Annotated in this window: 109 protein-coding genes and 3 pseudogenes (1 of these 112 only partly in view); 55 read left to right on the top strand and 57 right to left on the bottom strand. The window is 60.7% G+C overall.

Annotation, left to right across the window (positions count from 1 at the left end; genetic code table 11):
* Positions 1-799, top strand: the 3' portion of a protein-coding gene (locus tag ACQ4W7_RS12435; protein ID WP_436530799.1) for a universal stress protein. The gene continues 68 nt to the left of window position 1, outside the view; only the last 799 of its 867 coding nucleotides appear in the window; its start codon lies beyond the left edge, outside the window; its stop codon occupies positions 797-799.
* A 20-nt stretch (positions 800-819) separates the two neighbouring features.
* Here ACQ4W7_RS12435 and ACQ4W7_RS12430 read toward each other — a convergent pair whose 3' ends face one another.
* The 7 genes from ACQ4W7_RS12430 to ACQ4W7_RS12400 form a co-directional block, all read right to left on the bottom strand.
* Positions 820-1,179, bottom strand: coding sequence for a hypothetical protein (locus ACQ4W7_RS12430; RefSeq protein WP_426072442.1), 360 nt, complete (start codon positions 1,177-1,179; stop codon positions 820-822).
* 196 nt (positions 1,180-1,375) lie between these two features.
* On the bottom strand, positions 1,376-1,942 hold the full coding sequence (locus ACQ4W7_RS12425) for a hypothetical protein (protein ID WP_436530797.1): 567 nt from the start codon (positions 1,940-1,942) through the stop codon (positions 1,376-1,378).
* Positions 1,943-2,044: 102 nt separating this feature from the next.
* The gene (locus ACQ4W7_RS12420; RefSeq protein ID WP_436530795.1) at positions 2,045-2,788 is read right to left on the bottom strand and encodes an amino acid ABC transporter ATP-binding protein; all 744 of its coding nucleotides are present in this window, start codon (positions 2,786-2,788) and stop codon (positions 2,045-2,047) included.
* Positions 2,785-3,477 (bottom strand): amino acid ABC transporter permease, encoded by a 693-nt coding sequence (locus tag ACQ4W7_RS12415; protein ID WP_436530793.1) that lies wholly within the window; start codon positions 3,475-3,477, stop codon positions 2,785-2,787. The genes ACQ4W7_RS12420 and ACQ4W7_RS12415 overlap by 4 nt, the downstream gene beginning before the upstream one ends.
* Complete coding sequence (locus tag ACQ4W7_RS12410) at positions 3,477-4,154, bottom strand: amino acid ABC transporter permease (RefSeq protein WP_436530791.1); 678 nt, start codon at positions 4,152-4,154, stop codon at positions 3,477-3,479. Before ACQ4W7_RS12410 ends, ACQ4W7_RS12415 begins: the two co-directional genes overlap by 1 nt.
* A gap of 20 nt (positions 4,155-4,174) precedes the next feature.
* Positions 4,175-5,005, bottom strand: a complete 831-nt coding sequence (locus ACQ4W7_RS12405; protein WP_151093647.1) for a transporter substrate-binding domain-containing protein — start codon at positions 5,003-5,005, stop codon at positions 4,175-4,177.
* A 108-nt stretch (positions 5,006-5,113) separates the two neighbouring features.
* The gene (locus ACQ4W7_RS12400) at positions 5,114-7,216 is read right to left on the bottom strand and encodes a serine hydrolase domain-containing protein (protein WP_436530788.1); all 2,103 of its coding nucleotides are present in this window, start codon (positions 7,214-7,216) and stop codon (positions 5,114-5,116) included.
* Positions 7,217-7,375: 159 nt separating this feature from the next.
* On the opposite strand from ACQ4W7_RS12400, the gene ACQ4W7_RS12395 reads away from it, so the two are divergent.
* Positions 7,376-9,040, top strand: coding sequence for a histidine kinase (locus ACQ4W7_RS12395; RefSeq protein WP_436530786.1), 1,665 nt, complete (start codon positions 7,376-7,378; stop codon positions 9,038-9,040).
* Positions 9,037-9,726 (top strand): LytR/AlgR family response regulator transcription factor, encoded by a 690-nt coding sequence (locus tag ACQ4W7_RS12390; RefSeq protein WP_426072450.1) that lies wholly within the window; start codon positions 9,037-9,039, stop codon positions 9,724-9,726. The genes ACQ4W7_RS12395 and ACQ4W7_RS12390 overlap by 4 nt, the downstream gene beginning before the upstream one ends.
* A gap of 9 nt (positions 9,727-9,735) precedes the next feature.
* Here the strand turns inward: ACQ4W7_RS12390 and ACQ4W7_RS12385 are convergent, their stop codons facing one another.
* Positions 9,736-10,608 (bottom strand): M90 family metallopeptidase, encoded by an 873-nt coding sequence (locus ACQ4W7_RS12385; RefSeq protein WP_436530784.1) that lies wholly within the window; start codon positions 10,606-10,608, stop codon positions 9,736-9,738.
* Between the two features lie 276 nt (positions 10,609-10,884).
* On the bottom strand, positions 10,885-11,385 hold the full coding sequence (locus ACQ4W7_RS12380; RefSeq protein WP_226938940.1) for a winged helix-turn-helix domain-containing protein: 501 nt from the start codon (positions 11,383-11,385) through the stop codon (positions 10,885-10,887).
* A gap of 492 nt (positions 11,386-11,877) precedes the next feature.
* Between ACQ4W7_RS12380 and ACQ4W7_RS12375 the strand changes: the two genes are divergently transcribed.
* The 8 genes from ACQ4W7_RS12375 (at position 11,878) to ACQ4W7_RS12340 (ending at position 19,680) form a co-directional block, all read left to right on the top strand.
* Positions 11,878-12,114 carry a hypothetical protein gene (locus ACQ4W7_RS12375; protein WP_436530782.1) on the top strand — a complete coding sequence of 79 codons (237 nt, stop codon included), beginning with the start codon at positions 11,878-11,880 and terminating at the stop codon, positions 12,112-12,114.
* Positions 12,115-12,522: 408 nt separating this feature from the next.
* Positions 12,523-13,524 (top strand): ABC transporter substrate-binding protein, encoded by a 1,002-nt coding sequence (locus ACQ4W7_RS12370; protein WP_426072453.1) that lies wholly within the window; start codon positions 12,523-12,525, stop codon positions 13,522-13,524.
* A 30-nt stretch (positions 13,525-13,554) separates the two neighbouring features.
* Positions 13,555-14,376, top strand: coding sequence for an ABC transporter permease (locus ACQ4W7_RS12365; protein WP_436530779.1), 822 nt, complete (start codon positions 13,555-13,557; stop codon positions 14,374-14,376).
* An 11-nt stretch (positions 14,377-14,387) separates the two neighbouring features.
* Positions 14,388-15,179 carry an ABC transporter ATP-binding protein gene (locus ACQ4W7_RS12360; RefSeq protein ID WP_426072455.1) on the top strand — a complete coding sequence of 264 codons (792 nt, stop codon included), beginning with the start codon at positions 14,388-14,390 and terminating at the stop codon, positions 15,177-15,179.
* A gap of 73 nt (positions 15,180-15,252) precedes the next feature.
* Positions 15,253-17,148: a sensor histidine kinase gene (locus ACQ4W7_RS12355; protein ID WP_436530777.1), complete on the top strand. Its 1,896-nt coding sequence runs from the start codon at positions 15,253-15,255 to the stop codon at positions 17,146-17,148.
* Positions 17,148-18,494, top strand: coding sequence for a sigma-54-dependent transcriptional regulator (locus tag ACQ4W7_RS12350; protein ID WP_426072457.1), 1,347 nt, complete (start codon positions 17,148-17,150; stop codon positions 18,492-18,494). The genes ACQ4W7_RS12355 and ACQ4W7_RS12350 overlap by 1 nt, the downstream gene beginning before the upstream one ends.
* 106 nt (positions 18,495-18,600) lie before the next feature.
* Positions 18,601-18,909: a hypothetical protein gene (locus ACQ4W7_RS12345; RefSeq protein ID WP_436530775.1), complete on the top strand. Its 309-nt coding sequence runs from the start codon at positions 18,601-18,603 to the stop codon at positions 18,907-18,909.
* Between the two features lie 81 nt (positions 18,910-18,990).
* The gene (locus ACQ4W7_RS12340) at positions 18,991-19,680 is read left to right on the top strand and encodes a hypothetical protein (protein ID WP_436530773.1); all 690 of its coding nucleotides are present in this window, start codon (positions 18,991-18,993) and stop codon (positions 19,678-19,680) included.
* 63 nt (positions 19,681-19,743) lie between these two features.
* Here the strand turns inward: ACQ4W7_RS12340 and ACQ4W7_RS12335 are convergent, their stop codons facing one another.
* From ACQ4W7_RS12335 to ACQ4W7_RS12310, 6 genes are all read right to left on the bottom strand, one after another.
* Positions 19,744-21,843, bottom strand: coding sequence for a peptidase domain-containing ABC transporter (locus ACQ4W7_RS12335; protein ID WP_436531013.1), 2,100 nt, complete (start codon positions 21,841-21,843; stop codon positions 19,744-19,746).
* A gap of 196 nt (positions 21,844-22,039) precedes the next feature.
* On the bottom strand, positions 22,040-22,480 hold the full coding sequence (locus tag ACQ4W7_RS12330) for a hypothetical protein (RefSeq protein ID WP_436530771.1): 441 nt from the start codon (positions 22,478-22,480) through the stop codon (positions 22,040-22,042).
* Between the two features lie 157 nt (positions 22,481-22,637).
* On the bottom strand, positions 22,638-22,976 hold the full coding sequence (locus ACQ4W7_RS12325) for a phospholipase A2 (protein ID WP_436531011.1): 339 nt from the start codon (positions 22,974-22,976) through the stop codon (positions 22,638-22,640).
* A 221-nt stretch (positions 22,977-23,197) separates the two neighbouring features.
* On the bottom strand, positions 23,198-24,538 hold the full coding sequence (locus ACQ4W7_RS12320) for an HlyD family secretion protein (RefSeq protein ID WP_436530769.1): 1,341 nt from the start codon (positions 24,536-24,538) through the stop codon (positions 23,198-23,200).
* Between the two features lie 265 nt (positions 24,539-24,803).
* Positions 24,804-26,891, bottom strand: a complete 2,088-nt coding sequence (pbpC, locus tag ACQ4W7_RS12315; RefSeq protein WP_436531009.1) for a penicillin-binding protein 1C — start codon at positions 26,889-26,891, stop codon at positions 24,804-24,806.
* Positions 26,892-26,911: 20 nt separating this feature from the next.
* Positions 26,912-32,611 carry an alpha-2-macroglobulin family protein gene (locus ACQ4W7_RS12310; protein WP_495542743.1) on the bottom strand — a complete coding sequence of 1,900 codons (5,700 nt, stop codon included), beginning with the start codon at positions 32,609-32,611 and terminating at the stop codon, positions 26,912-26,914.
* A 562-nt stretch (positions 32,612-33,173) separates the two neighbouring features.
* Here ACQ4W7_RS12310 and ACQ4W7_RS12305 point away from each other — a divergent pair.
* Both ACQ4W7_RS12305 and ACQ4W7_RS12300 read left to right on the top strand, forming a co-directional pair.
* Positions 33,174-34,199 carry an OmpA family protein gene (locus tag ACQ4W7_RS12305; protein ID WP_436530765.1) on the top strand — a complete coding sequence of 342 codons (1,026 nt, stop codon included), beginning with the start codon at positions 33,174-33,176 and terminating at the stop codon, positions 34,197-34,199.
* 67 nt (positions 34,200-34,266) lie between these two features.
* Entirely contained in the window at positions 34,267-35,214 is a 948-nt protein-coding gene (locus ACQ4W7_RS12300) for a YihY/virulence factor BrkB family protein (RefSeq protein ID WP_436530763.1), read from the top strand.
* Between the two features lie 57 nt (positions 35,215-35,271).
* On the opposite strand, the gene ACQ4W7_RS12295 is transcribed toward ACQ4W7_RS12300, so the two are convergent.
* The 3 genes from ACQ4W7_RS12295 to ACQ4W7_RS12285 all read right to left on the bottom strand — a co-directional run bounded on the left by ACQ4W7_RS12295 (position 35,272) and on the right by ACQ4W7_RS12285 (position 37,492).
* Positions 35,272-36,471 (bottom strand): AI-2E family transporter, encoded by a 1,200-nt coding sequence (locus tag ACQ4W7_RS12295; RefSeq protein ID WP_436530761.1) that lies wholly within the window; start codon positions 36,469-36,471, stop codon positions 35,272-35,274.
* A 72-nt stretch (positions 36,472-36,543) separates the two neighbouring features.
* Positions 36,544-36,855, bottom strand: coding sequence for a BON domain-containing protein (locus ACQ4W7_RS12290; RefSeq protein ID WP_034786324.1), 312 nt, complete (start codon positions 36,853-36,855; stop codon positions 36,544-36,546).
* Positions 36,856-36,937: 82 nt separating this feature from the next.
* Positions 36,938-37,492, bottom strand: a complete 555-nt coding sequence (locus tag ACQ4W7_RS12285) for a hypothetical protein (RefSeq protein ID WP_426072464.1) — start codon at positions 37,490-37,492, stop codon at positions 36,938-36,940.
* Positions 37,493-37,757: 265 nt separating this feature from the next.
* On the opposite strand from ACQ4W7_RS12285, the gene ACQ4W7_RS12280 reads away from it, so the two are divergent.
* The 3 genes from ACQ4W7_RS12280 (at position 37,758) to ACQ4W7_RS12270 (ending at position 38,777) form a co-directional block, all read left to right on the top strand.
* Positions 37,758-38,204, top strand: coding sequence for an outer membrane lipoprotein (locus ACQ4W7_RS12280; protein ID WP_436530759.1), 447 nt, complete (start codon positions 37,758-37,760; stop codon positions 38,202-38,204).
* A gap of 67 nt (positions 38,205-38,271) precedes the next feature.
* Entirely contained in the window at positions 38,272-38,424 is a 153-nt protein-coding gene (locus ACQ4W7_RS12275) for a DUF3309 family protein (protein WP_010396415.1), read from the top strand.
* A gap of 44 nt (positions 38,425-38,468) precedes the next feature.
* Positions 38,469-38,777 (top strand): hypothetical protein, encoded by a 309-nt coding sequence (locus ACQ4W7_RS12270; RefSeq protein ID WP_436530757.1) that lies wholly within the window; start codon positions 38,469-38,471, stop codon positions 38,775-38,777.
* Between the two features lie 28 nt (positions 38,778-38,805).
* Here ACQ4W7_RS12270 and ACQ4W7_RS12265 read toward each other — a convergent pair whose 3' ends face one another.
* The 7 genes from ACQ4W7_RS12265 to ACQ4W7_RS12235 form a co-directional block, all read right to left on the bottom strand.
* Positions 38,806-39,960, bottom strand: coding sequence for a patatin-like phospholipase family protein (locus ACQ4W7_RS12265; RefSeq protein WP_426072467.1), 1,155 nt, complete (start codon positions 39,958-39,960; stop codon positions 38,806-38,808).
* Positions 39,961-40,095: 135 nt separating this feature from the next.
* A complete protein-coding gene (locus ACQ4W7_RS12260; RefSeq protein WP_426072468.1) occupies positions 40,096-40,434 on the bottom strand; it encodes a hypothetical protein in 339 nt (112 codons plus the stop codon).
* A gap of 75 nt (positions 40,435-40,509) precedes the next feature.
* A complete protein-coding gene (locus tag ACQ4W7_RS12255; protein ID WP_426072469.1) occupies positions 40,510-40,896 on the bottom strand; it encodes a phage holin family protein in 387 nt (128 codons plus the stop codon).
* A gap of 18 nt (positions 40,897-40,914) precedes the next feature.
* On the bottom strand, positions 40,915-41,217 hold the full coding sequence (locus tag ACQ4W7_RS12250) for an ElaB/YgaM/YqjD family protein (protein ID WP_035826246.1): 303 nt from the start codon (positions 41,215-41,217) through the stop codon (positions 40,915-40,917).
* A 58-nt stretch (positions 41,218-41,275) separates the two neighbouring features.
* Positions 41,276-41,812 (bottom strand): ferritin-like domain-containing protein, encoded by a 537-nt coding sequence (locus ACQ4W7_RS12245; protein ID WP_436530754.1) that lies wholly within the window; start codon positions 41,810-41,812, stop codon positions 41,276-41,278.
* 87 nt (positions 41,813-41,899) lie between these two features.
* Complete coding sequence (locus tag ACQ4W7_RS12240) at positions 41,900-42,799, bottom strand: OmpA family protein (RefSeq protein ID WP_426072471.1); 900 nt, start codon at positions 42,797-42,799, stop codon at positions 41,900-41,902.
* A 30-nt stretch (positions 42,800-42,829) separates the two neighbouring features.
* Positions 42,830-43,234 (bottom strand): DUF4398 domain-containing protein, encoded by a 405-nt coding sequence (locus ACQ4W7_RS12235; RefSeq protein WP_426072472.1) that lies wholly within the window; start codon positions 43,232-43,234, stop codon positions 42,830-42,832.
* A gap of 269 nt (positions 43,235-43,503) precedes the next feature.
* Between ACQ4W7_RS12235 and ACQ4W7_RS12230 the strand changes: the two genes are divergently transcribed.
* The gene (locus tag ACQ4W7_RS12230; RefSeq protein WP_436530752.1) at positions 43,504-45,552 is read left to right on the top strand and encodes an AsmA family protein; all 2,049 of its coding nucleotides are present in this window, start codon (positions 43,504-43,506) and stop codon (positions 45,550-45,552) included.
* 204 nt (positions 45,553-45,756) lie between these two features.
* Positions 45,757-45,975 carry a YMGG-like glycine zipper-containing protein gene (locus tag ACQ4W7_RS12225; protein ID WP_077401543.1) on the top strand — a complete coding sequence of 73 codons (219 nt, stop codon included), beginning with the start codon at positions 45,757-45,759 and terminating at the stop codon, positions 45,973-45,975.
* Positions 45,976-46,053: 78 nt separating this feature from the next.
* On the opposite strand, the gene ACQ4W7_RS12220 is transcribed toward ACQ4W7_RS12225, so the two are convergent.
* Positions 46,054-46,830 (bottom strand): Crp/Fnr family transcriptional regulator, encoded by a 777-nt coding sequence (locus ACQ4W7_RS12220; RefSeq protein WP_426072474.1) that lies wholly within the window; start codon positions 46,828-46,830, stop codon positions 46,054-46,056.
* Between the two features lie 184 nt (positions 46,831-47,014).
* Here ACQ4W7_RS12220 and ACQ4W7_RS12215 point away from each other — a divergent pair, with 184 nt between their 5' ends.
* From ACQ4W7_RS12215 to ACQ4W7_RS12200, 4 genes are all read left to right on the top strand, one after another.
* Complete coding sequence (locus ACQ4W7_RS12215) at positions 47,015-47,665, top strand: outer membrane lipoprotein (RefSeq protein WP_436530749.1); 651 nt, start codon at positions 47,015-47,017, stop codon at positions 47,663-47,665.
* 166 nt (positions 47,666-47,831) lie between these two features.
* Positions 47,832-48,077: a hypothetical protein gene (locus ACQ4W7_RS12210; RefSeq protein ID WP_426072476.1), complete on the top strand. Its 246-nt coding sequence runs from the start codon at positions 47,832-47,834 to the stop codon at positions 48,075-48,077.
* Between the two features lie 183 nt (positions 48,078-48,260).
* Complete coding sequence (locus tag ACQ4W7_RS12205) at positions 48,261-48,407, top strand: lmo0937 family membrane protein (protein ID WP_010396376.1); 147 nt, start codon at positions 48,261-48,263, stop codon at positions 48,405-48,407.
* Positions 48,408-48,618: 211 nt separating this feature from the next.
* Entirely contained in the window at positions 48,619-49,254 is a 636-nt protein-coding gene (locus ACQ4W7_RS12200; protein WP_436531007.1) for a YiaD family glycine zipper/OmpA-like lipoprotein, read from the top strand.
* Between the two features lie 69 nt (positions 49,255-49,323).
* Here ACQ4W7_RS12200 and ACQ4W7_RS12195 read toward each other — a convergent pair whose 3' ends face one another.
* A complete protein-coding gene (locus ACQ4W7_RS12195) occupies positions 49,324-52,167 on the bottom strand; it encodes a M16 family metallopeptidase (protein ID WP_436530747.1) in 2,844 nt (947 codons plus the stop codon).
* A 225-nt stretch (positions 52,168-52,392) separates the two neighbouring features.
* Between ACQ4W7_RS12195 and ACQ4W7_RS12190 the strand changes: the two genes are divergently transcribed.
* The 3 genes from ACQ4W7_RS12190 (at position 52,393) to ACQ4W7_RS12180 (ending at position 55,011) form a co-directional block, all read left to right on the top strand.
* The gene (locus ACQ4W7_RS12190; RefSeq protein WP_426072478.1) at positions 52,393-52,734 is read left to right on the top strand and encodes a hypothetical protein; all 342 of its coding nucleotides are present in this window, start codon (positions 52,393-52,395) and stop codon (positions 52,732-52,734) included.
* 83 nt (positions 52,735-52,817) lie between these two features.
* Positions 52,818-54,365, top strand: a complete 1,548-nt coding sequence (locus ACQ4W7_RS12185) for a TerC family protein (RefSeq protein WP_436530745.1) — start codon at positions 52,818-52,820, stop codon at positions 54,363-54,365.
* 67 nt (positions 54,366-54,432) lie between these two features.
* Complete coding sequence (locus ACQ4W7_RS12180; RefSeq protein ID WP_426072480.1) at positions 54,433-55,011, top strand: DUF3617 domain-containing protein; 579 nt, start codon at positions 54,433-54,435, stop codon at positions 55,009-55,011.
* Between the two features lie 61 nt (positions 55,012-55,072).
* On the opposite strand, the gene ACQ4W7_RS12175 is transcribed toward ACQ4W7_RS12180, so the two are convergent.
* Complete coding sequence (locus ACQ4W7_RS12175; RefSeq protein WP_436530742.1) at positions 55,073-56,182, bottom strand: porin; 1,110 nt, start codon at positions 56,180-56,182, stop codon at positions 55,073-55,075.
* Between the two features lie 316 nt (positions 56,183-56,498).
* Here ACQ4W7_RS12175 and ACQ4W7_RS12170 point away from each other — a divergent pair, with 316 nt between their 5' ends.
* Positions 56,499-58,610 carry a site-specific recombinase gene (locus ACQ4W7_RS12170; RefSeq protein WP_436530740.1) on the top strand — a complete coding sequence of 704 codons (2,112 nt, stop codon included), beginning with the start codon at positions 56,499-56,501 and terminating at the stop codon, positions 58,608-58,610.
* Positions 58,611-58,621: 11 nt separating this feature from the next.
* Positions 58,622-59,998: a cardiolipin synthase gene (gene cls, locus ACQ4W7_RS12165; protein ID WP_426072483.1), complete on the top strand. Its 1,377-nt coding sequence runs from the start codon at positions 58,622-58,624 to the stop codon at positions 59,996-59,998.
* A 183-nt stretch (positions 59,999-60,181) separates the two neighbouring features.
* Here the strand turns inward: cls and ACQ4W7_RS12160 are convergent, their stop codons facing one another.
* From ACQ4W7_RS12160 to ACQ4W7_RS12150, 3 genes are read right to left on the bottom strand one after another with little or no spacing between them, the layout of a single operon-like run.
* On the bottom strand, positions 60,182-61,000 hold the full coding sequence (locus tag ACQ4W7_RS12160; RefSeq protein ID WP_436530737.1) for a metallophosphoesterase family protein: 819 nt from the start codon (positions 60,998-61,000) through the stop codon (positions 60,182-60,184).
* Positions 61,001-61,004: 4 nt separating this feature from the next.
* Positions 61,005-61,913, bottom strand: a complete 909-nt coding sequence (locus ACQ4W7_RS12155) for a diacylglycerol/lipid kinase family protein (RefSeq protein WP_426072560.1) — start codon at positions 61,911-61,913, stop codon at positions 61,005-61,007.
* Positions 61,914-61,924: 11 nt separating this feature from the next.
* Complete coding sequence (locus ACQ4W7_RS12150) at positions 61,925-62,659, bottom strand: phosphatase PAP2 family protein (protein WP_426072485.1); 735 nt, start codon at positions 62,657-62,659, stop codon at positions 61,925-61,927.
* Positions 62,660-62,824: 165 nt separating this feature from the next.
* Here ACQ4W7_RS12150 and ACQ4W7_RS12145 point away from each other — a divergent pair, with 165 nt between their 5' ends.
* On the top strand, positions 62,825-63,049 hold the full coding sequence (locus tag ACQ4W7_RS12145) for a hypothetical protein (protein WP_010396348.1): 225 nt from the start codon (positions 62,825-62,827) through the stop codon (positions 63,047-63,049).
* Between the two features lie 109 nt (positions 63,050-63,158).
* Here the strand turns inward: ACQ4W7_RS12145 and ACQ4W7_RS12140 are convergent, their stop codons facing one another.
* The 4 genes from ACQ4W7_RS12140 to ACQ4W7_RS12125 all read right to left on the bottom strand — a co-directional run bounded on the left by ACQ4W7_RS12140 (position 63,159) and on the right by ACQ4W7_RS12125 (position 68,156).
* Complete coding sequence (locus ACQ4W7_RS12140) at positions 63,159-64,283, bottom strand: AI-2E family transporter (RefSeq protein ID WP_436530735.1); 1,125 nt, start codon at positions 64,281-64,283, stop codon at positions 63,159-63,161.
* 91 nt (positions 64,284-64,374) lie between these two features.
* Positions 64,375-65,559: a DUF1501 domain-containing protein gene (locus tag ACQ4W7_RS12135; RefSeq protein WP_436530733.1), complete on the bottom strand. Its 1,185-nt coding sequence runs from the start codon at positions 65,557-65,559 to the stop codon at positions 64,375-64,377.
* 35 nt (positions 65,560-65,594) lie between these two features.
* The gene (locus tag ACQ4W7_RS12130; RefSeq protein ID WP_436530731.1) at positions 65,595-67,154 is read right to left on the bottom strand and encodes a DUF1800 domain-containing protein; all 1,560 of its coding nucleotides are present in this window, start codon (positions 67,152-67,154) and stop codon (positions 65,595-65,597) included.
* A gap of 99 nt (positions 67,155-67,253) precedes the next feature.
* The gene (locus ACQ4W7_RS12125; RefSeq protein WP_426072489.1) at positions 67,254-68,156 is read right to left on the bottom strand and encodes a LysR family transcriptional regulator; all 903 of its coding nucleotides are present in this window, start codon (positions 68,154-68,156) and stop codon (positions 67,254-67,256) included.
* Positions 68,157-68,251: 95 nt separating this feature from the next.
* On the opposite strand from ACQ4W7_RS12125, the gene ACQ4W7_RS12120 reads away from it, so the two are divergent.
* Entirely contained in the window at positions 68,252-69,268 is a 1,017-nt protein-coding gene (locus ACQ4W7_RS12120; RefSeq protein ID WP_426072490.1) for a zinc-binding alcohol dehydrogenase family protein, read from the top strand.
* Here the strand turns inward: ACQ4W7_RS12120 and ACQ4W7_RS12115 are convergent, their stop codons facing one another.
* Positions 69,269-70,561, bottom strand: coding sequence for a glycerate kinase type-2 family protein (locus tag ACQ4W7_RS12115; RefSeq protein ID WP_436530729.1), 1,293 nt, complete (start codon positions 70,559-70,561; stop codon positions 69,269-69,271).
* 89 nt (positions 70,562-70,650) lie between these two features.
* Here ACQ4W7_RS12115 and ACQ4W7_RS12110 point away from each other — a divergent pair, with 89 nt between their 5' ends.
* A complete protein-coding gene (locus ACQ4W7_RS12110; RefSeq protein ID WP_101480338.1) occupies positions 70,651-71,004 on the top strand; it encodes a YnfA family protein in 354 nt (117 codons plus the stop codon).
* A 6-nt stretch (positions 71,005-71,010) separates the two neighbouring features.
* Here ACQ4W7_RS12110 and ACQ4W7_RS12105 read toward each other — a convergent pair whose 3' ends face one another.
* Both ACQ4W7_RS12105 and ACQ4W7_RS12100 read right to left on the bottom strand, forming a co-directional pair.
* Positions 71,011-71,412 (bottom strand): tellurite resistance TerB family protein, encoded by a 402-nt coding sequence (locus ACQ4W7_RS12105; RefSeq protein WP_426072492.1) that lies wholly within the window; start codon positions 71,410-71,412, stop codon positions 71,011-71,013.
* A gap of 77 nt (positions 71,413-71,489) precedes the next feature.
* The gene (locus ACQ4W7_RS12100) at positions 71,490-72,452 is read right to left on the bottom strand and encodes a TerC family protein (protein ID WP_426072493.1); all 963 of its coding nucleotides are present in this window, start codon (positions 72,450-72,452) and stop codon (positions 71,490-71,492) included.
* Between the two features lie 158 nt (positions 72,453-72,610).
* On the opposite strand from ACQ4W7_RS12100, the gene nhaR reads away from it, so the two are divergent.
* Positions 72,611-73,510 carry a transcriptional activator NhaR gene (nhaR, locus tag ACQ4W7_RS12095; RefSeq protein ID WP_426072494.1) on the top strand — a complete coding sequence of 300 codons (900 nt, stop codon included), beginning with the start codon at positions 72,611-72,613 and terminating at the stop codon, positions 73,508-73,510.
* Here the strand turns inward: nhaR and ACQ4W7_RS12090 are convergent, their stop codons facing one another.
* Positions 73,511-74,524 carry a zinc-binding alcohol dehydrogenase family protein gene (locus tag ACQ4W7_RS12090; RefSeq protein WP_436530726.1) on the bottom strand — a complete coding sequence of 338 codons (1,014 nt, stop codon included), beginning with the start codon at positions 74,522-74,524 and terminating at the stop codon, positions 73,511-73,513.
* A gap of 97 nt (positions 74,525-74,621) precedes the next feature.
* Between ACQ4W7_RS12090 and ACQ4W7_RS12085 the strand changes: the two genes are divergently transcribed.
* Both ACQ4W7_RS12085 and ACQ4W7_RS12080 read left to right on the top strand, forming a co-directional pair.
* Entirely contained in the window at positions 74,622-75,560 is a 939-nt protein-coding gene (locus tag ACQ4W7_RS12085) for a LysR family transcriptional regulator (protein WP_436530724.1), read from the top strand.
* A gap of 98 nt (positions 75,561-75,658) precedes the next feature.
* The gene (locus ACQ4W7_RS12080) at positions 75,659-76,993 is read left to right on the top strand and encodes a chloride channel protein (RefSeq protein WP_436530722.1); all 1,335 of its coding nucleotides are present in this window, start codon (positions 75,659-75,661) and stop codon (positions 76,991-76,993) included.
* A gap of 1 nt (position 76,994) precedes the next feature.
* Here the strand turns inward: ACQ4W7_RS12080 and ACQ4W7_RS12075 are convergent, their stop codons facing one another.
* The 3 genes from ACQ4W7_RS12075 to ACQ4W7_RS12065 all read right to left on the bottom strand — a co-directional run bounded on the left by ACQ4W7_RS12075 (position 76,995) and on the right by ACQ4W7_RS12065 (position 79,855).
* A complete protein-coding gene (locus ACQ4W7_RS12075) occupies positions 76,995-77,444 on the bottom strand; it encodes a MarR family winged helix-turn-helix transcriptional regulator (protein WP_436530720.1) in 450 nt (149 codons plus the stop codon).
* 132 nt (positions 77,445-77,576) lie between these two features.
* The gene (locus ACQ4W7_RS12070; protein WP_436530718.1) at positions 77,577-78,695 is read right to left on the bottom strand and encodes a toxin-antitoxin system YwqK family antitoxin; all 1,119 of its coding nucleotides are present in this window, start codon (positions 78,693-78,695) and stop codon (positions 77,577-77,579) included.
* A gap of 26 nt (positions 78,696-78,721) precedes the next feature.
* Complete coding sequence (locus tag ACQ4W7_RS12065; RefSeq protein ID WP_436530716.1) at positions 78,722-79,855, bottom strand: toxin-antitoxin system YwqK family antitoxin; 1,134 nt, start codon at positions 79,853-79,855, stop codon at positions 78,722-78,724.
* Positions 79,856-79,932: 77 nt separating this feature from the next.
* On the opposite strand from ACQ4W7_RS12065, the gene ACQ4W7_RS12060 reads away from it, so the two are divergent.
* Positions 79,933-80,340: a hypothetical protein gene (locus tag ACQ4W7_RS12060; protein ID WP_436530714.1), complete on the top strand. Its 408-nt coding sequence runs from the start codon at positions 79,933-79,935 to the stop codon at positions 80,338-80,340.
* Here ACQ4W7_RS12060 and msbA read toward each other — a convergent pair.
* The 3 genes from msbA to ACQ4W7_RS12045 all read right to left on the bottom strand — a co-directional run bounded on the left by msbA (position 80,337) and on the right by ACQ4W7_RS12045 (position 82,919).
* Entirely contained in the window at positions 80,337-82,172 is a 1,836-nt protein-coding gene (msbA, locus tag ACQ4W7_RS12055; RefSeq protein WP_436530712.1) for a lipid A export permease/ATP-binding protein MsbA, read from the bottom strand. The genes ACQ4W7_RS12060 and msbA overlap by 4 nt on opposite strands.
* A gap of 107 nt (positions 82,173-82,279) precedes the next feature.
* Positions 82,280-82,663, bottom strand: a complete 384-nt coding sequence (locus ACQ4W7_RS12050; RefSeq protein ID WP_426072503.1) for a hypothetical protein — start codon at positions 82,661-82,663, stop codon at positions 82,280-82,282.
* 10 nt (positions 82,664-82,673) lie between these two features.
* Positions 82,674-82,919 (bottom strand): hypothetical protein, encoded by a 246-nt coding sequence (locus ACQ4W7_RS12045; RefSeq protein WP_436530710.1) that lies wholly within the window; start codon positions 82,917-82,919, stop codon positions 82,674-82,676.
* Here ACQ4W7_RS12045 and ACQ4W7_RS12040 point away from each other — a divergent pair.
* From ACQ4W7_RS12040 to ACQ4W7_RS12030, 3 genes and pseudogenes are all read left to right on the top strand, one after another.
* Entirely contained in the window at positions 82,900-83,088 is a 189-nt protein-coding gene (locus ACQ4W7_RS12040; RefSeq protein ID WP_436530708.1) for a hypothetical protein, read from the top strand. The two genes, ACQ4W7_RS12045 and ACQ4W7_RS12040, sit on opposite strands and share 20 nt — an antisense overlap.
* 107 nt (positions 83,089-83,195) lie before the next feature.
* Positions 83,196-83,495: pseudogene (locus ACQ4W7_RS12035) on the top strand (amidohydrolase family protein); the annotation flags it as partial.
* Positions 83,496-83,684: 189 nt separating this feature from the next.
* Complete coding sequence (locus ACQ4W7_RS12030; protein WP_426072505.1) at positions 83,685-84,674, top strand: ribonuclease Z; 990 nt, start codon at positions 83,685-83,687, stop codon at positions 84,672-84,674.
* Between the two features lie 159 nt (positions 84,675-84,833).
* On the opposite strand, the pseudogene ACQ4W7_RS12025 reads toward ACQ4W7_RS12030, so the two are convergent.
* Positions 84,834-84,998, bottom strand: a pseudogene (locus tag ACQ4W7_RS12025) (hypothetical protein); the annotation flags it as partial.
* Between the two features lie 176 nt (positions 84,999-85,174).
* Between ACQ4W7_RS12025 and ACQ4W7_RS12020 the strand changes: the two are divergent.
* Together ACQ4W7_RS12020 and ACQ4W7_RS12015 are read left to right on the top strand one after the other, a co-directional pair.
* A complete protein-coding gene (locus ACQ4W7_RS12020) occupies positions 85,175-85,954 on the top strand; it encodes an XAC2610-related protein (protein ID WP_436530705.1) in 780 nt (259 codons plus the stop codon).
* A 55-nt stretch (positions 85,955-86,009) separates the two neighbouring features.
* Positions 86,010-86,480 carry a GNAT family N-acetyltransferase gene (locus ACQ4W7_RS12015; protein ID WP_426072507.1) on the top strand — a complete coding sequence of 157 codons (471 nt, stop codon included), beginning with the start codon at positions 86,010-86,012 and terminating at the stop codon, positions 86,478-86,480.
* 3 nt (positions 86,481-86,483) lie between these two features.
* Here ACQ4W7_RS12015 and ACQ4W7_RS12010 read toward each other — a convergent pair whose 3' ends face one another.
* Positions 86,484-87,101, bottom strand: coding sequence for a TetR/AcrR family transcriptional regulator (locus ACQ4W7_RS12010; protein WP_426072508.1), 618 nt, complete (start codon positions 87,099-87,101; stop codon positions 86,484-86,486).
* A 157-nt stretch (positions 87,102-87,258) separates the two neighbouring features.
* Here ACQ4W7_RS12010 and ACQ4W7_RS12005 point away from each other — a divergent pair, with 157 nt between their 5' ends.
* Entirely contained in the window at positions 87,259-88,494 is a 1,236-nt protein-coding gene (locus ACQ4W7_RS12005; RefSeq protein ID WP_426072509.1) for an MFS transporter, read from the top strand.
* Positions 88,495-88,504: 10 nt separating this feature from the next.
* Here ACQ4W7_RS12005 and ACQ4W7_RS12000 read toward each other — a convergent pair whose 3' ends face one another.
* From ACQ4W7_RS12000 to ACQ4W7_RS11990, 4 genes and pseudogenes are all read right to left on the bottom strand, one after another.
* Positions 88,505-88,999 (bottom strand): prolyl-tRNA synthetase associated domain-containing protein, encoded by a 495-nt coding sequence (locus tag ACQ4W7_RS12000; RefSeq protein WP_426072510.1) that lies wholly within the window; start codon positions 88,997-88,999, stop codon positions 88,505-88,507.
* A gap of 69 nt (positions 89,000-89,068) precedes the next feature.
* Entirely contained in the window at positions 89,069-89,266 is a 198-nt protein-coding gene (locus ACQ4W7_RS11995) for a DUF3079 domain-containing protein (RefSeq protein WP_426072561.1), read from the bottom strand.
* 213 nt (positions 89,267-89,479) lie between these two features.
* Positions 89,480-89,560: pseudogene (locus ACQ4W7_RS29135) on the bottom strand (immunity protein RhsI2 family protein); the annotation flags it as partial.
* 94 nt (positions 89,561-89,654) lie between these two features.
* Entirely contained in the window at positions 89,655-89,861 is a 207-nt protein-coding gene (locus tag ACQ4W7_RS11990; protein WP_436530702.1) for a GNAT family N-acetyltransferase, read from the bottom strand.
* Between the two features lie 547 nt (positions 89,862-90,408).
* Between ACQ4W7_RS11990 and ACQ4W7_RS11985 the strand changes: the two genes are divergently transcribed.
* From ACQ4W7_RS11985 to ACQ4W7_RS11975, 3 genes are all read left to right on the top strand, one after another.
* The gene (locus ACQ4W7_RS11985; protein ID WP_436530700.1) at positions 90,409-91,155 is read left to right on the top strand and encodes a hypothetical protein; all 747 of its coding nucleotides are present in this window, start codon (positions 90,409-90,411) and stop codon (positions 91,153-91,155) included.
* A gap of 359 nt (positions 91,156-91,514) precedes the next feature.
* Positions 91,515-91,880, top strand: a complete 366-nt coding sequence (locus ACQ4W7_RS11980) for a hypothetical protein (RefSeq protein ID WP_426072513.1) — start codon at positions 91,515-91,517, stop codon at positions 91,878-91,880.
* Positions 91,881-92,040: 160 nt separating this feature from the next.
* The gene (locus ACQ4W7_RS11975; protein WP_426072514.1) at positions 92,041-92,418 is read left to right on the top strand and encodes a c-type cytochrome; all 378 of its coding nucleotides are present in this window, start codon (positions 92,041-92,043) and stop codon (positions 92,416-92,418) included.
* A gap of 227 nt (positions 92,419-92,645) precedes the next feature.
* Here the strand turns inward: ACQ4W7_RS11975 and ACQ4W7_RS11970 are convergent, their stop codons facing one another.
* The 6 genes from ACQ4W7_RS11970 to tssK all read right to left on the bottom strand — a co-directional run bounded on the left by ACQ4W7_RS11970 (position 92,646) and on the right by tssK (position 97,375).
* Complete coding sequence (locus ACQ4W7_RS11970; RefSeq protein WP_436530697.1) at positions 92,646-93,038, bottom strand: GFA family protein; 393 nt, start codon at positions 93,036-93,038, stop codon at positions 92,646-92,648.
* Positions 93,039-93,456: 418 nt separating this feature from the next.
* Entirely contained in the window at positions 93,457-93,738 is a 282-nt protein-coding gene (locus tag ACQ4W7_RS11965; RefSeq protein ID WP_436530695.1) for a hypothetical protein, read from the bottom strand.
* Between the two features lie 209 nt (positions 93,739-93,947).
* Positions 93,948-94,781 (bottom strand): NmrA family NAD(P)-binding protein, encoded by an 834-nt coding sequence (locus tag ACQ4W7_RS11960; protein WP_436530693.1) that lies wholly within the window; start codon positions 94,779-94,781, stop codon positions 93,948-93,950.
* A complete protein-coding gene (locus ACQ4W7_RS11955) occupies positions 94,774-95,364 on the bottom strand; it encodes a TetR/AcrR family transcriptional regulator (protein WP_436530691.1) in 591 nt (196 codons plus the stop codon). The genes ACQ4W7_RS11960 and ACQ4W7_RS11955 overlap by 8 nt, the downstream gene beginning before the upstream one ends.
* Position 95,365: 1 nt before the next feature.
* Positions 95,366-95,755: a DMT family transporter gene (locus ACQ4W7_RS11950; RefSeq protein ID WP_436530689.1), complete on the bottom strand. Its 390-nt coding sequence runs from the start codon at positions 95,753-95,755 to the stop codon at positions 95,366-95,368.
* Positions 95,756-96,022: 267 nt separating this feature from the next.
* A complete protein-coding gene (tssK, locus tag ACQ4W7_RS11945; protein ID WP_436530687.1) occupies positions 96,023-97,375 on the bottom strand; it encodes a type VI secretion system baseplate subunit TssK in 1,353 nt (450 codons plus the stop codon).
* Between the two features lie 227 nt (positions 97,376-97,602).
* Here tssK and tssF point away from each other — a divergent pair, with 227 nt between their 5' ends.
* The 12 genes from tssF to ACQ4W7_RS11885 all read left to right on the top strand — a co-directional run bounded on the left by tssF (position 97,603) and on the right by ACQ4W7_RS11885 (position 111,499).
* A complete protein-coding gene (tssF, locus tag ACQ4W7_RS11940) occupies positions 97,603-99,429 on the top strand; it encodes a type VI secretion system baseplate subunit TssF (protein ID WP_436530685.1) in 1,827 nt (608 codons plus the stop codon).
* Complete coding sequence (gene tssG, locus ACQ4W7_RS11935) at positions 99,393-100,550, top strand: type VI secretion system baseplate subunit TssG (protein ID WP_436530683.1); 1,158 nt, start codon at positions 99,393-99,395, stop codon at positions 100,548-100,550. The genes tssF and tssG overlap by 37 nt, the downstream gene beginning before the upstream one ends.
* A 52-nt stretch (positions 100,551-100,602) precedes the next feature.
* Positions 100,603-101,073 carry a hypothetical protein gene (locus ACQ4W7_RS11930; RefSeq protein ID WP_436530681.1) on the top strand — a complete coding sequence of 157 codons (471 nt, stop codon included), beginning with the start codon at positions 100,603-100,605 and terminating at the stop codon, positions 101,071-101,073.
* Positions 101,074-101,613, top strand: a complete 540-nt coding sequence (locus ACQ4W7_RS11925; protein WP_436530679.1) for an AcrVA2 family anti-CRISPR protein — start codon at positions 101,074-101,076, stop codon at positions 101,611-101,613.
* Between the two features lie 103 nt (positions 101,614-101,716).
* Complete coding sequence (locus ACQ4W7_RS11920) at positions 101,717-104,548, top strand: type VI secretion system Vgr family protein (RefSeq protein ID WP_436530677.1); 2,832 nt, start codon at positions 101,717-101,719, stop codon at positions 104,546-104,548.
* A 40-nt stretch (positions 104,549-104,588) separates the two neighbouring features.
* On the top strand, positions 104,589-106,520 hold the full coding sequence (locus tag ACQ4W7_RS11915; RefSeq protein WP_436530675.1) for a phospholipase D-like domain-containing protein: 1,932 nt from the start codon (positions 104,589-104,591) through the stop codon (positions 106,518-106,520).
* A gap of 2 nt (positions 106,521-106,522) precedes the next feature.
* Positions 106,523-107,551: a tetratricopeptide repeat protein gene (locus ACQ4W7_RS11910; protein WP_436530673.1), complete on the top strand. Its 1,029-nt coding sequence runs from the start codon at positions 106,523-106,525 to the stop codon at positions 107,549-107,551.
* A 133-nt stretch (positions 107,552-107,684) separates the two neighbouring features.
* Positions 107,685-108,614, top strand: coding sequence for an SEL1-like repeat protein (locus ACQ4W7_RS11905; RefSeq protein WP_436530671.1), 930 nt, complete (start codon positions 107,685-107,687; stop codon positions 108,612-108,614).
* Positions 108,615-108,747: 133 nt separating this feature from the next.
* The gene (locus ACQ4W7_RS11900; RefSeq protein ID WP_436530669.1) at positions 108,748-109,677 is read left to right on the top strand and encodes a tetratricopeptide repeat protein; all 930 of its coding nucleotides are present in this window, start codon (positions 108,748-108,750) and stop codon (positions 109,675-109,677) included.
* Positions 109,678-109,810: 133 nt separating this feature from the next.
* On the top strand, positions 109,811-110,734 hold the full coding sequence (locus ACQ4W7_RS11895; protein ID WP_436530667.1) for a tetratricopeptide repeat protein: 924 nt from the start codon (positions 109,811-109,813) through the stop codon (positions 110,732-110,734).
* Between the two features lie 10 nt (positions 110,735-110,744).
* Positions 110,745-111,188, top strand: a complete 444-nt coding sequence (locus tag ACQ4W7_RS11890; RefSeq protein WP_436530665.1) for a DUF6396 domain-containing protein — start codon at positions 110,745-110,747, stop codon at positions 111,186-111,188.
* Positions 111,189-111,220: 32 nt separating this feature from the next.
* Positions 111,221-111,499 (top strand): PAAR domain-containing protein, encoded by a 279-nt coding sequence (locus tag ACQ4W7_RS11885; protein ID WP_436530664.1) that lies wholly within the window; start codon positions 111,221-111,223, stop codon positions 111,497-111,499.
* Positions 111,500-112,173 lie beyond the last annotated feature (674 nt).

Raw genomic sequence — 112,173 nt, 5'->3', positions numbered from 1 at the left:
CGCCAGCATCGCCCAGGCTTGCGGTGGCCACCTGACGGGCGTGTCCCTGACGGGCGTGTCACGCCTGCTGTACCAGAACCAGCCCGACCTCGATGCCGACCCCAACCTGAGTCTGCACCTCAATTTCCTGAGAGAGCGGGCGACGCGCGCACTCGACGGTTTCGAGGCGCAGGTGCGCGCGGCCGGCGTCGCCTCGTTCGAACAGCGCGTGCTCGACGACGAGGCGGCGGGCGGCATCAGCTTGCTGGCCCGCTATGCGGACCTGGTGGTGATCAGTCAATACAATGCCAAGGATAAATCGCCGTCCGTGATGCGCGACTTTCCCGCCTATGTGCTGCTGCATTCGGGACGTCCCGTGCTGATCGTGCCGTATGCGCCGCCACTGCCCCTGCTGGCGCCGCCGGCGGCCGCGCGCAATGTGCTCATTTCCTGGAATGCCAGCAAGGAAGCGAGCCGCGCCGTGACCGCCGCCCTGCCCCTGCTGCAGCGCGCCGCGCAAGTCCACGTGGCCATCTTCGATGCCCAGGTGCATGCCACCGAACACGGCGAACAGCCGGGCGCCGAGCTGACGCACTACCTGGCGCGCCATGGCGTGGAAGCGCGGCTGCATTTGCTCGACGGTGGTGGCGTACGGCGCGGCGATATCGGCGAAGCGCTGTTGTCGCAGGCGGCGGACCTGTCGGCGGACTTTCTGGTGATGGGAGCGTATGGTCATTCGCGCCTGCGCGAAACCATCCTGGGCGGCGTCACGCGCACCATTTTGCAGCGCATGACGATCCCCGTGCTGATGGCGCACTAGAGCCTGTTGAAAGCAGCGGGCTAAGCCCCTTGCCAGGGCTGGCTGCGGATCTTGGCCACCTGGCGCTGCGCCAGCCACTGCCACAGCTGTAGCGCGTCGCCCTGCGGCAGGGCCGACATGTGGCGCGGACTGGCCAGCGCGATTTCGCAATCGCGGTCCGACCATTCTTCAAAAGTGACTTCGCCTCCGCTAGCGACCTCGACCTGATACATCAAGCCATCGTCGTAGCCAAAGCGCAACAGGACAGCGGCCGGGCTGCCGTCCGGCGTGATGGCGCCGCCGCGATAGACTTCGGCCAGCGCATCAGCCAGCTGTGCCGGCGAGGGCGCGCAGATGTCGCGCCCGTCGGCCCGTGTCAGAATGAACCATGCCTGTGTCATGACGCGCCCTCCTATTCATACTCGTTAGCATGCGAGGCAAGTACTACAGGCAGTCACCTTGGTCCAGTATCACTTCGGGCGCACGGAAACTATCCCTGTCGGCATTGTTTACCAATAATTACGAATACTGACAAGTATCATACCTAAATTCCGTGCGGCGCGGCATATATGCATATGGCACGGCGGGTGCGCCGATTCACGCCACCAGCACGGGAATGCTGAGCGGATCGAAGTCGTGCCAGTCGCCATTGGCAATCGTGCCTTCCGCTTCCTCGATATGCTCGGCGCCGAGCCGGTGCAGCGCCTCGAGCGCCCGTTCGCGCTCGTCGAGGCCGCCCAGCGCGACGGCGATCAGCATGCCCGGATGCCGGGGCTGGCGGCGGTTTTCGCCGTTGTTCTCACCATGCTTTTCGGCTTCACCCGCCTCCTTCATCTTGTTGAAACTGTAGAGCGAGCCCACGTGGGCGCCCACCAGCGCCCCCACTACCGGACCCAGCGACCCTGTCGCCAGGGTGGCGGCGGCGCCGATGCCGGCGCCTACCACAGCGCCCACGGCCACGCCTTCCACCACGCCTTCCGGCGTCTCTTTGGCGCCGGGCGACATGTCGCGGTCGCCACCGAGCGCATGCAAATCATGCTGGCCCGGCTGGTTGACAAAGAAGGCGCTGATGCGGCTGTCGGGAAAGCCCGCCTGGTTCAGGGCGGCGCGCGCGGCGTCGATCTGTTCCTGCAACTGAAAATGACCTGCGATGATGCGTGACATGATACTGCCCTCCTGGTCGGCTGCGGGCGCACCATGCGCCACCAGGATAGCGTGCGCCGGACAGCGCCAGCATACCGTTCGCTTACGCACATAGCCGCTCACTCATGCGGATACACCGAACGGACTGCGTATATCGGACAGAAATTGTTGTGCGCGCGCATGTTGCGGCCGCGCAAAGAAATCCTCGGGCGCAGCCCGCTCCAGCACTTCTCCGTGGTCCATGAACCAGACGCGGTCCGCCACTTCGCGCGCGAAACCCATCTCGTGCGTGACGCACACCATCGTCATGCCGCCCTGCGCCAGATCGCGCATCACTTGCAGCACTTCGCCCACCATTTCCGGGTCCAAGGCGCTGGTGGGTTCATCAAACAGCATCAGCGGCGGCTGCATGGCCAGCGCGCGGGCAATCGCCACGCGCTGCTGCTGGCCACCCGAGAGTGCCGCCGGCATGGCGCGCGCCTTGTGCGCCAGCCCCACGCGCTCCAGCAAGGCCAGCGCCCGCTCTTCCGCTTCGCGCCGGGTAAGACCGCGCAAGTGCTGCGGCGCCAGCGCGCAATTGTCCAGCACGGACAAGTGTGGAAACAGGTTGAATTGCTGGAACACAAAACCGATGTGCGAGCGGAAGGCGTTCACATCCAGCCCCGGCGCATGGATATCCTGGCCCGCCACCGTGATGCGGCCCGAAGCGATCGCCTCCAGGCGATTGATGGCGCGGATCAGGGTCGACTTGCCGGAGCCTGACGGCCCGCACACCACCAGTACTTCGCCCTTGGCGACGTGTTCATTGATGCCGCTCAAGGCGTGATAGTCGCCATAGTATTTGTTGACGTTGTCAAAGCTAATCATGCAGCCGCTTTCAGGAGTCGTGCCTGGCGCCGCTCGAGCCAGAAGGCGGCGCGCGACAGGCTGAAACACAAAACAAAATACGTCATGCCCAGCAGGAAATACACTTGCACGGGCTTGGTCAGCACCAGGCCATTGACTTGCGAGGCGATGAACGACACTTCGGCCAGGCCGATGATGGTGCCCAGCGAGGTTTCCTTGATGGTCGAGACGAACTGGTTCACCAGCGAGGGCAGCATATGGCGCATTGCCTGCGGCAACACCACCGTACGCATGCTGTCCAGATAGTTCAAGCCCAGCGAACGGGCCGCCTCCACCTGTCCGCGTGGCACGGCTTGCACGCCGGCGCGCACAATTTCCGCCAAATACATGCCGTCGAAGATGACGAGGGCGGCCAGCATGGTGCCGAATTGCCCGCTTTCGTGCCCCGTGATGCTGGGCAGGAAGAAATAGGCCCAGAAGATGACCAGCAGCAAGGGGATGCCCCGCACCACGTGGATCAGCGCAGCCACAGGCCAGCGCAGCAGGCGCCAGGGACTCAGGCGTGCCAGGCCCAGCAGCAAGCCGAACGGCAGGCTGAGCACCAGCGCCAGGCTGGCCAGCAGCACCGTCAGCGCCAGGCCGCCCAGCGGTCCCTCGGGATAGCGGCCAACGAGAAAATACAGCCAGTAATCGTCGATGAGTTCCAGCATCAGGACACCTTCCTTTGCAGCAAGGCCGCCAGGCTGGCGATCAGCAAGGAGACGGCCAGGTAGGCCACGCCGGCAAAGACGAACGCCTCGACGCTGCGGAACGAAGCCGCTTCCACGCGCTGCGTCTGGTACATCAGCTCGGCCACGCCAATGACGGTGGCGATACTGGTGTTTTGCCACAGGTTCAGGGTTTGCGACAGCAACGGTGGCGCGGCCAGCCGCAGCGCCTGCGGCACGATGCACAGGCGCATGGTGGCGAGAAAACTGAAGCCCAGCGCCCGTCCCGCCTCGAATTGCTGGACAGGAATGGCGCGGATGCCGCTACGGATATCTTCCGCCATGTAGGCGGCCGTGTACAAGGTCAGGGCGGTGATGGCGCTGACGGCCTCGATATTGCCGGCATACAAGCGTTCCTTCCACGTGTCGGGCAGCAATTCGGGCGCGCCGAAATACCAGAACAGGAAGTGGGCCAGCAAGGGCACGTTGCGGATCAGCTCGACGTACGCGGCGCCCAGCCCGTTGAGCAGGCGCGACGGGGCGAGGCGCAGCATGGCCACGCCACACGCCAGCGGCAAGGCCAGCAGCAAGGTGATGCCCATCAGTTGCAAGGACAGCAGCAAGCCGGAGACCAGCCAGTCGCGGTAGTCGCCGGACAGCAAAAAGTTCAGATCAAACATGCGGAAGAGTCAGGCTAAATTCAGGCGTCGATCTTGTCCGATTCGATCTTGAAAGTACGTTTTTGAAACTTGACATTGCTCGTCGGGCCATACCATTTGAAGAACAGTTTTTCTGCCTCGCCCGACTTTTCCAGTCCGCGCAGCACCTGGTCGACAGCCGTCTTCACGCCCGTCTCACCCTTGCGAATGCCGAAGGCAAACACTTCCTGGCTGATGTTTTGCGGCAGCACAATATAGTCCTTTTGCGCGGCGCCCAGCTTGGCGTAGTTGTTCAGCAGCGAGACTTCATCGTCGACATAGCCAACGCCCTTGCCTTGCTGCAAGCCCAGGTAGGCCTGGCCCGCCGTCTCGAACGTCACCACGTCCACGCCGGGCACGGCCTTGCGGATATTCGGTTCCTGCGTGCCGCCCTTGACGGTCAGCACTTTCTTGCCGGCCAGGCCAGCGACCGTCGTGATATTGCTGCTTTTCTTCACCAGCACGCGCTGGCCCGTGTAAAACGTCGACAGGGAAAAATCGATCAGCGCTTCGCGTTCCTTGTTATGCGTCAGGGACGCCGTCAGGATATCGATGCGGCCTTGCTGCAATTCGGGAATGCGGGCAGCCACGGCCAGCTGTTTGATCACCGGTTTGACGCCGAGGCCCTGGGCGATGGCGCGGCACAGGTCCACTTCATAGCCAACCAGCTGGCGCGACTTGGCGTCGATGAAACTGTTCGGCTCGTCCGTGCCCAGGGTGCCGCAGACCAGCTCGCCTTTCGCCTTGATGGCGGCCAGCTGGTCCGCTTGCGCCACCTGCGTGAAGGCGATGGAGGTGAAAAGAAGCGCGGCGAAATGAAGACGGGTCTGCATGGGATTCCTCTGGTGGCGTAATGAATGCCGCCATTAAACCGCAACGCGCTTATTTCCAAAAAGGAATCTTTTCACCCTTGCATATGAAGAATTCATCTAAGCCGTCATCTAAGGCGCCAGCGCCTTCGTCTCGCCACCCAGGCGCAGGATCGCCGCCTTGGCCCCCACGGCGCCCGGATAGCGGGGATCGAGCTGCAGTGCCTGCCGGTAAGCCGCGACGGCCTGCGGACGCAAGCCTTGCTCAACATAAAACTCGGCCAGGCTATCCTGTAAATTCGCGTCGCGCGGATGCAGGCTGACAGCCGCCTGCAGCACGGCCATGCCTTGCGCGACGGCGCCGCTGCCTTTCAAGCGGTAGGCTTCCAGATTCAGCGCCGCAGGACTGGCTGCGCCCAGCGGGTCGCGCGACAGCGCCAGGCGCAGGGCGGCGAGGGCGGATTCCGTCTTGCCGGCGCGCAGCAAGGTCAAGCCCTGCAGCGCATGTGCGCGGTCGCTGAGCGGATACAGTGCCACTGCCAGGCTGCTGGCCGCCAGCGCTGATTCCGCCTCGCCGCGCGCGGCCGACGCTTGCGCCAGTTCCTGCAGCTCGGGCACGAAATCGGGATAGGCGCGCTGGCCGCGGAAGGCTGCGCGCAGTTGGCTATCGAGTGCGGGAAGGGAGGCGGAGGCGGCCGGCCAGGCGATGGCGGCGGTGCGGTCCCAGCTGGCGGCCAGGGCCACGATGGCTTGCTCGAAAGCGGGCTCGAAGCGGGGCAAGGTGGCGCCCGCCGCACCTTGCGACAACAGAATATAGTCGCGCGCAAATGCCAGCGCGCCGCCACGCGAATAGGTGTCCAGGTCGACGCCCGACTGACGCAGCTGGATGGCCATGCTGGCGCCGGCTGCCAGGAAAACGCTGCCGCCGGCGGGATGGCGGGCGGCGTCGATGAAAGCGCGTGCCGCCCCGGCCTCCGGCGCCAGCGCTTGCCGGTTGATTTGCGTAAAGGCTATGCGCGTGGCGGCCGCATCGGCATACGCTTGAGGCGTGCGCTCGGCATGCGCCCGGCCCTCCTCGAACAAGCCTTGGGCCACCTGGTAAGCGCGCTGCGCGCCGGCATCGGCGATATACGTTTTCAGCTGCCACGGTTCGCCAGTGACCACTTCGAACAGGCGCTGCACGAACGCCTCGGGATTGACGCGCTCCAGATTGGCGGCGACGGCAATGGTGAGCTTGCGCGAGGGAAAACTGTACAGATAGGTGACGGTTTCCGGCTGCTGGCCGCTGTGCGCGATGGCATAACGCCCGCCCGTCGGAAAGACTTCCCAGCCCATGCCATAGTTCGTCAAGCGGCCCGCGCGCGTGGCCATCGGCTGCACCATGGCGGCCACGCTGGCCGCCGACAATATCTTGCCTGCGTGGATACCCCTGCCAAACGCCAGCATGTCGGACACGCTTGAGCGTGTGCCGCCGGCCGAAAAGCGGCTGCTGATATCGACGAATTCCGAGTTTTTCCATTCCTGGCCGGCCAGCCGGTAGCCGCGCACGCGATGGGCAATTACGGCATCCGGCTCATCCATCACGGTGGCGTCCATGCCCAGCGGCCCCCACACGTGGCGCCGCATGTAGCCGCCATAGCTTTCGCCCGAGGCGCCCTCGATGACGGCGCCCAGCAAGTTGTAGCCATAGCTGGTGTAGCGGAAGCGCGTGCCCGGTTCGGCGATCAGGTCGAACTGCTCGAAGACGGCGATGGACTGGCGCGTATCCTTGTGCTCCTTGAAATGCTGCTCCGCCTTGCTGTCGCGGTAGGCATCGATGCCGCCCAAGTGACCCAGCAACTGGCGCACCGTCACGGGAAACGCTTTGAGGGGGAAATACGGCACATAGGTTTGCACAGGCGCATCCAGGTCGATCTTGCCCTGTTCGACCAGTTGCAGGATGGCCAGGGCCGTCATGGGCTTGGTGACAGACGCCAGCCGATAGCTGGACCGGGCCGTCGCCGGCACGCGGTTTTCCAGGTCGGCATAGCCATAGCCTTTTACCCATTCCACCTCGCCCTGACTGAAACCGACGGTGACGCCCGGGATGCGCTGCGCACCCATGCGCTGGGCTACCCAGCCGTCGAAGTCGGCCAGTCGCGCGGTCAGCACAGCCGAGGGAGCGGAGGCGGCTTGCGCCACGCCGCACAACAGCGCCAGCGCGCCGGCGAAACCGTAGTATTTGCTGCTTTGCATAGTCATTATTCCATGGTGAGGGCCGTGTGCACAGCACGGCGCTGATGCATGGTAAGTGTCTTTCACACAGCATTGGCGGGCTGTGCACGAAATGCACGTAGCCCGCATGAACGGCACCAAAGAGGATGAAAATGTTGCAAATGGGTAGCAGCCGCTACAATGCCCGCCATGCCCTCCTTCTTCCTGCCTTCCTTCTTCCGCTCCCTGCTGCTGTGCTGCCTAGTCTTGCCCAGTTTTGCTGGCGCCATGGATCGCCTGCCGCTGGACGAGGGCTGGCGCGCCTGCGGCACAACATCCGCCGCGCCCGCCGCCACGCTGCACCAGTTACTCAAGCCAGGCCAGCTGCTGTGCGTGGAACGCGAGCTGTCCTTGGCCGCCACGCCGCCATCGACGCAACTGCTGGTACTGTCGGCGCTGGCCGCCAGCGAGCTCTGGCTGGACGGCAACTTGATCGGCAGCAATGGCCAACCGGCCCGGCAAGCCAGCGGGGAACGCGCGGGCGACATCGATTTCGTCATCCACCTGACGCCACAGCAATTGACCATGGGCACGCACCATCTGCGCCTGCTGCTGTCGACGCAGCAGGTGCCGGCGCACCTGGCGTCGCCATTTTATGCGCTGTACCTGATCGACCGGCAAGACTACCGCGTGGCGCTGGCCTGGTACCGGCTGCCGCCGCTGCTGCTGGCCGGGGCGCTGGGCGCTGTCGCCGTGCTCTTCCTCGCCTTGACGGTGCTGTACCAGCGGCAGCGGCACTGGGCCATGTTTGCCGCGCTGTGCCTGGTGGCGGCGCTGCTGCTGGTGGTGGAAATCTGGCGCAGTGTAACCGGCTATGCCTACCCCTTGCATTTGCCGCGCCTGTACGCCGTCAGCGCCCTCACCTGGCTGTTTTCCGCCTTGCTGCCCCTGTATTTTTATACGGCATACCGGCTACCGCGCTGGCCGCTGGCGGCGGCGGTGCTGCTGGCGTGCATCGCGCTGGCCGGCGCGCTGCCCACGCATTTCGACGCACGCTGCTGGCTGATGTTTTTGACGGGCCTGGCGGCGAGCTTGGCGCTCAATCTGGGCGCCCTGTGGCGCCGCCTGCCGGGCAGCCGTGGCGGCACGCTGATCGCGCTGGCTTCGTGCGCCCTGTTCCTGCTGACGGGCAGCCAGTTTGCCGAAGGCGGCTTCGCCCTCGTCGTGTGCTTTTTGCTGCTGCCCCTGTGCGCACAATTGCTGGCGCAGCTGCTGCGTGTACGCAGCAAGGCGGCGCGTGCCCAGCAGCTGGAAAACCAGCTCTTGCGCAAAAGCATGCAACCGCATTTCCTGATGAATTCCCTGAGCCTGATCAGCGAACTCAACGCGCAATCGCCGCAGGCGGCCGAAAACTTCATCGAAGCGCTGGGCGCCGAGTTGCGCATGCTCAACGAGTTTGCGCAGCAGCCCAGCATTGCCCTGACGCAAGAACTGGCCCTGTGTCAGAATTACCTGAGCATCATGGGCACGCGGCTGCAGCAGCCGTGCCGCCTGCAGCTCGATGGCGAGGCGGCGGGCATCACCGTGCCGCCCGCCCTGTTGCTGACGGCGCTGGAAAACGCATTCAGCCATAACCGCTACCGCCACGGCGCGGCCTTTATCCTGCGCATCGTAAAACATGCGCAAACACACGTGCTCACCCTGGTCTTGCCCGAAGGCGTAGCGCGCCCGCACGCGGGCAGCGGCGTGGGCGAACAGTACATCCGCGCCAGCCTGCAGGCCGTGTTTGGCGATCATGCCCGCTATGCCAGCGAACAACAGCCAGCGGGCTGGCGCCTCACCTTTACCTTGCCGGCGGCCCCATGAATGTGTTGATACTGGAAGATGAACCGCTGATTGCGCAAGGCCTGGCGCGCGAGGTGCGCGCACATTTCGGCGCACGCCTGGCGGCGCTGGCGCTGCATGACAATGTGGAACAGGCGCTGGCCGCGCTGCGGCAGCATGACTATGATTTGCTGCTGCTGGACTTGCACCTGCACGGCGCGGACGGCTACGACTTGCTGCGCCAGGCCGGCAACGCCCCGTTCCAGACCATCATCGTCTCGGCGCACGCGGAACGCTCGATCACCGCCTTCGAGTTTGGCGTGCTCGACTTCGTCGCCAAGCCCTTCAGCCGCGAACGCCTGCACAAGGCGCTGCAACGCTATACCGGGCGGCACACGGAAACCGCCTCGCTGGCCGTCAAGAGACGGGGGGCGCTGGAATGGATCGCCATGGCAGAGATCGACCATGTGCAAGCCGACGGTCATTACAGCAACATCGTGCTGCGCAGCGGCGAACAGTGCTTTCACGACTTGGCTATCGACAAGCTCATGGCCCTGCTGCCGCCCCACTTCCTGCGCGTGCACCGCTCCTACATCGTCAACAGCCTGGGCTTCAAGCGGCTGCAGATCGGTGCGGGCGGCAAATACGCGCTCGACACGCAGACCAGCACGGGCATACCCGTCTCGCGCAGCAGCTATCCCGCGCTGAAACAGCGATTGCTGGGCTGAAGTCTCCGCTTACCAGTGCTGGGCAAAGTTGGGGAATGGCGAGGCCATGTGTTCCGGCTCCACAGGCGGCGCCATCCAGTCGCGCGGGTCGACCTTGTAATACTGCAAGAATTGCGCATACAGTTCTGCATGGTGCTCGGCCATCTGGTACGGCTTTTCAAAGAAGGTTTCCGTGGCCACGGCAAAGAATTCGGCGGGATTCGTGGCGCCGTAATGGTCCATCACGCTTTGCTGCTGAACCATGGCGTCGTGGCGCAGGTTGTCGAAGTCGCGCGACAGCACCGTGGCCCAACTGCGGTAGCTCGACACGCTGGGCAAATACGGCGCGCCATTCGCGGCGCCCGATTCACTGTCGAGCTGATGGGCGAATTCATGCAGCACCACATTGTGGCCATCGGTCCAGTCGGCCGCACCGCGCTGCACGTGGTCCCAGGCGAGCACTACGCGGCCATCGCCCCAGGATTCACCCAGCAAGCCGTTGGCCGATGGCGTGACCACGCCGCCCGGCCCCACTTCATTGCGCGTGACGATGAATTCCGTGGGATACACGAGGATAGTGTCGAGCTGCGGATACACTTGGGTCTGGCGATTCAGCAGCAGCAAACAGGCTTGGCCGGCGATGGTGTAGCGCATCTCGTCCGTGATCTCCAGGCCGCCACAGCCGACGAATTTCTTCTGGTACAGGAATTGCACGACGAGATGGCGCAATTGTTCCTGCAGCGGGGCCGGCATGCGCGCATACACGGGAATATTCTTTTCCAGCACGGCCAAACCTTCGGGCGGCAAGGGCTTGGCCAGGGCACGCTTCAAACGCCAGCGGGGGAACCACAGCGAAAAAACGATGGCGGCCGTGACGAAGGCGATCCACAGCAGCGGGTTCATGCAACGGCCCACTTCAGAACAACGGGGGCAATCGGGCAAACGGAGACGGTGTAGGCGAACAAGGACAAGCTCCTTCGAATGAACCCGCATCGGGAAGGGCGGGCAGTCCAGCCCACATGGGGATGCTTGCAGTCTTTTCAATCAGACTAGCTCAAAGAGCCGGGTGCAACGCCAAAAGCCGGGGTGTTACCCGGCTTTCAACATGCATCTAAGAATCACTATCACCAGCATTACGCCCGCGCCCGCCAATCACCACGCGGCCCGCAAGGCACAGACTTACTCAGCGGTCTTTTGCTGAGGAGCACCAAACAAGGCAGCCACCAACGGATCGCGCGTTACGGGACCGCGGTTGACGCGGATGGCGTAATGCGTGTCATCGGCCAAGATGTGGAAGTGGCGGCCGCTGCCTGCCATGCTTTGCTCGCGCAGGCCGGGACGGTCCTTGCGTGGTGGCGCGCCTTCGCGTTTCGGCTGAACGATGGCTGCTAGGAAAGCGCGCACGCGCTCAGGATCTGGCGTCAACTGGTACACTGCCTTGCCCAGGTAAGTGGCGGTGCCTTCGATGTAGCGTGCCAGTTCGATCACGCCCGCTTCGCGCAAGTCGCGGATGTATTTACGGGCGCCCGATGGCGAAAACTTGAGGAACCAGGCGATTTCATCGGCCAGCATCTCGTGCAGCGACAATTCGCCGATCAGCTTTTGCATGTTTTCGATGCGGCGCAGGGTGGCCGACGTCGAACGCACGCGCTCGATCGGTGCCATGGAAATGGGATTCATCCGCTCCGGTGGGATAGGTGCTGCGCGTTCTACCATTTGCGAGCCTTTTTCGGGGCTACGAAGTTCCTGGTGCGCTGCCTTTAATTCGCTCTTCACGTGAGACTGAGTCATTGCATGCATTTGAATACTCCTTTTAAACGATTGCCGGTAGCCCGGATTGTTAAGTTCTTGGCAATTTTTATACCAGAACACCACAAATCCTGAGCGTCTGGGCACAGAATGCCATCCTGCTCCTAGCTGGTCTGTGCGTTAACGAACATTAGGAACAAGAAAGTGAAAAATATTGCCCTACTGCATTCTTTCTCTCGGGGCATCTAAAAATGGCATCTGAAAAACGCTCCGCGCCCCACTCTGGCCCCCATTCATGGCGCAAAGTGAAATAGCGAACAGAAGCAGAAGCTCCATTGCAATAAATTCAAGCTTCGCACGCGGCGCCCGCCGCCCCGCCCCCCGCCCGTATCGCGCTACTTCGACTCTTGCAAAGGAAACCTCATGAAAATGCCTGCCCTGTTGGCCGCCACCTTGCTCGTCACCCTGTCCGCCTGTAAGAAACCCGCCGAAGCGCCGCTGCCTGAAACGGCACCGAACCCCACGTCCGCCCCACAAGTGATGGCTGCTCCCGTCACGCCTGCCATGCCGGAAACGGGTCCGGGCCATGTGACGCCGCCTGCGCCGCTGACCGATCCCGCCACCGCCCCCGCTTTGCCGCCCGCCACGGCGCCGAAGTAAAGCCAACAGACAAGGCCGCCGGACGGCGATCAATCAGGCGTCCACGCGGCGCCATCCCTACTCCACGGGGGAGTTACGCGTTGCCAGCCTGTTCGCAACGCGTTTTTTTACGATTGGAGTCGGTCACGCCATGAAGGTTCAACGGCAGGCGCAACGCCAGCCAGCATCGAACCGACCCGCCGGCAATCCGGCAATCCGCACAGCCTTTCCCCTCGCCGTGCGGAAAGACGGAATATCGATATTTCCCTTTTTCAATAGATTCAAATTAAACCTTTATAAACAATCACTTGCAATAAACGCCAAAGTGCGCTCCACTGGCACGGAAGATGCTTTTATATTTTCATAACCGCCGTCAGAGCGGCAGCCCGACCCACTATATAAAACCATCTACTTTTTGGAGACAACAGCATGGCAAGCACCTTCCGTATCTCGTCCTTCCTGAACACCAAGGCTCTGGTCGTGGCCGTCGCACTGGCCGCGCAATTCCCGCTGGCCGTCCACGCCGCCGACCTGGTCCGCCTGGGTAACCTGAAATTCGCCCATTACGGCGCCGTCGCCTATATGAAGGAAATCGCGCCGAAGTACGACTTGAAAATCGAAGAACGCATCTTCGCCAAGGGCCTCGACATCGTGCCGGCCATGATCGCCGGTGAAATCGACGTCTCCGCCAGTGCGCTGGAAGCGGCCATCACGGGCCGTGCCACGGGCTTACCCGTGTACCTGGTGGGCGGCTTCGCCAAGGGCGGTGTGCAGATCGTCGGACGTCCCGACCTGAACATCAAGGGCATTGCCGACCTGAAGGGCAAGAAAGTCGGCGTCACGCGCGGTGGCCCGCAGGAAATCCTGCTGTTTGCCGAACTCACCAAGGCCAAGCTGACCTGGTCCGACAAACCGGGCAAGGACGTGCAGATCTTGTACATGGGCTACCCGGACTTGAATCAGGCGCTGCTGACCAAGGATATCGACGTCATGAGCCAGTCCGAGCCCTACTCGACCCAGGCGATCCACAAGAAATACGGCGCGGCCATCGTCAAGCCGTATGACACACCGCTGGGCGAGCCCGTGCGCGCTCTCGTGATGACGGAAAAAATGTACAAGGAAAAGCCGGCCGTGGCACAGCGTTTCATGGATTGCTTCGTCGCCGCCACGCGCGCCTTCCTGGCCGACCCGAAACTGGCCGAAAAATATGTGCGCGAATCGATGTTCAAGAACCAGATCACGTCTGAGGATTACCGCGATGCCATCGACAACGCCATCTTCACGGAAGACATCTCCCAGAGCCACGTGCAGCTGACCACCGACTACATGGTGAAATTCGGCGTGGGACGCATGGCAAAACCGCCTGCCGCCAAGGATTGGGTCAAGCTCGACCTGCTGGAAAAAGCCAAGAAATCCTATGTCCCACGCTAACCACGACCACGCCAATCGGAAAGTATCACGATGAATATACAAATGATGAAACGCTTCGTGCACGGTGCCATCGTGCCCGTGGCCGTGCTGCTGTTCTGGCAAGCGCTGTCCACGTTTGGCTGGATCAATCCGCAAATCCTGCCGTCGCCCGTCGCCGTGCTGGTGAAGTGGTATGAATACCTGATCCCCATGCAAGCATACACGCCGGAAGCGGGCAACTACCTGGTGTGGATGTTCTCCGGCGAACTGCCGCATGACGCCTGGGCCAGCCTGTCGCGCGTGCTGGGCGGCTTCGCCATCGGCGCCGGCCTGGCCTTGCCGCTGGGCCTGCTGATGGGCACCAACAAGACCATCTGTAAACTGTTTGACCCGCTGGTGCAGGTGCTGCGCCCGATTCCACCGATCGCCTACATCCCGCTGGCGATTTTATGGTTCGGCCTGGGCAATCCGCCCGCCTTCTTCCTGATCAGCATTGGTTCTTTCTTCCCCGTGCTGATGAATACCATCGCCGGCGTGCGCCAGGTCGACGGCATCTATATTCGCGCCGCGCGCAACCTGGGCGCCAGCCAGATGACGATGTTCCGCCGCGTCATCCTGCCGGCGGCCACGCCCTACATCCTGGCCGGCGCGCGCATCGGCATGGGCACGGCCTTCATCGTCGTGATCGTGGCGGAAATGATCGCCGTCAACAGCGGCCTCGGTTTCCGCATCCTGGAAGCGCGCGAGTATTTCTGGTCTGACAAGATTATCGCCGGCATGTTTACCATCGGCCTGTTCGGCCTGGCCATCGATATGGCAATGAATGCCCTGAATAATCATTTGCTGCAGTGGCACCGCGGCCTGGAACACTGAGAGGAACGGCCATGACCACGATCAATATCAATGCAGTCAATAAAATCTTCACGACGGGCGGCGCCGACGTCATCGCCCTGAAGGATATCAACCTGGAAATCGCCAGCGGCGAGTTCATCTGCCTGCTGGGGCCGTCCGGCTGCGGCAAGTCGACCCTGCTCAATGCCCTCGCCGGCTTTTCGCAGCCGACTTCCGGCCAAATCCTGGCCGGTGGCAAGCTGATCACCGAACCCGGTCCCGACCGCGGCATGGTGTTCCAGGAATACGCGCTGTTCCCATGGATGAGCATCGAGAGCAATATCGCTTTCGGCCTGGAAATCGCCGGCAAGACGCCGGCCGAAATCAAGGAACGGGTCGACATGCTGCTGAGCATGCTGGGCTTGACGGAATTCCGTGCCCGCTACCCGAAAGACTTGTCGGGCGGCATGCGCCAGCGCGTAGCGATCGCCCGCGTGCTGGCCCTCGATTCGCCCATCATGCTGATGGATGAACCGTTCGGCGCACTGGATGCCTTGACGCGGCGCAACCTGCAAGATGAATTGCTGAAAATCTGGAAAGTCTTCGGCACCACCATCGTGTTTGTCACGCACTCGATCGAGGAATCGATCTACCTGGCCGACCGCACCATCGTCATGACCTACCGTCCCGGCACCATCAAGCGCGACGTGGCAATCGACCTGCCCCGCCCGCGCGACCCGAGCGACCCCGAGTTCAACCGCCTCAAACGTATGCTGGGCGAGATGGTGATGGAAGAGCAGCAAAGGCACCACAACGCCGAAACCATGGCAAGTACGGCAGACTGATAGTATGTCTGATTAGCTAGCACCGGGGCAGTACCGTCTGGTCTGCCCCCATCAACCCGACACACGGAGCACCATGGCATTCGGCAAATGGACCCTGAGACCGGCGCTCGGCCCCCTGCTGGCCGTGGCTACGCTGGTCTTGCTGACATGGGCCTCGTATGCCTGGGTACAGCAGCGCCAGCTCGATGAATTGCACCGCACCCTCGATTCGCGCGCGGAACTGTACGCGGCCTCCATCGGCGGCGCCCTCAATAAATACGAATTCCTGCCCCTGGCCGTGGCCCAGAGCGATGCTGTGGCGCAACTGCTGGAGCAGCCCAGCGCCGACAAAGTCGCGCAGATCAACGCCTACCTGGTCGACATGAACCGCCGCGCGGGCGCCTTTGCCGTGTATGTGCTCGACGACAAGGGCACGACCCTGGCGTCCAGCAACTGGCGAGACCGCAGTTCCTACGTGGGCGTCAACTACGGTTTCCGGCCCTACTTCAAGGATGCGTTCGCGGGCGGCATAGGCCGCTTCTACGGCATCGGCTTCTCCACCTTCGAGGCTGGCTATTTCATTTCGCAGCCCGTGCTACGCGACGGACGCGTCATCGGCATCGTCGCCGCCAAGGTCAACCTGGACTGGATCGAGCAATCGTGGCGCACACCGGGCGCAGGCGAGCAGATCTGGGTCAAGGATGCGAATGGCGTGATCATCCTGGCCACGACGCCCGCCTTCAAGTTCAAGACCCTGGCGCCGCTGTCGCCGGCCGCCAAGCACGATATCAGCGAGCAGCGCCAGTTCCTGCAGGAAAACCTGCCCATCCTGCCGCACAAGGTGCAGCGCCAGTTCGCCGATGGCGCCAGCGTGATGACCCTGGAGCGCCCGCAGGCTGGCGACACGCCGGCCCTGTCCGGCAGCGCCGACAAGGTGAACTATCTGGCCGTGAACCGCGCGCTGGGTCCGCTGCAATGGCAAATCACGGTGCTGGCCGAACTCGACCAGGTCAACGAGGCGGCGCGCAACGCAGCCATCGCCGCCGCGCTGGGCTGGGCCTTGCTGCTGCTGGGCCTGATGTATGCGCGCCAGCGCCGGCGCCGCATCGCCGACAAGCTCAATGCGCAACAGACGCTGGCGCGCGCCTATGAACAGCTGGAAATCAAGGTCGAGCAGCGCACGGCCGACCTGGTGCATGCGAATGGCCGCCTGCAGGCGGAAGTGGCCGAACGCGAGCGGGCCGAGCAGACCCTGCGCTATGCCCAGGCGGAACTGGTGCAAAGCGGCAAACTGGCGGCCATTGGCCAGATGGCGGCCGGCGTCACGCACGAACTGAACCAGCCGCTGGCCGCCCTGCAAACTTTTTCCGACAATGCCAAAGTCTTTTTGGCGCGGGGCCGCATCGACGATGCGCTGGACAATCTGTCGACCATTTCCGACCTCGTCAAGCGCCTCGGCTATGTCACATCGCAATTGAAAGGCTTTGCGCGGCGCGGCGACGATGCCCGCAAACCCGTCAGCGTGCGCCAGGCGTTTGCGCAAACCATGCTGCAAATCCGCACGCGCAAGCATTCGCAGCGCCTGACCCTGCATGAAAGCTGGCTTGAGGACGATATCATCGTACTGTGCAACGCCATCGGCCTGGAACAGGTGTTTACCAACTTGATCACCAACGCCATGGATGCCGTGCCGGAAAGCGAGCCCGTGCAGATATGGTTCCAGGTGCGCCGCGAAGGCAAGCTCGCCGTGCTGCATATCACCGATAATGGCCCCGGCATCCCGCTGGCCTCGCTCGACAAGATTTTCGACCCCTTCTATACCACCAAGGAACACGGACTGGGCTTGGGATTATCGATCAGCGCAGGCATACTGCGCGCGGCCGGCAGCGCACTGGCGGTGCGCAACCGCAGCGCGCAGGAAGGGGGCGGCGCGCAATTTACCATCACCCTGAGCTGCGACCCGGGGGAGAGAGACGAAGGAAACATCTGATGCACGAGAATAATTTTGAAGGCATGCAAGTGCTGCTGGTGGAAGACGATGCCGTGGTGCGCAAGGGCGCCCGGCAATCGTTGGAACTGGCGGGCTTGCAAGTGACGGCCGTCGCCACGGCCGAGGAAGCACTGCCCTACCTGGTGCCCGAATTTGCGGGCATTTTATTGAGCGATATCAAGCTGCCCGGCATGGATGGCTTGAAACTGCTCGATATCGCCGTGGCGCAGGATGCCAGCCTGCCCGTCATCCTCGTCACGGGCCATGGCGACGTGTCGATGGCCGTGGGCGCCATGCGCCGTGGCGCTTACGACTTCATCGAAAAACCGTTTTCCGCCGACTTGCTGGTGGAAGTGTGCCGCCGCGCGCTCGATAAACGCCACCTGGTGCTGGAAAACATGAACTTGCGCCGCCAGCTCGAACAGCGGGTCGGCATCGAGGCGCGCATCGTGGGCCGCAGCGCGGCCATGGCCAAGGTGCGCCAACTGGTGCTGAACCTGGCACCAAAATCGGCCGACATCATCATCCTCGGCGAAACGGGGACTGGAAAAGAACTGATTGCGCGCTGCCTGCACGACTTCAGCGAGCGCCGCGACCACCCTTTCGTGGCGATCAACTGCGGCGCCCTGCCCGAATCGATTTTCGAGTCGGAACTGTTCGGCCACGAGGAAGGGGCATTTACGGGCGCGCAGCGCCAGCGCATCGGCAAGATCGAGTACGCCAACGGCGGCACCCTGTTTCTGGACGAAATCGAAAGCATGCCGCTGGCCCTGCAAGTCAAGCTGCTGCGCGTGCTGCAGGAACGGCAAGTCGAGCGGCTCGGTTCCAACAAATTGATTTCCGTCAATTTCCGCGTGATTGCCGCCGCCAAGGAAGATTTGAATGTACTGGCGGAACAGGGCAAGTTCCGGCCCGACCTGTATTACCGCCTGAACGTGGCCAGCCTGACCCTGCCGGCGCTGCGCAACCGGCGCGAGGATATCCCCCTGCTGTTCGAATTTTTCGTGCTGCAGGCAGCGCTGCGCTATGGCCAGCCGGCGGCCCTCGTCAGCGGTGACCTGATCGCATCCCTGATGGCGCAGCGCTGGGCCGGCAATGTGCGCGAGCTGCACAATGTCGCCGACCGCTTCGTGCTGGGCTTGCTCGACGACACGCTCAGCCCGGCCGGTTGCCGCGAAGCCTCATTGGCCGAACAGGTGGACACGTTCGAAATTTCCATCATCGAAGAAGCCTTGCGCCGCCACAACGGCAATGTCATCGATGCAGCTGCTGCCTTGAATATCCCGAAGAAAACCCTGTACGACAAGCTCAAGCGATTTGATATCTCGACGGAACAATTCCGTTGATCTGAAGCAAATGGCCGACACAACCATGGGGCGGCGTCCTACCCGTGCGGCCAGTCTCCTGTGTGACAATACCGGCTCACATCAACACTTTGCACAGGATACTGCCATGAAAACCGCCGCTCTCTTGCTGGCCGCCACCCTGATGACCGTGGGCGGCGCCTGGGTACAAGCCCAGTCGACGACGAATGTCAACCAGACAGGCAACCACACCAACAATCCGAATGATCCGGGCCAAAAATCGGACCAGTCCGACAAACTCGACAACAAAGGCAAGCTGGTTCACGACGCCACGCCCGACAAAACGCGCACGGACAAGCGCAGCCGCCGCGGCAAGCCCGTGGTCACACCGGACACCCCGGCAGCGAGCGGACCAGCCACCTCGCCGCCAGCGACACCGGCAGCACCGGCCCGCTAAGCATTGCTTCCAGCGCCGCGCTGCGCCACATTGCTCCAAGGCACGCTATCATCGCGCCTTTACAAGATAGCTAGGATGACAATGAAAGCAGCATGGTGCGGGATGGTGGCGATGGTAACGGCAGGCGTATTGGCCGCCGCGGGTGCACAAGCCGCGCCCACGGTGGGCGAGTGCATGGAGCTGACGACAGGCATCAAGTTCAGCAAGAACAATGGCGATGCGCAAGTCAATGTCGAGGAAAACTTCGAGGGCAAGAAACAAAAGGGCACACAGCTGATCCTTGACGGTGGCGTGCTGCTGGCCACGTCCTACCAGGACATCCGCGATGGCCAGGTATTCCTGACGGGTGCGATCCATTATAATGAAGATGGCAGCGTGCGCAGCAAGAACGTCTACACGCCACAGTCCGCCATCCCCGCCAACATGCGCCCCGGTCACGAAGTGCGCGTGCAATTCTCGGACACGCAAACGAGCACCCACTACCCACTGGCTGGCCTGTCCGACAAAATCACCACCTCCACGCGTACTGACAAACGCGATGTCTCGATCACCTTCCTGGGCTGGGAACGCCTGGAACTGGGCGGGCGCCGCTTCCCCGACGCCTGCAAGTTCGAGCTGCGTGACGTCGGTGAAAAAAACAAAGGCAAAAGCGGCGAATACGTGTGGTACGCGCAAGGTTACGGCGTGATCATGACGGACAAACTGGACCGGAATGGCGACGTGCAGCCGGCGTATCGCATCGCATTGACGAACATCCTCAGCGCGCCTTGACGATTTCTGGGGGAGCCAGGCCACTGCTCCACCGCCTAGTGCCCAGCGCCTCTTCGGTCATGATCATGCGGCGGCCAGAGGCTGTGCTGGACGTAATTCCACGACCTTTCCTGCTTGCAATCCAACGACGCGTTCGGCAGCGTCGATCGTTTCACGACGGTGCGCCACCATGATGCGCGTGAGCCGCAGCTGGCTCAGTACCTGATTGACCTTGCGTTCATTATTCATGTCCAGATGGCTGGTTGCCTCATCCAGTGCCAATATGCGCGGCTGCTTATACAAGGCCCTGGCCAGCAATATGCGCTGCTTCTGCCCGCCAGACAGGCTGCTTCCCATGTCTCCAACCAGGGTCTGATAACCCATCGGCATCTGCGCAATTTCATCATGGACCGCCGCCTGCCTTGCGCAGCGCTCCACGACGTCGCGCTCGGCGCGGGCATCAAAGAACGCGATATTGTCTTGTAACGATCCGGCCAGCAACATATCGTCCTGCATCACCGTGCCCACCAGTTGACGGTATGCACGCAGCCCGATCTGTGTAATGGGAACATTGTCGATCAAGACTTCACCCTCGCTGGGCGCCAACAAGCCGAGAATAATCTTGCATAAGGTCGTCTTGCCGCAGCCGCTGGGACCGACCAGGGCCAGGCTCTGGCCGGCAGGGATATGCAAGTCGATGCCATCGAGTATCCAGGGCTCGCCCTCCGCATAGCGAAAGCGGATATTCTTCAGGGTCAGACTGCAATCAAAACGATGCAAATCCGTTTCCTGCTCATGCAGCGCTTCGACTGGTTCAAGCACAATGTCGGCCAAACGCTCGGCATGCAAACTCAGCATCTTCAAGTTGACCAGCAAGTCGACCAGACTGAACAGCCGCGAGGAAAAAGTTCCCGCGTAGCTGGAAAACGCCATCAGCATACCTATCGTCAGCGCATTTTTCATGACCAGTTCGGCCCCGACATAGAACAAGGCCAGCCCCTGCACGCTGAAGATGGTGGTGCTGCTTACCTTGAACAGGATACTCAGTTTCTGCGTCTTGATGTCACGATTGATCACATCCTGCTTCAAGTTTTGCCAGCGTATACGCCGCTCCGCTTCCTGCCCAAACAGTTTCAACGGCATGATGGCACGAATGGTTTCCAGGAAGTGACTGCTTTCTTTCGCCGACAAGATCAAGCGTTCCTGGGATGCCTCGCGCAACGGCTGATAAAAAGCCCAACGCAGCAACGCATACAACAGGACGGCGGCTAACACCAGGAACGATAACTTGGGGCTGTACATGAACATCATGCCCAAGGCCAGCATGGCCATCAATCCATCGAGCGCACTTTCAACAAACAGGCTGGTCAGTGTTCCCTGTATCGAGGCAATACTGCCAAAGCGCGAAACGACGTCGCCCAGATGCCGCTTCTCGAAGAAAGACAACGGCAGGCGTGTCAGATGGGCAAAGATACGCACTGACCATTGCAACCCTATGTCCATGCTCCAGCGCATCAAAAACCAGCTACGTGCCAGGCCGATCGCCGTCTGTGTCACAATCAACAACGCAAAACCACACACCAGCACCTTCAGCAAGTCCTGATCACCGCTGACGATCACTTCATCAATGACGAACTGGTTGAACAAAGGGGAAGCAATCGCAAAAATCTCCAGGGCAAGCGCAAGCGCCAGTATCTGCACCAGCGCACGACGCAATCCCAGTACATGTCCAGTCAAATCACGTATGGCAACTTTGCGGCGCTCATCGGCCACGACAAAATCTGCATTCGGCGCCAGTTCCATGGCCACACCCGTGAAATGCTTCGAGACAACGCCCAGCGGCAAACGGCGCTCGCCGATGGCAGGATCGAGCAGCGTCACCATGGTCACGCCGCGCCACGTCTTGCTGACTTTTTTCAAGACAACGAAATGATTGAGATTCCAATGCAAAATACAGGGAATTTGCAATTTAGATAACTCATCAAGCTCAAGACGTAGCGGACGCGCCGCCAACTGCATCGATGCGGCATGGCGCATGAGCTGCTCCAGCGTGACCCCTTTCAGGCTGACGGGAAAGCGGCGGCGCAATTCGGCCAGGTCGGTATGACGACCATAATGGCTGGCGACCATGGCAAGGCATGCCAGACCACATTCGCTGGACTCCGTTTGTAGGACAATGTGCATAAATTGGATAATAAGGAACAGGGCTTGCCGCAAACAAGCCCGAAAAAAGACGCGTGGTGCCTGGCCCCGTCGACAACCAGCCTTCGTCGAAAACCAATGTAGCGAATGGGATGAGAAATACGCTGCCTGGCGCCAAGATCAATGAATCAGCCTGGTGATACCGGCAAAGATGGCCTATGCTGAAGAACATTCATTGCTAGAGATCATGACGATCATACAACCATACGCCATCCCTTTTCACAAATACAAAAGTATCGCGATGAACGCCGGTGTCAGGCGGCATGCCGCGAAAATCTACGGTCAAGAAAATAGTTTGGGAATCTTGCACCACCCAATTCCACATTTTTTTCGATATATAATAATTTAGGTCATCTATTTTCGGAGGAAATCGCATATGCTTGATCCCGCTACTGGTAGCAAGCGCGGAAAATGATGACGGGGTTGCTCGAACCTGACTATAAACTTGGAAAAAGTCCATCACTGGGTTAATAGCCTCTTTCACCACAGCCAAATCTTCGGCAGTCTTAATCGCGGACAGATCCACCCTGTTCTTTATCTTCCGGTTAGGTGGCTCTTTCATAAAGCTAAAATCCATATTTTCTCCAGTAACAGAACGTTCATGGTATGAAGAAGTCATGTCGGCGGCACATCCTGAAATACAAAAAATCAGTGAAAATATCAAAAAAAAATTCTTCAACACAATCTCCCTGAGAAAAACTCATCCGCATCACCATGGAAAAACAAGAGGAACAAAATCTTCCTTGCCCCTCTCATTCACAACTAATGCATATCAATCAGTAAAGTTCATTCATCACTTCATTACTCCGACGGCCACCACCACCACCACCATTACCTTCATAAAAGAAACCGCCAAAAAGTTCAACGCCCAGGCCGTACACTTCCGCTACGCCATTGCAACCGAACGAATCGTTATAATTTGTGGCGCAAATATTGTGCATATCAGCCTTGAACATCGAGTCAGCCTCTGCGCGGCTTACCAGGGAACCAGCGGAATAGTTATCATCGTGCCGACCACAGGCGCTCCGAAAATCATAGCCAAACGGTGCATCCGGCACCAAGGTGCAGCCGTCGCCGCCGCCCGCTACCACAGCCAATTCTTTTAGTACAATCATGCGCATTTTTGTTATCCTGTTTCAAGGTTGAGTTGACCATCCGGAAAGATGGTTTGATACCGCCGGTCAGCGTGCTGTCACACGCTGACCGGCTCTTAGCAAAAGCAGAGCGGATGGGACTATGTCCCGTTCGTTCTGCTCCCTACTAACACTGGCTATCGCGCCAAGGCGCGATAGCCGAGATGATTAAAACAACATTGGCGACGCCCCATGACGGCGGCCTAACTCGTCATGGCCAGCAATGGTTCCGCAATCCATTCCCAGATTTTTCGCCTGTCCTGTATTACGTCCGCTTCCAGCGTCATTCCTGGCTTGAGTGCCTGCACTTTCCCATAAGCGTCTATCGTCTGGCGCTCGAGCTTGACCTTGATGCGATATAACGCTTCATTGCCATTAAATCCGGCAATGTTTTGCTGGGCATTGGAGAGGATGGTGCTGGCAATATTCTGTGGCAATTCGGCAGGCGCAAACGGCGTCTTGCTCACATCAGTCACGATGCCGCGCTGCAAGCCAAACTTTTGATAGGGATAGGCTTGATAGCGAATCTGCACAAGCTGTCCAATCGCCACGAACCCTGCGGTACGGCTCGGCGCATACAGGTGTACTTCCAGGGCGGGGACCTGCTGCTGCAAGCTAGGTCCGGAGGCAAGCGATGTTGCTTGTGGAATCAAGGTTGCCAGCGCCTGGCCGGCATTCACAGCCTGGCCCGGTTGATAGGTGATGGTGGTAATGGTGCCTGGCTGCGGCGCAGTGATCAGACTCGCCTTGCGGTTGCTGTTCTCCGCAACCTCTTGCTTTAATACAGCCTGCGCCCTTTGCAGTTGAGCAAGATCGGTGGACAAGGTATTCGACAAGGCCGCCAGCTCAGCCTCGAGGTTGAGGCGGTTAGCCTGCAACTGGAGACGGGTTCTGGTCAGGCTGGAGACGCGCACACCCAGATCAATTAGATCTTCCTGCTTTTGCTGGGTTTGTGCTGGAGAAACGTAGCCATTTGCCTGCAAGGTTTCATATTTCTTTAAACTTTCTTGCGACAAACTATAACGCCGCTTTGCCAGATCGATTTCCTGTGCAAGCTGCAACATCTCTGTTTCCTGATTTTTCAAGCGTACAACAATTTCCGCTTTTTTATCATCATGCTGTGCAATACGAACGCGTTGTTCAGCATCAAGGCTTTGCCGCCTGCTGGCTAATTGTTGAGCGATTAATACCGTCAACTCACCATTGCTGCTTTGACGCTCTGTCGATAATTCGAACAATGTCTGGCCAGCGGATACTCGTTCGCCTTCACGCACCAGGCTGCGAATTAAAATACCTTCATTGGGTGCATGAATTCCAAGACTTCCCGTATCCGGAACCAATATCCCAGCCGTGCGTGCTTTTTTTGTCACGCTCCCCATCACAACAAAAAAAATCAATGCACCTGCAATCATGATCGAAAAAGCTGCGATTAACCAGCTGGATAAAGGTTGCGCCAATCGAATGGCGCCCAACCATTGTTGATTTGACGAGGCAACAACTTCCGACCGAAATAAGGGCGATTCGACTTCATTATTCATCGACATAGGAATGCGGAAAATCTAGCGGTCTTGGACCAGAAGACAGCAAGAATATACTTTTCCAATAAAAATGTAAATATTTTTTACTAACTTTTTTTGATCCATTCATTTACATATTTCCGCCGATATTTCTACTTTAACATTCCACCGACTATTCCAATAAAGGCAGCATCCACGACAGGCGCAGCACCTCATTTTTTCTGACCAAATGGATAACTGCGCATGATTCAAACAGCAGGACAGGCGGATGGCAGCCGCAATATCGTCGGAACTAATGCAGCTGCGCCAGCGCATTCCCCCGCACCTGGAACACCACCCTTGCCACCGTCTTGCCGGCGTCGTCGACGAGGGCCAGCGCATGCTTGCCCGGCACCGGGCGCCAGCTGATGCTCTCCGTTGCCGCGCCCATGTCCTTGCCGTCAAGCACCCAGCGCAAGCCATGACTGCCTTGCGCCTGGAAGAACACGCGCTGCAGGGCTGGCGGGATGTCGGGGTCGATGGCGAGGATGCTGTCCTCTGCCGGGTACACGATGGCGGGCGGCTTGACGGTATCGCCCAATACGGCGATCACGGCGCTTTCCGTGCCGGCGATAAACCATTCGCGGCGCGGCGCTTCCAGCGCGGGCTGGTACGCCACCATCTGCTGCAATACGCCGGGCGGCGCTTTCGGGGCGTGGCTGGGCACGTTCTTGTGCAGGTAATCCATCACGTCGCGCCATACGGGCGCGGCGCCCGTCACGCCCGAAACATCCCACATGGGCTTGCCGTCGAAGTTGCCCACCCAGACGCCCACCGTATAGCGCTCCGAGTAGCCCATGCACCAGTTGTCGCGCATGTCCTTGCTGGTGCCCGTCTTGACGGCGCTCCAGAAATTGGTCCCCAACTCGTTGCGCAAGCCAAAGGTCATGCTGCGCGCGGCACGGTCGGCCAGGATATCGCCGACGATAAAGGCGGCGCCCGGCTCCATCACGCGGCGTCTATCCTTGCCGGCCTGCCCCGGCTGCAGGCCGGCGGTGCTGTACAGCCCGCCATTGGCCAGCGCGCGGTAGGCGTTGGCCAGTTCCAGCAAGGTCACTTCCGACGAGCCCAGCGCCAGCGAGGGGCCGTAGTATTCGGCCGGTTCCGTCAGGCTGGACAGACCCACTTCCTTGAGGCGGTTATAAAAGCCGTCCTGCCCCGTCAGCAACACCGTGCGCACAGCGGGAATGTTGAGTGAACTGGCCAGGCTGGTGCGCGCGCTGACGTAACCTTTGAAATTGCGGTCGTAGTTTTGCGGCGCATACATGCCCGACGCCGTGGCGACGTCCAGCGGCGAGTCGTCCATGACGGAGGCGGCCGTCATCAAACGGCGTTCGATGGCCAATTCATACAGGAATGGTTTCAAGGTGGAACCGGCCTGGCGCAGGGCAGCCACGCCATCGACATGGCTGCCGCCCGCATTGCCGACATAGGCGAGAATGTCGCCGCTGCGGTTGTCCAGCACGATGATGGCGCCATCGTTGACATTGCGCTCGCGCAAGGAGGCCAGTTGCTGGCGCAGGTTTTCCTGTGCGAAGCGCTGCAGGGGGCCATCGAGGGTGCTACGCACGGAACTGCCCGATTGCTTGAGCAACTGCTGCGCCACCTGCGGCGCCGGCGCGAGGTCGGCGTACAGGGCCGTGCGCTGCAAGGCCGTCTGCACGCGCTGGCCGATCAGCTGGCAACTGCTGTCCATGCGCCACTCTTTCGCCAGCGCGCACGCGCGCCGCGTGACGGTGGCCTGCGGCGCATTCGGTGCGCGCACGAGGCTGGCCAAAATGATGCCGTCCGTCTGATTCAGGCCGGACGGCGCCTTGCCGAACAGGCTGTACGAGGCGGAGGCGATGCCTTGCAGCTCGCCACGGAACGATACCAGGTTCAAGTACGCCTCGAAAATCTGCGCCTTGCTCCAGCTGTCTTCGATGGCTTGGGCGGCACGCATCTGGTCCCATTTCTGGCGCAGGCTGCGTCCGCCCGAGGACGCCTGCAAGTCCGCATCGAGCTGGCCCGCCAGCTGCATGGTGATGGTCGAGGCGCCGCGGGGCTTTTTCGAAAACAGATTGTCCCAGGCGGCCGTGGCCAGCGCGGACACATCCACGCCGCCATGACGCATGAAGCGCTGGTCTTCCGCCAGCAGCACGGCTTGCTGCACGGCGGGAGAAACATCAGCCAGCGGCACCCACGGCAAGCGCCGCACTTTCATGTCCACGCGCAAGGATTGCAGGGGTGCGCCGCTGCGGTCGAGCAATTGCGCTTCCGAGCTGCGGTAGGCAGTTTGCACCTGGGCCGGCGTCAGCACCGCTTGCGCCAGCGCAAAGTTGCACGCTAGCGCGCCACACATGGCGGCAATCAACTTTCCCTTCACTGCCCCACCTTCACATTCACGTTCGGCGACTCGCCAAACATCTCGGGCGAATACATGGCTTCGATGCGCGTGGCCGGCAGGCTGAAGTCACCGGCGTTGTTCAGGCGCACCGTGTATTCCACGCTCCAGGTGCCTTTCGGCACGAAGGCGTAATACGCGCGGAAGGCGTCGAAGGCCCGTTCCTCGAATGTCGGCCAGACCCAGCCCGTGGATTTTTCGCCGGCCGTGAGCAGCTGCGAATCGCGGCCCAGGCCATTGCCCAGCACCGTGGCGCTGGCGGGAATCGGGTCGTCGACCACTACCCAGCTCATGTCCGCCTGCGCCGACAAGTCCAGACGCACGCGGTAGACATCGCCGCGCGACCATAGTCCCGTGGTTTTCTGTTCCACGGGCGTCATGGTTTTCTTGATCGTGTAACCGCTGGACACGGGCGCCTTGAGCGGAATGGCCGCCAGACTTTGCACGGTGGCCCACGGCTTGCCCGTGCCGCTATGCGCGAGACCCAGGGTGTCCGTGCCCTTCGGCCACGCTTGCAGCACAGGGCCGACTTTCGCCGCGCCATTCCACACGAGCGCTTGCGTATCGCCGCCCAGCTTGACGGCGCTGGCGCCCGTCACTTGTACGGATTCGAACTTGGCCGAGAACTTATTGATGGCCAGGGTGCCCCAAGCGTTGGCCACCGTGGTATCCCAGCGGCCCTTCTTCTGGCGGCCCATGCTGCCGCGCACCAGGCGGCCGATGTCATCCTTCCACGCCGGGTCATCCATCACGGCCAGCAGCAGCCGGTTGGCATTGACGTCGCCGGACACCATCAGCCACCACCAGTTATCCTTGCGCTCGGTGGAAAAGCCCATGGTCGTGCCCTGGAAGTTCAGGCGCGAACGCAGAATCTGCTGCGCTTCGGCCAGCAGCGCATCGCGGCGCGCCAGGTGTGGCGTGCGTTGCAGCAACAGGCTCCAGTCGATGACGGCGGAAGTGGGCCACAGGTTCGGGCTGATGCTGATACTCTCCAGGGCATCGGACGGCACCTTGTTCGAACGCGACAGCGCTTCCAGTGCAGCGAGCTTGCGCACGGCCAGGTCGCTCGTGGCCAGCGCGGAGCGGCGCACGATGCGGCCCTGCACGAAGGCCGTCAAGGCTTCTTCCATGCGGTTCTTCGTCTGCTCGGGAATCGCATAGCCCGCTTCCCTGCTTGCCGACAATACATATGCCGTCAGGCTGTCGCTGCCCTGTTCCATGATGGGGAAGTATTTCAGCATGCCATCACTGTCCAGGTAGGCGGGCAGGCTGGCGGCCAGCTTGTTCCACGCATCCTGGTCTTGCAAGGCGATCGCTTTCGAGGTGTTTTGCTCGAAGCACGTGTACGGGTAGGCGGCCATGTACTCGCGCACGCCGGGCAGCTCGCCGCCCAGCTTGGCGACAAAGCTGGTCTGGATGCCGCCCCGGCCCGGCAAGGCGCCGGCCGGCATCTGCACCGACATATTGATGGGCTTATCGATTTGCAGCAAGGTGGCCTGGTAAGTGCGCACAGGGGTGGCCTGGCCCACTTTTTGCGTGATTTTCAGTTTATCCGAGGTGTTGCCAAGCCCGCTGCCCGCCTTGGCGCTAATATCCCACACGATGCTTGCCGCACCGAGCGGCACCTGGTAATCCCAGCCCACTTCGCGCGCTTCGCCCGCTGCCAACGTCAGGCTCTGGCGCGGCAGCGCCTTGCCGGCCGCGCTGGCATTGAGGTCCACGCTCAAGGAGGCGGCCGAGGTGTTGCGCACGGTGAATCCCGCGCGCAACTGGTCACCTTCGCGCACCAGAGTCGGCAAGCCCGACATCAGAATCAAGTCTTGCGAGCTGCGGATATCCGTGCTGCCGGTGCCGAACAATTCCTTGCCGGCGCTGGCGATGGCGACGATGCGAAACGCCGTCAGCGAATCGTTCAGCGGCACTTGCACCGTGGCTTCACCCTTGGCGTCGAGCTTGACGGTGGCTTTCCAGAACAGCAGAGTGTCGAACAGCTCGCGGCTGGCACCCTTGCCGCCGCCACCGCCGGCCGGGAAAGCCTTGCGGCCGAAGTGGCGCTTGCCGATCACCTGCATCTGCGCCGTCGCCGTTTCCACCTGCAGGCTGCGCTGCGCCATCATGGTGTCGAGCAACTTCCAGCTATCGTTGGGCATCAACTCCAGCAGCCCCGTATCGACGGCCGCCAGCGCCACTTCGGCGCCGGCCGGCAAGGCTTTACCGTCGGCGCGGCGCACGCGCACGGATACTTCCGCCTTGTCGCGCGTCTTGTAGACCTCCTTGTCGGACACCACCATGACATTCAGTTCATGCGCCTGCCACCCCACGTTCAGGGGCGCGATGCCCATCTTGTAGGCTGGCTTGCCCAGGTCAACCAAGGCCGTCGGCTGCACGCCATCCACCCTGCCCCGCACGACAAACACGGAGACATACACATTCGGCGCGTAATTCGCTTTGACAGGGATATTCACCACCGGTTCCCGGCCATTCAGCTGGCGCACATAGGTGTCGAGGATGCCTTCGCGCTCGACCGTGATCAAGGCTGTGCCCGAACGGAACGGCATGCGCACCTGCAAGCTCGCTTCCTGGCCCGGTTCATAGCGTTTCTTTTCAGGCAGCACGTCGATGCGGTCATTGTCGCTGGCGTTGAACCACCAGTCGCCGCTGCCGGCCACCCAGGTTTCGCGGTTGGCGACAGCCGCATTGCCGGCAGCATCCTGCGTACGGGCGCGCAAGATCAAATTGCCGCTGGCGGGCGCCTTCACATCGCAGATCAGCAAGCCCTTGTTATCCGTCTTGCCCGAACAGGCCGGGCCCAGCTTGACGATTTCGCTGCTGTTTTCATACGCATAGAAACCACCGATCAGGCGGCGGCGGTGCGAATAGCTGTTGCGCTGGAAGAAATCGACGGCCACGGCCGCATTCGCCACGGGCTTGCCATTGGTGCCCAGCACGGCCACCGTGAACTTGAAGGCATCCTTGCTCAAGGCCCAGGCGTCGGGCTTGATGCCGATGACATAGTTCGATGGCCACAGCGGCACGCGGGTGGCCACGGAAGCCGTCTCGCCATTCGCATCCTGGAAAGCCATTTCCGCCACCAGGTCGCGCGGCGCGGACAGCTGCGGCAGCTGGTCGATGACGATGCGCGCACCGCCCGCCTTGTCCAGGGTCAAGCTTTGCGTGCGCGCCGCGGAAGCGCCAGCGCCGGGGCCGGCTGGTCCGCCATGGCCTTCATCTTGCCATTCGCCCTCATCATCATCGTAGCCCGTGCCCTGCTTGACCAAGCCTTCCTTCACGTCGCCATTGCTGAAGCTGACATCGGGATAGTCGGCAAAGGTGACGCTCTTGTCTTGCAGTACCGTGCGCAGCTTGACGGGCGCATTCGTGGCGGCGCCACCGGCCAGGTAGGTGATTTGCGCATCCAGGGCCAGCTGTTTCACCTGCACGGCGGGCGCTTTTGGACCCTGCAGCACGGCTTTCATGGTCGGTACGCGGAACGCTTCCACGCGGAAACTGCCGGACGGGCGGCCCGCCATCGTCACACTATATTCGCCCTGCTTGGCGTCGGCGGGAATCACCCAGTCGCTTTCCGCCGTGCCAGTGGCGGACCAGCGCAGCGGCAGTTGGTAGTTCTGGTCGCTGCCTTGGTGCGTGATGACGACGGAGGTGGCGCTGCCGGGGCCGTTGTTCTTGTCGACCAGGCTCATGCCCTCGGCCGTGTGCTTGCGAATGAAATGCTTCATGTGCACGGTTTCGCCGGCGCGCAGCAAGGTGCGGTCGAATACCGTGGCCAGCAAGGTGTTGTCGGCCCGCGTATCGTCCGTGGGCAAGTTGAAACGCCAGGCTTCGATGCCGCCCACCCAATCCGACAGGGTGAACGTCATGTCGCCGCCGCTGCGCGCACTGATAAAGTAGCGGCCATTGTTCTTGCAACTGGAATTGGCCAGCTCGCCAGGGATGTGCGCCACGCCGTCCGCACCCGTGGCGCCTTGCCACAGCAGCTTGCCGGCGCAGTCGCGCACGGCCACTTGCGCTTTCGCAACAGGCGCGCCCTTGTCCAGCGACGTCACCCACACGAGCGACGATTGTGCGCCGTGCTTGAAGTGGGCCGCCAGGTTGGTCACCAGCGCGGCCGTGCGAATGTAGGCCGTGGTGGGTTTGCCCAGCAGCACTTTGCCGAGGATGGGGCTGGCCAGCTCGACCACGTAAAAGCCCGGTTTCTGCAGCGGAATGCCGATCACTTCAAAGGTTTTCTTGCCATCGGGGCGCGGCAGGCTGATGGGGCGCGTGCCGGCCGCCTGGGCCAGCACGGATTTGCTCATGTTGCCCGCATACTGGGCGTACGGCTGCCAGTATTCGCCACCGGCGCCATCGCCGGCCAGGCGCTGCATCCACTCGATGATGAACTTGTCGTCATTGTCGGGCACGCGCAAGGTGGCGCCTGTCGCGGCAGGCGCGGCGGTGGAGGCCGATTCCTTGGCGATTTCCTTGCCGGTCAGCACGGGCTCGATATTGCGCACGGTGACAGGCAGCAAGCCGTCGCCCTTGGCCTCGATGATGCCGAACGGGGCCGGGAACTTCAACAGCGGCGGCTGTTCACCCGTGCGCACCGTCATGGGGAAGCGCGCACGGTTGAGCAAGGCGCGGCCCGCGTCGTCCGTCAGCTTCGGCGGCAGGTTCAGCACGAAACTGGCTTGCACGGGGAAAGGACCGTTGAAGGTCACGTACTGCACGAATTCGGCTTTTTCCTCTTCCTTCGAGAGCGTCGGCGCATACGTCTTGCCGCCCCCTGTCAGGGTCACGGCGCGCACCAGCGATGCTTGCACGGGCGCAGAAAACTGCAAGCGCATGGGCAGGAAGGGAATGCACTGTTCCTTCGGATTGCTGCGCTCGCAGCTGAACTTGGCCGTGAAGTCGGGGCGCGTCTTGAACTGCAGGGTTTGCGCCTTGTCCGTGGCGATGCCGCTGGCGCTGGCGATGCCCTCGCCCCACACCAGGGAGACCTTGGCGTTGGCGGGGAAGCTGCGCTTGCATTGCAGCACGGCGACGGGCAACGGCGGCGCGCCCTTGCTGGCGACGGGCATGCCCACTTTCCACAGCGTGCCCCGCTTCTTGAAGTACACGGTCAGGTAGCGGTCGAGAAAGCTCTTGCGCAGGGTCAATACCTGCTCCAGTTCCTTGCCCACCAGCCGCCGCACGGGAATCTTTTCATTGATGCCATCGGCGCGGCAATACGCATGCGCGGCCACGCTGGCCTCGTTCGGCACGGCGTCCAGGCCCAGCACGAAGATCTGGTTTTCATCGATATACGGCTGGCCGTCATAGGGTACGGCCTCGACGATGGCCGGGCCGCCCGTGGAAAAGCGGTAGGACGTCGTTCCCTGCAAGGGCTTGCCCGCCAGGTCCTTCAGTCCCGCTTTCAAGGTGAAGTTGCAGGCCACGCCGGCGGGCAAGTCGCGCTCGAAATCAAAGTTCCAGTTGCGCTCGTCGGCCCAGCGCCCGGCGCCCGCCACGACGGCAGGCTCGGCCTTGCCGCAATCGATGGCAAACGGCGCGGGCAAGCCCATGTCGCCGAACGGCACCATCGGCGTGGCGAACTGGGCACGCACCTGGCGTACGGCCTTGACCGTGCCGCTCGGTGAAAACAGGGACACGCCGCTATCGGCCCAGACCGGCGTAGCCATGCCCAGCGAGAGCAGCAGACATAGCCGGCCCAGTTTGCCAAACAGCGGGGAAGAAACAATACGGGGGTGGTCAGGCACGGGTGACTCCTTGATGAAAAGTGGCGGAGCTGGCTGCGGCACGCACAAGTTGCCAGGAGGAAGCCCGGCAAGGCAACAGAACGCGGCAGGAATACAACATGAATGTAATAGTAGTTATCAAGCGCAACATTGTTGCTAATATACAGTGGCATGCTGGTAACAAGTCGTACGATTGCCTCTGCCGCGGCGCCAGGAAATGGCCGTACTGGTGAAGATTCCACCAAGTAAATTAGTTTTTTTCAACACCAAGGTCTTTGTCGTGAATCTGCAACACCATTGATATACAACAATGCTTTGTGCGCTAACGCACCGACCTCTCGAACCTGGAATCGTATTCTTAGTCCAACAGCAGTGCATTTATCGCAAGACGAGCGCACTGGAATTGTTGTCTATCTCATGTTGTCTATCCCATGCAATAGCACGTGTAGCAAGATGTCGCTTTGATGCTGTAGAGAAAATCTCTTATCAACGTTGGGAGTTACTTGTGAATAATCTAAAAAAAATCGCCGTTGCCGCCGCAGTCCTGTGCTCCGCCCTAGGCGCACAGGCCCAGGAAATCAATCCCTCCTGGTATATTCAACCCAGCATCAACGCACTCAAGCCAGATTCCGACTTTGCCACGGATAAAACCGGCTATGGCGCAGGCTTGCGTTTCGGTAAGCCTGTTTCCCCGGACTGGGATATCCAGCTGGGCACCACGTACGCCCGTTCCAAGGATGGCGGCCAGCGCTACCAGCAAAATACGCTGGGCGTAGACGGCTTGTACATGTTCTCGCGTAAAGCCTTCCGTCCCTTCCTGCTGGTGGGTGCCGGCATGCAGCGCGACAAGGACACCAGCTTCGCTTTCGGTGAACGCAGCAAGAGTTCGCCATACGCCAGCGTCGGCCTGGGCTTCCAGTCCACGATCAACGATCAATTGTCGTTGCAGGCTGACATACGCAATGTGCACGGCTTCCTGCGCGGCAATACCTTCGACCCGAGCAGCAAGTCCAACAACTACTATGTCACCGTGGGCCTGAACTTCGCGTTCGACAAGCCGCCTGCATCGCCGCCACCACCGCCACCGCCGCCAGTACGCGAGGAAGTCGTCGTGGTCTTGCCGCCACCACCGCCACCACCACCAGCACGCTTTGAAAAAGTGACGATGGCGGCAACGGAACTGTTCGCGTTCGACAGCGCCAAGCTGGGCCCGACACAGACCAAGCTCGACGAGATCGCCCGCGTGCTGACCGCAGCACCGGACGTCAACAACGTCGTTATCAGTGGTTATGCCGACCGCATCGGTTCGCCCAAGTACAACCTGAAACTGTCGCAGCAGCGCGCTGACGCAGTCAAGGAGTACCTGGTCGCCCACGGTGTCGCTGCCAACCGTCTGACGGCCGAAGGCAAGGGCTCGACCAATCCTGTCGTCACCTGCGATAATAAGAAGCGTGCCGACCTGATCAAGTGCCTGGAACCAAACCGCCGCGTTGAAGTGGAACAGATCACCATCGAACGCCGCGTACAGTAAGCAATACCAGTGGTACGCCACTAGTTAAAAAAGGGGCTGCGGCCCCTTTTTTTCATTGAAAGTCACCATGAATTTTTCTACCCGCTATCCCAAACTGGCCAGCCTGGCGCCGTTCAGCAAGCAGATGCGTAGTGTCATTGTCTGCTCCGTCACTGAATGGCTGGAGCACCGCGCCTCGAGCAAGGGTGCCGCCCTCGCCTACTACACCCTGTTTTCCATCGCCCCCATCCTTGTGCTGGTGATTGCCATCGCCGGTTTTTTCTATGGCCCGGCCGCCGCGCGCGGCGAGCTGATGGGGCAACTGCAAGGTTTGCTGGGCACGCAAGGCGCCGAAGCCATCCAGCTCGTGCTGGCCGGCGCGAAAAACCATGAACAGGGCCGCATCGCCACCCTCATCGCCAGCGCCCTGCTGCTGTTTGGCGCCACCAGCGTGTTTGCCGAACTGAAAGCCAGTCTCGATGAAATCTGGCAAGTGCCCCCCCTGAAGGAAGCGGGCGCCTGGGACATGCTGCGCACGCGCCTGCTGTCTTTCGGCCTGGTGCTGGTCCTGGCCTTCCTGCTGATGGTGTCGCTGGTGGTCAACGCGGCCATGGCCATCCTCGCCAACTTCTGGGAAGGCGTGTGGAAGGACACGGCCGTGCTGTTTACCATTTTGTCGAACCTGATCGGCTTTGCCGTCATCGCCAGCCTGTTCGCCGTCATCTATAAAATGCTGCCGCGCGTGCGCCTGTCCTGGCGCGACGTACTGATCGGTGCCGTGGGGACGGCTTTCATGTTTGCACTGGGGAAGTATGCGATAGGCGTATATATCGGCAATAGCGGCGTGGCCAGCAGCTATGGCGCAGCCGGTTCGCTGGTGGCCCTGCTGCTGTGGGTGTATTACTCGGCGCAGATATTCTTCCTGGGTGCCGAATTCACGCGCCAATTTGCCCTGCAACTGGGCAGCATGAAGGACATGCCGAAAACGGAAGACGGCGATGTGCAAATCAAGATATTGAAACGCCACCAGTCCTGATTGTCTGCCCCTACATGCAACAACGGCGCCCACGGGCGCCGTTGGCGTTGCCGCACGCTATTCGCCCAGCAGCTCGGCCACCGCTTCCATGCCCTGCACGCGCTCGGCCACCACCTTCACGATGACGATGATGGGCACGCCCAGCAGCAAGCCCCAGACGCCCCACAGCCAGCCCCAGAACAGCAGACTGATGAATACGGCCGTGGGATTCATGCGGGCGATGCGCCCCGTCATCCAGGTGGTGACAAAGGTGCCCACCAGGGTGGCGATGGCCATCGACGTGCCCGTCACCAGCAAGACCATTTCCAGCGATTCGAACTGCAAAAAGGCGACCATCCCCGTGGCGATGGTGATGAGCAAGGGACCGAAATACGGCATGATGTGCAGCAAGCCGGCCACGATGGCCCAGGCGCCCGCATTTTCCAGGCCGATCACGCGCAAGGCGATCCACATCATGACCGCCAGCAAGCCATTCGTGACGAGCAGCATGAACATATAATTCTGGATCGAGGTATTGATGTCTTCCAGGATGTGCACGGTGACCTTCTTGCGGCTCAACGACGGGCCCGTCAGCTTGACGAGCTTGCGCTTGAAGGTATTGCCCGACAGCAGCAGGAAAAACACGAGAAAGATGACCATGGCGGCCTGGCTGAGGAAACCCACCAGGCCCAGCGAGCCGGCCCAGACCCAGTCCATGATCTTGAAATTCGGTGCATCCGGCGCGGTGGCGGCGCGGCGGATATTGCGGCGCGCTTCGGCGCCAGCGGCCACTTGCTCGATTGCATTGGCCACGGCCTGCATCTTTTGGAAGGTGCTGTTCTTGCCACCCGTGTTCTCGGCGATCAGCCGCGACAGTTTCTGTGTGGCGGCCGGCAACTCTTCAACGATGGATTCAAATTCGCCCTGCACGCGCTCGATCACGACGACGGAGCCGAACAGGATCAGCGCCGTCACCACGCTGACGCAAATGGCGCGCGGCAGGCGCAGCTTTTCCAGCCAGGCGACGACTGGATTGAGGGTATAGGCAATAAAAATGCCGAAGATGACGGGAATGAGGAATTTCTGCGCCCATTGCAGCGCGTAGATGAAGCTGACAGTAGCGATGATGCCCAAGGCCAGGCCGCGCGCATGGACATGCAACGGCAGGCGCAAGGATGCATCCAAGTGCTCCTCGGGCGCGCCGGGAGGTGGCCCGGCAGGCTCGATGGAAGCAGCCGCCACCGGCTCGGGCGGGGTATCTGTAGGCTGGATATGCATGCGATTCCCGCGACGGTCGGTGGAGGACCACAGCGCCAGCCATCGGGCCGGGCGCTGCGGCAAGTCATGCCATTACTTGACGCGGATGTCGTTTTTCACCGACTTCACGCCCTTGACGCCACGGGTAATTTCGCCCGCTTTAGCGGCGTCAGCTGGCTGAGCCACGAAGCCGCTCAGCTGAACCACGCCCTTGAAGGTTTCAACGTTGATTTCCGTCGATTTCAGCGTAGGCTCATTGAAGATGCTGGCTTTGACTTTGGTGGTGATGGCCGCATCGTCGATGTACTCGCCCGTGCCTTCTTTGGTTGGGGTCGAAGCGCAACCTGCAACAGCGAACAGGGAAGCGACGAAAAGGCCAGTAGCGATAGATTTAGTGAATTTCATGGTTTTTTCCTTAGGAGTGGTCAATCAATGTGCTCACAATGAGCTTCTTATACCAATCTGGTGACTGCGCGCCGGAGGGAGCTCAGTAGCCAAACTGGGTTTTTGCAGCCTTGATACAGTCATCCTTGGCTGCGCCGGCTAATGCATCGCATTTTTCTGTCGCGACCTTGTACTCGGCTTTTCTCTTTGCTTCACGCGCATCGCTGCGCGCTTCGATAACTTTCTTGTCTGCCTTGGCGTCGGCCAGGGCCGCCACCTTGGTGGACTTGGCCAGCTTGACGCAGACATCCTTGTCGTTGCCCGTCAACGCATTGCAGCGGGCCAGGTCGACGTCGTAGTTGGCATCGGCAATCTTGATGCGCGCCTTGGTGTAGGCGCGCAGGGTATTCGTGTATTGCGCCTGAGCAACTGCTTCATCGTAGGTGCGCACGGCCTTCGCTTCGGCAATGCAGACATCCTTCGGGTTGCCCGTGATTTTTTCGCATTCCGCATGCGCCAGCTTGTAATTCAGGCCAGCCTGTTCTTTGGCCGCCTTGTAGGCTGCTTTCGCTTCCGGCGTGGCGGCCACTGCCTGGCCGCCCCAGGCGGCGCACGCCAGGCTGACGACGATGGCGGTGAAGAGCTTATTCTTGTTCATGTATTTCTCCCTGGTGGTGACAAGCATGTCTGCTTGGCATGACTACCGTTTTACGTGGATCGTCGCCGCCCTTCTGTACGCTGCCGTACACAAGTAATTTATTTTGAAAGTGGGAAGCAGTCAGGGAGAAATAACAACGTTTTGACGCATCGCATTCGCCAAAAACACCATTCCGACACGAAATAAGTGCGTGCGGCAGCGTACAGACCGGGAACAGGGGCGTAACTAAGATGGCACTACACCCTCACCTCGTCAGGAGAATAAAATGAAAACCAATGCCACCTTGGCAGCACTGATGCTCGCCGGCACAGCCGTACTGAGCGGTTGTGCCACCGGCCCTTCCCAGTCACAGCAGTACTACCCGGCCAACCAGCCTGAGTCCGCCATGTACGGCACCGTCGACTCCATCCAGATCGTGCAGGGTGGCGGTCAAACCAGCGGCGCCGGCGCCGTGGTCGGCGGCATCGCCGGCGCCTTGTTGGGCAATACCATCGGCTCGGGTGGCGGACGCACGGCCGCCACCGTGGCGGGCGCCGTCGCCGGCGGCGTGGTCGGCAACCAGGTGGAGGGCCGCAGGCAGCAAGCACAGTCCTACCAGATCAGCGTGCGCCTCGACAACGGCGAATACCGCAGCGTGGTGCAGGACAACGCGAATGACTTGCGTCCAGGCAACCGCGTGCGCGTCGTTGACGGCCGCGTCTACCGCTATTAATTTTCGGCGGACTGTGCCAGCAGGCATCCGCCATCCCGCATACGTTGTACGATAACAAGGAGTTGCCATGGGCACCATCATTCTGATCATCTTGATCCTGGCCCTGGTCGGCGTCCTGCCTACCTGGCCGCATAGCCGCAACTGGGGTTACGGCCCCAGCGGCATCGCCGGCCTGGTCGTCGTGATACTGATCCTGCTATTACTGACGGGCAGGTTGTAAAAAAAGGCGCTGCGGCGCCTTTTCTATTTCAAAGAGGAAATATCATGACACTCCGACTCACTCCCCCGGCGCTGGCCATCGTACTGGCATGCAGCCTGGCACCATTCAGCCAGGCACAAACCGCTGCCCCGCAAGCGGGTGATCCAGCCCGCTGGTACCAGGAAGACAGCACGGCGCAAGCCCAGTTGCGCACCTTGCGCAAGGAAATCGCCGCCGCCCTGGCCGAGGCCAAAAAAGCCTGCCGTATGGAACCATCCGCCACGCGGGCCACTTGCCTGAAGGATGCGCAAGACACTTACCGGCAAGACATGGCGAACGCGGAAAAACTGCGTGTAGCGGCGCATCCGCAGTGATGCGCCGTGCTATTGCGATGCCGCCTGATCAGGCGGCGTCGCGTTCGTACGGCGGCAACTCGTGCACCACCAGGGGCGTGTCTTCCGTGACGAACGCCAGCCAGCCAGCCGCCTTGATCGCGCGCAAGGCGTCCTGGTAGCCCTGCTCCCAGCGCCAATCGATGGAGCCCTTGGAGAAATTGATATCCTTGGCCGCCATGTGCCAGTCGCGCCCCGCATACGGCAAGCGCACGATGTGCATGGTGCTGTCGCAGCCCAGCGCTACCAGTTCTTCCGTCTGTTGCCGGTTATGCGCGCTGTCGGGCAGCTTGGCGTAGAGTTCGCGCAATTTATGCTGCAAGGTATGCGTATTGACGTAATCTTCGATATGCCGCTTCGAGCGCGACGCGAAGGTGACATCTTTTTGCCGCGTCTGCACTTCATCGAGCGTGGTCGGCTCCGGGCCTTCCGAGCTCCACAGGTCGACCATGAAGACCAGCGTATCGACGTGGGGCGTGTCGTCGAGCACGGTTTCCAGCGGCGTATTCGAATACAGGCCGCCATCCCAGTACAGGTCGCCATCGACGCGCACGCCTGCAAAGCCGGGCGGCAAGGCGCCGCTGGCGCGGATATGGTCGGCCGTCAGTGGCTGCTGCTGGCTGTCGAAACTGACGAGGCTGCCGCATTTGACGCGCAGGGCGTTGACCGTCAGACGCATGCCACCGGGCTGGTTCAGATAATCGAAATCGACCAGTTCCTCGAGGGTGCTGGCCAGCTCGCTCGTGTCGTAATAGCTGGCGTCTTCCGGCTTGACGGCGATTCCTGTCGGGAACAGGCTGAACGAACGCGGCTTGAAGAAGCCGGGCACGCCGCGCAGCACCGTATCGAGCGTGGCCAGCCAGATGTTCGAGCGGCGCTGCTGGTCCGAAACAAGGTTCATATCGATACTGTCGCGGTGCGCCACGCGCTGCCAAAACTGTTTTAGCCGCACCAGCCTGTCCTCGTGTTTGTTGCCGGCCAAAATAGCTGCATTGATGGCGCCAATCGAGGTGCCCACCACCCAATCCGGCGCCAGGCCATGTTCGTGCAGCGCGTGATAGACGCCAGCCTGGTAGGCGCCCAACGCGCCGCCGCCTTGCAGCACCAGCACGATGCGCAGGCGCGAGGGATTTAACTGATTGATCGGTGTCTTCGAATTCGTCATCAAGATGGCCCTGTATGCGCCGCGTAAGTGCAGCGTGAATCATTGTAAGGGATTGCGCCTGTATGCGCCGAACAGTGGATACGGGCAAAAAAAAACGCCGTCCATGACGGCGTTCCCGGGCAACATGGCTGGCGTTCAGCGCTTGCGGCGCAGCCAGCTGGTGGCAACGGCGGCCACGGCCACGAGGACCAGGGCCGGCTTGACCAGCTTCTTTCGTCCGATAAACGATAGCGCCGTTAGCACATAGGGCATGGCGCCTTGCAGGCGCATGCCGCCCGGCGCCAGCAAGGACTCGACCCGGTGGCCGGCAAAGCCGACAGCCGTCTCGACCACGCCCTGCAGCAGCGATTCGGGACGCAGCCCATAGCCCACGTTGGCGCGCGCATGCACGATGCCCACGCGGTACATTTCGCCCTGGGCGATCAGCAGGCGCTTGCGGGCGGCTTGCGCCGCCAGTTTGTCGTTTTCCGACATGAATTCTCCTCGTAAGGCAGGCTGGACATGGCGGGCCCCGTTCCGGAACAGGTCCGGGTGGTTCCCGCCAGCAGCTTACATCAGCATGTCGCGGTCAGCCTTCAATTCCGCCATGGTGGCCGGCATGGACAACTTTCCTTGACGCAGCATGGCGCGCGCATAGATGACCAGAGTGATGGCCAGCAGTACGAACACGACCGTCATGATCGCCAGGATCTTCCAGCCCAGGCTATCCCAGGCCAGGAAAACGATCAGCACGCTGCCGTAAGCGATGGCAAACAAGCCCGCCACTGTCGCCAAGGCGAAAATGACCACCAGCTGCAACATGTGATTGCGCACCTCCGACAGTTCGATGGTGGCCAGTTCCAGCCGCGACAACATCAGTCCGACGGCGTTTTTGGCCAGGCCGGCGACCGAGCCGATCAATCCCGGCCCCTGGTGAGATGAAGCAGACTTGTCCATATCGCTCCTGACGGTGGATTACTTGCGGCCCAGGATGAAGCCGACCAGCACGCCGACGCCAGCGGCGACGGCCACCGTGCGCCATGGGTTTTCCTTGACGTAACCGTCTGCCTGGGCAGCCATCTGCTTGGTGGCAACGATGGCCGACGCTTGCGCTTCGTGCGCTTTGGCCAGTGCGGCATCCAGGGTTTTCATGCCCTTGACGCGCACTTCATCGGCTTTTTCGCCAGTCAGGGCGGCAGCGGCGCTGAACAGGGCTTGCGCATCCTTGACCAGGGTTTTGACATCGTTATTGACGGTGGTGATATTGTTTTCCAACATGGTTTAGCTCCTTAGCTATGGATGAATGTAGTTACTATACCTACTTTACTCAAAAACACTATTCCATCAGATCGCGCATATCATCGGCGTGCTCTTCCTCGACAGCCATGATTTTGATCAACAAATGGCGTGTGGTCGGGTCTTTGTCGCCAATTTTCACGATCATCTGGCGATATGACTCGATCGCTACGCGTTCCGCGATCAAATTGGCACGCACCATGCTTTGCACGTCTTCGGAGTCATCATACTCGGCATGACTACGTGCAAGCAATGTTGCAGGATTAAAATCTGGCTTGCCATTCAATTGCACGATGCGTTCAGCCAGCCAGTCGGCGTGTTCCTGCTCCTGCTGCGCATGCTCAAGGAACTCGGCCTTGACGCCCCCATTGTCGCGCCCGCTCACGGTATAGTAATGGCGTTTATAGCGCGCAATACACACCAGTTCGGTAGCCAGCGCCCCATTCAACAGGGTGATCAATTCCTCGCGGTCAGCCTGATAGCCGGCCGTCACGGCACCGTCGTCCAGGTTTTTGGCGGCGGCGCGGATGGCGGCCGTATCGATGCCAGCTGGAATCTCAACAGATGTTTGGATCATAATGTTTCCTTTCAAGTCTTGCTTGGGTATCCACCGGCCAACATGCGGCCGGTGCTGCCTTTCTACTCGCGCGCCAGGCGGCGCGACTTAGCGGCGGGCGGGAATGGCCGTGTTGTCCTCGGACAAGACGATTTCCACCCGGCGATTCAGCTGGCGGTTCGCCGCGCTGTCATTGCCGGCGGCCGGATAGGCGGCGCCATAGCCTTTCGTGGCGATGCGGTCGCGGCTGATGCCTTGTTCCAGCAGCGCATTGCGCACGGATTCGGCGCGACGCTGCGACAATTCCAGGTTGTGCGCGGAACCGCCCGTGCTATCCGTAAAGCCTTCGATCAGCACGGTGCGTTGCGGGTTGTTTTTCAGCACATCGGCCAGCTTGCGTGCCGTATTCGCGCCATCGGCCGTCAAGTTCGCCTTGTCCGTGCCAAACAGCACGTCACCGAGGGTAATGACCATGCCGCGTTCGGTTTTCTTGGCGGCCAGGTCGGCCAGCTGCACTTCCAGCGCGGCGGCGCGGGCGGTGGCGTCACGGGCCGACGCTTCGGCCGATTGCGCCTGGGCCTTGGCTGCTTCCGCATCCGCCTGGGCCGCCTGGGCGCGTGCCGTAGCCTGGTCAGCCTGCTGCGTGCGTGCATCGAGGCGCAACTGGTCGCGCTGCTTGCCGGCGTTGGCGATATCGGCTTCCGCTGCCTTTTGCTTGGCGACTTCTTGCGCCGTGGCTATCTTTTGCTTGGCCAGGTAGGCCAGCTTGTCGACCTTTTCGCTGTCATCCTGGCGCGTGGCGGCCGCGTTCGCCGCTTCCAGCGCAGCGCTCGCTTCGCGGAATTCGCGTGGAGCATAGGTCGACACCAGCGGGTTCGATTGCGCCGCCATGTAATCGCCGCGCGTCTGATCGAGCAGACTGGTGGTGGTCGGTGCGGAACTGCAGGCGGCAACAAAAGCGGCCATGGCCAGCAGGCCGGGAATGGTGGTGTAAGTAGCTTTTTTCATGATGGGGTCCTGTTCTGTTCTTATTGTTAGTTATTGTTTCGGGGCTTGCTGATTAGCACGGTCGAGTTCTTCGCGCATGACGCGGATGTTCTCGTTGATTTCATCGGCGGCGCTGGTGGCCTTGGTCGAGTTGGCCTTGCTTTGCGCCAGCTTGGCATCGGCCTGCGCCTGGTCGGCCAACTCGCGTGCCAGTTTGTAGTCGCGGTCTTTCAATGCCTGGTTAGCCATGCGCATTTTTTCGCGGGCCGAACGCATTTCATCGGGTGCCAGTTCGGCGGCACCGGCGCTGGCGGCGTTATCCACGGCGGCGCGCGACACGGCGACATCGGCCGTGGCTGGCGTTTTCAGGCTGGAACAACCCGTCATCAGGACGACAGCGGTGGCGCAAGCAGCCAGGGCGGCCAGTGGGGACATCGTGAAATCTCGGTTTGTCATTTTTCTTCTCCTAGAGAATGTTAAGCAGTAAGGTTCATACGTCGGTGCATCTGGAATCAGGAACGGCGTTTGATGTATGACGTTATAGGCTCCGGCTTCCCGCGTATCCGTTCGGTGCCGCACATAGAGTAAGAAATCGACAATACTTGCATGGGCAAGGTGCGTTAGCGCACGCCTGCGCCAGCAAAACCTGAAACGGACCCGGCTTTGTAGCGATTCCTGTAGCATCTTGCATCTATCCAGAAAGAAACGCTTCTTACCCCACACCTATGCCACGCTTTATCGCCCTCTCGCGCCGCCAGAAAATCGCCCTCGCCAGCGCCGCCGTGCTGGTCGCCCTGCCCGTCACGGCCGCCGTCATCCTGCTCAACATGGACTGGAACCGCGCCAAGCCCTGGCTGAATGCACGCGCCAGCGAAGCGCTGGGCCGGCCCTTTGCCATTGCGGGCGACCTGTCGCTGACGTGGCAGCAGCCAGGGATTGCGGGGCGACAAAACTGGCGCGCCTACCTGCCGTGGCCGCACTTGCAGGCAAAGGATGTGCGCCTGGGCAACCCGAACGCCATGACAGCGGCGAATGACACGGCGCAGCTGGCCAGCGTGAGCCAGCTGGCGTTTTCACTCAATCCGCTGGCCCTGCTGGACAAGAAAATCATCATCCCGCAATTGCGCTTCGATACGCCGCAAGTACGCCTGCTGCGCAACAAGGATGGCAAGAACAACTGGACCTTCGACAAGCAGGAGCAGCCGTCGCCGTGGCAGCTGGAACTGCAAAGCGTGGTCTTCAGCAAGGGCAGCGTGACGCTGAACGATGCCGTCACGCACACAGCGATGCGCGCCGATGTCGACACCATAGCGAACGATGCGCGCTACGGCATCGCCTGGAAACTGTCCGGCACTTACCGTGGAGAAAACATCCAGGGCGGCGGCAAGGCGGGCGGCGTGCTGTCGCTGCAGCAGCAAGGCACGCCCTTCCCCATCCAGGCCGACATGCGCGCGAACGGCAGTAGCGTGGCCATCGAAGGCACCTTGACGCGCCCGGCGGACCTGGCCGCGCTCGACGTGCGCCTGAAAATATCCGGGCCCAGCATGGCGCGCCTGTACCCATTGACGGGCGTGCTGCTGCCGGAAACGCCGCATTTCAGTACGGAAGGCCATTTGACCGGCACCCTGGCGCCGCGCGGCGGCGAATGGGTGTACGACCAGTTCAGCGGCAAGGTGGGGTCGAGCGACATCAGTGGCAAGCTGGCCTTTTCGGCCAGCAAGCCACGCAAGCGCCTGACGGGCGAAGTTCACTCGCGCCTGCTGCAATTTTCCGACCTGGGTCCGCTGGTGGGCGCCGATTCCAGCGCCAGCAAGAAGGAACGGGGCGTGCCGTCGACGCAGCCGGCCGGCCGCGTGCTGCCGGTGGAAACCTTCAAAACGGAGCGCTGGACCAGCCTGGACGCCGATGTGCGCTACACGGCGGATAAAATCACGCGCGACGCCGAGTTGCCGATCAGCAAGCTCGACACGCATGTGGTGCTGATGGACGGCGTGCTGTCCTTGACACCGCTCAACTTCAACGTGGCGGGTGGCACCCTGACGTCGCAGATCAGGCTCGACGGCAGCGGCAAAGTCATCGCCAACGGCATCGCCGCCGAACTCAAGGCCAGCGCCCGCCATCTGCACATCCAACAACTATTTCCCCGCCTGCCGGCCTTGCAGGCCAGCGTAGGTGAAATCAATGGCGACGCTTCGCTGTCGGCCACGGGCAATTCCGTCGCCAGCCTGCTGGGCAGTTCGAACGGCGAAGTGCGCGCGCTGATCAACCGGGGCAGCATCAGCAAGCTGCTGCTGGAAGAAATGGGCTTGAATATCGGCAGTGTCGTGCTGACCAAGCTGGTGGGCGACAAGCAGGTCAGGCTCAATTGCATGGCTGCCGACTTCGCCGTCACCAAAGGGTTGATGCGCACGCGCCAATTCATCGTCGACACGGACGATGCGGTGCTGCATATCGACGGCACGGTGAACCTGGCCAATGAACAACTGGACCTGACCTTGCAGCCGGACAGCAAGGGGCTGCGCATCTTTTCGCTGCGCTCTCCCCTGTATGTGCAGGGCACCTTCAGCAAGCCCGATGTGAGCGTCGACAAGGGCGTGCTGGCCCTGCGCGCCGGCGGCGCTCTGGCGCTGGCCGTGGTGGCGCCCGTGGCGGCGCTGCTGCCGCTGGTCAATACTGGTCCCGGCGAGGACAGCGAATGCGCGGCCCTGCTGGCCCAGGCGCGCGTGGAACCGGTGGCGCCGAAACCGGGCAAGGCACCGCGCAAAAGCCGGTGAACGAGATGGCAGAATATGACAACGTTGCCGCCAGCCGTGCACGATTACAATTGTTACACCCCTATGTGCGTTGCCGAACAGACCCTGCCTTGTCACAATCCTATTCTGTAATCGTGCCTGAAACACCCAAGACGTGGCGACACGAAGTCCCACCGGCCCATACCATGCCGGCGCCACGAGGTCCGAATTCATAGGAGAACTATTATGCAAATCATTAAAAAAATCGCCGCTACCACTTCCGTTGCCGCTCTGCTGCTGAGCTTGACTGCTTGCGCCAACATGTCCGGCCAGGATAAAAATACGGCCATCGGCGCCGGTGTCGGCGCCGTTGCCGGTTCCGTACTGACGGGCGGCAGCGCCATCGGTGCAGTCGGTGGCGCCGCCGTTGGCGGCGTGATCGGTAATCAGGTCAAGCCGAAGTAATCGTTGCTCAAGAAAGCGGGGTGGGTGCCCAGGCGCCCACCCCGCTTTTTTGCGTCTGCGGCACAAGAATGAGGGAAATCAGACGAAGACGTTGGCCATGCCGATGGCGCCGCTGTCCTTGACCAGCGCGTAACAGCGGCAGGAGACGGCTTCCAGGCCGGCGGAATCGAGGATTTCGATATTGCCGCGGCTGTAGGTGATGAGTTTTTGCTGTTGCAACGCGCTGGCTGCCTTGGTCACGCCGACGCGCCGCACACCGAGGGTGTGGGCGAGAAATTCATGCGTCAGGTGAAATTTTTCCGACTGCAGGCGGTCGCGCGTGATCAGCAGCGAACGGGCCAGACGCGCCTCGAGCACATGGAAGCGGCTGCATACGGCAATCTGGATCGCTTGCGCCAGCAAGGTGTCCGTGTAGCGGTACAGCAGGCGCTGCAGGGAATCGAGCTGGGCGAACTCGGCGCAGAACGCCGCCCGTGCGATGCGGCTGGCCGTGCCGGAACGTTGTACCACGGCACGTACTTGCGCCAGCTCATGACCCAACGCGACGGAAGCGCCCAGCACGCCTTCACGGCCGACGGAGCCCACTTCCAAGGTCATCCGGCCTTCCGCCACGGCCAGCAGCGAGATCAGGCAGTCACCGGGAAAGTAGATGTAGCCGATCGGCTGGCCCGGTTCGTACAGCACCTCGCCCACCTCGACCGTGACGGTATCGAACAGCGCCGTCAAGTGGCGCAAGTCGTGTTCGGGCAAGCTGGCCAGCAAGCGGTTGCCGGCATCAAGCGCGCCCGCAGGCGACCCCAGGCCAGATCGGCCTGCGTCGCGGGACAGGGTCATGCTGGCGTTCGTTGGTCGCATTGCTTTTCCTTGTTGTCGTTAAAACGTTACAACTCGACATAATTTTTACTTAGCCTACGGTGCAGTACCGTGCCTGTATGTACGGTGACGCACGGAAGCGCGGCACGCGGCACAGCACACTGGCTGCATGCACGGACCACACGCACTACCCATTTCATTATTTAAAAACACCAAGGAGCTTTCCATGACCACCACCACCAAATCCCTCCATCCGCTGGTGCTTGCCGCCGCCGCCGCCGTCCTGCTGTTCTGCGGCGTGGGCACGGCGGCCCTGATGGGCTGGCTGCCCTCGTCCCAGGGCGATGCGCAGCCACTGGCGGCCAGCACTTCGGCCGAACAGCTGGCCAGCCTGCAGGCAAACCAGCCGCAGGCGAACTTGCAGCCTGCCGGCGCGCAGCCGCTGGCCGCCTTACCGCTGCAACAGCAGCAGCAGCAGCAGCAGCCCGTGCGCCAGCAACAGCCACAGCAACAATACGCGGCAGCCCCTGCGCCGCAGGTATGCGGCAATTGCGGCGTGATCGAAGCCATCCATGAAGTCAATACCCGCGCCGAAGGCAGCGGCGTGGGTGCGGCCGGCGGCGCCGTCGTCGGCGGCTTGCTGGGCAACCAGGTCGGCGGCGGCCACGGCAAGCAACTGGCTACCGTGCTGGGCGCTGTTGGCGGCGCCGTGGCCGGCAACCAGATCGAAGGCAGCGTGCGCGCCACGCGCAGCTACAACATCGTGGTGCGCCTCGACAACGGCAAAACGCGCACCGTGCACCAGAGCGCCGCGCCGAACTGGCGTCAGGGCGACCGCGTACGCGTCGTCAACGGCGCCTTGCGCGCCATCGACTAAGGGGCTGGCGGCCAGCGCGCCGCCCGCCACTGTGGCACATTACACACACGCCCGGCCTGTCCGGGCGTTTTCTTTTTGATCATGTTCGTTGGCGTACAGATAAGCTTGCCGTGGCGCGAGATGATGCATTCAGGAAAGTTCAACGGAATGTCATCAAGGAGTAGCCATGGAATGCGACAAGGCAGGCAATAATCGGATCTGGCTCGGCTTTATTGGCGGCGGCTTGCTGGCCACCGCGCTGGGCTTCTGCGCGCTGGACCTGGCGCCTTCGCAAGCGGGCGCGCCCGTGTTCGGCGTCATGCTGTTGCTCACGGGCGGCATGCTCAGCTGCCTGGCGGGTGCCGTCGGCATGGCCGGCATGCTGGCGTGGGTGCCAGGCATGGCCGATGAGCACGCCGACCGGCCCCGATAGTTGAGCCTTGTGTACGACAGCGTACAGAACGCAAGACAAACAAAGTAGACACTTAGTCATGGCATCAGCGTTCAGCGACCCGGTCGCCGCGCAATGACAAGAACCGATGACGGCGCCACGCGCCAGCGCCTGCAAGGCCAAGGCAGTCGCCGTCATCCACACATTACTCTCGGAGGACATATCATGCTGTATACAATCGCCGTCGTACTCATTATTCTTTGGCTGCTGGGCCTGGTAACTTCCTATACCATTGGCGGCTTCATCCACATCCTGCTGGTGGTCGCCGTGATCATGGTGCTGCTGCGCTTGATCAGCGGGCGCGGTTTATAGCAGCCAATTCACTGGCCAGACAGGGCGGCGCGCGTGCAAACGGGCGCCGCCTTTTTGCCGCCTTTTGCATACAGTGTGCGCGCACTGGCAAACAGCTTCATTTTGCAGTAACGTGTACAGGTAATTCTGGGTATGTCCCAATAACAAAACAAGGAGAAAATCCATGAAAGAAACATTCAAAAAAGGCCCTGGCGCCAAATCCCTGATCGGCATGCTGGTGATCGCATTGGCCGCTAGCGGCTGCGCGGACATGTCCTCGACGCAACGTGGCACGGCCACGGGTGCTGGCATCGGCGCTGGCCTCGGCGCCTTGATCGGCGGCACCACCGGTGGCGGCAGCAGCGGCCGCACGGCCGGCGGTGCCCTGCTGGGTGCGGCAGCTGGCGCCGTAGTCGGCAATATCTGGTCGAACCGCATGGAAAACCAGAAGCGCGCGATGGAACAAGCGACACAGGGTACTGGTGTGCAAGTGTCGCAAACGGCTGATAACCGCCTGAAAATGGAAATTCCAAGCGACATTTCCTTCGACACCAACCGCGCCGACATCAAGGGTAACTTCCGCCCCATCCTCGACCGCTTTGCCGCCACCCTGAATGAAAACCCGAACACCACGGTCAGCATCATTGGCCATACGGACAGCACGGGCAGCGCTTCCATCAACGAACCGCTGTCGGTGGAACGCGCGGCCCACACGCGCGACTACCTGGCCATGCGCGGCGTCTCGCCGACGCGCGTCGTCACGGAAGGCCGCGGCGCACGCGAGCCGATCGCCTCGAATGCAGATGCATCGGGACGTGCACGCAATCGCCGCGTGGAAATTTATGTCGCAGAGTTAGCACCACGCTAAGCTGACACGCATCAATAAAAAACCCGCTGGCAATGTCATTGCCAGCGGGTTTTTTCCATCTAAAACAGCTTATTTCGACGTCGTTGCCTTGGCGCCGCTCTCGCCCTCTTTCGCCACCTTGGCGAAGTCGCCGGCCGTCACGATAGAGACGGCCGATGGCTTCAGGTAATCGCGCAAGCTCTGGTTCACTTGCGCCAGGGTCAATGCTGCCACTTTCGCTTCCAGGTCCTTGTCGTACGCCATGGTACGGTCTTGCGCAAGATAATCGGCCAGACCACGCGCCAGGCCGCTGTCTTGCGTGCGGCCCACTTCTTCCGATTGCAGCCAGCCTTTCTTCGCCTCGACCAATTCCTCTTGCGTGAAGCCGTCGGCCAGCACCTTGGCGATCTCCTCGCGCAGGGCCGCTTCCACCTTGACCGTGTTTTGCGGCGCGCTGATGGCGTACGCCATCCAGTAACCGGCTGGTTCGCGCGACGGTACCGTCACTTGCGAGCCGACGCCGTACGACAAGCCTTCCTTCTGGCGGATGCGGTCGGCCAGGCGGCTGCGCAAGGCGCCGCCACCGAGCATGTGATTGGCGATCAGCAAGGCGGGATAGGTGGCGGCGTCATCCTTGAGGGGAATCGGCTGGATGGCGAACAGCACGCTATTCGCCTTGTCCGGCGTTTCCAGCGTGACTTTTTCGCCACTGACGGACTTGACGGTGTCGACAATGCGAACATACGGCTGCTGCGCCTTCCAGCTGCCATACAAGCTGGCCACTTGCGCCTTCAGCACGGCCGGGTCAAAGTCGCCCACGGCAGCGAAAGTCGCGTTCGCAGCGCCATAATAGGCGCCATGGAAGGCTTTCACATCGGCCACCTGGATGGCTTTCCATTGCGCCAGTTCCGCCGGCAGGGTGGCCACGTGGCGCACATGGCCTTCCGGCGTGGCGTCGAGCAGGCGGCGGAAGGCGTTCACGGCCAGCGGCTGCGGTTCAGGCAATTCCTGTTCCGCGCGGCCCACGCGCTCGCGCTGCAATTCCAGGAATTCCGTTTCGCTCAGGGCCGGCTTTTGCAGCACTTGCGCCAGCAGGTCCATGGCGGCCGGCAAATTTTCGCGCTTGCCCGTCAGCATGGCGGTGACGCCCTCGGCGCCGCCCGTGATGGCCACTTGCGTGCCCAGCTGGTCGAACTTGTCCTTCACTTCCTGGCGCGACAGTTTATCCGTGCCGCGCGACAACAGATTGGCCGTGTAACTGCCCACTTGCGCCTTGCCGCGCAAGCTTTCTTCGCTGCCGATCTGCAATTTCAACACGAGGCTGACGGTATTGCCCTTGGTTTTCTTCGGTAGCAAGGCGCCCTTCAAGCCGTTCGGCAAGGTGAAGCGCTGCGTGCGCGCTTCGATATTGTCGGGGCTGGGATCGAACGCTTCGCCCTGCGCCACCACGGCGCGGCCCGTGTAGCCGGCCAGTTGCGGCGCCACGTCGGCGTAGGCCGGCACCACCGTGCGGTCCGGCGCGTCGGTGGGGATGAAGCGGCCCAGGGTGCGGTTCGAGCTCTTCAGGTATTTCTCGGCCGCCGCCTGCACCTGCGCCGTCGTCAGCTTGTCGAGCTGGTCGCGCTGCAGGAAGAACAAACGCCAGTCGCCGGCTGCCAGCGATTCCGTCAGGGCGATCGTCATGCGCGCCGTGTTCGAGGTGATCAGTTCCACCTGCTTGTTCAGTTGCTGTTTCACGCGCGCCACTTCCGCCTCCGTGATCGGTTGCGATTTCAGCTCTTCCAGCACTTTCAGCATGGCCGCTTGCGCCACGTCGAGGTTGCCATCGACGGGCACCAGCGCGCCGAACAGGTTGTAGCCCGGCTCCAGGTTGCTCACCGAGTTGTATTCAATCTTGCTGGCCAGCTTGGTTTCCACCAGCGCCTTGTGCAAACGGCCGGCCGGGGCGTCCGTCAGCACGTGGCCCAGCACCTCGATGGCGACGGCGTCCGGGTTGCCGGACGGCGCCACATGGTAGCCGGCGCCGACGAACTGCGTGCCGCCGCTGCGGCGCACCGTCACGGCACGTTCGCCATCCTGCACCGGTTCGGCAGTGTAGGTCGGTTCGATCACGCGCGTGGGTTTCGGGATCTTGCCGAACAGCGCATTGATCTGCTTCAAGACCTTGGCTTCGTCGAAGCGGCCCGCCACCATCAGCACGGCATTATCTGGCTGATAATATTTATGATAAAACGCGCGCAGACGGGGAATGTTGACTTGCTCGATGTCGGAACGGGCGCCGATGGTCGACTTGCCATAGTTGTGCCAGTCGTAGGCGATAGCCTGGATGCGTTCGCTGGTCACGCCGATCGGGTCGCTTTCGCCCATCTCGAATTCATTGCGCACGACCGTCATTTCCCCCTTTTGCGTCGTCGGATTCCACAGGTCGTTCTGGTCGATGGCGGCGTTGACCATACGGTCCGCTTCCATCGCCAGCATCTGGCGCAGGTTGTCGTCGTTGGCGGGGAAGGTGGCGTAGTAATTGGTGCGGTCGTACCAGGTGGTGCCATTGAACTGCGCGCCCGTCGAGTTCAGGATCTCGACCGGGGTTTTCGTGCCCTTCCTGACGCCGAAGTTGGCGCTGGGCTTGAACAGCAAGTGCTCGAGTAAGTGGGCCATGCCCGTTTCGCCATAGTTTTCATGGCGTGAACCGACCAGGTAAACGATGTTGGTGGTCAGGGTCGGCTTGCTGGCGTCCGGGAACAGCAGCACGCGCAAGCCATTCGCCAGGCGATATTCGGTGATGCCTTCGACGGACGTGACTTTGACGGCGGCGCGGTTGGGTGCAGCCTTGGCGGTTTTCTGGGTCGGCGCGACGTCCACCGGGGTGGCGGCCAGGATGAAGGAAGGCGACAGGATGCCGGCGGCAAGCAGGAGGGCGGTAATTGGTTTCAAAGCGGAGTCCTGGTAACACTACGTTTAAAAATGCACAGGCGAAAGATGCGCAAGCGCAATGCGATACAAACGCAAACATTGCCATAGGCCCGCGCTGCGTCTTCGCTGCCCAGGGAAATTATTGCACTCACAATTTACGGCATACTTATCAGTTACGCAAGTCCTGTCATCGGGCTGTTATCTGCCCGTGTTATACTTCACGGTTCCAGAACTATCAGCCTGTATATGAGACGAGCTCTCGTCCTGCTCTGCCTTTTTGTTTTCATCGCCCTACCCCAGGCGTTCGCCAGCATGGCCTACGCCAGCCCTTCCCCATTCCAGCATGCAGTCGCGGCCGGCGTTACCACCACGCCCGCCTTCGTCGCCGATTGCCTTGACCCCAGCGCCCATGCGGGCTTGCCCGGTGACAACTGCGACGCCGACGAATGCGACAACGACCCCATCACGCTGTACCCGACCTCGCGCCAGGGCGCGCCTTTTTGCGCCATCATTTGGCAGGCGGGACCGGGCGCACTTGCCGAAGCGGACGCGCGGCAGGTCACCCGGCCGCCGCGCGTCCGCCTCTGAATATATGCATGCAACACCCACGCGCCTGGGGCAGTTAGCCGCCAGGCACGCTTTACACTGATCGACTTTACAAGGTTACACACATGGAATGGTTATTTGACCCGACAATCTGGGTCGGCCTGCTGACGCTGGTCGTACTGGAAATCGTACTGGGTATCGACAACCTGATCTTCATCGCCATCCTGGCCGAGAAACTGCCGCCGCACCAGCGCGATAAGGCGCGCGTGCTGGGCCTGACCCTGGCCCTCGTCATGCGCCTGGGCCTGCTCTCCCTGATTTCCTGGCTGGTCACCCTGACCACGCCATTGTTCTCCCTATGGACATTCTCGTTTTCGGGGCGCGACCTGATCCTGCTCATCGGCGGCCTGTTCCTGCTGTTCAAGGCCACTACCGAGCTGCATGAGCGCCTTGAAGGGGTGGCCCACGCCCAGACGGGTCCCAAGGTCTACGCCGGCTTCGGCCTGGTGGTGACGCAGATCGTCGTGCTCGACGCCGTCTTTTCGCTCGACGCCGTCATCACGGCCGTCGGCATGGTGGACAACCTGTACGTGATGATGGCGGCCGTCGTCATTTCCATCGTCGTCATGATGCTCGCCTCAAAAGTGTTGACGCGCTTCGTCAACGCCCACCCTACCGTCGTGGTGCTGTGCCTGAGCTTTTTGCTGATGATCGGCCTGTCCCTGGTGGCCGAAGGCATGGGCTTCCACATTCCGAAAGGGTATCTGTATGCCGCTATCGGTTTCTCGATCGTCATCGAGTTCTTCAATCAGCTGGCGCGCCGCAATTTTCTCAAGCTGCAATCGAATGCGCCGCTGCGCGACCGCACGGCGCAAGCCGTGCTGAGCCTGCTGGGCGGGCGCAAGGGCCGCGAAGCTGTCGAAGAGCACGAAGTCAAGGAAGCGCTCGACCCGTCCGCCTTCGGCGTGGAAGAGCGCAACATGGTCAGCGGCGTGCTGACCCTGGCCGAACGCTCGATCCGCTCCGTGATGACGCCGCGCGGCGACGTTTCGTGGGTCAACCTGAACGACAGCCGCGAGAAGATGCTGCAACTGCTGCGCGAAACGCCGCACAGCATGATTCCTGTCTGCAATGATGACCTGGACAATGTGATCGGCATCGCGCGCAGCAAGGACCTCATCGAAGATCTCGTGTCGCACGGCAAGATCGACCCGGCCAGCATGCGCGAAGCCATCGTCGTGCCGGAAGCGGCCGGCGTGCTGAAAGCCATGGAAACCTTGAAGCGCTCGCGCGGCCAGCTGGTGCTGGTGGTCGACGAGTTCGGCACCGTGCAAGGCGTGCTGACGCCCATCGACATTCTCGAAGCCATCGCCGGCGAATTCCCCGACGAGGACGAGCAACCCGACGTGGAAGTACTGGGCCGCGGCCACTGGCGCATCGACGGCGCCACGGACCTGCATTACCTGGAGCAAGTCTTCGAGACGGAGTCACTGGTCAGCGAAGATGGCGATTACAACTCACTGGCCGGCTTCCTGCTGGCGCACTTTGAAAACATGCCGGCCGTGGGCGAAGTGCTGGAACTCGATGACTTGCGCTATGAAATCGTCGAGGCCGACGAGCGCCGCATCGCCTGCGTGGACGTACGCCGCATCGAACCCGATCACAGTTTGTAACACATTGGCAAGCGTGCCCCGCTTGCCATGCCGTATGCTGGGGTCTGCCCTTTTTGGAGACGCCAACATGAACCACTCCCTGCTACGCCTGAGTTTGCTGGTCTGCGCCGCCATCGGCGCGCACGCCGGTGCCCAGGCTGCCTCGCCGTCCACCACCATCAAGCCGGGCCTGTGGCAAGTCGACAGCAAGATGGCGTCGCCCGATGCCGCTACCGACAACGCCATGTCCATGGTGCTGCAGCAACTGGGCAACCTTCCTCCCGATCAACGCAAGCAGCTGGAAAACATGGCCGCCAGCCGCGGCATGGCCATGCCCACCGTGGGCGCCGATGGCGCCGTGCGCGTAACGGCGTGCGTGACGCCGGAAATGGCTGCGCGCAAGCAGATTCCCACGGGCCAGCCCGGCGATTGCAAGTCGACCAATACCGACACTGCGGGCGGCATGAATGTATCGTTCACCTGCGCAAACCCGAAATCGAGCGGCGAAGGCCAGGTGCGCTTCAGTGGCGACCAGGCTTTCAGCATGCAACTGGCGGTGACCACCAGCGCGCGCGGCACGCCGGAGCAGGTGAACGTCACAAGCAACGGCAAATGGTTGGGGGCAACGTGCCCTGCGCCATCAACCGCTGGCGCTCAGAAGCCGTGACGGAAGCCTATGTTAATGGCGCGCTGTCATCCTGCACCGGCCGCCTGGCGGGCGCGGCTGCTCAGAAGCCATGACGAAAGCCCATATTAAAAGCGGCGTCGCCGCGTCCCGCGTCGCTGGCATTGCCCACCGTGTAGCGGGCGCCGTTCTTGTTGTGGATCTTCGCGTAAGACGCGTAGAAATCGCTGCGTGTTGACAGCGAGTACGTGAGACCGACGGCCACCTGATTGGCATCACGGTTGGCCAGATCGCGGTCATCCTTGCGCACGTACGAGGCCAGCAGCTTGAAGCCGCCCACGGGCACGGATACGCCCAGCAAGGTGTCGCGGCTATCCGACGACGACATCGACAGGGCCAGCGAGCTGTACGCATTGCTGGGGTCCCACGGCGAACTGCCATAGCCCTTGTTCACGCCCACGGCGGCAAAGGCGGTGGCCACTTTGAGGTCGATATTTGCCGCGATCAGAGTGTTGCGGGCCGACATGTCGATGGCGGGCAGGGTGCCTGAGGCGAGGATGAAGTTGTTCTTGCGCTGGTGCGACACGCTGATATTCACGGCGCCGGCCGAATAACCGAGCGTGGCACCGTACGCGCGGTTGTTGGCGCTGCTGTACGGCGACTCGCCAAAGCTGTAGATGGCGCTGGCGGACACGCCGCGCAAGGCGGGCGTCACGTATTTGACGGTATTGTCATAGCGTTTCACGCTGTAGCCGGCCAGGTTGCTGGCACTACCGGCCATGCCGCCCTTGAACGGGTCGGCCACGTCGGTCAGCGTCAGGTATTGCAGGTTGTACTGGCGACCCAGGGTCAGCGCGCCCAGGCGGCTGTCCAGGCCCACGTAAGCCTGGCGGCCGAACAAACGGTCGTCTTCCGACTGCCCCGTGTCGTTCTGCACGCCCGCTTCCAGGGCAAATACGGCGGACATGTCATTGCCCAAGGCTTCGCGGCCCTGCACGCCCAGGCGCGAGCCGGATGCCACGCCGCCGGACACCTTGCTGCCGGCGCAACTGGCGGCACAGCCCCGGTCGACAACGATACCCGCGTCAAGCACGCCATACACGGCAACGTTACTGGATGCGGCATTGCTCGCGCCATCGGCAGCCTGGGCCGCTGCGCCCAGCGCAATTGGCCCCATCCCTATCACAGCCAGCGCAAAATACGAGGTCTTCATGATAAATATCTCGGTAACGTGAATGAAACTTTCCGGTATTGATCAGGACATGCGCTGTGTGTCTGATCTTAGTGTTACCTTATCCTCGCTTTTTGTCCATCCATCAGTGCGTTGTGCAACAGAAACTTCAGCTTAGCCCCGGGAAACACGTCGCGCACTGACAACACGCAAGAGTGACCATGATTGTGGTACTAGCGGCAAAATGGCGTTAAAAGCAGGCCCTGCCGTAAAGCAATGTTCGGTAGCGAACGTTGCGCGATTTGACGCAGGCGGTACACTACTGGTTTTACCGACAGCGGCTCGCCCGTTTTTCTGCATGCTAGCTATCCTCGAACGCATTGATCCCAACTCCAGCAATATCGACTTGCTGGTGGAATTGTTCAACTCTCTGCGTCCCAAGCGCCCCCACGACAGCGCTACCGCGATCGCCAACGTGCGCACCCTGCGCCAGCTTCTCAAAGGTAACCGCGCGCAAGCGCGCGCGCTGCACGAATACGTGCTGCGCGTGCTGGCCGCGCGCCGCCACGCCAGCTTGTACACGGACATCGGCGTGCTGTCGAACAGCGGTTTCTTCACCGAATTGAAACGCCGCATCGCCTACCGCATGCTGCCACCCGCCCTGGGCGAAGAGTATCTGAACGACGCGCTCGACCAGGTGCTGTACCTGAAGACCGATTATTTGTGGATCAGCAACGTGCCCGCCACGGATTGGCTGGAACTGTTCGACGTGCTCACCAGCGACGATATCGAACTGGCCGTCGGCGATGGCAATATCATGCTGCCGGGCATGCTCGATGCCATCCGCACGCTGTCCTACCGCGTCTGCGCCATGGGCCTCGAACCCGAACTGACGCGTTTCCACAATGAAATCGAAGTGTTCCAGTCGCCATTCATGGTGCAGAACACGGAAGTGAACGCCTACCTGGACGCCTACACGAATCTGCTGCACGGCAATATCGAGCACATCGAGGACGCGCGCCATTTGCTGGTGATGCTGGACCAGTGCGATACCGTCATCGCCAAGATCCGCAAGAAGGCCCTGTACCAGGGTACCAGCATTCCCCTCACGTATTTATTGGTGGCGCTGGCGCAAAGCATCGACCGCCTGCGCAAGCTGTTGTTCCTGGTCGACACGAGCGGCGAGCTGCCCAGCTCCGCCAACGTGGACATCGCCGCCATCACGGTGGACGCCACGCAAGACTTGCTGCACCCGCAGCCCGTCAGCCGCCGCCGCGCGGGCGCCGTCGCACTGGCGCTGGAACTGATACGCGCGCATAACCACAAGTACAAGGTCAGCGACCTGTTTTCCGACAATATCAACTTGCTGGCGCGCAATGTGACGGAAAACGCCAGCCGCACGGGCGAACACTACATCGCGGAAAGCCGGCGCGAGATGGGCGCCATGTTCCTGTCATCGGCCGGCGCCGGCGTCATCATCGGCTTCATGGCCCTGTTCAAGATATTGATGTCGTATTTGCGCTCGGCACCGCTGGTCGAAGCATTCATGTTCAGCATGAATTACTCGATCGGCTTCATGTTCATCCACTTGCTGCACTTCACGGTGGCCACCAAGCAGCCGGCCATGACGGCCTCGCGCATCGCCGCCGGTCTGCACAGCAAGGATGGCCGGAATATCGACCTCGACAGCATGGCGGAACTGATCAACAAGGTCTTCCGCACGCAAAACATGGCCGTGCTGGGGAACCTGGCGACGGCCATTCCCACGGCCTGGCTGATCGCGCTGGGCTACAAGGCGATCACGGGCCACAACCTGGTGTCGCCGGAAAAAGCCATGCATTTGCTGCACGATATCGACCCCATCGGCAGCCCCGCCATCTTCTACGCCATGATTGCCGGCGTGTGCCTGTTCGTGGCCGGCCTGATTTCGGGCTACTATGACAACCAGGCGCTGTACACGCGCTGGGCGCAGCGCATCGCGCAATTGCGCAGCCTTGGCAAAGTGATCGGCCAGGAGCGCTTGCAACGGCTGGGCCTGTACCTGGAAAACAACTTGGGCGGGCTGATGGGGAACTTCTATTTCGGTATCCTGCTCGGTTCCATCGGCACCCTGGGCTTCCTGATCGGCTTGCCGATCGATATCCGCCACATCACCTTCTCGGCCGCCAACTTTGCGACAGCGCTGGTGGGACTGGACCACAACATGAGCTGGCAACTGGCCGTCAAGTCGCTGTCGGGCATCTTCGCCATCGGCACCACCAACCTGCTGGTCAGCTTCGGTTTGGCCCTGTGGGTGGCCCTGCGTTCGCGCCAGGTGCGCTTCAAGCACGGCATGCAATTGTTGAAGATTCTCGGCAAGCGCTTCCTGCGCTCGCCCATCGTCTTCTTCTTCGGCTCGAAAAACCCGCCACCACTGGCATTGGCCGATGACTCGGCAAACCTGTCACCCACGACCAAGGCTCAAAAATGACCGCCAGGCGCATGCAACCCTGCCTCACCGCCCTATTGCTGTGCTGGACCCTGGCGGCATGCGCCTCGCTGCCCAATGTCAAGAACCTCAACACCACCCTGGAACCGGTGGCCAGGCCGAATGTGATCACGGGCAAGGGCGCCTTGCTGAACGTCAACAGCCGGGCCGCCCTGCTCAACAAGCGCTGGGCCAAGTCCGGCATGGACTTGAAGACCCAGGCCGCGCTGGAAGAAGCGGCCACGGGCGTGCCTTTGATCAAGGGCAACAAAGTAACCCTGCTGTTTGACGGCCCGCAAACCATGGCCGCCATGTTCCAGGCCATCAGTGAAGCGAAGAGCAGCATCAACCTGGAAACGTATATCTTCGACCAGGACCCGCTGGGCCTGAAGTTTGCCGACATGCTCATCGAAAAGCAGCAGGCGGGTGTGACGGTGAACGTCATCTACGATAGCGTGGGCACCATCGGCGTGCCGCAAGCCTTCTTCGAGCGCATGCGCACGGCCGGCATCCACCTGGTGGCCTTCAACCCCGTCAATCCTGCCAAACTCAAGGGCGATGAGTGGAAAATCAATAACCGCGACCACCGCAAGGTGCTGATCGTCGACGGCAAGATGGCGTTTACGGGCGGCATCAATATCAGCGATACCTATGCCAAGAGCTCGCTGTTCCGCTCGAAATCGAAGCCCACCGACAAGAAGGACGTGGGCTGGCGCGATACGCACGTAAAAGTGGAAGGCCCGGCCGTGGCCGCCTTCCAGTGGCTGTTCATCCGCACCTGGGCTCAGCAAGACCAGGCCGACTTGCCGGACGCGAATTATTTTCCGCCCCTGTCGGAAGTGGGCGACAAGCTGGTGCGCGTAGTGGCCAGCGAGCCGGACGGCGGCTTTGAAATCTACAAGGCGTATATTTTAGCCATCCAGGAAGCCAAGAAATCCATCCACATCACGTCCGCCTATTTCGTGCCCGACCAGCAGACGGTCGACGCGCTGGTCGCCGCCGCGAAACGTGGCGTGGATGTCACCGTGGTGCTGCCGGGCGTGTCCGACAGCGGCTTGGTGTTCCATGCGGGACACGCCCTGTACGACCAGTTGCTGGCCGGCGGCATCCGCATCTTCCACTTGAAACTGGCGGTGCTGCACGCCAAGACGGCTGTCATCGACGGCGCCTGGTCGACCGTGGGCTCGACCAACATCGACATGCGCAGCTTCCTGCATAACAGCGAACTGAACGTGATCGTGCTGGGCGACAGTTTCGGCCGTGAAATGGAAAACGCCTTTCAGGAAGACTTGCGCGACTCGGAAGAGATTACCCGGGCAAAATGGGAAACGCGGCCCATCTCGGACCGCATGAAGGAGTGGGCGGCGCGCTTCATGAACTACTGGCTGTAAGGGAGTAGCCGTCAAAAAGTCCAGAGCGTTGTTGCATTGCCTCGCCGTACTATTCGTACTGTCTTCGGCAACGCGCCTAGCCTTGGCCATTTTGCCGGCCACTCCTGCTGCCGACTTACGATGGCGCAGGTCGGCGTAGGTCGGATGACACGGCGTACCGCCGCTAATCCGACCTACGAGATACTACAGCGGCCGCAAGCTGGCCCACACGCCGCCCTGGCGCTCGAACGCTTCCGTGCTGACTTTTTCAAAGTCGGCGCTGTCTTCATTCCAGCTGTAGCGCTCGACTCTGATGCAGCGGTCTTCGATGCGGATGACATTGAAGGAGTTAGACTCGCCCCTGCCCCGCGTGGACGTGGCCGTGCCCGCCTGCACCATCAGGGCAGCGTAGCCGTCGATCTTGTAGCGCGCCGAGGTATCGCCCGCATGGCTGGCGTGCAAATGGCCGGCCAGCAACAAGTCCACGCCGCATTCGGAAAACATTTGCAGCGCCAGCGGCGCGCGGTCGACCAGATCATCCTTGTCGAAGTGCTCGGGCAAGTCAAATGGATGGTGCGTGACGATGATGCGCGTCAAACCGGGCGGCAAACGGCCCAGGCGTTCACGCAGGACATCGATCTGCTCGTGGCTGATACGGCCATCCTTGAACGTCAGGGAGCGGGCCGTATTGATGCCCAGCACGGCAATTTCGTCGTCCACATACTCGGGCGACAAATCGTCCGTCACATGGCGCCGGTACTTCACCAGCGGCGTCAAAAAGCGGGAAAATACGTTATACAGGGGCACGTCATGGTTGCCCGGCACCACGATCTGCGGCCCCGGCAAGCTGTCGAGAAAGTGCCGCGCTGCCTGGAACTGGGCGCTGCGGGCGCGCTGCGTCAAGTCGCCCGAGACCACCACCACGTCCGGCTCCAGGCGCTCGACCAGCGCGCGCAAGGGTGCCAGCAGGTCCGCATCGACCCTGCCAAAATGCAAGTCGGACAAATGCACGAGGGTACGCATGGCCTTACTCCCTGGAAGGTGCCGGCGCAGGCACCAGCACCGCCAGCGCGGCCGTGCGGATGCGGTACTGCAGCGGCGTATTCATGATGGTCACTTCGCCATCGGTGGCCACGCGCAGGCGCCGGTGTTTCGTGGCGATCTCCAGGTCGGTGGCCGTCAGCACGTCGAAATCCTTGGCTTGCGATAACTTGCCAAACAGCGCGTGCAGTGCCAGGCGCACCAAGCCCAGGCGGCCCGGACGCTGCGCCACGTACAGGCTCAGCTGACCGCCATCGAGCCGCTCGCGCTCACCGATAGTCAAGCCTTCCATCAGGTATTCATTATTACCGATGAACACAAACGGCGTGCGCCGCGCATGCACGGCATCGTTGAGTTTCAATTGCACGCTGAGGAATGGATAGCGGCGCAAGGCGGCCAGCAGGGCCCAGCTGAAGGCCAGCCACTTACCCCTTCCCAGCCGGCGTTGCTGCTTTTCGCGGTCGCGCACGATGTCCGGATACAGGCCCAGGCTGGAATTGTTGAGGAAGATGCGGCCATTCACTTCGCCCACGTCGACTTTGTGCAGCACGCCCTGCGCCACATTGGCGATGGCCGCATCGAGGTCGAGCGGGATACTCAAATCCTTGGCGAAATGGTTCAGGGTGCCTAGCGGCAAGACACCAAACGGCGTGCCGCTGCCGACGACGACGGACGCCACGGCATTGATGGTGCCGTCGCCGCCACCGGCCACGACGATGGGCGCGCCATCGCGCAGGGCCTGCTCGGCCGTGGCGATCATCTCGGCCCCGCTTTGCGCCAAGGTGATGGCGGCGTCAAGCCCCACGGCCAGGAACTGTGCTTCGAGCTGCTGCGCCCAGTCGGGCGCATAGCCACAGCCAGCGCCCCCGTTGATGATGACTGCAATTTTGCTCAGGATCTTTCCCCTTATTTGGTTTGCCGGATATGCCGGCGGCGACGCAGGGTCGACACGCCGGCGATGCAGATGGCCAGCCAGCCATAGCTTTCCGCCATGGCCGCCAGCACATCGCTCAGGTAATGCGCGCCCAGGTAGATGCGGCTGAAACCCACGAGTGACGCCATCAGGAAGGCACCCAGCGCTATGGCGATGCGCTTGCCCCACGCGCCCGGCGCCGTCTGGCAAATCAGGTAGGCGGCCAGCAAGCCGTACAGGGCCGTCGAGGTGGCCGTATGACCACTGGGAAAGCTGTAGGTGCTGAGGGCCGTCTGCAAGATGGGCTCGTCAAAACTGGGCCGCGCACGGACAAAAATGTACTTTAGCAGGAGGTTCAAAAACATGACGCCCGGCATGGTAATGACCAGGGTAAACAGCCAGTAGGTGGCGCCCTTGCGGTGCAGATACCAGCCCAGCAGGGTCGCCAGGGTGATGGCGCCGATCACGCCATGCAGGTGCGTGACGACCAGCAGGCAACTGGTGATCCATGGCACGGCATGCTGGTTGAACCAGTGCGCCACCTGCAAGTCGATCACCGTGATTTGTTGCATGCCCATCACGGCTTCGGCGATTTCGTGAAAGACCACGATGGCCACCAGCATCAGGGCCACGCCGACCGTCATGTGCAGGCCCAGTTCGCCCTCGGGCGACAGGCGCGCTTCGACGAAGCGGCGCAGTCTCGTGGTCCAGCCCGTGGTCATGCCCATGTCATTCTTCTCTTGCAAACTGCTCTCACTTTCCTGTTCGTGGTGATGATCAAAAAAACCACACCAGTAAAAAAATACTGTTTATTCATACAGTAGCTGTGTTTTCATACAGTAGTTATGCTATTCTGATGACTCGTTCAACACATCTCCCTCAAAGGAATTGTCATGGCAACATTGAATAGCGGTTTTGGCTCACGGTTCGGCCTGGAATACGCCCCAAGCTCTTTCCTCGTCCGCATGGGCAAGCGCGAAATCCTCGTTTGCCGCGACTTCCGCAAGCGCTACTACACCGTCAATCCCTTGATCGAGTGCGGTACGGGCATCGAGCCGGGCTATGTTGAAGTGCTGCTGATGCGCCGTTGGTTGCTTATTCTATCCAAGGCGCATTAAGAATGACTTTAAAACAAGGTGCTCGCACCCTGTTGTAAAGTCAGCTCGCCCGGCTCCGCCAGGAACACGACAGTACCGGCCAGCGGCAACAGCGCTGGCCGACCCCTCACTACTGTGTGCGTTCCGGCGCAGCCGGGCTGGCAGGTGTCTCAGCAGATGCGTCGGCAAGTGCGTTGGCAGGCGGTACGCTGCCAGACACATTCGCTTCGTACCAAAGCGTCACGAACAGCACCATCACGACGGGGCCGATGAACAGGCCCACGAGGCCCAGGGTTTCCACGCCGCCCAGAATGCCGAACAGCACGGCCAGGAAGGGCAAGCGGGTGGCGTTGCCGATCATGCCGGGACGCACGAAGTGGTCGGCCACGAATAGCACGACGGTGCCCCACGCGGCCACGCCGATGGCGCCGCCTACATTGCCCTGGAAAACCAGCAAGGCGGCGGCACACAGGTAAGCCAACGGAGCGCCAAAGGGGATGATGGCCAGGATGCCGGTAGCAAACGCCCACAGGGCCGGTGACGGCAAGCCGACGATGGCGTAGGCGATACCGATCAGCACGCCTTCCGCCAGACCCACCAGCACCAAGCCGTTGACGGTGGCGCGGATGGCCGTGGGAATCTTTTGCGCATAGCGGCCCCAGCGTTCAGGACGCAGGAAATGGCTGCCGACGGCCGTGATCTGGCGCGTCAGCGCTTCGCCATCCTTGTAAAAGAAAAACAGGCACAAGAAGGCCAGGCCGAAATCGACCAGGCGGTGGAACACGTCCGCGCCGAGGATTTTCAGCATGTCGCGCGCTGAATGAAAGCCGCCCACGGCGCTGCCCGCAAAGAAGTGACCGAGGCCGTGGGGCTGGCTCAGCGTGGCTTGCCACCAGTCGCCGATGGCGCTACCGGCCAGGGGAATGTGCGCCACCCAGTCCGGCACGGGCAAGCCCTCGGTATTCGCATGCACGATGAAATTGGCCAGCACGGGCACTTCGCGCGCCGCCTGCGCCACGCCGAACAGCACGGGTATGATGAAGATGCAGGCGAACGCCAGGGTCAGCGCGGCCGCCGCGATGATGGTGCGCTGCCCCAGCGCCGCACGCACGCGCAGGTACAAAGGCCAGGTGGCCACGCACAGGATGCCGGCCCACACGAGCGGCAAAAAGAAACGCTGCATGACGAAGGCCGTCACGGCAATCAGGGCCAGGGAAAAGCCTGCGCTGACGATGTCGCGCTGGGTATCGCTCATACCACTCCATTCGTGCCCGCCGTGGTGAGTAGTGGCGGGCTTGGCTACGCGCCAGTTGCGCAGGCGTAGCGTAACACGGCGGCATGACGATTTATACGAGGCCCAGCTCCACCGGTTTGACGCCGGCAAACACGTGATCGAGTTGCGCCGGCGTCAAGCCGAACGTGCGGCGCAGCAAGCCGCCCAGCACGGCGCGGTATTCATTCAGCACGGGCATGTCGCGGTTCTGGAACAAGTTCGCCGGCGAAATCGCCACCTGCTCGCCCGCCACCTGCTTGCCCTTGATGCCGCCGCCCAGCACCCAGAACACGCTGCCGTGGCCGTGATCCGTGCCGCGGTTGCCGTTTTCGCGGAAGGTGCGGCCAAATTCGCTGACCACCACCACCACGGTATTGCGCCATGCACTACCCATTTCCTGCGAAAACGCGGCCAGGCCCCGCCCCAGCTCATCGAAGCGCCCCGCCAGATAGCCGCTGGCGCCGCCCTGCCCCACATGCGTATCCCAGCCGCCCACATCGACAAAGCCGATGTTGTATTTGTCCTTCATCAAGCGGGCGATGCGCTGCGCTTCCAATTCAAAGCCCTTGGTACTGATGGCGTTGCGGTTGGCCGCCTGCATTTCTCCCGTCAACTCTTTCGCCACCTCGTCGCGCACGGCAAAGCCGGCGCTGACGGGTTGCTGCAAGGCCGTGCCCCGGTACATGGCGGCGATGACCTGGCTTTGACGCGCATCAATACCCGACTTGCCCACGGAGCGCAGCCCCATGTTCGGCACTTGCACGCCGCCCTGGAAGATCAGGGGCAACTGGTCCGTGAAGGAAATGGCGTGGTTGCTGCTATTCAGGCTTTGCGCCAGCCGGTTCAGGAAGCCCGAGCGGAAATCACGGCGCCCGCCGATCTCCTGTCCCAGTTCGATACTGTCCTGCGTCTCGAAATGGCTGCGCGTCAAATCCGTCGTGCCCGCAAATGGAATGAAGGCCGCCTCGCCACCATGGAACATGGGGTAAATGGTCTCGCGCAAGGCCGGATGCAGGGCCCAGTCGGCAGTCAATGTCAGCGCGCCGTTGTCCGCACCGGGTTTCGCAATGGCGATATTCGGCCGCGAGGCATAATAGAAGTCGCTGCCGACCGGCACCAGCAGGTTGTTGGCGTCATAGCCGCCGCGCAAGAAGACGAACAGCAGCCGGGCATTCGTGGCGGGCGCGGCCAGCAAGCTGCCCGCATGCGACAACAGGGGCGCGGCGGCCAGGGCTTTCAACAAGTCACGACGGTTCATGGCGATTCCTTCAGTGTAACTTAGCGGTGCATCATTTAACGATGCATCATTTCTGGCGACGACAGCAAAAACGTGTTCCACTCCTGCGGCGAAGCGGCCTGTTCCAGGGCCTGGCGCGTGGCCGGACTCAATGTTGGCTGCAGCGACTGGTAATACAGGGCGCTGGCCAGTTGCGGGAACGCCACTTTTTCCTGCGCCTGCGGGCCCTCCGTCTTGAACAGGCCGGCGCTGCCTGAACCGATGGTGCGGGCGATATCGAAGCGCGCCGTCATCTGACCGGGGCTGGCCCAGGAAGCGTCAGCCAGCGGATAGCCATCCGGTGTCTGGCGTCCGTACAAGGGCTGGCCCATGCGCGAAAGCCAGTTCAGCATGGGACCCGCGTTGAGGATGGGCTTGTCGTCATAGCTGAGGCGCACGGCCGACACCACATAATGCATGGGGTCCTTGAATTTCTTGCCCAGCGACTGCCGGAACTCCGGACTGCTGAACATGGTCTGCAGCACGTCGGCGATCATGCCGTCGCTGTGCTGGAAGGTGGCCGCCATGCGCGCCACCAACGGCTCGGGCGGATTGTCGCTGACGAAATACTGGGCCAGCTTGCCGCTGATAAAATACGCGGTGGCGGGACTGCGGCTGAGGCGATCCAGCGCTTCATCGAGCTCGGCCAGTCCCCGGCCCTTCATCGTTTGTCCGAGGAATTGTTTATCGCCGTAATCGTGGCGGTTCGGATTGAATTCGAACAAGCCCCGGCGCACGTATTGCGACTGCAGCGCCGGTTTGACTTTCGGCGTGTCCGCTCCCAAGTTTGCACCCAAGTTCACCCCCACCCCGGTCAGGATGCGCCCTAGCTCCTGCACATCCGTCTGGGTGTAGCCACCATTCACGCCCAGCGTGTGCAACTCCATCAGCTCGCGCGCATAGTTTTCATTGATGCGCTTGACGGCATTGGCTTCATTGTCCAGGTAGCGCAACATGGCCGGATGGTGGACGGTGGCGCCCAGCAAGTCACGAAATTTCCCCAAGGCATGCGGCGCGATGGCATTCGCCTCGTAATCACCCACCATCGCGCGCAAGTTGTGCTTGCCCTGGTGCACGCTGAAATGGTTGAGCCAGAACCAGCTCAGTTGCTGCTGCAACTGGTTCGGCGAATACACGTCCAGCAACAGCGAACGCGTGGCCGCCTCGCGCGCCAGGCGGGCGAGTTCCTGTTGGTAATCCTTTTGCGCCTGCTGCTTCGCCATATCGTCCATAACGCCAGCCGACTCCTTGCGCTTTTGCTCCATAGAAATCACCAATTGATCCAGCGGCACCTGGCTGATGGTCATGGCGTCGATCTGCGCCTGGACGGCAGGCGGCAAGGTCGTTTTTCCTGGGTGCAACTGCGCCTGCAGGTAAGCGTTCCAGCCTTGCGCCTGCAATTGGCGCACGCTGCCGCCGTTCACGCCCCAGCTGATGCGCTCGAGCATGGCGATGCCTTGCGCGGCATTGTCAGGCGCGGCGACGGCATGCTGCTCGGCCGGCGGCGCCGTCGCGGCGCAGCCGGCCAGCAATAGCAAGCAAATCAAGGTCGTCGGCAGCAGTCGGCTGGGGGTCATGGCTATCCTTCAAGCGGTTTCATGCAGAATGCCTGAGGGTACGCCCAGGTTGACCCGTGCATGATTGCCATTTGCAACGAGTTGTAATCAATCGTGCTGTTATACCAACTCCGCGCACTTGTCGCGCAGGAAATCGCGCAGCTGCAGCACCAGGGGCGTCACTTGCGTCCGGTGCATGCACACCAGCTGCAAGGGCGTTGCCTCGCCCGCCACTTCGGGCAGCAGCACGTGCAGGCGGCCGGCGGCCAGGTCGCCAGCGACGTCCAGCCGCGATTTGTAGGCAATGCCCAGGCCCGCCACGGACCAGCGCCGTACCAGCTCGGCATCGTCGGCGCTGCGGTTGCCGCTCACGGAGATCGTGACTTGCTCGCGCTGGGGCAGGCGGTAAAAAGTCCAGCGGTCGTGCAAGCCATCTTCCAGCGCGAAGCGCAAGCAATTGTGCTGAGGCAAGTCTTCCAGCGTCAGCAAGGGGCCATGCGCGCGCAGGTAGTCGGGCGAGGCCACGAGCACGCGGTCGTTGGCGGGCGCAATCGGCATGGCGATCATGGACGAATCGTCCTGCTGGCCGTAACGCAAGGCAATGTCCACTTGCTGACGCACCATGTCGGCCACCCGGTCGCTGACGCTGAGCTGGTACTGCAGCTTGGGATGGCGCGACTGGAATTCATCCAGCCAGCCCAGCATCAGGTTGCGGCCCAGGTCGGAGGGCATGGCGATTTTCAAAGTTCCGCCGAAACTGTCCTTGCCGGCCAGCAGTGCGTCGTGGCCCGCGCGCAGCACGCGCAAGGCTTCGCGCGCATGTTCGAGGTATTGCGTGCCTTCCGGCGTCAGACTCAGAGAACGGGTCGTGCGGGCCAGCAGGCGCAAGCCCAGCTCCCCTTCCAGGCGCTTGACGGCGGCGCTGGCCAGCGCGGGCGAGATGCCGATCTCGCGCGCGGCCGCCGACAAACTGCCCCGGTCGGCCGTGCGCACAAACACCTGCAAGTCATCGAGTCGCAGCAATTTTCAGCATTCCTTTGAAAGTGTTTCGGTGCGCGCCCCCTGTTTCCAGGGTGGCATTGCCACCATCATACGGTATCCAATCAACGAGGAAGAACATGAAAGCCATCGCCTACCACCACAGCCTGCCCATTACCGATGCCGACGCCCTGCTCGACATCGAGCTGCCCACGCCCGTCGCCACGGGGCGCGACCTGCTCGTCGCCGTCAAGGCCATCTCCGTCAACCCCGTCGACGCCAAGGTGCGCAAGAACCGCGCCCCCAAGGGCGGCCAGCCGGAAGTGCTGGGCTGGGATGCGGCCGGCGTCGTCGCCGCCGTCGGCCCCGACGTGACCCTGTTCCAGGTCGGCGATAAAGTCTGGTACGCGGGCGCCATCAACCGCCCCGGCAGCAACAGCGAATTCCAGCTGGTCGACGAGCGCATCGTCGGCCACATGCCTGCCAGCCTGGACTTTGCTCCCGCCGCCGCCCTGCCCTTGACGGCGATTACGGCCTGGGAATTGCTGTTCGACCGCCTGCAGATCAGCCGCGACAAGAGTCTCACCGGCAAGTCCCTGCTGGTGATCGGCGCGGCGGGCGGTGTCGGTTCCGTGCTGGTGCAGCTGGCGCGGCAGTTGACGGGCGTGACCATCATCGGCACGGCCTCGCGCGCGGAAACGGCCGGCTGGGTCAGGGAACTGGGCGCCCACCACGTGATCGACCACAGCTTGCCGCTGGCGGGGGAAATCACGCGCCTGGGCTTGCCGCCCGTCGATTATGTGATCAGCCTGAACCAGACCGACAAGCATTTCGAGCAAATCGTGGAATTGATCGCGCCGCAAGGCAAGTTCGCCCTGATCGACGACCCCGAGCACATCGACGTGCGCAAGTTCAAGGGCAAGAGCGTGTCCCTGCACTGGGAACTGATGTTTACCCGCTCGCTGTTCCAGACGGAAGACATGGCCCAGCAGCACGCCTTGCTGGAAGAATTGGCGCAGCTGGTCGATGCGGGCGTCATCAAGACGACCCTGGCCGAACGCTTCGGCACGATCAACGCGCAAAACTTGAAGCGCGCGCATGCCCTGCTGGAAAGCAATACGGCGAAGGGCAAGATCGTGCTTGAAAATTTCCAGTAATCAGGTAATCAAAATGGCCCGGAAATCGTTGACGTTCGTCAATGTCGGGCCAGTGATCACACTATCTCCCAGCGCCTGGAAGAAGCCGTGGCCATCGTTGTTGTCCAGGCTGTCGCGGGGCTTGATGCCCAGCGCCCAGGCGCGCTGCAGGGTATCGGGCGCCAGAACCGCGCCGGCGATGTCTTCCTGGCCGTCGACGCCATCCGTGTCGCCGGCCAGCGCGTGTATGCCTGCATGCCCTTCCAGCGCGATGCCCAGCGCCAGCAAAAACTCCACATTGCGCCCGCCGCGCCCGTTGCCGCGCACGGTGACCGTCGTTTCGCCGCCCGACAGCAGCACGCACGGGGCGGGGAACGGCTGGCCCCGCAAAGCCGTTTGCAGCGCGATGCCGGCCATCACCTTGCCCACGTCGCGCGCCTCGCCTTCCAGGCTGTCGCCTAATATATATGGTGTGATACATGGCGTGATACCTGGCGTGATACCGGCCGCGCGCGCCACCTCTGCCGCCGCTTCCAGCGCCATCTGCGGCGTGGCGATCAGGGTCGTGCGCGTGCGCGCCAGGCGCGGGTCATCAGGTTTCACGGATTCGCCGCGCCCGCTTTCCAGCGTTGCTCGTATGCTGTCCGGCAAGACCATGCCATAGCGGCGCACGATGGCCAGCGCGTCGTCGCAGGTGGTGGCATCGCCCACCGTGGGACCGGAGGCGATATCGCCCAGCTTGTCGCCAGGCACGTCGGAAATAACCAGGGTCACGACTTGCGCCGGATGGCAGGCAGCCGCCAGCCGTCCCCCCTTGATGGCGGACAAATGGCGGCGCACGCAATTCATTTCGCCGATGGTGGCGCCGGACGCCAGCAGTGTGCGGTTCAAAGCTTGCTTGTCTTCCAGGGTGATGCCGTCCAGGGGCAAGGCCAGCAGGGACGAGCCGCCGCCCGAAATCAGGCACAGCACGGTATCCTCGGCCTGCAAGTTACCCACCAGATCGAGCATGCGCCGCGCGGCCTGCATGCCGGCCGCGTCCGGCACGGGATGCGACGCTTCGACGATCTCGATGCGCTCGCATGGCACGGCGTAACCGTAGCGCGTCACCACCAGCCCGGAGAGCGGCCCCGGCCAGTGCTGTTCCACGGCTTGCGCCATGGCCGCCGACGCCTTGCCGGCGCCGATGACGATCAAACGCCCCTTGGGCGCGGGCGGCAGATGCGGCGGCACGCAGTGCGATGGCTGGGCCGCGGCGATGGCCGCGTGGAACATGGCTTGCAGCAAGGCGCGCGGCGCTGGGGTCGTCGTCATTGTTTTCTCCTCCGGTATCCGAACCCGATCATAGCAGTGCCGGCAGCCTGGCAGCTAGAATGGCGTCTTGAGCACATCACAGGAATAGCATGAACGACGCCATCGAATGGACCAGTCTTGCCCGCACTTTCGGGCTGTTTACCGTCACGGCCGTGGCCGAATTGCTGGGCTGCTACCTGCCCATGCTGTGGCTGAGCAACAAAGGCAGCGCCTGGCTGCTGTTGCCGGCCGCCATCAGCCTCTTGATCTTCGTGTGGCTGCTGACCCTGCATCCAGCCGCCAGCGGCAGGGTGTACGCCACGTATGGCGCCATCTATATCGCCACGGCCCTGGGATGGCTGTGGCTGGTGGACGGCATCACGCCCGCCTGGACGGACATCGCCGGCGTGGGCCTGGCCCTGGCCGGCGCCGCCGTCATTGCCATGGGGCACAAGGCGGCTTGATTTGCCTCAGGCGGCATGCGCGCGGAAGTTCGTTTCCGCCGACCACGCCGCGCTGGCACGGGCCAGCAAAACCGCTTCACCATCGGCCAGCCAGTCGTCGGCATCGGCGATCTTCCACATGGCTTGCAGCAACTTGCGGCGCAAGTCCGGGTCATCGATTTCATCGAGCAGGCTGTCGATCACGCCATTGGCCAGTTGCACGGCACCATGCACGGTGGAGGTCAGCATGTCGTCGCACAAGTCTTGCAGCAGTTGCTGGAAGGCGGCCGGCGCCAAGTCGATATGCTCGAGAATCTTGCTGCGGTGCATGGCTTGCAGCTCGGTGCTGGCCAGGTTGCCGTCGACCACCATCATCAGGGCCAGGATACGTCCCGCTGCCTGAGGACTGTTCATTTCATAGGTACGCATAGTTTCTCTTCCATTGTGAGTTTAAAAAGCGCGCCACCGCCCTGCGGGGCGCGCCATATCGCTGTTAAATTCGCTGTTTATTTCTTGTCGCTGCGGGTGATGAACACGCTCGCCACGCAACTAGCCACGATCAGGACTGCCACCACCAGCAACGACGCTTCCACCGGCACGTGGTACCACGGCATGATCAGCATCTTGGCGCCGATGAACACCAGCACCATCGCCAGGCCATACTTGAGCATGTGGAAACGGTCAGCCACATCCACCAGCAGGAAGTACAGGGCACGCAAGCCCATGATGGCGAACAGGTTCGACGTAAAGACGATGAACGGGTCCGTCGTGATGGCGAAAATCGCCGGGATCGAATCGACCGCGAAGATCAGGTCCGTCACCTCAATCAGGATCAGCACCAGGAACAGCGGCGTGACATAGCGCAAACCGCCCTTGGCCACGAAGAAACGCTCACCATGGTCGCCGTCGGCCACCCGCAGGTGGCGGCGGGCAAAACGCAGCACCGGGTTGTTCGCCACGTCCGGCTCCGCATCGGCCGCCACCAGCATGCGCATGCCGGTAATTAACAGGAAGGCGCCAAACAGGTACAGCACCCAGCTGAACTCGCTCACCACCCAGGCACCGGCCAGTATCATCACGGCACGCATGACGATCGCGCCCAGCACGCCGTAAATCAGGACCCGGCGCTGGTACTGGATCGGCACCTGGAAGGCGCTGAAGATCAGCAGGAAGACGAACACGTTATCGACGGACAGCGCTTTCTCGATCAGGTAGCCGGAGAAAAATTCCAGCGCCTTCTGGTTGGCGATCTCGGGACCGGCCGTGCCGTTCAGATACCACCACAGGCCGCCGTTGAACAGCAGGGCCAGGCTGACCCACACCAGCGACCACGTTGCCGCTTCCTTGACGCCCACCTTGTGCGCCTTGTTGCCGCCGAAGACGAACAGGTCCAGCGCCAGCATGAACAGGACGAATACGATGAAGCCGGCCCACATGGGTGCCGTCGCAATGCTTTCCAGGCCGTTCATCGGCGGCCTCCGCAACTGTCTGTTTGTATCCTGATGCCCATGACACTCTCCTTGCATGAATTGAGCAGCCATCATAGTCTCAATCCAAACATCGAACAAATCGAATATAATTTACGAATACATCGAAAAATTCGATGTATTTATTTTCCGGGAAAACCATGTCGACACTCAACTTCAAGCACTTGCGCTATTTCTGGATGGTGGCCAAGACGGGCAGCATCGCCCGCGCGGCCGAACAGCTGCACCTGACGCCGCAATCGATTTCCGGCCAGCTCAGCGACTTTGCCGAAACCCTGGGCGTGGAATTGTTCCGCCGCAGCGGGCGCCAGTTGGAATTGACGGATACGGGCCGGCGCATCCTCAGCCATGCCGAAAGCATTTTCAGCACGGGCGATGCATTGCTGGAAATCGTGCGCGACCAGTCGCGCACGGCGACAACGACCTTTCGCGTGGGCTGCGCCGATTCCGTGTCAAAACTGATCGCCTGCCGCCTGGTCGCGCCGGCACTGGGCCTGGCCGAGCCGCTGCGCATCATTTGCCGTGAAGGCCGGCTGGCCAGCCTGTTGGCGGACCTGGCCGTGCACCGGCTGGACCTGATCATGGCGGACCGCCCCATGCCGGCCCACTTGAGCGTGCGCGGCTTTAACCATTTACTGGGTGAGAGCGGCATGACCCTGTTCGGCACGCCTACCCTGGCCGCCACGCTGACCGGGGGCTTCCCGCAATGCCTGGATGGCGCGCCGCTGCTTCTGCCGGGCGAAGACTTCGCCATCTACGGGCGCTTGCTGCAATGGCTCGGCGACAACCATCTGCACCCGCGCATCGTCGGCGAGTTTGACGACAGCGCCATGATGAAGGCCTTCGGCCAGTCCGGCGCGGGCCTGTTCTTTGCGCCCACCGTCATCGCGCCCCAGGTCTGCGAGCAATATGCCGTGGTGGCACTGGGCCGGGTCGACAGCCTGGTCGAGCAAGTGTATGCAATCACCACGGAACGGCGTTTGAGCCACCCGGCCACCATCGCCATCAGCCAGAGCGCGCGGCACGAGCTGTTCGTGTAGCTACCAGCCGCTGACGACGATTTTCCCCGGCTGCCCGCCCCGCTCCAGCAGCGCATGCGCGCGCAACACGGTGGCTGCATTGAAGGGCGACAAACGCTGCCGCACAGTGTGGCGCAGAACGCCCTCGTCCAGCAACGCCGCCACACGGGTCAGGATGCGCTGCTGTTCCTGCATATCGTCGGTGGCGTACAGGGGCCGCGTAAACACCATTTCCCAGTGCAGCGACACGCTCTTGCCTTTCAGCGGCGCCGCGTCGAAAGCATCGTGGTCGTCGATGACGGCCAGCTTGCCGTGCGGCGCGATGATCTGCGTCAATGCCGCAAAGTGTCGCGCCGTGTGCGACAGGGCGGCGATGTGGCGCACGGGCGCCAGTTTCAATGCTACCACCTGTTCCGGCATGGGCAGCGTATGGTCGATCACGTGATGCGCACCCATGGTGCGGCACCACTCCATGCTGTCGCCGCGCGAGGCCGTGGCGATCACCGTCAGCCCCGTCAACTGACGCGCCAGCTGGATCAGCATCGAGCCAACGCCGCCCGCGCCACCGAGCACCAGCAGGCTGCCCCGCGGCTGCGTGTCGCCGGGCGTGATGGCAAAACGCTCGAACAGCAGCTGCCACGCCGTCAGCGCCGCCAGCGGCACGCCGGCCGCCTGCGCAAAATCCAGCGTCGCCGGCATGCGCGCGGCGATGCGCTCATCGACCAGGTGGTATTCGGCATTCGCGCCCGCGCGGTCGAACGAGCCCGCGTAATACACGGCTTGCCCAGGCGCCAGCAGGGTCACTTCGCTGCCCACGGCATGCACGATGCCGGCCGCGTCCCAGCCCAAGGTCACGACACGCTCCGGCACTTCTACCCGCCCCGCACGCACCTTGGTGTCAAGCGGGTTGACGCCCACGGCGCGCACTTGCACCAGCACCTCGCGCGGGCCGGGCACCGGCATCGCCCCCGTCATGTCGAACAGGCCATCCTCGTCGTCCACGCTGCTGCCCTTCCTGAATCCGATCATCTTCATTGCCTACCCCTACAGATAAAAGTCCATGGTAAGCAGCCACGCGATAAAGAAAAATATGCTTCAATGCGTTTCACTACTGACCAAACTGCCATGAATCATGCAAAACCAGGAAACAGATAATCTCTCCGGCGTGGCCCTGTTCGTGCAATTGGCGCAAGCGGGCAGCTTTGTTGCCGCCGCGCGCCAGGCCGGCATTTCGCCATCGGCCGTCAGCAAGAGCCTGGCGCGGCTGGAGCAGCGGCTGGGCGCGCGCCTGTTCCAGCGCAGCACGCGCCAATTGAGCTTGACGGCGGAGGGCAAGCTCTTCCTCGCGCGCAGCAAGACCATCCTGGCCGAAATGCAAGCGGCGCAGGATGAACTGGCGGGCCATCTGGCGCCGCACGGGCGTCTGCGCCTGGGCTTGCCGGAACTGGGCGGCCTGTTCCTGCCCGCGCTGGCCGATTTCGCCCAACTACACCCCGCCATCGCCCTCGACCTGGACTTTTCCGATGCGCTGACCGATGTCGTCGGCGATGGCTTCGACGCCGTCATCCGCATCGGAGCGCCCCGCGATTCGCGCCTGGCGGCCCGCAAGCTGGGCCAGTTCCGCTCCTGCCTGGTGGCCTCGCCCGCCTATCTGGCGCGCCACGGCACGCCTAGCCACCCCCTTGAGCTGCAACACCATGCTTGCCTGCACTACCGTTTCCGCCACAGCGGCAAGATCGAACAGTGGCAGCTGCGCCAGGACGATGGCGAGGCGGCGCCGGACTTGCCGCAGTCCATGATCTGCAACAACGTGGAAGCGCGCCTGCACTTCGCCCGGCAAGGGCTGGGCATCGCCTGGCTGCCCGACTTTCATGTGCGCAGCGCCATCGCTGATGGCAGCCTGATCGAGGTGCTGATGGACTACGCCATCGCCGACCATCCGGCCCACGGTTGCTGGCTGCTATGGCCGTCCGGGCCGCACCTGGCGCCGAAAGTGCGCGCCCTCGTCGATTTCCTGGCCAAGGCGGCCATTCTGTCGCCTCTTGCCCACAAGCCTCTTACCCACAAATAAGTCAGGTGTAAGATGCAACGAAATACATTTGGACAAATATGTCTTTATAATGGCAAGCCTCCCCGACGCCTTGCGCGCCCTACCCTGGATTTGCCGCAATGAAGCACTTGCACGATATTCCCTCTGCCTTCAAGCATGAATTTGCCAACCCGCGCCTGTGGTGGTCGCGCGCCGTCGTCGTCGGCATGGCCGCCATCGCGGGCCTCGTCGTCGTCGGCTTTACGTGGCTGGCGGAGGAAGCGCTGGACTTGTTTCTCTTTTTTAACGGCAAGGCCTGGTGGTTCGCGCTGCTGTGGACGCCCGCCTGCGCCGCCCTGCTAGTCTGGCTGACGCGCCGCTATGCGATGGGCGCGGCCGGTTCCGGCATCCCGCAAGTGATGGCCACCTTGGACCCGGCCGTGGCACCCGAACAGCGCTCCTTGTTTGTCTCCCTGAAACTGAGTGCCGCGAAGATAGGCTTGACGGCGGGCGGCTTGCTGGGCGGATTGTCGCTGGGACGCGAAGGCCCGTCCGTGCAAATCGCCGCCGGCGTGATGCTGGCCGCGCGCCGCTGGCTGCCGCGCCACTCGCAGGTGAGCGCCCATTCGCTGCTGGTGGCCGGCGGCGCAGCCGGCATCGCGGCCGCCTTCAACACGCCGCTGGCGGGCGTCATGTTTGCCATCGAGGAACTCTCTCGCTCGCCGGAGCAGCGCAACAGCGGCCTGATCGTCGCCGGCATCGTGCTGGCCGGCGTGATGGCCGTCTCCATTCACGGCAACGCCACCCACTTCGGCATCATCCATCCCGGCCCCATCGGCCTGGCGCTGGCCTTGCCAGGTTTGCTAGTGACGCTGGTGGCGGGCGTGGCCGGCGGCCTGTTCGCCAGGCTGCTGCTGGCCTCCGCCCGGGGCAATCCGCTGGGCAAACTGTCCGCGTGGAGAAGAGGCCGGCCCGTGCTGTTCGCCGCCGTCTGCGGTCTGCTGGTGGCGGCCATCGGCATCGCCAGCCATGGCGCCACGTTCGGCAGCGGCACTGTGGCCACGCGCGCCATGCTGGAAGGCTCGTCCGAAGCGGCCCCTGCCTTTGTTGCCTTCAAATATGTAGCGACCTGGCTGACCGTCTGGTCGGGCGTGCCGGCCGGCATCTTCGCGCCCTCGCTGGCCATCGGCGCCGGCATCGGGCATGACATTGCGCAACTGCTGCACTATCCGCACGCGCCCGCCCTGATCGCACTGGGCATGGTGGGCTTCCTGGCCGCCGCCACGCAGGCGCCGCTGACGGCTTTTATTATTGTCATGGAAATGGTTGATGGCCACGGCATGGTGCTGAGCCTGATGGCGTGCGCCGTGGTGGCCAGCACGGTCTCGCGCGTACTCAGCGAACCGCTGTACGGGGCGCTGGCGCAGTTGCAGCTGCAACGGCTGCCGCAGGCCAGCCGGGACACTACATCGTAAACTACATCGTAAACGGAAACGGCTGCATGCCCGCCTGCCTGTCATCGGGCGCGACCACGGCCAGCAAGGCGTTCAAGCCCTGGTTCAGGTGCGCCAGGCTGTCGGCATCGAGCTGGCTCAGCGCGCTGGGCAGCAAGCCGCGCGCCGGCTGCGGCGCGCCGGCGATCACGGCCTGCCCTTCCACCGTCAGGGTCAGGGTAACCACGCGCTGGTCGGGTTGGTCGCGCGCCTTGCGCACATAGACTTTTTTCACCAGCGCATCAACCAGGTTGCTGGCCGTCGTCTGGTGGATGGACATCTTGCTGGCCAGCTCGCCCATGCGCAAGCCTGGCCGCTCCAGCAACTCCTGCATCACCCACAATTGCGCGCCCGACACGCCACATTGTTTCTCGATCTGTGCCGAGTGCCGCTGCGCCGCGCGCATGACGACGCGCATGTTTTGCAAGGCCATGCCTTGCGCCCTGGCCATCGCCGAAACTTCCGCATCTACCACCATTGCCTCCAGTTATCCTGCCGGCTTCGCGCCTGCTGGCGGGCCGGAATCCGTACATGATACCTGCAAAGGCGGATGCGCCCCTAGAGCCTATAGCCCGGCAGGCAATGGCGCTCCGGCCTGCCAAGCTTTCTGCCACACCTGTTTGCCCCGCTTGTCCCAGCGGCGCTCGATACCCTGCTTCTTGCCCTGCTCATACGGCACTAACTGCAGCAGGCTGCCGTCGCTGGCCCAGACTTGCAGCAAGCCATGGCGCTGGCCATCGCGCATGGGGGTGACCTTGGCGCGCACGCCATTGTCATACCATTCCGTCACATCGCCCTGCTCGCGCCCCTGCACATCCTGTTGCCAGGCGATCGACGGCTTGCCGTTGCTGCCCCACTTTTGCATGCTGAGCAACTTGCCCTTGCGGTACAGGGCTTTTTGCGCCAGTTGGCCATTGTCGTGGCTTTCAAACGACCAGCCATCGGCTTCGCCATCCACCCAGACCTTGCGCGCGAGCACCTTGCCATCCTCGGCCAGGGTGAGGAACTCGCCATCCTGCTTGTCATGGATAAAATGACTGCGCTGAAACAGCTTGCCATCGGCGTAAAACACTTCCTGCAAGCCATGCATCTTGCCGCCTTTCAGGAAGGCGTGGCTGCTCATCTTGCCATTCGGCCCGTATGACACGTACTCGCCATCGGCCATCTGCTTGCCGTGGTAGCGGATGCGGTTCATCAGCTGGCCATTTTCATGGTAATTCTCGGAGATGCTGTCGCGCCCGGTCGGCAGCAGGGTCACGCGCTGCTTGACTTGCCCGTTTGCATAGAATGACGCGCCGCCGGTCAGCACATTGCCCTTGGCGTCCAGCCTCTCATCGCGGGCCAGCTGTCCATTCGGGTAATACCACTTGCGCAGGTGGACGAAGCTGGCCTGGCGCAAATCGGGGTCGGTGGCATAGGTTTCAAAGGCCAGCACGCCCGGCGTATCGGGAAATTCGAGCCGTACATGCCAGGCGCCCAACGCCGCGTCGCACACGGGCGGCGTACGCAACGCATATACGGCATGGCGCACGTCGCTCGCCGCATAGTCTTCGTCCAGGTAGATGCTCTTGTCCTGCGCTGGCTGCCGCTCCGGTGCCGGAGCCTGCTGTTGCTCCTGTGCCTGCGCCGCCAACGGCAGGGCCGTCATGAGCGCCGCCAGCAGCGCCAGGCGCACTCTCCGCATGGTCTGTCGATATGGCATGCGATCCCTTACTTCGCCGCCACGGGCTGGCCATCCTGCCACGCCTGTTCCAGCACCGGCTTGCCGGCCTGGTCCCATTGGCGCTCGATGCCGTGCTTCTTGCCGTGTTCGTACGGCACGATCTGCCGCAGGCTGCCGTCGCTGTACCAAGTCTGTAGCAAGCCGTGGCGCTGGCCGTGGACAAACGGAATCACGCTGGCGCGCACGCCGTTTGCATGCCAGTCCGTCGTATCGCCATGGTCGCGCCCCTGTGCGTCTTTCTGCCAAGCAAAGATGGGCCGGCCATTCGGCCCCCACGTTTGCAAGCTGAGCTCGGCACCTTTCTTGTACAGCGTCTTGTTTGACAGGACGCCATTGTCATGGCTTTCAAACGACCAACCGTCGGGCTGGTCGTGCACCCACACGGTCTTGGCCAGCACGCTGCCGTCCTGGGCATACCTGACAAACTCGCCCTCGCGCTTACCATCGACGAACCGTCCCCAGCGATGCAGCTTGCCACCGGCATACAACGATTCCTGCACGCCATCCATCTTGCCATTGCGTCGATACGAGCGGCTGCTGACGGCCCCATTCGCGTCAAACGACACATGCTCGCCATCGGCCATCTCGTCGTCGTGATACAGCGTCTTGTACGCCAACTGACCATTCTCGTGATACGTTTCCGAGATACTGTCGCGCCCGTTCGGCAACGCGGTCACCCGCTGCTTGACCTGGCCATTCTCGAAGTACACGCAGCCGCCGAGCAGCTCCTCGCCTTGGGCATTGAAGTAGGTGTCGCGCAGCAGCTGGCCATTCTCGTAGTAATACTTGCGAAAACGCACGAACTTGACCTGGCTCAGGTCGAGGTCCGTGGCATAGGTTTCAAAGGCCAGCACGCCCGACGTATCGGGAAATTCGAGCCGTACATGCCAGGCGCCCAACGCCTCGTCGCGCACGGGCGGCGTACGCAACGCATACGCGGCATGGCGCTGGTTGCTCGGCATGAAATTTTCATCCAGATACATGGTCTGGTCTTCCTCCTGTAGCGTTGGCGTTGACGTTGGCGTTGACCCCGCTGGCTGTTCCTGTGCCGCCAGCGGCAAAGCCAGGGCCATGCCCAGCAGGGCTGCCAGTGCCACGCGCGTCGTCTGTGGTGTGTGCATTGTGTTCCGTTGCAATGTTATGGTGCGGCTGCCATCATAATGGAAAGCAACGCTTTCCCCTGTCACGAAAGAAATCCATGCACTTGCCAGCCGCCCCCAGCGACACCCAGATACTGGCCATCATCGATGCCTGGATCGCCGACCTGGCGCGCGGCGATTACGCGTGCGCCCATGCGCGCACGGCGCACGACGCGTATTACGGCTGGACGCCGGCGCTGCTGCGCGCCGTGATCGAAGGTTATGGTTCGCCGGAAGCGTATGCGGATGGCAGCGTGTATCGCGTCACGCCGGCGGCACAGGCCAGCGGCGCGGCGCACGAACGCTGCGTCGAACGCCCTGAGTGCCAGGATGGCGGCGCGGCGCTTGCCGAGGCGCGCCACGCCCTGCCCCTGAACGGCGCCTGGTCCGACCTGACCGCCACGTTTCGCGTGGAAGGCACGGCGCTGGGCGCCCGGCTGGTCTTACAGGAAATGCACGTTTTCTAAGCCGCGCCATCCTTGACGGGTGACAACTGGCTCGCATGCAAGCGCGCATACGCGCCGCCCTGCTGCAGCAAGGCTGCATGGCTGCCCGACTCCACCAGGCGCCCGCCCTGCATGACGACGATGCGGTCGGCGCTTTCGATGGTGGATAACCTGTGAGCGATGACGATGGTGGTGCGGTTGCGCATCAGCACTTCCAGCGCCGCCTGCACCTGTCGCTCCGACTCCGTGTCCAGCGCGCTGGTGGCTTCGTCCAGCAGCAGGATGGGCGCATCCTTGTACAGGGCGCGCGCAATCGCCAGGCGCTGGCGTTGCCCGCCCGACAGGCGCGAACCGTTCTGTCCCGCCTGCGTTGCGTAGCCTTGCGGCAGTTGCATGATGAAATCGTGGGCATAGGCGGCGCGCGCCGACGCTTCGATTCTGTCCTGGTCCGGGGCCGGGTCGCCGTATGCGATATTCGCCGCCATGGTGTCGTTGAACAAAATCACATCCTGACTGACTAGGGCGAACTGGCGCCGCAGGGCCAGCAAGGAGTAATCGCGCACGTCCACGCCGTCGAGCAAAATCTGGCCGCCGCTGACGTCATAGAAGCGCGGCAGCAAGCCCAGCAAGGTCGTCTTGCCGCCGCCGGAGCCGCCTACCAGGGCCACCGTTTCGCCGGCGCGGATATCGAGCGTGATATCGCTCAAGGCCGTGGGCGCATCGGGATCGTCGCTGTTGTAGCGGAATTGGACGTTTTGCAAGGATAGATTGCCCTGCACCGTGGCCGGGGCGATGCTGCCAGGGTCCGGTTCCAGCGGCGTATCGATCAAGCCGAAGACGGACTCTGCCGCCGCCAGGCCCCGCTGCAGCGGTTCATTGATTTTCGTCAAATTCTTGATCGGCGACTGCATCGCCATCAGCGCACCCATGAAGGCGACGAAGGCGCCCGGCGTGATGGCGCCGCTTTGCGCGCGCAGCATGGCAAAGTAAATCACGGAGGACAGGGTAATGCCGACGAGCATCATGATGAAGCCGGAATTCATGGCCGAGGTGGCCGCATGCTTGACGGCCAGCTGGCGGTTGCGCTTGACCACGTCGACGAAGCGCGCCTGTTCATAATCTTGCCCGCTGAAAATTTTCACCACGCGTTGGCCGGCTATGCTTTCGTCCAGCACGGACGTCAGTTCACCCACGGCTTGCTGCGAACTCTTGCTCAAGTGGCGCATGCGACGTCCCGCCAGGGTCACGACGATGGCCACGATGGGCATCGAGGCCATGCAGAACAGGGCCAGTTTCACGTCTATGCTGAACAGCAAGATCAGGTAGCCGATGGTGGCGACGGAATCGCGCACCATCACATTGAGCACGTTCAAGCCCGCCTGTGATACCTGGCTGGCGTCGAAGGCCACGCGCGACTGCGTCAAACTGGTGGTGGTGGTATCGAAAAAGCGGCTGGGCAGGCGCATGATGGTGGCGAACATTTTTTCGCGCAAATCGGCCTGCACCCGGCTCGATAGCCATACGGAACCGTAATCGCCGGCAAAACTGGAGACCATGCGCAGCACGGCCAGGCCCAGGATGGTGACGGGAATCACCCACAAGTCCACCTGTCCTGCCTGTGCCGGCAGGAAACGGTCGACCCAGCCCTGCAGCATGCCCATCACGCCGGACGCGGGCGCCACCTGTGCGCTGGCCGTCGTGCGCATGGCGTCGACGACATTTTGCAACTGGCGGATTAACAACACATCGGTGGCGGACGCCACGCCCACGGCCAGCAAAGTGGCGGCAACGATGGCGCCATAGCGGCGAAACTGGCCGACCAGGCGGAAAAACAGGAGGCGACTTTGCTGCATGCAAATGGTAAAAGTGAGGGTAAAGCGTGATTCTAACCGCTGCAACACTTACTTATGAGAAAGTCGTTCCTTGCCGGTGCAGAACCGGCAAGGACAAGCACGGACTATCAGCTCTTTGCCACTTTCCACGCAGCACTGCCAGCCTTGCACACTTTCAGCTTCAGAGTCTGTTCCTGGCCCTTGGCGTTCAAGCCCACCTGCACCATGCGGCAGGTTTGCGCATCCGTCTTTTGCGTCTCGCTGGCCGTGATCTCGGCAGCAATACGCACGGAATTGCGCAAGCCTTCATTGCTCCATTGCACAGTTTCGCCATCTTTCTTGTCATTGAGCACGTCGGTGACGGCCTTCACGAAGACGGGCTTGTCGTTCTTGTTCAGGTAAGCCATCGGCGTATCGGCCAGGAAACCCAGGCCGACGGCGGAAGCGGAGGCGCTGAAGACGACGCTGCCGAGTATCAGGGTGGACAGCAATGTGGCGGGACGAATACGCATGGAAAACTCCTTATAAAGAAATAAGTGGGAACTGCCGGGACGCCCCTAGGCCGGGATCCGCCGGCGAAATACCCGGTGCCAGCAAAGCATCGATGCTGGACACAAAATAGATCGCCGACAACAGCGCCGCGGAAAAATCCAGCAGCCTGTCTGTTTTGCTGACGCCATCATAGCCTACGCCATACATTTGCCGCAGCATGCCCTTGGTCACCGTGATGTCGCGGCAAAAACCGACAATGCCCGCCTCGCTAGCCATCCGCATCGCGCGCCAGGCTGGCATGCCGCTGGCCAGCTTTTGCCGCCGCGACGGCTTTGTCGACGACACGGCCGGCGACGCCCCCCCCCTGTCGAAGGAAACACGGGACAAGCTTACCGTCTGGCAAGCCGATGCTACATTTTTTTCCATAAAGCAAGTGCACGCTTGACTTGCCACGGCCGCTGCGGGCTTTCAATGGCAATAGTTTCCTATAATTAAGTTGCCGGCAGCCACTCTCCCGGCGCGGCGGCAATGAAAGCATCGTCGACGGCCCAGTTGAGCATGGCGGAAACGGCGGGCATGGCCATGATCGCCGATGGCGAGGCGCAGGTATTGCGTCGCGTGCGCCAGTAGCTGATGCTGGGCGCGACGCAGATCAAGATGCTGGCGGGCGGCGGCGTCGCGTCGATGTACGACCCGCTCGACAGCACCCAGTAGTCGGAACGCGCACTGCGCGCCGGTATGGAAGCGGCCGCCGACTGGGGCACGTATGTGATGGCCCACGTCTACACGCCGAAAGGCATACAGCGCGCCATCCGCGCAAGCGTGCGCAGCATCGAGCATGGCCAGCTGGCCAAGCTCACGCGCTTTTACGATCCCTAGACCCTGCCGGCGCAGGCGACGGGACAGAATGGCGACTGCTGGCCCTGTCCGGCCGGCACTCGCCCTTCCCGGTAAGCATCGACAAGGACAAATTGAGCACACCAATGGCAAGCTGAAGGCGGGCGCGTTGGCAACGGCGATGGCTTGCCGCATAATGCGCGCATGTTCAAACTGACTTTTCTCGGCACGTCTTCCGGCGTGCCCACGCGCCACCGCAACGTCACCTCGCTGGCCCTGCACACCACGCACAACCGCGACTGGTGGATGATCGATTGCGGCGAAGCCACACAGCATCGGCTGCAGCGCCTGCCCTTGTCCGTGCACGACCTGGTGGGCATCTGCATCACCCACGTGCATGGCGACCACAGCTACGGACTGCCGGGCTTGCTGGCCAGCGCCTCGATGACGGGGCGCAAGAAGCCTTTGCTGCTGATCGCCCCGGCCGCCATCAAGGCCTGGATCGACGCGACCCTGCTGCACACGGAACTGTTCTTGACATATCCGCTGATCCACATCGACGTCGATAGCGCGCCAGTCGTGCATGAGGAGGCGGGCTTGACCATCGAGCGCCATGCGCTGTCGCACCGCGCACCCAGCGTCGCTTATCGTTTTGCGCTGGAAACAAGCAGATGGAAACTGGACAAGGCCGCCCTGCAGGCGGCTGGCGTGCCGCCCGGTCCCGCCTGGGGACTCTTGCAGGCGGGCCAGGATGCGATCCGGGATGATGGCACGGTATTGCGCGCCGCCACTTTCCGCCAGGTGAAAACGCAACGCGCCACGGTAGTGATCGGCGGCGACAACGACACGCCAGCGTTGCTGGCGGACGCTTGTGCGGACGCGCAGCTGCTCGTGCATGAAGCCACCTACACGGAAGCGATGCTGCAGAAAGTGGGCCCCGGCCCCACGCACAGTTCCGTACAGCGCGTGGCGCAGTTTGCCGAAGCGGTCCGCTTGCCGAATCTGATCCTCACCCACTTCAGCGCCCGTTATCACAATGCGGACGGCATGGCCGAGCTGGAAGCGGAAGCGCGGCTGCATTACTCGGGTGAACTGTTTTTGGCACGCGATTTCGACAGCTATGAGCTCGATGCGGCCGGCGTGCTGACCAAGCTGCCGGCGAAATCCCACCAACAACCCATTAGTGGGGATTGACGCCGTACTGCGCCGCATAGTCGGCCGCCAGCGTGCGCGCCGCTTGCTGCTATGACGGCGTGAGGATTTCCAGCAACTGGTCGCGGTTCTTGACCAGCCGTATTCATTCTGTGCCGACAGGGAACCGGCCTCGGCCGCCTGACGCCCATACACGAGCGATTACGCCATATCTTGCGCGACGCCATTGCCGCTCGCATACATCAGAGGCAGATTGGCCAGCGAGGGTGGAAAGCCCGCTTGCGCGGCCGCCGTGAACAATTCCACCGCTTTCGGCAAGTCTTGCGTCACGACATGGCCCTGGTAATACAGGCTGGCCAGCAAATGCTGACCGGCCGGATCGCCAGTGCGTGCGGCCGCGTCGAATTATTTGAACGCCTCGGCGTGATGACCGTCGTTATAAGCGAGGATGCCCGCTTCATTAAAAGAGTCGCGAGAAGATGGCATAAAGATTTCTTATTCGGGTATTTTTGGGCATTGTACACAGCACTGTTTCGCGCAGAATGTACGATAGGGAACGGTGTGGCACATTGCCCAAATCATGCGTTATGATCATTCACGCACGATTCAATCTGGACGTTGCGCAAATATGCCTGCCCAAGAATATCTCCATGAAACTGACTGTCTTGTCTTTATCGCTGCTTTTATCCCTGATTTCCACCTCGGCTTATGGCGGCACGCTGCAGCTGGACAAAGCCGCGACAGGCAAAGTGCGGCAAGCCGCCGATATCCGTTATGCGAATCACGATGAAAAACAGACGTATCAACTGAAAATCGGGAAGCAGTGGATACCTGGCAGTTGTAGCGGCAGCGGCACGGGCAATTTGCACGCGCTGCTGCTGGACATGAATTTTGACGGCCATGCCGACCTGTGGGTCACCGGCTACACGGAAAGCCAGGGGCGCATCCGCTGTTCCGATGTGTGGCTGTGGGATGCGTCAGCGAAGCAATACAGTTTCAACAAGCCATTATCAGCGATTCCGAATCTGGATATCAACATAGCCGATCAAGGAATTGAAGGCGGCATCGCCAATTGCGGCTGCGCGGCGCAATGCTTTTATGAAGACAGCTATGCCTGGCGTGCTGACAAATTAATCACCATCGCACGGCGCGAACAGGATTGTGAGCGCTACCGGGAATATCGCTTGAATGACAAGAATGACTTGCTCATCGTCAAGGATGAAATCATCGATAGCGGCAATCCCGGACAGCAGGCAATAGAGAACACCAAAACCTATGACTGGCAGCGCCATGCGCACATCATGCGCAAACCCTGGGAATGAGCTTTATCCAAGTTCTACTCACCGTTGATCCGACACCATCGCAACCATACAACACATGACGACACATCCAGCATCGATTACTTTCCATGCCGCCAAGGCGGAAGACACCCCGGCCTTCATCGCATTGCGCGGCAAGACGCGGCAAAACGCCATTTCCGCAGAGCGCCTGGCGGAAGTGGGCATTACGGCCGAGTCCTGGGCCGAGATGATGCGCTCAGGCAGCTTGCCCGGCCAGGTCTGCCATCACGACGGCCAGCTGGTCGGCTACTGCTTTGGCGAGCGCGACACGGGAGAAATCATCGTCCTGGCCCTGCTACCGGAATTCGAAGGCCTCGGTATCGGCAAGACCATGCTGGAATTGGTGATGACGGAACTGCGCGCACAGGGCCATCAACGGCTGTTCCTGGGCTGCTCCAGCGACCCCGCCTCACGCTCCTATGGCTTTTACCGCTACCTGGGCTGGACGGCGACGGGAGAGACGGACAAATATGGCGACGATGTGCTGGAGTTTCACTTTACGGCCTAGCGTCTAGCCCGGCACGCGGTTGGCATCCCACACGCGCAGGATCTGCGTAATGGCAGCGTCAAACACGACGTAGCCAACGCCATCGCGCGCCTGGATCGACACGCCCGATAAAAAGCTGTCGAAGACGGCGGCCAGCGCCGCTGCATCCGTACCATCGGGCAATTCGCCGCTGACCATGCCCCGCTCGACGCAGCGCACGAAGCCGGCACGCGTGCGCGTGCGCGAGGCCGTGAGCGGTGCGGCCACGGCCGCATGTTCGGCCGTCGGCGCGCTCATGCAGCCGAGCGCCACCATGCAGCCAGGTGGATGTCCCACATCGGACTGCATGCTGGCCGACTGGCGCAATGCCAGCTCGATGGCCGCGCGCGGTGCCAGGCCATCGTCCCACAGGCATTCCGTCACACGCGCAAAGGTATCCAGATAGCATTGCGCCGCTTCGCGGAACAGTGCTTCCTTCGAGCCGAACGCCGCATAAAAGCTGGGCGCGGAAATGCCGCCGCCCAGGCTCGCCTTGAGCTGGCTCAAGGACGTCGATTCATAACCCTGCTGCCAGAATAAAAACATGGCCTGCTCGACCGCTGCCTGCCGGTCGAACGTGCGCGGCCGTCCCATTTGCGCCATCCATCGCTCCTTCTCATCTCCTTATATGCCACTTACATACTACTCGATACAGAAGTTGTTGACAACGGGGCGCGCCATCGTCTATATTTATACCGATCGATACATATGTACCGCCATGACGGTCAGGAGCATTTCTGCGCCTGATCACTTTACAAGGATGTTTGCCGTGAATCACGCCACTATCACTACCGGAACCAGCCCCGCGCTGGCCGATCGCCTCCCCATCTCCGGCCTGCTGGCCCTGGCCATGACGGGTTTTATCTGTATCGTTACGGAAACCTTGCCCGCCGGCTTGTTGCCGCAGATCAGTGCTGGCCTTGGCATCAGCGCCGCGCTGGCCGGGCAAATGGTCACGGCCTATGCGCTCGGCTCCTTGCTGGCAGCCATTCCCCTGACCATCGCCACGCGCGGCTGGCGCCGCCGCAACGTGCTGCTGCTGACCATCATCGGCTTTCTCGTGTTCAATACCGTCACGGCACTGTCGTCCCACTACTGGCTGACCCTGGCGGCCCGCTTCTTTGCCGGCATGGCGGCCGGGCTGGCGTGGAGCTTGCTGGCCGGCTACGCGCGGCGCATGGTGGCGCCCCACCAGCAAGGCCGCGCCCTGGCGCTGGCCATGGTGGGTGCGCCCGTCGCCCTGTCCCTGGGCGTGCCGCTGGGCACCTTGCTCGGATCCCTGGTCGGCTGGCGCGCCGCGTTCTGGATCATTTCCGCCCTGACTCTGGCACTCATCGCCTGGGTCTTGGCAAAAGTACCGGACTACCCGGGCCAATCCGTCCATGAGCGCCTGCCCCTGCGCCGCGTCTTCACCACGCCGGGCGTGCGCCCCGTGCTGGCCGTCGTCATCGCCTGGATGCTGGCGCATAACATTCTCTACACCTACATCGCCCCGTTTGTGGCGCCGGCCGGATTGACGGGACGCATCGACCTGGTCCTGCTCGTCTTCGGCGCTGCCGCCATGGCAGGCATCTGGATCACGGGCAAACTGGTCGAGCGCCACCTGCGCGTCACCGTGCTGGCCAGCCTGGCTACTTTCACCCTGACGGCACTCGTGCTGGGCATCGCGGCGCACTTGCCTGCCGTCATCTATCTGGGCATGGCCGTCTGGGGCTTGTCCTTCGGCGGCGCGGCAACGCTCTTGCAAACGGCGCTGGCCGACACGGCGGGCAGCGGCGCCGACGTGGCTTTGTCGATGAATGTAGTGGCGTGGAATGGCGCGATAGCGGCAGCGGGCGTGGTGGGTGGCACCTTGCTGGAAACCTGGGGCGCGGGCGCCTTCCCGTGGGCTATGGTGGCTTTGCTCGTGCTGGCATTCGTGGTCGCCTGGTCGGCCAGCGCGCATGGATTCCGGCCGGGACGGCGCAGTGGCGGCGCGCCAGTGTCCGGGCATTGAGGCGACGCTTTTAATCCGCCGCAGGCACCATCACGATGCGGGGCACGTGCCCCGTGTGCGCGAGGAAACTGAGCACGGTAGCGTGCGACAGCGCCACCGTGGCCGTGTTGCGCAGCGGATGGGCTTGTAGATGGCTGGCCTCCCACACAGCCTGGTCCAGCACCAGTTCCACCGCCTGCGCGCTGTCGTGGATCAGCGCAAACAGGCTGACGGAGCCGGGCGTGATGCCCAGGTGCTGCAGCAAGCGCTCGGGCGAAGCCATGCTCAACTTTCTGGCCGGCAGCAAGCGCCCCAGCGCCGCCAGGTCGATGCGCTTGTCGAAAGGCACGATGACGAGAAAATGCCGGCGGCCCTTCTCGTCGCGCACGAACAGGTTTTTCACCATCAGGCCGGGCATGGCTGGCACATGGATCAGCGCTTCGGCGATGGTATGCACGGCCGGGTGTTCGACCCAGGTGTCATCACCGGCGCTGCTTGCCAGCCAGCGGGACAGGGGGTTGGGCATGTTGACTCCTCAGCTCGGACGCGATGAGGGATTGTAAGTGGTTGCTGCGCTGTTCGCTTGCTATCGCTGCTAAGGTTTTTTCTGCGCCTCTTCTTTATCGGCGGCCGCCAGCCCCCAGTCATTCCAGCCTTCCCCGAACAGTTCGATGGGATGCTGCGTGCGTTCGGAACCATTCCCGCAGCGCATGGCGTCCGGCGGACAATATTTGTCGCAGCCCCAGCAGATGCGTTCAGGGTTCTTGGGGTTTAAAGGAAAAGGCTTGGCCATGGGTTGGCGACGCAGTCGGTTGAGGTCTCTTCGACGACTGTAGACCTGGCACGGGCGCGGGTCAAACGAATTCCAATGAGGAATTTGTCCGGGGTCAATTCTATGCAAATGGGTGGTGTGGCGGCAAAGCGCAGCACCCTTCCAGCACGATACGCGCGACATTGATACCGCCATCGGCTGCCGGCTGCGCCTTGAGCTCGTCGCTTTGATGCTTTCCCACCATGCTTCGGAGGCGAACAGGCCGTAGCTGCCTTTCAGGCCCATGGAGGGTCTGGCCCTGTCGAGGGTGAGGGATTGGTCTTGGCGGTGCGAGTGGGGTCTTGTGCCAACGCTTCGGCGAGGGTGTAGACGGGTTTCATCAGGCGCAGGAGTGCTTGAAAGCGCTCACTCAATATTTGCGCCGAACGACGTATGCATTGCCGGCAAGTTCAAAACCGAGCGTCGGATAGTAGGACATGGCATCCGGGGCGGAGAGCAATATCAAGGACACTTCGTCGCCGATGATGGCCCGGGTGCGCTTGACCAGCTCTTTGCCGATACCCAGGCCCTGGTATTGCTTGTCTACCGCAAGGTCCGAGAGATAACGGCAACGCATAGTCTGTCAGCGACCGGGCCAGCCCTACAAGCTCGCCATCCACCCATGCCGACAGCAAGAGACAAGGCGCGGCAAACATGCGCGCGATTCTGGGGAGCTCGCTACTGGGCCGCTTGATGCCAGATTGATCGAAGACACGAACCACATCCAACGGATCAACAGGAAAGTGATGACGATATTGACAGTGATGTTTTCATTGATTCACGGGTGTAAGGAGATCGCGCATGGGAAACCTCTGTTATGCACATAAAATAAGCGGCGATAATCCAGGCATGTGGACGATACGACATAGGTGAAAAGTATGGATCCCCGTCTCGCCTTTGCGCCGATGCTTGAACGCCTGTGTCGCGAGCGGGAGGCGCCGCCAAGTGCCTGCATGTCGGCAGTCATCACGTGCAGTGCCAGAGGCTCGATGACCTGAACGGCCACATCGCCGGCATGGCCGTTCTGTTATTAAACCGCCTTCAATCTGTTAAAATACTTGAAATTTTAATGATTAGACCATGAATAATCTATATTTTTCAAATACAAGGAATTTTCTTAGCCAATGAAAGCCATTATATTCTGCACCAGCTTTATAAAAGATGCCCCATCATGGGAAAGTCGGTATCAAAGGTGGCTCGACTACTACGAAAACATACCAATCAATGCAATAAAAAAAATAATGATTGATGATGGGTCGCCGTATCTGCCGCCTATCGATATTATCAATACAATTTCCCATAAAGACCCGCTGGCTTCAAATACCGACAAAAATCTCATCATTCACTTTGATAACAATCTCGGGCGACAAAGCGGAGTTGACTACCCCGGTTGGTGGCGAAGTTTTCTCCACTCCATTAATGTGGCAAATGAATTAGGTGTTGATAAAATAATCCATATCGAGTCGGATGCCTATATTTTGACGCCTCGCATGGTGAATTTCATCAATGAAATAGAATCAGGCTGGAACGTACTATGGTCTCCACGCCATCGTTTTCCAGAGACTGCCATTCAAGTCATTTGTAGAGATCAATTTGAAATTTTTGAAAAATTCAAAAACGATAATCTAAGTTTTTCTTTTCCGGATATTGCCGAAAGATTGCTTCCCTTCACGGCTGTACACCAGCAGTTCAAAGGGGACCGTTACAGCGATTTCACGAAAAACAGATGGATATTTCGTTCGCGAAAATTTAACAAAATTCCAATTTTTAAACATGATTTTTTCTTGGAAATGATACCGCCGGATGCAGACTTTGTCACGCAAGGCATTAGCCGCCAACAATTCGTATTCAGACGGGATGAGGAAGCTTGACCTTGTCATGGCGGGAAACTCGCCAACTCGCACATGCCTGGTAATGACGCACGGTTCCATCATACGGGCAGGGGCTGGTGCGTCGTCAGGCTCCTGCCGTGCCATAGAAAAATATGCATGCCCGCATTTAACGCTGACGGGTTCGAGAAGTCTTACGACAGGATCGCGGCGCTTGCACGGGTATGAAAAGAAGGTCAAACAGAGGGGTAATCCTGCCAGCAGACGAACGCCACCAGCCCTGTCGACAGTTGTGTGCAATCTCAAAATGGAAATGTGGAACCCTCTATGTCTTTATCTAATAAAGAGAAAACTTGGCAAGGATTGTAAATATGTTGCTACCGCTACGATTGAATAAACGCATGTACGCCTCCCTTGCTAGCTCCTTTTTTCTTGTTGCGAACGTCTCATCGGCACTCGCTACTACTCTTGACGAAGATCGAACACGAGGTGACATACATGGATTGTTTGAGATAAGGGATGCAGCTGTAAAGTTCATTGCAGCAGAGAATCTGAAAAATGGAACAAAGTGGCAGGCCATGGCGCCGAACCGGAAGATTCTGGTTGTCAAATGCGCGATATCTTTGCATGTAAAATGGGTTCCGAAAAGCCATGGCCTGTCTGGACCGAATGTAGCTGTAATTTGCGACAAGACCGTAAAGCCCGCGATACAAAAGAAATGGGAAGTTTTCGTACCAATCGATAAGGGGCCGATGGCACATAAATGATCACATTCGGGTCATGATCGATACAACCGATGCCCCGCGATGGTCCGGTCCTTACCAATGACGTCACAATTTTTCAACTAAATTCACTAGGCCGGTGCAACCGGACAACGACAGATATAATAATGGATTCAAATTTTACTGCTACCAAGACCACATTTAAATGAAAATATCATTCATCGTCTCGCTAGTAATTCTATCGCTAATCAAAACATCGCCAGCCTTCGCAGATAATATCAACGGGAAAAATCTCTACCTACAGAGATGTGCCATGTGCCACGGAATAGATATCAAAGGAACCGGACCATTGGCAAATAAAAGCAATCCTCCCACACCTGACCTTACAACATCCTCTTTCAAAAAACGACTAAAAGATTATCCTGGCGTTATTGTATCATCAATCATACTTCGTCCAAATGGCGACTTAATTCCAAAAACTTTGCGAGAAAATGGAATTAAGCTATCGCCGCACTCGTGGGGGATTAAGGATTTTCGCGATTTAAATCAATACATGAGTGGTGTTATTTCAAAAAATCGATAATTTTGAGATAAGATTGGAACATAGAAATCTAAAAGCCACATGCAGGGCGCGTGGTTCAGGTCTGCCATTTTTCACACAGACTGATGCGTTGTGTGCCGTGACAGCAGGCTCAGTCGGAAAGCTGATTAGATAACGGGAAGATCAATCCTGCCGGAAAACTAACATTGAAATTATTCGAAATATCAAAATTGCAATAAAAAAGCCAGTCAAATGACTGGCTTTTTTTATTAGGTCGGACTTTCTTGAAACTGTTTAGCGTTATCACAAATTTCATACCATGCAGGCTTGGAGCCAACATAAACATGAAATTGCATTCTTACCTCAGGATCATCATCCAAGCAGTTAACTGATATTGGAAATGAATCATTCTCTGAACCAATTTCCCCCAAAGAAGTTCCGCAGTTTTTGCAAAAAGTTCTTGCATATTTAAAGCGGGGCTCTGGCTCATATCGTTGAATAAATTCTCGTCCCTCCAGCAAGGTAAATGAATTTTTATCAACGAAGGCCAAGGCACTCGCTCCGACCTTCCGACAACGAGAACAGTGACACATGCCCATCATGCTTGGAGGGGATGCCAATTCAAACTTTACTGAGCCACAGCAGCAACTGCCTTTGATCATGAGGTGTCCTTTTTGAATGTTGACACTGTATTTTTACACAGTACTTCTAGACAGGCAAGGTACACATGGAGAAATTTTTCAGAACCTAAAACAGAAAGTACAGTGCGGGTGCAAGGGTCTGCCATTTGTACCCGAACTGATGCGTTGGACGTCGTAGAGGCTGGCTCCTTTGAAAGCGAATTGAAGGATTCGGGCCGGGCCGGCAGGCCTAGCCCTTCGAATCTCACGAACAATTTAAGCCGTCGCCAAGCTTGCAATTCCTCAAAATACTTCTTATATTTCAATAAATTACATAGTATATTATTCCGCACAAGGTTTTCATGCAACCTTGCATCACCGTATTTTCGCTGCCATGTGTAGCCGATGCGGAAACGATTTTTCTGCATGGCGACAGGCGCTTCAACTAGACTTTTCTGCCTCAGATTGAGCCAAAGCCTTCTCTGCCAACGCAAGTTGAACAACGTGATGGTACTTTTTTAAAAATATTATTTATAAAATAAAATTTTTTTAAATAAATATTTAACTTCTTCATGTGTGAGCACCCTTGCTCTAAACATTGAGGCCAGAACGGCCTGTAGCTACGAGAAATCCGCAAAACACGCAACCATTGATCGTGCAACCTCTCTGCAGTTACCCATCCTAAGTTACCTCCATCAGCGGCATCGTTCCATAACTGGAACACACCTTCTGGATGCGTCATTAATCCTTGAAAAATTGCATATTAGAGAAGCATTTATTTATAAGAAGCCATGAAAAACGGCTTTACGTCTTTGCGTACCTGAAGCGCAATGACACCAAGCTGGCACACGCATGGAAGGTGCTACTGGCGTCGATGGTCTGCACATGAAACCAGCGCCGCGGCCAGCCGCAGCAACATCGCCGAGGCGTTAAGCTAGGACGCAGGCCGGATTACCTCCAAACCCCAGCTTTCCCCATCGCCGAAACAAAAGTGGAAAAATCGCGCGCCGGCTTGCCAAGCACAGCCTCGACGTCACCCGAGACTTGCGCCAGCTTGTTGTTAGCGATGTCCTGATAAAGAACGCTGAAAGAGTAAGCCCATTCCTCCGGCACCTGTTGCGCGACTTGCTCGGCAACGTAGGTGGCGGGGTCGAGCGACACATACGAGAGAGGGTGTTGCGCCCCCGACGTAATTTCCTGCGCCACCTCTGCAAAGCTCAACAGGCAAGGGCCAGTCAGGTCGTACTGGCGGCCATTGTGGCGCTCATCCGTCAATGCAGCGACCGCCACTTCGGCGATATCATCCGCATCGACAAACGCTTCCTTGCCGGACCCTGCGGGCAAACGCAACTCGCCCGAGCGTACGGACTGGAGCAGGAAATCCTCGCTGAAATTCTGGAAAAACCAGCGCAGGCGCAGACTTGTCAGGTCTAAGCCGGCGTTGACGATATGATGTTCTGCAGCGCGCATGGCCTGTGAAAACTCGCTACCGTCATCCGGAGTCGAAGCCAGCACAGCCTTTTTCACGCCGGCAGCAGCAGCGGCACGGGCGAAATCTCCCACTTGCTCAGTCGCGCCGTCAAAGCCCAAACCGGGATGCACGATGTACACAGCGCGTACGCCCTGCAGCGCAGCTTGCCAGGTCGATGCATCGTCCCAGTCGAAGCGCACCGCCGATTTGCGCGAAACGGCGCGGACGTCGAACCCTCGTTGCATGAGATTGGCGGCGACGCGGCTGCCGGTCTTGCCGGTGGCGCCGGTGACGAGAATTGAACTGTCAGACATGATGCTCTCCTGATGGTGTTGCGATGGTTAAAAAAGTCATGGCTATCAAGCGTGCTCTGATCGCTGGCAAGTCCAGAACCCTTGCCGAAGCGCCAGCGCTCAGCGAAGTAAACCAAGCGCCATCTGCCGCCAGTCTGACGACCTCTAGAAGTTCTCCGGCGTCGGTATCAGCATGGCGGCGCAATCGTTGCGCTAGCCAGGCGTGCCATTGGCCTGCCATCAGCGTCTCCGCAGTCAGCGAACTAATAAGAGCAGACCAAATGCGCGTGGTGTTATCGTCCATAGAGAGTGCGGCGTGAACATAGGCGCGGGTAAAGCTGCCACGCGGCACCTGATCGACGGCGATCAAGTCGTCGAGCGCCGCATCCAACTCCTGCATCAGCTCATTGACCATCGCATCGACCATCGCCTGTTTATTGGCGAAATGATGGAAGAGCGCCCCCTTGGTCACGCCTGCAGCTGCCGACACACCCGCCACTGTCACGGCGGCGAGACCCTCGCTACCAGCGATCAACGCAGCACAATTGAGCAAGGCACGACGCACCGCTTCGGGATCCTTTCGACGTTCGTAAGCAGATGCCATGTCAATGCCCGCTTGCTTTAGAGAAGCCGTTGACGATAATCACCCCGACCACGATGAAGCCGATGCCGACCATGGCAATCCAGTCGAGCCGCTGCTTGAACACCACGATGCTGACAATCGCGGTGAGTACGATGCCCAGGCCGCCCCATATCGCATATGCCACGCCAATCGGCAAAGTCCTGAGTGCCTGGGCCAGTAAATAGAATGAAACGCCGTACAGCCCGAGGGAGATCAAGGTCGGCGCCAATTTGCTAAATTGCTCGGACTTGTTGAGGAACGCGGTGCCGGCCACCTCGCACGCAATGGCGCCGCCCAAAGCCGCCCACGATAATAAATTTGGAGTCATTTGAATAAAACGGCTGACGATTGAAGATGGCTGCAAAGATAACATACCGACCGGTATCTTTCAATTGAAAATGTGTACTATCAGCATGAACAAAGCCCTTCGCTGCAGCCTCTAGGCAAAGAGAAACCGCCCTACTGTCCCTTGGCAACGGCCCGGAAACTGAAATTTTTGGCTAAAAAAAAACCCGCCATCTTGGGCGGGTTGAATCCAATTCTTGGAGGAGTTGGAGGAGACAAATGAATTATGCTGCACTGCGCCATATCTCGCCAATCATCATTTGTAATGAGATGTATCACAGGTGGGAATGACACTCTAATCGGTGATGGCGAACAACTCCATCCGCAGTTCTGTGAAGGTGCTGGGCGCATAAATGGCTATCGCCTGGGCCTTCATCATCGCCTCGTAAAGCTCACCACGGTTATCAATCGAGAAATAATAAGCGTTCGGGCGGACCGGCACTTCCATCGGCACCTGGGCCATGTGCACCAATTGCAGTCCGGGCAAGGCACTACGAATCAACGCCTCGATGTCGTGGGGCGATGCGATTTTTAACTGACGCGGTACCTCCGCGACCAGATTGAGCGCCGGCATATTGGCGGTGACGGCAAGGTACAGCCCTGCTTTCCGGTCCAGTAGCGTGGCGTCGATTTTTCCCTGATGGTATGGGCCTTGTTCCTTGTCGAGGGTGAGAGGAATGACGACGTATCTGGACGACACCACCGTATCGAGCAGTTCGCAAATGATGGCGTTCAGCGCGTCGAAACCGGGAGCCGGATTCTCATGGTCGTAGGAGGGTAAATCTGATACCGAATACTTCCGGGAAAACGCCATCAGGCCGCCCGCGAGCACCATCAGCTTGTCGAACAGCCGCTCCGGATGGCAGTGTCCCGACTTGGCGCAATGGGCCAGGGACGCGTTCGCGGCGCTGACCGTGCTGAGCATCCAGAATGAAGACACGTCGCCACTGTGCGCCTCGATGGCGTTGCCCCGCGGCTGGCGTTGCAGACGGTAGAGTGCATCGGCTTTCGCGCTCAACTTGCCGAGCAAGCCGCGCAGCATTTCCCGCATGGCCGGGTCAACGTCGACCGACAGGCTCGGTGCCATGAACGTCGGGTCGATTTCAAAGGTGCTGTCCTCCTTGCGACGCACCTTGACGAGCGGGATGCAGTCGTAGGCGTCACGCATATCGAGATGCGACAGCAGCCGCAGTTTTTTTCTCATGTAGGAAACGTTGGTGCTGAGCGCATCGGTGTAGAGGTCCAGAGCTTGCGCATCGAATGGCGAGTATCGGGTGTCATCGTACGGGGCCTCGCCGCTGGCCAGATTGCCGCCATGTGCCTTGACGACCGGCAGCGCCGCGTAAAAGACGAAGCTTTGCTCATCCGCGGGCAGCTTGCCCAGGTCTATCGCCAGAGGCAATTCATCGGACAGCGGCGCCTGGTAGATTTCTCCATCCTTGAAAATCAGGGTCAGTGCCTGCGCATACAGTGCATTACTGGTCACGCCTTCAATGCTCCAGCGTGCAAGCTGGACGCCCCAGGTGTAGGGATTGATGGCCGAGGCGATATGCCGCAAGCGGGCCTCGTGATACAGGTCCAACTGCTGGAAATGCTGCGCATCTAGCGTGAGACCTTCGGCCCACAAGACTTTTAATGAGATGCTCATGTTCTCTCCCTTGAAATGCATTGCTCGTCGATAGAGTTTGACGCTGCATTTAGGAAACTCATTGAGTTTTCGCAAGAAAGGTCCCAAGCCCGGCCGTTGCCACAATGACGACGAGCAAAACCCGCCACTGTCACCAGTATTGCGCAACCGCAACATATTCGCCATCGCTTGATTGATACTTGAACATCTGCACACGGCTTTCGTCCGTGAGGGGCAAGGAGAGCTTGATGGAAGACTTGTTGCCGTATTTCGAGCGTGAACTGGTGTATCTGCGTCGCCTCGGACGCGAATTTTACGAGCGCTATCCCAGGGTGGGCGGCGCCCTGCAGCTCAGCGACGACACTTGCCCGGACCCGCATGTCGAACAATTGATACAGTCCGTCGCGCTGCTTTCCGCGCGCGTGGCGAAGCGGCTCGACGACAGCTATCCTGAATTGACCGAAGCGCTACTGGAGACGCTGTTTCCGCACTACCTGAGACCCTTCCCCTCCTGTTCGATAGTGCGCGCCACGTATCCTTCCATCAAGTCAGCGGGCGAAGCACCGATGCTGACCATCCCGCGCGGTACCGAGATGGACTCAAGCGCCGTCGACGGCGTACGCTGCAGTTTCAAGACCGCCTACGACATCGTGCTCTCGCCGATGACGCTGGCCGCCGCCCGCTTCGAGCCGGTAGTACGCGCGCCCTCCAGCGTCACCTTGTCGTCATCTGCCAGCGCCGCACTGAGCATCGTCATCGACGGCGCCGCGCCGGCCGAGCTCCCCGCCCTGCGCGTGTTCATCGATGGCGAGCCCTCGTTTTGCGCGGCCCTGCGCGACGCGCTTTTCATGCGCGCCGTGTGCGCCTATGTTGAAACCGAGCCGGGGCGCTGGACGGCGTTGCCGGCCGTGCCACTGGCGCCGGTCGGTTTCGCCGAGGACGAGGCGCTCATCCCGTTTGACGCCCGCTCGCACGTGGCATACCGGGTGCTCAGCGAGTATTTTGTCTTTCCGGAAAAGTTCAATTTCTTCGACATCGACCTGGTGGCGTTGCGGGTGCTGCTGCCACAGGGATGTCGTCGCTTTACGCTCCATGTGGCCTTGGCCGGCCTGCGCCCGGATTCCTCCCGTGCCCGCATGCTGACGAGCCTGTCCGAGACGAATTTGCTGCTCGGTTGCAGCCCGGTGGTCAACCTGTTCCAGCGGCCGGGCCAGCCGATATCCGTGACGCAGTTGACTGCCGACTATGCGGTGGTGGCGGATGCCGCGCACGCCAAGTCGTTCGAGGTGTACTCGATAGACTCGGTCAAGATGGTGCGCCGGCGCGGGAAGAGGGAGGCAGTGACCGAATTCCGGCCGTTTTATTCGCTGCGCCACGGCGAGGACGCGTCCACAAAGAACGGGCATTACTGGATGCTGCGCAGCGATGACGAATTGGCTGCACTCAGCCCCGGCCATGAAAAGCGCATCACCCTGATTGACGGCGACTTCAACCCGATGGAGGTCGAAAAGACGAGCCTGTCGATTGCGCTTAGCTGCACCAACAGGGACTTGCCCAATGCGCTGAAATACGGGCAGGCCGGCGGCGACTTGACGCCGCTGCGCGACGCCGACAGCTACTCGGTTCGCCTTATGCGTCGGCCGACCCGCACCTGCCGTTTTGCCAAAGGGAGCCAGCAATGGCGATTGATTTCCCATCTGACGGTGAACCAGCACGCACTGTCGCAAGGCGGATTGCCGGCTTTCCGCGAAATGCTGGCCCTGTACGACTTGCCACATTCGCCGATTTCGCGGCGTCAGATAGAAGGCATCACTGACTTGCAACAAGCGGCGACGGTGACCTGGATGCGGCACAAGCATGGCGCCGCGCTGGTGCACGGAACCGAGATGCGCATGACACTCGACGAAGAAGCTTTTGTGGGCAGCGGCTTGCTGCTGTTTGTGGAAGTCATCGACCAGTTCCTGGGCCTGTATGTGCAGGTGAACAGCTTCATCGAATTGGTTGTTCTATCCAAACAATCCGACAAGGAACTCATGCGATGCAAGCCAAGAAGCGGCTACCTGACGTTAGCGTAATCCAGGGTTTAATGAATGAACCCCAGCGGTTCCATTTTGTCCAGGCTGTGCGCATCCTGGTACGCTGGCTGCGCCAGGCCGGCCTGTCTTACGATGACGAGCAAGCGCTGTCTCAGGTGCTGCGCTTTCAGAACAGCCTGTCGCTGAGCTTTCCGGCCAGCCAAATCGAGGCGCTGGGGGCGCAGCCGGCGACGCGCGAGACCGATATCGAATTACTGCGGGCCATGCGGCAAGCGCCGGGCACGAAGATATTCCTGACGCCCGCGTTCCTGGGGCTCCTTGGCGTGAACGCTGGCCTGCCTTTACATCGCACGGAGCGGATTAGCGCCGCGCAGCGCTGGGACGGGGACGACAGCGCCCGCGCGTTTATCGACCTATTCTCCCAGCGCATGGTGGCCATGTTTTTTCAAGCCTGGGGCAAGTATCGCCTGGAGCACCGGCTCGACATGGGTGGCGAGGATGGCCAGTTGCCGCTGTTGACGGCATTGGCGGGTATTCGCCGTGACGCGCTGCCCGGCGGCGCAGACGATGCCGCCTGCGATATGGCGGGATTCTATGCCGCGTTGTTGCGCACCCGGCCGGTGGCGGCAAGCTCGGTCTCGCGCGTGTTGACACATCACTTCAGGGTGCAGGTCGAGCTCGAACCTTTCGTCGAAGTCTGGGACGTCATCCCGAAAAACAAACGCAGCAAGCTCGGCGGAAGGGTCGCCAGGCTGGGTTTCGGCGCGGCGCTGGGCGGGCGCTTGCGGCGCAAGGACCTGCGCGTGCGCTTGAACATCGGCCCCCTCGACAAGGCCGATGCCGAGCGTTTTCTCCCACGCGGCAGCGCCGCCGTGGGGCTGGCGCAAAGGTTGGCGATGTTCGGACTGCCCAATCTGCAATTCGAGGTGCGGATTTTATTCAAGCCGTCGTGCCTGCAATGCCTCATCCTGACGAGCAAACCCGGCGCGGGGCGGCGTCTGAATTGGGACGCCTTTCTGTTGCGACAAGATGGCAAAGTTTCCAGAGACACGGCCGGCTACCTATTGCGGCCCATCGATGCAGCCTCACGCGGCGACAGTCCGGAAGCGGCTGGGATACAGATGCATCAATCCGGCCAAGTGGCCTTTGAGCAGGAGTAACGCGGTGAGACCCCTTCTATACGCAAGCAGCCCAGCCATGTCGGCTTGCTTCATGGCGATAGCAGCCTGCCGCGCGCGCGGCGACGATGTGCATCCTGTGCATGTGCGAAATATCGGTTTTTATCAAACATGGCAACGATGCGCCGCGCAGCGCGAAGACGGCACCGCCCAGTTGAGCGCCGCAGACGTGCTGGCCAGGCTGCATCTGCGCTTCGCCGAGAACGACGACCTGGTGCGCAATATTTTACTGCGCCACTCGCCCCGCAATTTTTCCCGGGACGCCATCGAGTGCGACGCCATGTTCACCACGGCGGCCCTGATGTTCTGGCAGCGGCCCAACGTGGTCATTGAGTTGACACCGGCATTGGAGCGGCTGCTGACGAGTTCCGACTTGGGCGAAGACATTCCCGCCGCCCAGTTGCGACCGCGCATGGCGGCCTGCTACATCCGATTCGGCGAGGCGATGCGGCAAGCAGTCGCGCTGCCCGCAGAGACCGGCGTTCATAGCATCCAAGGTGCCTAAGTGTTCGCCTCAACGTACAAGGGTAAACGGGCCATTTCCATTGTGGCGATTTATGCGGCGGGCCGTGACGAGCCCCTGGGCATCAGCAGCCTCGATTTTGTCATCGAGGACGAACAGGAATCCCTGCTCAGCGTCATCCGGCGTCAGTGCGGGGGGACGCTACAGTCCGATTCCTTGCTGGCGCAGCAAACGGCCCTGGCACAGCTTTGCACGAAGGTTTTTCTGTACTGGGCCATCGAACAGGCACGGCATGTAAGCCTGACGCCGCATGGCGACGCGTTGCGGCGCTTGCAGGGCATGGGGCCCAGAAATGCCGCCAAGCTGCGCCGACAGACCGAACGCCTCTATGACCGCGTGGTATTGGGGCCGGACACGCTGCCGGCCCATCTGCGCGGCGCGTCTGGAGAGATGTCGCCGCACTGGCGGCGCGGCCACTTCCGCATGCAGGCGCACGGACCGCGGCTGTCGCTGCGCAAGGTGATGTTCATTTCCCCCACGATAGTGCGCGCGGACCGGCTCACTATTGATGAGCTCCCTTGAGTCCCCTCAATACGGCTCCCCCGACACCCACCTACAGTGGCGGATACAGGATAAATAACGACCCATCTCATCCGCCGTCGGCGGGAAGCACATCGGAGGCTGCATGATACGCAACATCGTGGACGCTGGCATGGCGGCGCTGTCCGTATTTGGCGCCCAATCGCAAGCCAATCGGCTCATGCGCATGGACTTCCCGCAGGCGGACGGTCCCGCGAATGCCGTCATGCTGGTCAACAAGGTGCGCATGCGCGAGGAGTTATCGCGCGACTTCCGCATCGAGGCCGAGGTGCTGTCGGATGACGCCGGCATCCCCCTCAAAAGCATGATGGGCCGGATGGTCACCATTTCGCTGGTGCGCGAGAACGGCAGCCTGCGCTACATGAACGGCTACGTCGGCAGTTTCCGTTTTGTCCGTACCGACGGCGGCTTCGCCTACTACCAGATGGTGCTGTCGCCCTGGCTGGCCTTCGCCAAGCTGCGCAAGGACAACGTCTCCTTTCACCACCGCAGCACCATCGAACTGACCGAGACCACCTTCGGGCACTACCGCCAGCGCGACTGGAAGACCAGGCTGGGGCCCGGTTACGACGATAAAAAACTGACCTGCGCCAACCAGCATAACGAGACGGACTATAACCATCTGCACCGCCGTTGGGAAGACGCAGGGCTGTATTACCACTGCGAGCACCGGGCCGATGGCCACACGCTCATTCTCAGCGACAACTCCACCCTGGCCGAGCCCATCGACGACGCGCATGTCGCCGATGCTGCAGACCAGATGCAGTTTCGCGCCCAGGCCGGGTCCGAGGAGGCGGACGGGATTGACGACTGGCAAGCGGTGCGGGAACTCGGCTCCGGCAAACTGACACTGGCCAGTTTCAACTATAAAAGCCCGCATCCGCAACGGGTCCAGGGCAGCTCCCTGAACGCGCAGGGCGACGTGGACGGCTATGAACTCTACGAAAACACCGGCGCCTACGGCTACCCGAATCTGCGTGACGGCGAGACCCTGGCGCAGCGCCGCATGGAAGAACATGACCAGCGCACCCAGTATTTCGAGGCGGGCGGCAACGACCGCGCCGCGCAGCCGGGCCGCACGTTCAAGCTGACCGGCCACTTCAGCGCGCAAGTCAAGGCGCCGGCGCCCGGCGAAGACAGGAAACCGGGCATCGCTGCGCGCGACTATCTCATCGTCTCGGTTGAACATGTCGCGAGCAACAATTATCCCGCCGGCCCGGACGGCAAATCGGAATACAGCAACACCCTCACCTGCCTACGCCGCGACATACAGTGGCGCCCGGGGCGTCAGCACAACAGCGTGCCGTGCCGCCATCCCGGCGTGCAGACGGCCATCGTCGTCGGCCCGCCCGGCGAGGATATTTATACCGATGAACTGGCCCGGGTCAAACTGCAATTTCACTGGGACCGGTTAGGCACATTCGACCAGGCCAGTTCGCCCTGGATACGCGTCATGCTGCCCATGGCCGGCCAGTACTTCGGCCAGATGTGCTTGCCGCGCGTCGGCCAGGAAGTACTGGTGCAGTTCCTCGATGAGAACATCGACCACCCCATCGTCGTCGGCGTCGTCTACAACCGCGACAACATGCCGCCCTGGCATTTGCCGGCGCAACGCTCGCTGGCGGGATTGCGCAGCCGCGAATTGAACAGCGGCGGCGACGGCAACAGCAACCATCTGGTGCTGGACGACACCAAGGGCGCACTCCAGGCGCAGCTCAAGAGCGACCACGAGCACAGCCAGCTGTCGCTGGGCAGCATCACCCGCATTGACACGTCCGACGGGCGCATGGACGCGCGCGGCGACGGCTGGGAGCTGGCGACCAATGCCTGGGGCGTGGCGCGCGCGAACCGGGGCATGCTCATCACCACCGAAGCGCGCGCCAACGGCGCCTCGCACATCAAGGACATGGGCGAGACACAGCTGCGCCTGAAGGCCGCCCATGCCCGGCAAGAGGCGCTGACCAAGCTAGCCCTGCAATCGGGCGCGCAGGACGGCGAGGACCAGGGCAAAGCAGTGGCTGCCATTAAGGCGCAGAACGACAGCATCCAGGGCGGCGCGGGCGCCAAGGGCAGCTTTCCCCAACTGGCCGCGCCGCACCTGGTGCTGGCCAGCCCGGCCGGCATCGAGACCACGACCCGCGGCAGCACCCATCTGGCCAGCGACCAGCATACGGCGATTACCACCGGACAAGACCTTTCCATCGCCAGCGGCGCCAGCCTGTTTGCCAGCGTGCGGCAAGCATTCCGCCTGTTCGTGCAGCAGGCCGGCATGCGGCTGGTCGCGGCAGCCGGCGATATCGATGTGCGGGCGTTGAAGGACAGCATCAACCTCCTTGCCAAGCTCAACATCACGCACACGGCCAACCGCATCACCATCAGCGCCAAGGAAGAAGTGGTCATCAACGGCGGCGGCAGCTACGCCAGGTTCAGCGCCAGCGGCATCGAACAAGGCAGCAACGGCACCTTTGTCGCGCACGCAGTGAGCCACAGTTTGCTCGGCCCTAAGAACCTGCAGATAGCCCAGGTGCAACCGCCACAGGCCCAGCTAAAGGGCGCGGGCACGTTTCATTTGAACAGTCATCCGGCGGCGGGCGGCGCCCTGAATGCCGGCTTGCCCTACAAACTCTATAAGGATGGCGCGCTGACGGAGCAAGGGGTGTTTGACGACGATGGCAACATGACTTTCCAGCACGAGCTGGAAAAGCAGTCCACCTACGAGTTGGAGCTCCCCAACGGCAACCGCTATACCGTCGCGCCGAACCCACATGACGAGAAACAGGAAATGAGCGCTGGCATCGGGTACCACGGGTACACCAATTCGGGCGGGGCTGCCAACGAGGGCTACGCGACGCTGGAACAGAGTCGAGTGCTGTCAAATCCTGCATTGGACGACGGCGAAGATTCATCCGAAGCATGACGCCATCGCTGACTTTTTTAAGGACTGTACCATGAGTGGCATGAACAGCAACGTAGACCTCTACAAGCAAACTCTATCCTATCGCGACAACGACGCGCCCTACCAATGCCTCGCACAGCCTTGGTTTGTTCATGTTCCATATCCCGTCCATCCGCCGCGTTATCGCTGTTTTATTGAACCATTGATTTGCGGAGAAACGGTCTTTAGGAAAATAGCAAAGGACTTGGAAAGCGCCAAGCATAGCGTCGACATCATCACATGGGGATTCGACCCTGGCATGGTGCTGGTGCGCGGGAAGAGCGCCGAGGATGGGATACGTTATGGAGATTTGCTGAAGAAGATTGCCTCGCGCAAGCCCAATCCGGTCAAAGTTCGTTTGCTGGTATGGCACGACAGCACCGTGACGCAAAAGTTAATGAAAAACAATCCAGGCTACTACGGCAGACGATTCCCATATATCGGATGCGCCATGGGCGGTTATTTTAGCGAATCGCACCAAGCCTATAACGCAGAATGGTATGCGCAGGTTTGCGACGACGCGATACCGAATATTCATTTTCATGTGCGCAAAGTTCCTATCGCTTTGTTAGAAAAGTCATTGTCGGGAGAGCTGGCGCCCACTGGTTTTATGGCACAGGTAACCCAAGCGTTTGCCACGCACCACCAGAAAATGCTGTTGATTGACTATGAAAATCCGGTCAATGCGATAGGTTATGTGATGGGACACAATTCCGTCACCGACTTCTGGGACACGTCGGAGCACCACTTCCGCGACATCAGGCGCGAGCGCATCTACCACATGGAGCATGTGAAGCTACAGAAGGCGGCTTGGAAGGAAGGCGAGTGTTATGACAGTGCTGGTACAGGATACCAATTGAGCTCGCAGCAGCAGACGGCCAAGGAGCGGCTTGTCCAATCATACATCGACAAGAATAGCCATGTGGTCAAACCGTATCAGGATGTGTCCTGCCGCTTGCATGGTCCGATTCTCTACGACCTCAATCATAATTTCTGCCAAGCGTGGGAAAAGTCAACCAGGCCTACCTCTCTCTTCATGGACACGGCTTGGTTTTTTAATCCGCCAATCAAGCGTATCGTTAAGAAAGCTGGGGACTGGCTTCATGATGAGATGGACCCGGAGTTCATCGCGCGGCGTGCGAAGATACCATTGAGCGCGTTCAAACTACAAAACGGCTTACACAATGTACAACTGCTGCGCACCGAGCCGCAGCATACAGAGAAAACCATTAAGGAATGCTACGCCAACCTGACCCGGCAAACTCTTCGCTATATCTTCATACAGAACCAATATATCCAGTATGAGCCTTGGGCGGAGCATCTCATCGAATGCGTCGGCCGCCTGCGTTCGGCCGGCTACCTGAAGCCGATATATGTGTTCATCCTGACCTCCACCCCGGAAAATGATGGCATGGACGTGCCGACCTACGATGTAGCCAGCAAAGTGGGCAGGAGTGAGGCAATGAAGGTGGAGCACGAAGAAGCCTTGAAGCTGGCGCGTGAGAAAAAGACCAAACCGCCGATTACCGCAGAAGAACTGGCCGAGCGTGGCATCAAGGTTTTTATGGGGTCGCTTTGGACTTGCGCCAGGGACAAAGACAGGCTGCAAGCGACGGACTATGAAGAAATCTATATCCACGCCAAGGTGGCGATTGTGGATGACGCCGCGTTCACGATAGGCTCGGCCAACCTGAATCTACGCAGCATGGCACTAGACAGCGAGCTAAACGTGTTGAGCGAGGCGAAGGAGGTAGCGTTTCAATTGCGCTGTGATTTGTTCAGCCAGTGCTATGGGATGGCGGGGCCGCCGCAGTTTGGGGATATGGCGGATATATTTCAAAAATGGCAGGAAAGCGCTTCGACAAATGCGAAAAACAAAGCAGTGGGAACTCAACTGACAAGTCAGCTGCTACCTTTCTATGTGGACCGAAAACCCAGCTCGCCTGTTGTGTAGTCATGGGGAATTTACTAAAACGGTGGATTTATGCATCGGCTCTGCTGGTGGTATTGGCGGTGGGGGCATTTTGCGTCAAAGATTATTTACAGGAGAGAGCCTTGCACGCATTGCCATATGGATTCAAGAAGTTCAGTATGTCTGACCCGCTACCCGCATGCGCCCGCTGGAAAGACCACATGCCGGCAAGCCGCGACCCGGCAGCATACCGGCTCTATATCGAGGCTCGCAAGGTATGGCGTAGCAAGATAGCGTGGCAATTCACGCGAGAGGAGGCCATGCGCATACTCACCGATGTGAAAAAGGCGGCCGAGTTGGGCGACTGGGGAGCGCGTGCACTAATGGCGCATTTTTATCTGCACGGACTCGGTGTTCTCGAATCCAACCACGTGCTTGATGCAAACCCTGACAAAAGTGTTGAAATCGCCCGCATGGCTGCCAAGGAAATGCAACCGTGGGGGCTGTATGACCTCGGTGTCGCTCACGAGCATGGCTATGGCGGCGCGCACTACGATGTCGATTTGGCTTGGGCATACTATCTGAGGGCGGCTCAGCTCGGCAGCCCGGAGGCACAGATGGCCTTGGCTCAAGCCTATAGCAAAGCTGGACGCCGGGGAGATGAGACCACTATGCTGCATTGTGCATATCAGCAGGGGCATGGACCAGCTGCCCACGAGCTGGCTCTATATGCTAGAGTGAATAAAAGGTTTCAAGAAGCGATAGATATATATCAAAATGGCGTGAAATTTGGGAGCGCAGAGTGTGCGCGAGACCTGAGGATTATGTTTAACCAAGGGTATTGGGCTATCGGCTCTGACAGGGAGAAAGATGCACTCAGTGCGTTGGGAGTTCAGGTAGACGCTGAGCGAGAGAGGCGCTACGACGCCATTTACGACGCGTTACAAATCAATCCCGACCCAAAGCTGAGCCGACTCGACCAAGTACTTCCATTGCCTCCGGCTGTATTGCCACCCTGGTCCGGGGTGGAGGACGCGGTCGAGCCAGAGTCATACGACAAACCCACGTACTGAGCGAACCTGAATGTCCGCCACATCTCATGCGGTTGCAAACGGCCCTCGTCGACGATGGCTATATTGCCTTGTTCTGCTGGCGTCGCTCGTTGCTGCGGCTTTTTTCCTCCCAAGCTACTTGCAGGAGAGAGCCTTGCACGCCTTGCCATATGGATTCAAGAAGTTCAGTATGTCTGACCCGCTACCCGCATGCGCGCGCTGGAAGGACCACATGCCGGCAAGCCGCGACCCGGCAGCATACCGGCTCTATATCGAGGCTCGCAAGGTATGGCGTAGCAAGATAGCGTGGCAATTCACGCGAGAGGAGGCCACGCGCATACTCACCGATGTGAAAAAGGCCGCCGAGTTGGGCGACTGGGGAGCGCGTGCACTAATGGCGCATTTTTATCTGCACGGACTCGGTGTTCTCGAATCCAATCATGTTCTTGATGCAAACCCTGACAAAAGTGTCGAAATCGCCCGCATGGCGGCAAAGGAGATGCAACCTTGGGGACTGTATGACCTTGGCGTAGCTTACGAGCATGGTTATGGAGGGGCACCTTACGATGTCGATTTGGCTTGGGCATACTATCTAAGGGCAGCCCAACTAGGCAGTCCAGAGGCACAGATGACACTTGCCCAAGCCTATAGCGACGCTGGAAGATTAGGCGACGAAAAAACTATGCAGCAATGTGCATACCAACAAGGTCATGGCCCCGCCGCGTATGAGTTAGGAATGACTGCAAGAATCCATAAACGCTTCATGGAGGCCATAACAATCTACCAAGAGGGCGTAAAATTTGGAAATTCGAACTGCGCGGCTACCCTATGGTTGTTATTTGAAGATGGGCATTGGACCAATGCGAAGGATGAGGAAAAAACCGCCTTAAAACTACTCGGCGTCACAGTGGACCCGGAACGCAGCAGTCGATACAAGACCGTTTCCGAAGTGTTGGATGTCAATCCCGACCTGAAACTGAGCCAGCTCGACCAAGTACTTCCGTTACCTCCTGCGAAAATGCCACCCTGGTCCGGTGTGGAGGACGCGGTCGAGCCAGAGTCCTACGACAAACCCACGTACTGAGCGAACCTGAATGTCCGCCACATCTCATGCGGTTGCAAACGGCCCTCGTCGACGATGGCTATATTGCCTTGTTCTGCTGGCGTCGCTCGTTGCTGCGGCTTTTTTCCTCTCAAGCTACTTACAGGAGAGAGCCTTGCACGCCTTGCCATATGGATTCAAGAAGTTCAGTATGTCTGACCCGCTACCCGCATGCGCGCGCTGGAAGGACCACATGCTGGCAAGCCGCGACCCGGCAGCATACCGGCTCTATATCGAGGCTCGCAAGGTATGGCGCAGTAAGATAGCGTGGCAATTCACGCGAGAGGAGGCCACGCGCATACTCACCGATGTGAAAAAGGCCGCCGAGTTGGGAGACTGGGGAGCGCGTGCACTAATGGCGCATTTTTATCTGCACGGACTCGGTGTTCTCGAATCCAACCACGTGCTTGATGCAAACCCTGACAAAAGTGTTGAAATCGCCCGCATGGCTGCCAAGGAAATGCAACCGTGGGGGCTGTATGACCTCGGTGTCGCTCACGAGCATGGCTATGGCGGCGCGCACTACGATGTCGATTTGGCTTGGGCATACTATCTGAGGGCGGCCCAGCTCGGCAGCCCAGAGGCGCAGATGGCGTTAGCTAAGGCATATAGTGAGGCGGGGCGTCCTAAGGATGAGGCAACTATGCTGCAATGTGCATATCAACAGGGACACGGTCCGGCTGCCTATTCGCTGGCTCTAGATGCCGGAGTAAATAAGCGATATCAAGAGTCGATACGTATATATCAGGAAGGCGTGAAATTTGGGAGCATAGAGTGTGCGCGAGACCTCGAGGTTATGTTCCGCCATGGCTATTGGGGAAAAGACTCTGACGAGGAAAAAGACCTTTTAAGGACTTTGGGTATTGGAGTCGACCCGGAGCGTAAAAGGCGCTACAGCGCCATCTCCGACGCATTAGAAATCAATCCCGACCTAAAGCTGAGCAGGCTCGACCTAATACTTCCGCTACCTCCGGCGCAATTACCACCCTGGTCCAAGGTTGAGGACGCGGTCACACCCGAGTCCTACGACAAACCCACGTACTGAGCTAACCTGAATGTCCGCCACATCTCATGCGCTTGCAAACGGCTCTCGTCGACGATGGCTATATTGCCTTGTTCTGCTGGCGTCGCTCGTTGCTGCGGCTTTTTTCCTCTCAAGCTACTTACAGGAGAGAGCCTTGCACGCCTTGCCATATGGATTTAAGAAGTTCAGTATGTCTGACCCGCTACCCGCATGCGCGCGCTGGAAGGACCACATGCCGGCAAGCCGCGACCCGGCAGCATACCGGCTCTATATCGAGGCTCGCAAGGTATGGCGCAGTAAGATAGCGTGGCAATTCAAGCGAGAGGAGGCCACGCGCATACTCACCGATGTGAAAAAGGCCGCCGAGTTGGGCGACTGGGGAGCGCGTGCACTAATGGCGCATTTTTATCTGCACGGACTCGGCGTTCTCGAAACCAACCACGTGCTTGATGCAGACCCCGTCAAGAGTGTCGAAATCGCCCGCATGGCTGCCAAGGCGATGCAACCGTGGGGGCTGTATGACCTCGGTGTCGCTCACGAGCATGGCTATGGCGGCGCGCACTACGATGTCGATTTGGCTTGGGCATACTATCTGAGGGCGGCTCAGCTCGGCAGCCCGGAGGCACAGATGGCGTTGGCCCAGGCCTATAGCGATGCAGGTCGACTAAATGATGAAGAAACCATGCTGCAATGCGCATATCAACAAGGACATGGTGCCGCGGCCTATGCACTAGGAATTGATAGAGAAGCTTCGAAGAAAGACTTCCGAGCTGCAATGAAGATTTTTCAAGACGGTGTGAAATTTGGCAATCAAGACTGCGCAGACTCATTATTTTTATTGTTTGATTGGAAGACAAACAGCGAAGGGGATAGAGCGTTGTTAAGAGACCTAAACATAAATTCAGACAGCGAACGCAGCTCGCGGTACAGGGCCATTTCCGACGCGTTACAAATCAATCCCGACCTGAAGCTGAGCCGACTCGACCAAGTACTTCCATTGCCTCCGGCTGTATTGCCACCCTGGTCCGGTGTGGAGGACGCAGTCGAGCCAGAGTCATACGACAAACCCACGTACTGAGCGAACCTGAATGTCCGCCACATCTCATGCGCTTGCAAACGGCTCTCGTCGACGATGGCTATATTGCCTTGTTCTGCTGGCGTCGCTCGTCGCTGCGGCTTTTTTCCTCTCAAGCTACTTGCAGGAGAGAGCCTTGCGCACCCTGCCATATGGATTCAAGAAGTTCAGTATGTCTGACCCGCTACCCGCATGCGCGCGCTGGAAGGACCACATGCCGGCAAGCCGCGACCCGGCAGCATACCACCTCTATATCGAGGCTCGCAAGGTATGGCGTAGCAAGATAGACGCTGAGCGAGAGAGGCGCTACGACGCTATTTACGACGCGTTACAAATCAATCCCGACCTGAAGTTGAACAGGCTCGACCAAGTGCTTCCGTTGCCTCCAGCCCCACTACCGAAATGGTCCGGTGTGGATAGCGCTGTTAAGCCCGAATCCAACGGCCGTCCCACTTAATAAGACAACCTGGAACAAATAGGAGAAATACCATGCCCTTGAAAATCATCACAATCGGTGATTCCACCGACCATGGAGGGAAAGTCATCAGCGGCTCACCCACACACGATATCGGTGGCAAGGCGATTGCGCGGCTAGGCGACGAAGTCATGTGCCCGCAGTGCTATCCCGGTGGCGCGCCGCATGGCGTCAATAAAATCATTACTGCTCATGAAACCCTCACCGCCGGGGGGATTCCGGTGGCCATACATGGCTGCAAGACGGCATGCGGATGCTCGCTCATCGGCAAGGCCAGTGCCACAGTAGGATAGCTGGCCCTTGGCATCTATATGCGGGCCACTTCACAACAATGAACGCCCGTGCAGATACCGTTGGCCAACTGGGGACGTGCAAGTCCGCAACGGCCAATTCTCAGCTCTGCCTTGTTCCCATGGACTGCTTCTAAGAGCCAAATTGGGAGCAGCTTACCCACGTGCGCGGACCCATCGGGATGGCCACCGGAGAGCAGGTACCCAAAGCACCAGCTATCAAGCAGGCCAAACTATTTTGAACTGGTGGTGGAGTGCCCAAACTGAGGTCGCCGGCATTCAACCGGTACAAGGCCAGGACAAGGTTTCTGGCCACCATACGCGACATGCTCAACCGCCCCTTCCCGGACCTTTCGTGGCATCTTGAGGTTTAAACACAGGCGTCGCAGCTTTCGAGACTGGTCGGTTAATTTTTTATGGACCGATGACGGAGTAAGCCGGCAAGTTGCTGCGTCCGCAGCAGGATGCGGACGCCCGTTTGACGCGAAGTGTCAGTTCTAGTTTGAACTAATACCGATTAAGTGCACTAGCTCAGTCTTGAACAGTAAACGTCTTCCCAACCTTCCGATTACCCACAATTCGCTTGTATACTTTCAACGATTCTGTTAACTTTTTTCACATGAGGAATTTGATCGCAATCAGATGACAACGCGGAGGACGCCAAGCGATTCCGCATC

Origin of the sequence: Janthinobacterium algoris (genome assembly GCF_051380935.1) — a bacterium.
Taxonomy (GTDB): domain Bacteria; phylum Pseudomonadota; class Gammaproteobacteria; order Burkholderiales; family Burkholderiaceae_D; genus Janthinobacterium.
The sequence above is the reverse complement of the archived record's forward strand: the minus strand, read 5'-3'. Positions and strand labels throughout refer to the sequence as shown.

Excerpts from the sequence above, each read along its gene's own strand:
- ACQ4W7_RS12350 (WP_426072457.1), top strand. The coding sequence starts at position 17,148 with ATGCACGAGAATAATTTTGAAGGCATGCAAGTGCTGCTGGTGGAAGAC.
- ACQ4W7_RS12325 (WP_436531011.1), bottom strand. The coding sequence starts at position 22,976 with ATGATTGTACTAAAAGAATTGGCTGTGGTAGCGGGCGGCGGCGACGGC.
- ACQ4W7_RS12135 (WP_436530733.1), bottom strand. The coding sequence starts at position 65,559 with ATGAACCGTCGTGACTTGTTGAAAGCCCTGGCCGCCGCGCCCCTGTTG.
- ACQ4W7_RS12420 (WP_436530795.1), bottom strand. The coding sequence starts at position 2,788 with ATGATTAGCTTTGACAACGTCAACAAATACTATGGCGACTATCACGCC.
- ACQ4W7_RS12255 (WP_426072469.1), bottom strand. The coding sequence starts at position 40,896 with ATGGACAAGTCTGCTTCATCTCACCAGGGGCCGGGATTGATCGGCTCG.
- tssG (WP_436530683.1), top strand. The coding sequence starts at position 99,393 with ATGCAAGCCAAGAAGCGGCTACCTGACGTTAGCGTAATCCAGGGTTTA.
- ACQ4W7_RS12300 (WP_436530763.1), top strand. The coding sequence starts at position 34,267 with ATGAATTTTTCTACCCGCTATCCCAAACTGGCCAGCCTGGCGCCGTTC.
- ACQ4W7_RS12175 (WP_436530742.1), bottom strand. The coding sequence starts at position 56,182 with ATGAAGACCTCGTATTTTGCGCTGGCTGTGATAGGGATGGGGCCAATT.
- ACQ4W7_RS12080 (WP_436530722.1), top strand. The coding sequence starts at position 75,659 with ATGAAGCACTTGCACGATATTCCCTCTGCCTTCAAGCATGAATTTGCC.
- ACQ4W7_RS11975 (WP_426072514.1), top strand. The coding sequence starts at position 92,041 with ATGAAAATATCATTCATCGTCTCGCTAGTAATTCTATCGCTAATCAAA.
- ACQ4W7_RS12425 (WP_436530797.1), bottom strand. The coding sequence starts at position 1,942 with ATGTCACGCATCATCGCAGGTCATTTTCAGTTGCAGGAACAGATCGAC.
- ACQ4W7_RS12200 (WP_436531007.1), top strand. The coding sequence starts at position 48,619 with ATGCTGGTGATCGCATTGGCCGCTAGCGGCTGCGCGGACATGTCCTCG.
- ACQ4W7_RS11980 (WP_426072513.1), top strand. The coding sequence starts at position 91,515 with ATGTACGCCTCCCTTGCTAGCTCCTTTTTTCTTGTTGCGAACGTCTCA.
- ACQ4W7_RS12005 (WP_426072509.1), top strand. The coding sequence starts at position 87,259 with ATGTTTGCCGTGAATCACGCCACTATCACTACCGGAACCAGCCCCGCG.
- ACQ4W7_RS12245 (WP_436530754.1), bottom strand. The coding sequence starts at position 41,812 with ATGATCCAAACATCTGTTGAGATTCCAGCTGGCATCGATACGGCCGCC.
- ACQ4W7_RS12285 (WP_426072464.1), bottom strand. The coding sequence starts at position 37,492 with ATGAACAAGAATAAGCTCTTCACCGCCATCGTCGTCAGCCTGGCGTGC.
- ACQ4W7_RS11995 (WP_426072561.1), bottom strand. The coding sequence starts at position 89,266 with ATGGCCAAGCCTTTTCCTTTAAACCCCAAGAACCCTGAACGCATCTGC.
- ACQ4W7_RS11890 (WP_436530665.1), top strand. The coding sequence starts at position 110,745 with ATGTCCGCCACATCTCATGCGCTTGCAAACGGCTCTCGTCGACGATGG.
- ACQ4W7_RS12225 (WP_077401543.1), top strand. The coding sequence starts at position 45,757 with ATGCAAATCATTAAAAAAATCGCCGCTACCACTTCCGTTGCCGCTCTG.
- ACQ4W7_RS12270 (WP_436530757.1), top strand. The coding sequence starts at position 38,469 with ATGACACTCCGACTCACTCCCCCGGCGCTGGCCATCGTACTGGCATGC.
- ACQ4W7_RS12275 (WP_010396415.1), top strand. The coding sequence starts at position 38,272 with ATGGGCACCATCATTCTGATCATCTTGATCCTGGCCCTGGTCGGCGTC.
- ACQ4W7_RS11970 (WP_436530697.1), bottom strand. The coding sequence starts at position 93,038 with ATGATCAAAGGCAGTTGCTGCTGTGGCTCAGTAAAGTTTGAATTGGCA.
- ACQ4W7_RS12410 (WP_436530791.1), bottom strand. The coding sequence starts at position 4,154 with ATGTTTGATCTGAACTTTTTGCTGTCCGGCGACTACCGCGACTGGCTG.
- ACQ4W7_RS12260 (WP_426072468.1), bottom strand. The coding sequence starts at position 40,434 with ATGTCGGAAAACGACAAACTGGCGGCGCAAGCCGCCCGCAAGCGCCTG.
- ACQ4W7_RS12215 (WP_436530749.1), top strand. The coding sequence starts at position 47,015 with ATGACCACCACCACCAAATCCCTCCATCCGCTGGTGCTTGCCGCCGCC.
- ACQ4W7_RS11920 (WP_436530677.1), top strand. The coding sequence starts at position 101,717 with ATGATACGCAACATCGTGGACGCTGGCATGGCGGCGCTGTCCGTATTT.
- ACQ4W7_RS12100 (WP_426072493.1), bottom strand. The coding sequence starts at position 72,452 with ATGAACGGCCTGGAAAGCATTGCGACGGCACCCATGTGGGCCGGCTTC.
- ACQ4W7_RS12295 (WP_436530761.1), bottom strand. The coding sequence starts at position 36,471 with ATGCATATCCAGCCTACAGATACCCCGCCCGAGCCGGTGGCGGCTGCT.
- ACQ4W7_RS12130 (WP_436530731.1), bottom strand. The coding sequence starts at position 67,154 with ATGACCCCCAGCCGACTGCTGCCGACGACCTTGATTTGCTTGCTATTG.
- ACQ4W7_RS11950 (WP_436530689.1), bottom strand. The coding sequence starts at position 95,755 with ATGTTATCTTTGCAGCCATCTTCAATCGTCAGCCGTTTTATTCAAATG.
- ACQ4W7_RS11960 (WP_436530693.1), bottom strand. The coding sequence starts at position 94,781 with ATGTCTGACAGTTCAATTCTCGTCACCGGCGCCACCGGCAAGACCGGC.
- pbpC (WP_436531009.1), bottom strand. The coding sequence starts at position 26,891 with ATGTGTGGCGCGCTAGCGTGCAACTTTGCGCTGGCGCAAGCGGTGCTG.
- ACQ4W7_RS12290 (WP_034786324.1), bottom strand. The coding sequence starts at position 36,855 with ATGAAATTCACTAAATCTATCGCTACTGGCCTTTTCGTCGCTTCCCTG.
- ACQ4W7_RS12070 (WP_436530718.1), bottom strand. The coding sequence starts at position 78,695 with ATGCGGAGAGTGCGCCTGGCGCTGCTGGCGGCGCTCATGACGGCCCTG.
- ACQ4W7_RS11885 (WP_436530664.1), top strand. The coding sequence starts at position 111,221 with ATGCCCTTGAAAATCATCACAATCGGTGATTCCACCGACCATGGAGGG.
- ACQ4W7_RS12310 (WP_495542743.1), bottom strand. The coding sequence starts at position 32,611 with ATGGCTACGCCGGTCTGGGCCGATAGCGGCGTGTCCCTGTTTTCACCG.
- ACQ4W7_RS12150 (WP_426072485.1), bottom strand. The coding sequence starts at position 62,659 with ATGGGCATGACCACGGGCTGGACCACGAGACTGCGCCGCTTCGTCGAA.
- ACQ4W7_RS12235 (WP_426072472.1), bottom strand. The coding sequence starts at position 43,234 with ATGACAAACCGAGATTTCACGATGTCCCCACTGGCCGCCCTGGCTGCT.
- ACQ4W7_RS12345 (WP_436530775.1), top strand. The coding sequence starts at position 18,601 with ATGAAAACCGCCGCTCTCTTGCTGGCCGCCACCCTGATGACCGTGGGC.
- ACQ4W7_RS12205 (WP_010396376.1), top strand. The coding sequence starts at position 48,261 with ATGCTGTATACAATCGCCGTCGTACTCATTATTCTTTGGCTGCTGGGC.
- ACQ4W7_RS12380 (WP_226938940.1), bottom strand. The coding sequence starts at position 11,385 with ATGAATCCCATTTCCATGGCACCGATCGAGCGCGTGCGTTCGACGTCG.
- ACQ4W7_RS12020 (WP_436530705.1), top strand. The coding sequence starts at position 85,175 with ATGTACGATAGGGAACGGTGTGGCACATTGCCCAAATCATGCGTTATG.
- ACQ4W7_RS12395 (WP_436530786.1), top strand. The coding sequence starts at position 7,376 with ATGCCCGCCATGCCCTCCTTCTTCCTGCCTTCCTTCTTCCGCTCCCTG.
- ACQ4W7_RS12115 (WP_436530729.1), bottom strand. The coding sequence starts at position 70,561 with ATGACGACGACCCCAGCGCCGCGCGCCTTGCTGCAAGCCATGTTCCAC.
- ACQ4W7_RS12075 (WP_436530720.1), bottom strand. The coding sequence starts at position 77,444 with ATGGCCTTGCAAAACATGCGCGTCGTCATGCGCGCGGCGCAGCGGCAC.
- ACQ4W7_RS12400 (WP_436530788.1), bottom strand. The coding sequence starts at position 7,216 with ATGCAAAGCAGCAAATACTACGGTTTCGCCGGCGCGCTGGCGCTGTTG.
- nhaR (WP_426072494.1), top strand. The coding sequence starts at position 72,611 with ATGTCGACACTCAACTTCAAGCACTTGCGCTATTTCTGGATGGTGGCC.
- ACQ4W7_RS12000 (WP_426072510.1), bottom strand. The coding sequence starts at position 88,999 with ATGCCCAACCCCCTGTCCCGCTGGCTGGCAAGCAGCGCCGGTGATGAC.
- ACQ4W7_RS12105 (WP_426072492.1), bottom strand. The coding sequence starts at position 71,412 with ATGCGTACCTATGAAATGAACAGTCCTCAGGCAGCGGGACGTATCCTG.
- ACQ4W7_RS12415 (WP_436530793.1), bottom strand. The coding sequence starts at position 3,477 with ATGCTGGAACTCATCGACGATTACTGGCTGTATTTTCTCGTTGGCCGC.
- ACQ4W7_RS12210 (WP_426072476.1), top strand. The coding sequence starts at position 47,832 with ATGGAATGCGACAAGGCAGGCAATAATCGGATCTGGCTCGGCTTTATT.
- ACQ4W7_RS12040 (WP_436530708.1), top strand. The coding sequence starts at position 82,900 with ATGCCCGCCTCGCTAGCCATCCGCATCGCGCGCCAGGCTGGCATGCCG.
- ACQ4W7_RS12085 (WP_436530724.1), top strand. The coding sequence starts at position 74,622 with ATGCAAAACCAGGAAACAGATAATCTCTCCGGCGTGGCCCTGTTCGTG.
- ACQ4W7_RS12065 (WP_436530716.1), bottom strand. The coding sequence starts at position 79,855 with ATGCACACACCACAGACGACGCGCGTGGCACTGGCAGCCCTGCTGGGC.
- ACQ4W7_RS11930 (WP_436530681.1), top strand. The coding sequence starts at position 100,603 with ATGGCGATAGCAGCCTGCCGCGCGCGCGGCGACGATGTGCATCCTGTG.
- ACQ4W7_RS12090 (WP_436530726.1), bottom strand. The coding sequence starts at position 74,524 with ATGAAGATGATCGGATTCAGGAAGGGCAGCAGCGTGGACGACGAGGAT.
- ACQ4W7_RS11990 (WP_436530702.1), bottom strand. The coding sequence starts at position 89,861 with ATGCGTTGCCGTTATCTCTCGGACCTTGCGGTAGACAAGCAATACCAG.
- ACQ4W7_RS12050 (WP_426072503.1), bottom strand. The coding sequence starts at position 82,663 with ATGCGTATTCGTCCCGCCACATTGCTGTCCACCCTGATACTCGGCAGC.
- cls (WP_426072483.1), top strand. The coding sequence starts at position 58,622 with ATGCAACCCTGCCTCACCGCCCTATTGCTGTGCTGGACCCTGGCGGCA.
- ACQ4W7_RS12185 (WP_436530745.1), top strand. The coding sequence starts at position 52,818 with ATGGAATGGTTATTTGACCCGACAATCTGGGTCGGCCTGCTGACGCTG.
- ACQ4W7_RS12060 (WP_436530714.1), top strand. The coding sequence starts at position 79,933 with ATGCACTTGCCAGCCGCCCCCAGCGACACCCAGATACTGGCCATCATC.
- ACQ4W7_RS12405 (WP_151093647.1), bottom strand. The coding sequence starts at position 5,005 with ATGCAGACCCGTCTTCATTTCGCCGCGCTTCTTTTCACCTCCATCGCC.
- ACQ4W7_RS12030 (WP_426072505.1), top strand. The coding sequence starts at position 83,685 with ATGTTCAAACTGACTTTTCTCGGCACGTCTTCCGGCGTGCCCACGCGC.
- ACQ4W7_RS12320 (WP_436530769.1), bottom strand. The coding sequence starts at position 24,538 with ATGTCGATGAATAATGAAGTCGAATCGCCCTTATTTCGGTCGGAAGTT.
- ACQ4W7_RS12385 (WP_436530784.1), bottom strand. The coding sequence starts at position 10,608 with ATGAACCCGCTGCTGTGGATCGCCTTCGTCACGGCCGCCATCGTTTTT.
- ACQ4W7_RS12375 (WP_436530782.1), top strand. The coding sequence starts at position 11,878 with ATGAAAATGCCTGCCCTGTTGGCCGCCACCTTGCTCGTCACCCTGTCC.
- ACQ4W7_RS12190 (WP_426072478.1), top strand. The coding sequence starts at position 52,393 with ATGAGACGAGCTCTCGTCCTGCTCTGCCTTTTTGTTTTCATCGCCCTA.
- ACQ4W7_RS11955 (WP_436530691.1), bottom strand. The coding sequence starts at position 95,364 with ATGGCATCTGCTTACGAACGTCGAAAGGATCCCGAAGCGGTGCGTCGT.
- ACQ4W7_RS11965 (WP_436530695.1), bottom strand. The coding sequence starts at position 93,738 with ATGACGCATCCAGAAGGTGTGTTCCAGTTATGGAACGATGCCGCTGAT.
- ACQ4W7_RS12340 (WP_436530773.1), top strand. The coding sequence starts at position 18,991 with ATGAAAGCAGCATGGTGCGGGATGGTGGCGATGGTAACGGCAGGCGTA.
- ACQ4W7_RS12265 (WP_426072467.1), bottom strand. The coding sequence starts at position 39,960 with ATGACGAATTCGAAGACACCGATCAATCAGTTAAATCCCTCGCGCCTG.
- ACQ4W7_RS12330 (WP_436530771.1), bottom strand. The coding sequence starts at position 22,480 with ATGACTTCTTCATACCATGAACGTTCTGTTACTGGAGAAAATATGGAT.
- tssK (WP_436530687.1), bottom strand. The coding sequence starts at position 97,375 with ATGAGCATCTCATTAAAAGTCTTGTGGGCCGAAGGTCTCACGCTAGAT.
- ACQ4W7_RS12365 (WP_436530779.1), top strand. The coding sequence starts at position 13,555 with ATGAATATACAAATGATGAAACGCTTCGTGCACGGTGCCATCGTGCCC.
- ACQ4W7_RS12430 (WP_426072442.1), bottom strand. The coding sequence starts at position 1,179 with ATGACACAGGCATGGTTCATTCTGACACGGGCCGACGGGCGCGACATC.
- msbA (WP_436530712.1), bottom strand. The coding sequence starts at position 82,172 with ATGCAGCAAAGTCGCCTCCTGTTTTTCCGCCTGGTCGGCCAGTTTCGC.
- ACQ4W7_RS12180 (WP_426072480.1), top strand. The coding sequence starts at position 54,433 with ATGAACCACTCCCTGCTACGCCTGAGTTTGCTGGTCTGCGCCGCCATC.
- ACQ4W7_RS12355 (WP_436530777.1), top strand. The coding sequence starts at position 15,253 with ATGGCATTCGGCAAATGGACCCTGAGACCGGCGCTCGGCCCCCTGCTG.
- ACQ4W7_RS12280 (WP_436530759.1), top strand. The coding sequence starts at position 37,758 with ATGAAAACCAATGCCACCTTGGCAGCACTGATGCTCGCCGGCACAGCC.
- ACQ4W7_RS12360 (WP_426072455.1), top strand. The coding sequence starts at position 14,388 with ATGACCACGATCAATATCAATGCAGTCAATAAAATCTTCACGACGGGC.
- ACQ4W7_RS12250 (WP_035826246.1), bottom strand. The coding sequence starts at position 41,217 with ATGTTGGAAAACAATATCACCACCGTCAATAACGATGTCAAAACCCTG.
- ACQ4W7_RS12240 (WP_426072471.1), bottom strand. The coding sequence starts at position 42,799 with ATGAAAAAAGCTACTTACACCACCATTCCCGGCCTGCTGGCCATGGCC.
- ACQ4W7_RS12110 (WP_101480338.1), top strand. The coding sequence starts at position 70,651 with ATGAACGACGCCATCGAATGGACCAGTCTTGCCCGCACTTTCGGGCTG.
- ACQ4W7_RS11910 (WP_436530673.1), top strand. The coding sequence starts at position 106,523 with ATGGGGAATTTACTAAAACGGTGGATTTATGCATCGGCTCTGCTGGTG.
- ACQ4W7_RS12170 (WP_436530740.1), top strand. The coding sequence starts at position 56,499 with ATGCTAGCTATCCTCGAACGCATTGATCCCAACTCCAGCAATATCGAC.
- ACQ4W7_RS12140 (WP_436530735.1), bottom strand. The coding sequence starts at position 64,283 with ATGAGCGATACCCAGCGCGACATCGTCAGCGCAGGCTTTTCCCTGGCC.
- ACQ4W7_RS12010 (WP_426072508.1), bottom strand. The coding sequence starts at position 87,101 with ATGGCGCAAATGGGACGGCCGCGCACGTTCGACCGGCAGGCAGCGGTC.
- tssF (WP_436530685.1), top strand. The coding sequence starts at position 97,603 with ATGGAAGACTTGTTGCCGTATTTCGAGCGTGAACTGGTGTATCTGCGT.
- ACQ4W7_RS12335 (WP_436531013.1), bottom strand. The coding sequence starts at position 21,843 with ATGCACATTGTCCTACAAACGGAGTCCAGCGAATGTGGTCTGGCATGC.
- ACQ4W7_RS12145 (WP_010396348.1), top strand. The coding sequence starts at position 62,825 with ATGGCAACATTGAATAGCGGTTTTGGCTCACGGTTCGGCCTGGAATAC.
- ACQ4W7_RS11915 (WP_436530675.1), top strand. The coding sequence starts at position 104,589 with ATGAACAGCAACGTAGACCTCTACAAGCAAACTCTATCCTATCGCGAC.
- ACQ4W7_RS12120 (WP_426072490.1), top strand. The coding sequence starts at position 68,252 with ATGAAAGCCATCGCCTACCACCACAGCCTGCCCATTACCGATGCCGAC.
- ACQ4W7_RS12390 (WP_426072450.1), top strand. The coding sequence starts at position 9,037 with ATGAATGTGTTGATACTGGAAGATGAACCGCTGATTGCGCAAGGCCTG.
- ACQ4W7_RS12230 (WP_436530752.1), top strand. The coding sequence starts at position 43,504 with ATGCCACGCTTTATCGCCCTCTCGCGCCGCCAGAAAATCGCCCTCGCC.
- ACQ4W7_RS12370 (WP_426072453.1), top strand. The coding sequence starts at position 12,523 with ATGGCAAGCACCTTCCGTATCTCGTCCTTCCTGAACACCAAGGCTCTG.
- ACQ4W7_RS11985 (WP_436530700.1), top strand. The coding sequence starts at position 90,409 with ATGAAAGCCATTATATTCTGCACCAGCTTTATAAAAGATGCCCCATCA.
- ACQ4W7_RS12015 (WP_426072507.1), top strand. The coding sequence starts at position 86,010 with ATGACGACACATCCAGCATCGATTACTTTCCATGCCGCCAAGGCGGAA.
- ACQ4W7_RS12045 (WP_436530710.1), bottom strand. The coding sequence starts at position 82,919 with ATGGCTAGCGAGGCGGGCATTGTCGGTTTTTGCCGCGACATCACGGTG.
- ACQ4W7_RS12160 (WP_436530737.1), bottom strand. The coding sequence starts at position 61,000 with ATGCGTACCCTCGTGCATTTGTCCGACTTGCATTTTGGCAGGGTCGAT.
- ACQ4W7_RS12220 (WP_426072474.1), bottom strand. The coding sequence starts at position 46,830 with ATGCGACCAACGAACGCCAGCATGACCCTGTCCCGCGACGCAGGCCGA.